Below are 113,637 nucleotides of genomic sequence, written 5' to 3' on the forward strand. Positions count from 1 at the left end.
ACGTCCACTTTCGTGTTTGCAGAGTGCTGTGTTTTTATTAAACAGTCGCAGCCACCATTTTATTGCAACCCCTTCACCCTTCTGGCGCAGGCCAGTCAAGCTACCAGGGCGTACCTTATCCCGAAGTTACGGTACCAATTTGCCGAGTTCCTTCTCCCGAGTTCTCTCAAGCGCCTTAGAATACTCATCTCGCCCACCTGTGTCGGTTTGCGGTACGGTCTCGTATGACTGAAGCTTAGAGGCTTTTCTTGGAACCACTTCCAATTGCTTCGCAGCACTAGGCCGCTCGCCCCACATCCTTGAATTCCGCGCCCGGATTTGCCTGAGCGCCTTCTCCAATGCAGGGACCGGGACTTCCAACACCCGGACAACCTTCCGCGATCCGTCCCCCCATCGCATCATACGACGGTGCAGGAATATTAACCTGCTTCCCATCAGCTACGCATCTCTGCCTCGCCTTAGGGGCCGACTCACCCTACGCCGATGAACGTTGCGTAGGAAACCTTGGGCTTACGGCGAGGGGGCCTTTCACCCCCTTTATCGCTACTCATGTCAGCATTCGCACTTCCGATACCTCCAGCATCCTTTACAAGACACCTTCACAGGCTTACGGAACGCTCTCCTACCACGCACATTGCTGTGCGTCCGCAGCTTCGGTATATAGCTTAGCCCCGTTACATCTTCCGCGCAGGACGACTCGATCAGTGAGCTATTACGCTTTCTTTAAAGGGTGGCTGCTTCTAAGCCAACCTCCTGACTGTTTTAGCCTTCCCACTTCGTTTCCCACTTAGCTATATTTGGGGACCTTAGCTGGCGGTCTGGGTTGTTTCCCTCTTGACACCGGACGTTAGCACCCGATGTCTGTCTCCCGTGATTGCACTCTTCGGTATTCGGAGTTTGCTATGGCGGGGTAATCAGCAATAGACCCCCCAACCATGACAGTGCTCTACCCCCGAAGGTGAGACACGAGGCACTACCTAAATAGTTTTCGGAGAGAACCAGCTATTTCCAGATTTGTTTAGCCTTTCACCCCTATCCACAGCTCATCCCCTAACTTTTCAACGTTAGTGGGTTCGGTCCTCCAGTACGTGTTACCGCACCTTCAACCTGGCCATGGATAGATCATCTGGTTTCGGGTCTACACCCAGCGACTCAACGCCCTGTTCGGACTCGCTTTCGCTACGCCTTCCCTAATCGGTTAAGCTTGCCACTGAATGTAAGTCGCTGACCCATTATACAAAAGGTACGCCGTCACCCCTTACGAGGCTCCGACTGTTTGTATGCATGCGGTTTCAGGATCTATTTCACTCCCCTCCCGGGGTTCTTTTCGCCTTTCCCTCACGGTACTGGTTCACTATCGGTCGATCACGAGTATTTAGCCTTGGAGGATGGTCCCCCCATCTTCAGACAGGATTTCACGTGTCCCGCCCTACTTGTCGTACACCTAGTTCCACAACGCTGTTTTCGCATACAGGGCTATCACCTGCTATGGCCGGGCTTTCCATCCCGTTCTGCTAACAATGCTGCTAAAGAGTACAAGGCTCTTCCCATTTCGTTCGCCACTACTTTGGGAATCTCGGTTGATTTCTGTTCCTGCAGCTACTTAGATGTTTCAGTTCGCCGCGTTCGCTTCCCTGACCTATGTATTCAGTCAGGGATGACCCATACGGGCCGGGTTTCCCCATTCGGACATCTCCGGATCAAAGCTTGTTTGCCAGCTCCCCGAAGCTTTTCGCAGGCTACCGCGTCCTTCATCGCCTGTGATCGCCAAGGCATCCACCACATGCACTTGTTCGCTTGACCCTATAACGAGTGTGTCTCGATTGCTCGAAACAGTCGCTACAGGATGAGTTCTCGCATTTGTGCCGTATTCCAAGTCATCTTTCGATCACTTAAATACATTTTGGTTGATACAATCACAACCCGGTATCGCGTTTTGTACTGCAGCGTCTCATCAACGCTTCGCGACACCTTTACTACATCCCATATTTTTAAAGAACAGCCGATCGTTAGATCGCTTGGCAATGCCAAATGGAAACACTCGCAACTCAGCGTCGCGAAGCGCTTTCATTTGACAACCAATCCAAGGTACCAGGTAGTGGTGGAGGATGACGGGATCGAACCGACGACCCCCTGCTTGCAAAGCAGGTGCTCTCCCAGCTGAGCTAATCCCCCTTCGGATAACTTGGTGGGTCTGGTAGGACTTGAACCTACGACCCCCGCCTTATCAAGACGGTGCTCTAACCACCTGAGCTACAGACCCTTGGCTGTAACAGCAAACAAACCGATAAGTGTGAACGCTAGGCTTGAGACACAAGCCTCTAGAAAGGAGGTGATCCAGCCGCACCTTCCGATACGGCTACCTTGTTACGACTTCACCCCAGTCATGAACCCTGCCGTGGTAATCGCCCTCCTTGCGGTTAGGCTAACTACTTCTGGCAAAACCCACTCCCATGGTGTGACGGGCGGTGTGTACAAGACCCGGGAACGTATTCACCGCGGCATGCTGATCCGCGATTACTAGCGATTCCAGCTTCACGTAGTCGAGTTGCAGACTACGATCCGGACTACGATGCGTTTTCTGGGATTAGCTCCCCCTCGCGGGTTGGCAACCCTCTGTACGCACCATTGTATGACGTGTGAAGCCCTACCCATAAGGGCCATGAGGACTTGACGTCATCCCCACCTTCCTCCGGTTTGTCACCGGCAGTCTCTCTAGAGTGCCCTTTCGTAGCAACTAGAGACAAGGGTTGCGCTCGTTGCGGGACTTAACCCAACATCTCACGACACGAGCTGACGACAGCCATGCAGCACCTGTGTCCACTTTCCCTTTCGGGCACCTAATGCATCTCTGCTTCGTTAGTGGCATGTCAAGGGTAGGTAAGGTTTTTCGCGTTGCATCGAATTAATCCACATCATCCACCGCTTGTGCGGGTCCCCGTCAATTCCTTTGAGTTTTAATCTTGCGACCGTACTCCCCAGGCGGTCAACTTCACGCGTTAGCTACGTTACTGAAGAAATGAATCCCCAACAACTAGTTGACATCGTTTAGGGCGTGGACTACCAGGGTATCTAATCCTGTTTGCTCCCCACGCTTTCGTGCATGAGCGTCAGTGACGTCCCAGGGGGCTGCCTTCGCCATCGGTATTCCTCCACATCTCTACGCATTTCACTGCTACACGTGGAATTCTACCCCCCTCTGACATACTCTAGCCTTGCAGTCACAAGCGCCATTCCCAAGTTGAGCTCGGGGATTTCACGCCTGTCTTACAAAACCGCCTGCGCACGCTTTACGCCCAGTAATTCCGATTAACGCTCGCACCCTACGTATTACCGCGGCTGCTGGCACGTAGTTAGCCGGTGCTTATTCTTCCGGTACCGTCATCGACCCCGGGTATTAACCAGAGCCATTTCTTTCCGGACAAAAGTGCTTTACAACCCGAAGGCCTTCTTCACACACGCGGCATTGCTGGATCAGGGTTGCCCCCATTGTCCAAAATTCCCCACTGCTGCCTCCCGTAGGAGTCTGGGCCGTGTCTCAGTCCCAGTGTGGCTGATCGTCCTCTCAGACCAGCTACTGATCGTCGCCTTGGTAGGCTTTTACCCCACCAACTAGGTAATCAGACATCGGCCGCTCCTGTAGCGCGAGGCCTTGCGGTCCCCCGCTTTCACCCTCAGGTCGTATGCGGTATTAGCTAATCTTTCGACTAGTTATCCCCCACTACAGGGCACGTTCCGATGTATTACTCACCCGTTCGCCACTCGCCACCAGGCCGAAGCCCGTGCTGCCGTTCGACTTGCATGTGTAAGGCATGCCGCCAGCGTTCAATCTGAGCCAGGATCAAACTCTTCAGTTCAATCTCTGTGTGGAAGCCTCGCGGCTCCCTCGCTCTTTCGAGCGGTCGCTCACTCTCAGAAAACTGACTGACCAGATCCGAAGATCCAGTCACGTTTTGCTGTGCGAGCACTGTATAACTTGTGAAGCAACACTGTCCGAAGACAGCGGCGTCCGCTACCCAGCGCCCACACTTATCGGTTGTTTGGTTGTTAAAGAACTTCGCTGCCGGCTTTGCCGTTCAGCGCTGCTGCGTTGTCTGCAGCAGAGAAACGAAATTATGCAGAGCTTTCTTCGTTTCGTCAACCGTTTCAGCAACTTTTTTCGCTGCGGCCGGCGCTGCAAACTTCGCTGCGCCAACCTTCCGGTCGCCCCGCAACCCTTGCTGCGTCTGCGTTGCAGCGCTGCGTTGTGTGTTGCGAGGGGGCGAATAGTAGGCCGGATTCGCGCACCTTGCAACAACTTTGTCACAACGATCCGCTAGGGGTTCCGGGGATTATGTCGTAAGCCATTGAGTGGCAAAGGAAATCCCCGAAATGACGAGTGCGGGAGAGACTTAATACCCCCGCACTGCCCTCGGGTATTCCCTGATCCGGGCCTTAGCGATGCTGGAAATTCGGGCTGCGCTTCTCGACGAAAGCGGCCATGCCTTCCTTCTGGTCTTCGCTGGCGAAGGTGGCATGGAACAGCCGGCGCTCGAAGTGCACGCCTTCGGCCAGCGTGGTCTCGTAGGCGGCGTTGACCGACTCCTTGATCATCATGACCACCGGCAGCGAGAACCCGGCGATGGTCTCGGCGGCCGCCAGCACTTCGTCCAGCAGCTTGTCGGCCGGCACCACGCGCGACACCAGGCCCGAGCGCTCGGCTTCGGCGGCGTCCATCATGCGCGAGGTCAGGCACAGGTCCATGGCCTTGGCCTTGGACACCGCGCGTGGCAGGCGCTGGGTGCCGCCGGCGCCGGGCATGGTGCCCAGCTTCACCTCGGGTTGGCCGAACCTGGCCGAATCTGCCGCAATGATGATGTCGCACATCATCGCCAGCTCGCAGCCGCCGCCCAACGCATAGCCGGCCACGCCGGCGATCACCGGCTTGCGGATCTTGCGGATGGTTTCCCAGTTGCGGGTGATGTAATCGCCCTTGTACACATCCATGAAGGAATACTTGGCCATCATGCCGATATCGGCGCCGGCGGCAAAGGCGCGCTCGCTGCCGGTAATGACGATGGCGCCGATGCCCTCATCCTGGTCGAAGGCGGTCAGCGCGGCGCCAAGCTCGTCCATCAGCGCGTCATTGAGCGCGTTCAGGGCCTTCGGGCGGTTCAGCGTGACCAGGCCAACACGGCCACGGGTCTCGACCAGGATGTTTTCGTACGGCATGTCTTCTCCTATGTATTTGCAGGCGGATGGCACCGTCGCCACCGGCTGCGGGCTATTCTGCCACCGGTTGCGGCGTGGCGGCGCAGGCGCCGCCTAGAGCATGTGCGCCAGGAATTCGCGGGTGCGCGCGTGAGCTGGTGCCCCGAACACTTCCTCAGGCGGCCCTTCCTCCAGGATCCTGCCCTCGTCCATGAACACAACGTGGTTTGCCACTTCCCGCGCAAACCCCATCTCATGCGTGACAACCAGCATGGTCATATGTTCTTCAGCCAGTTGCCGCATGGTGCGCAGCACCTCCCCGGTCAACTCCGGGTCCAGCGCGGAGGTCGGCTCGTCGAACAGCATGATGTCGGGCTCCATGGCCAGCGCCCGCGCAATCGCCACCCGTTGCTTCTGGCCGCCTGACAGGCGAGCCGGGTAGCTGTCCCGCTTGCCCAGCAGGCCAACCTTGCGCAGCAGCTCTTCGGCCTTGGGCACCACAACATCGCGCGCCAGTCCCTTGACGGTCATGGGGGCTTCGACAATGTTCTGCAGCACCGTCATGTGCGGAAACAGGTTGAACGACTGGAACACCATGCCCATCTTCCGGCAGATGCGGCGCACTTCCGCGTCCGCCACATATCTGGCTGCGCCGTCAGGGCCGGCTGCCGCCAGCGCCTCGCCTTCGATTTCAAGGGTGCCGCGGTCGATCACCTCAAGATGATTCAGGCAGCGCAGCAAGGTACTCTTGCCCGAGCCCGAGGGCCCGATCACCGCGGTGACATCCCCCTTGCGCAAGGTCAGGGAGACACCGCGCAAGACCTCCAGTGGCCCGAACGATTTGAAGAGATCCCGCGCCGCGATCATGATGCCGGGCGCATTGTGGGAATTGGCGCCGGTCGGGCTAGTCATCATGTTTGGCATAGCGTTTTTCGAGATTCTGGAAGAACCAGGTCAGAATCAGCGTCATCACCAGATAGAAGAGCGCGGCGACCAGGAAAGGCGTGGTGGTGAAATCACGCTGCACGATGCCGCGCGCGGTGCGAAGAATATCGTTGAGGGCCAGCACGTAGATCAGGGACGTGTCCTTGATCAGCGTGATGGTTTCATTGCTGACCGGCGGCAACACCCGGCTGACCATCTGCGGCAGCACGACCCGCCGCATGGTCTGGAAATAGTTCATGCCCAGCGCCTTGCTGGCTTCATACTGGCCGCGATCGACCGACTTGATCCCGGCGCGGAAGATTTCCGCGAAATAGGCAGCGTAGTTCAGGGCGAAGGCCACCACCGCGGCGGGAAAGTCAGGCAGGCGCACGCCGATGACCGGCACGAACGGCAGCGCGAAATAGATAAACAGCATCTGCAGCATCAGCGGCGTGCCACGCATCAGCCAGATATAGCCATTGACCAGGCCGCTCAGCCACGGCCATGACGAGATGCGTGCCAGCGCCAGCGCAAGCCCCAGCGGCACCGACAGGGCAAGCGTGATGGCGAATAGTGTGAGCGTGACTTGCGCACCCTGCGCCAATGGCGCCAGAAGAGATAAGACGTAGTCCATGCTCGCGCGAAACAGAAGGAGGTGGGATCCCAGGCGCCGGGCCGGCGCGTGAGTCCGGATGTGGCGCGGCGCCCTGCCGGAACGGCGCAGGGCGTCACGCAGCGTCTGGATTACTTGGTGATGTCAGCGCCGAACCACTGGGTGGCGATGCGGGCGGCCGTGCCATCCTGCTTCATGGAGGCCAGGGTCTTGTCGAGCTTGCCGAGCAGCTCGGCGTCATCCTTGCGCACGCCGACGCCATATTCTTCCGTGCCGAAGTTTTCCTCCAGCACCTTGTATTCGCCGGCACGCTTGCTGATCAGGTAGCGGCCCACCACTTCATCCACCACAATTGCATCGAGGCGGCCGGTCGACAGGTCCATCAGGGCCGTGACGTTATCGCCGAAGGTCTTGAGTTCCTTCAGGCTGGCGGCGACCTGGCTTTCCTTCTTGATCGCATCCACCGCGCTGCTGCCGTCCTGCGCGCCGACGATGCGGCCGGCCAGGTCGGCCTTGGCCTTCACCGGCGAGCTGGCACCGACGATGACGATCTGGTGGTTGGTCATATAGGGCGCGGTGAAGCTGATGTTCTTCTTGCGCTCTTCGGTGATGGTCAGCCCGTTCCACAGCACATCCACGCGCTTGCCGTTGAGTTCCGCCTCCTTGGCGCTCCAGTCGATCGGCTTGAATTCGACCGTCATGCCGAGACGGCGGCTGGCCTCCTTGGCCATATCGATATCGAAGCCGACGAGCTCATTCTTGTCATCGCGAAAACCCATGGGTGGGAAGTTGTCGTCCAGGCCGACAATGATCTTGGTGGCCGTGTCGGCGCCGGCAGCAGGGGCCGCTTCTTTCTTGCCGCACGCCGCAAACAGCGCCACGGACGAAATCAGGAGTAATGCAGCGATCTTCTTCATAGGATTTCCAATGCGAATAGGCGAGCATGCCGGTATCCGCACACAGATGTCGGCCGGCAGGTTTCAGATTGTTGTTGGCAGCGCGATTATAGAGCGACGCCCGCGACCGCCATTGCGGACCCTGCCTGCATTGGAAGGCACGCGCCAACCCGCAGCCAAAAATTAGTGCTAACATTTGCCGACCGACTGGTCGGTTTATTTAAGAGGCGCCGTCGACAACAGCCGCCCGCGCCGACCGCGACAATATCCGGCAGGAGACAACCCAATGCCCCCGATGTCCACCTCCGCTGGCCAGCCGGTCAGCATCGATGCCGGCCCGGTCTTGCTGCAATGGCAGGGCCCGGTGGCCGTGATCACCCTGAACCGCCCCGACAAGCTCAACAGCTTCACCCGCGCGATGCACCAGGCGCTGCAGCAGGCGCTCGACCATGTCGAGGCCGGCGGCGCGCGCGCCCTGCTGTTGACCGGGGCGGGCCGCGGCTTCTGCGCCGGCCAGGACCTGGCCGACCTGGATTTCACGCCCGGGCACATGACCGACCTGGGCGAGCTGATCGATACCTGGTTCAACCCGCTGATCCGCCGGCTGCAGGCACTGCCGCTGCCGGTGGTGGCCGCGGTCAACGGCACCGCGGCCGGCGCCGGGGCCAACCTGGCGCTGGCCTGCGACATGGTGCTGGCGGCGCGCTCGGCCAGCTTTATCCAGGCCTTCGTCAAGATCGGGCTGGTGCCGGATTCGGGCGGCACCTGGCTGCTGCCGCAGCGCGTCGGCATGGCGCGCGCGCTGGGCCTGGCCATGACCGGCGAGCGGCTGAGCGCCGAAGAGGCCGAGAAATGGGGCCTGGTCTGGGAGACCATGGACGACCCGCTGCTGCCGGAACAGGCGCTGGCGCTGGCCACGCACCTGGCCGGGCAGCCGACCCGCGCGCTGGCCGCGATCAAGCGCGCCATGTATGCCAGCGCCACCGCCACGCTGGACACCCAGCTGGACCTGGAACGCGACCTGCAGCGCGAGCTCGGCCAGTCCGCCGACTACGCGGAGGGCGTCAACGCCTTCCTCGAAAAGCGCGCACCGCACTTCACCGGCAAGTAAGCCGCGCGGGCCTGCCCGCCCCTCTATATAGGAGACCAGCTTGAAACAGGACCCCCAGGCCCTCGCCGAAGCGGCCGCCGCCGCCATGTATGAAGCCGACACCTGCAGCCGCTGGCTGGGCATCACGGTCGAGGCCGTGCGGCCCGGCTACGCCCGGCTGACCATGCCGGTGCGCAAGGAATTCCTCAACGGCCACGGCATCTGCCACGGCGGCCTGATGTTCACGCTGGCCGATTCGACCTTCGCTTTTGCCTGCAACAGCCATAACATCAACACCGTGGCGGCGGGCTGCAGCATCGAATTCCTCAAGCCCGTGCACGGCGGCGACGTGCTGACCGCCGAGGCCACCGAGCAGGTCCTGTCCGGCCGGCACGGCATCTACGATATCCGCGTGACCAACGCCGCGGGCCAGGTGGTGGCGATGTTCCGCGGCAAGTCGGCGCAGATCAAGGGACACGTGGTGCCGCCGCCTGAAGGGACAGAAGGCGCCTGAGCAAATCCGGCAAGATACTTAAGACCAACGCCCCCGTGCAGGAGACGACATGAGCACGCGCCTGACCGATCTGCCCCTGGATGCGATCGAGACCGCCAGCCGCGCCGAGCTGCAGGCCTTGCAGCTGGAGCGGCTGAGATGGTCGCTCAACCACGCCTACGCCAATTCGCCGGTGTACCGCCGCAAGTTCGACGAAGCCGGGGTCCACCCCGACCAGCTGCATTCGCTGGCCGACCTGGCGCGATTCCCGTTCACCAGCAAGCAGGACCTGCGCGACAACTACCCGTTCGGCATGTTCGCCGTGCCGCAGGACCGGGTGGCGCGCATCCACGCCTCGTCCGGCACCACCGGCAAGCCCACCGTCGTCGGCTACACGCTCCAGGACATCGACAACTGGGCCACGGTGATGGCGCGCTCGATCCGCGCCTCGGGCGCGCGGCGCGGCGACAAGGTGCACATCAGCTACGGCTACGGCCTCTTCACCGGCGGCCTGGGCGCGCACTACGGCGTGGAGAAGGCCGGCCTGACCGCGATCCCCTTCGGTGGCGGCCAGACCGAGCGCCAGGTGCAACTGATCCAGGACTTCAAGCCCGAAGTGATCATGGTGACCCCCAGCTATATGCTGGCGATCGCCGACGAGTTCGAGCGCCAGGGCATCGACCCGGCCAGCAGCTCGCTGCGCGTTGGCATCTTCGGCGCGGAGCCGTGGACGCCGGAAATGCGGCTGGCGATCGAGAAGCGCATGGGCATCTCGGCAGTCGATATCTACGGCCTGTCAGAGGTGATGGGCCCGGGCGTGGCCAATGAGTGCGCCGAGACCAAGGACGGCCCGACCATCTGGGAAGACCATTTCTACCCCGAGATCATCGATCCCGACACCGGCGCAGTGCTGCCCGACGGGGAGTTCGGGGAGCTGGTGTTCACCTCGCTGACCAAGGAGGCAATGCCGGTGGTGCGCTACCGCACCCGCGACCTGACCCGGCTGCTGCCGGGCACGGCGCGTGCGGCATTCCGCCGCATGGAGAAGGTCACCGGCCGCACCGACGACATGATGATCGTGCGCGGGGTCAACGTGTTCCCGTCGCAGATCGAGGAACTGATCCTCAAGCACGCCGAGCTCGCGCCGCACTACCAGTGCGTGCTGACCAAGGACGGCCACATGGACACGCTGACGGTGCGCGTGGAATGCGCCCACGGCAGCGAGCCGGCGCTGGCGCAAGGCGCGCGCGAGCGGCTGGCGCAGGAGATCAAGGCCTATATCGGCGTCACCGCCGGCATCGAGGTGCTGCCCGAGGGCGGCGTCGAGCGCTCGGTGGGCAAGGCGCGGCGGATCGTCGACCAGCGCCCGCGCTGAGGGCTGTCCACCATGAAGAAAGGGCGCCGCGATGGCGCCCTTTTTGCATTGCCGGCTGCGGCGCTCAGCTGCGCGGCATCAGCACCCACATGCGGCCGCCCTGCTTCATGCGGCCCGCGGTCTCGCCGGCGGCGTCGCCCGCGCCCCAGAAGAAGTCCGCGCGTACCCCGCCCTTGATGGCGCTGCCGGTGTCCTGCGCGAACATCAGCCGCTGGATCGGCTCGGTCGACAGCGGGCGCGTGGTCGACAGGAACACCGGCACCCCCAGCGGGATGGTGGCCGGGTCGACCGCGATCGAGCGCTCCGCCGTCAGCGGCACGCCCAGCGCGCCCACCGGGCCGTCGTTGTTGGCCGGCAGCTCGCGGAAGAAGACAAAGCGCGGGTTGATGTTGAGCATCTCGTCGACGCGGCCCGGGTTGGCGCGCGCCCAGGCCTTGATGCCCTGCATGGTGGCCTGCGCCGGCGTGATCTCGCCGCGGTCCAGCAGCCATTTGCCGAACGAGCGGAACGGCTGGTCGTTGGTGCCGCCGAAGCCCACCCGCATGATGCTGCCGTCGGCCATGCGGATGCGGCCCGAGCCCTGGATCTGCAGGAAGGCGGCCTCGACTGCGTCATCTACCCAGACCAGCTCGCTGCCGCGCATGGCCGGGTTCTGCAGCAGCTCGGCGCGGGCCGGCAGCGGGCGGTTGCCGAACTGCGCCGGCTTGCGGTACAGCGGCACCTGGAATTTGCCCTGGCGCGTGCGCGAGCCGTGCAGGATCGGTTCGTAGTAGCCGGTGATCAGGCCGTTGTCGGTGCCGTCGCCGTTGAGCACGCGGTATGGCTGGAAGTTGCTTTCGAAATAGGCGCGCATGGCGTTGAGGTCGCCGGCATCGACCATCATGCCGGCGGCACAGGCGCGGCTCCACTCGGCGCGCTTCTTCAGCGCCTGGCAGCTGGCCTGCAGCGCGGGCCAGGCGGCGCGCACGTCGTCCTGGGCCCAGCCGCCGATCTCGGCCCAGCTGGCGGCCTGCAGACTGCCCTTCTGCGACGAGGCCGTCGGCGGCGTGGCCGGGCCGGTCTCGATGCGCGGCGGCGGGCCGCTCATGCAGCCGGCCAGCAGCACGGCCGCGCCGGACAGCGCCAGCCAGCCGCGAACGCGCAGCGAGCGCCAGGGAGAAACTGGGGAAATCGGGAAAGAGTCTGCGTATGCCATCTTGCTATTGTTCAAAGTCCGGGCGGCGCAGCTTGCGGGCCGATTGCCCCTACAATCCCACCGTCATCCTTCAACCATCGCCTGCGCCCCCGCGGGCCTGCGCTGCATCCGCCATGAGCAAGTTCTTCGAAGCCCATCCCATGCTGCTGTTCGCCCTGGAAGCCGGCGTGGCGCTGTTCCTGCTGATCTTTATCGTGGTCTGGACCATGGGCACGGCGAAAAAGAACCCGCGCCCCACGCGCGCCCCGTCCGAGCATCCGTCGCGCCAGCCGGCGCAGGGCAGCGCTGAAGCGCCGCCGCAGGATCAGGACAGCGCATCGCGCCAATAGGTTCCCCGCAGGGTCAGTGCAGCATGCGCGGCAGCACCAGCGCAAATTCAGGGATCGGCACCTCGAAGCGGTGGCCGTCCTCGGCCACGCAGAAGTATTCGCCCTTCATCGAGCCCACCGGAGTCGAGATGGTGGCCCAGCTGGTGTATTCGAAATGCTCGCCCGGCTTGAGCAGCGGCTGGTGGCCGACCACGCCCAGGCCCGCCACTTCCTGCGTGCCGTTGTCGCTGTCGGTGATGACCCAGTGGCGCGAGATCAGCTGCGCCGCCACCTCGCCGGTATTGTGGATGGTGATGGTGTAGGCGAAGGCATGGCGCCCGCGCTCAGGTTCTGACTGGTCCGGCAGGTACTGGGTGCGTACCGAGACGGAGAAAGCGTACTCGCTCATCGTGGGCAGGGCCGGCGTGTGAGGCGCCAGGCAGGGAAGTGGGTAGCCGCATTGTGCGGGATGGCCGCGGCACGGGCAAGAGCACCGGCAAGATCACCGCGCGCCGGGCAGCGGTAGAATATAGCCCTTTCAGGGCCGGGCCGCGCCGGACGCCCCGCCTGATCCCCTCTGGCGCCCGCCCCTGGGCACGCCAGAGACGCAAACAGCATTCCCCAGCACCCCACCTCCTAGCCGCCGACATGAGCACGCCCACCTACCGCATCGCCCCGTCCATCCTGTCCGCCGACTTTGCCCGCCTGGGCGAGGAAGTGCGCCGCGTGACCGAGGCTGGCGCCGACTGGATCCACTTCGACGTGATGGACAACCATTACGTGCCCAACCTGACCGTGGGCCCGCTGGTGTGCGAGGCGATCCGCCCCCACGTGACCGCGCCGATCGACGTGCACCTGATGGTGCGCCCGGTGGACCGGATCATCCCGGACTTTGCCAAGGCGGGCGCCAATATCATCACCTTCCACCCGGAAGCCAGCGAGCACGTGGACCGCTCGCTCGCGCTGATCCGCGACCACGGCTGCCAGGCCGGCCTGGTGTTCAACCCGGCCACGCCGCTGCACCACCTGGACCACGTAATGGACCGCCTCGACGTGATCCTGCTGATGTCGGTCAACCCGGGCTTCGGCGGCCAGTCGTTCATTCCCGAGACGCTCAACAAGCTGCGCGTCGTGCGCCAGCGGATCGATGAATACACCGCCCGCACCGGCCGCACCATCCTGCTGGAAGTCGACGGCGGTGTGAAGGTGGACAACATCGCCGAGATCGCGGCGGCCGGCGCCGACACCTTCGTGGCGGGCTCGGCCGTGTTCGGCAAGCCGGATGCGGACGGCGGCTACCGCGGCATCATCTCGGCCCTGCGCGGCGAACTGGCCAAGGCCGGCCAATGACCGACGGCGTGTTCCTGCGCCGCACTGACTGGCGCGGCATCGAAGGCGTGATCGTCGACCTCGACGGCACCATGGTCGACACCGCGGGCGACTTCCACGCCTCGATCAACGCCATGCTGCTGGCGCTGGGCCGCCAGCACCCCAACCTCGGCCCGGCGGCGCCGATGTCCGAGGCGGAGATCGTCAGCTATGTCGGCAAGGGTTCGGAAAACCTGATCCGGCGCGTGCTGGACGCGCGCTTCTCGCCGCTGCATGCCAACGGCCTGTTCGCCGACGCCTATGCGCTGTACGACCGCGAGTACATCCGCATCAACGGCCAGTTCTCGCAGGTCTACCCCGGCGTGCGCGAAGGCCTGGCGGCGATGAAGGCGGCCGGGCTGCGGCTGGCCTGCGTGACCAACAAGCCCTACAGCTTCACCGAGCCGCTGCTGGCCAAGACCGGCCTGGCCCAGTACTTCGAGCTGGTCTACGGCGGCGACGCCTTCCCGCTGCGCAAGCCCGACCCCTTCCCGCTGCTGAAAGTGGCCGACGCCTTCGGGCTGGAGCCGTCGACCATGGCGGCGCTGGGCGACTCGGAAAACGACGCGCAGGCGGCCCGCGCGGCCGGCATGGGCGTGCTGCTGGTGCCCTATGGCTACAACCATGGCAACCCTGTACAAGGCGTTGACGCCGATGGTATAGTCGACTCCATTGCCCACGCCGCAGCGCTGTTTGCGGCACACTGGGCAGGTCATCGATAGTCCGAATTTCGTCGATCCCGACCAAATCCCAAACATTTCATGTTTCTCAACCGCAAACGCATCTCTTCTGGCAGTGATCGGCAGGCTTGGCCCTGGCGTCGCTGGCGCGCCTCCCAACAGGCGTAAAGTGCGTTCGCGAGTCTGCTGACGAGCCCTCGACCCGAGGGCCTCGCCACACCGGCCTAGCTGCCGGGCATTCCCACCAAAACCCGCCGCAAGCCAGCGTAGCCGCCATATTCGTGTGCTACGTTTAGCTCAAGAACGCGCCGCACGCCCTTCCCCGGCCGTGTGCAGTCTTGTCCGCAAGCCGCTTGCACCACGGTCCGCCAACGGGGCGGGTATCCATTCGCTCCAGCCTGATTGCCGATAAGCGGCGCCGCGCCCCTCCACCGCGCAGCGCGCGCCGCACAAGAGGACCGACATGACCGAACTGGAATTCAAATCGCTGGCCGACCAGGGCTACAACCGCATCCCGCTGATCGCCGAGGCCTTTGCCGACCTGGAAACGCCGCTGTCGCTGTACCTGAAGCTGGCCCAGTCGCAGACGCGCGGCGTCAACACCTTCCTGCTGGAATCGGTGGTGGGCGGCGAGCGCTTCGGGCGCTTCTCGTTTATCGGCCTGCATGCCCGCACGCTGCTGCGCGCCTTCGGCAACCGCACCGAGGTGGTGACCGACGGCAAGGTGGTGGAAACCCATGAAGGCAACCCGCTCGATTTCATCGCCGAGTTCGAACAGCGCTTCAAGGTGGCGCTGCGCCCCGGACTGCCGCGCTTCTGCGGCGGCCTGGCCGGCTACTTCGGCTACGACGCGGTGCGCTATATCGAGAAGAAGCTCGCCGACACGCAGAAGCCCGACGACCTGAACCTGCCGGACATCCAGTTGCTGCTGTGCGAGGAACTGGCCGTCATCGACAACCTGTCGGGCAAGCTCTACCTGATCGTCTACGCCGACCCGACCACGCCCGAGGCCTACCCCCGCGCCCGCCAGCGCCTGCGCGAGCTGCGCATGAAGCTGCGCCAGCCGGTGGACGTGCCGGTCACCAGCCCGTCGGTGCAGACCGAGGTCTACCGCGAATTCGCCAAGCCCGACTACCTGGCGGCGGTGCACAAGGCCAAGGAATACATCATGGCCGGCGACATGATGCAGGTGCAGATCGGCCAGCGCCTGGTCAAGCCCTACCGCGACGCGCCGCTGTCGCTGTACCGCGCGCTGCGCTCGCTGAACCCGTCGCCGTACATGTACTTCTACAACTTCGGCGACTTCCAGGTAGTGGGCGCGTCGCCGGAGATCCTGGTGCGCCAGGAGGAGCGCAAGGTCGGCACCAACGGCGACATGCGCAGCGAACACATCGTCACCATCCGCCCGCTGGCCGGCACGCGCCCGCGCGGCAATACGCCGGAGAAGGACGCCCAGCTCGCCACCGAGCTGCTGCAGGATCCCAAGGAGATCGCAGAGCACGTGATGCTGATCGACCTGGCGCGCAACGATATCGGCCGCATCGCCGAGACCGGTTCGGTCAAGGTCACCGACAAGATGGTGATCGAGAAATACTCGCACGTGCAGCATATCGTCAGCTCGGTCGAAGGCACGCTGCGCGAAGGCATCAGCAATCTGGACGTGCTGCGCGCGACCTTTCCGGCCGGCACGCTGTCGGGCGCGCCCAAGGTCCACGCGATGGAAATCATCGACGAGCTGGAACCGCGCAAGCGCGGCATCTATGGCGGCGCGGTGGGCTACCTGTCGTTCGGCGGCGAGATGGACCTGGCGATCGCGATCCGCACCGGCATCGTCAAGGACGGCAACCTCTACGTGCAGGCCGCCGCCGGCATCGTCGCCGATTCGGACCCCGAAGCCGAATGGAGGGAAACCGAAGCCAAGGCGCGCGCCGTGATCCGCGCCGCCGAGCAGGTCCAGGATGGCCTGGACTCCGACATCTGAGAGAACAGGAGACAGACGCCATGCTGCTGATGATCGACAACTACGATTCGTTCACCTATAACCTGGTCCAGTATTTCGGCGAACTGGGCGAAGACGTACGCACCTACCGCAACGACGAGATCACCATCGAGGAGATCGAGGCGCTCAAGCCGGACCACATCTGCGTCTCGCCCGGGCCGTGCAGCCCGAAGGAAGCCGGCATCTCGGTGGCAGCGCTGCAGCACTTTGCCGGCAGGATCCCGCTGCTGGGCGTGTGCCTGGGCCACCAAGCCATCGGCGAGGCTTTCGGCGGCAAGGTGATCCGCGCCAAGCAGGTGATGCACGGCAAGGTCAGCACCATCGAGACTACGCAGCAAGGCGTGTTCGCCGGGCTGCCCAAGCACTTCGACGTGACGCGCTATCATTCACTGGCAATCGAGCGCGAAACCCTGCCCGATTGCCTGGAGATCACCGCCTGGACCCCGGACGGCGAGATCATGGGCGTGCGCCACAAGACGCTCGCCGTAGAAGGCGTGCAGTTCCATCCCGAGTCGATCCTGTCCGAGCATGGCCATGCGCTGCTGGCCAACTTCGTCAAGGCGCCGCGATGAGACTGCTCGATTCCGCACCTTCCAGCCCGCACCACGCCATCCAGACTGTCAACGAGAACGCCATGATCACGCCGCAAGAAGCCCTGACGCGCTGCATCGAGCACCGCGAAATCTTCCATGACGAGATGCTGCACCTGATGCGGCAGATCATGCAGGGGCAGATCTCGCCGGTGATGGCCGCCGCGATCCTGACCGGCCTACGCGTGAAGAAGGAAACCATCGGCGAGATCTCCGCCGCCGCGCAGGTGATGCGCGAGTTCGCCAACAAGGTGCTGGTGGCAGATCGCGAGAACTTCGTCGATATCGTCGGCACCGGCGGCGACGGCTCGCATACCTTCAATATCTCCACCGCATCGATGTTCGTCGCGGCCGCCGCCGGCGCCAAGATCGCCAAGCATGGCAACCGTGGCGTCAGCTCCAAGTCGGGCAGCGCGGACGTGCTGGAAGCGCTGGGCGTGAACATCATGCTGACGCCCGAGCAGGTCGGCCAGTGCATCGAAGAGACCGGCATCGGCTTCATGTTCGCGCCCACGCACCACCCGGCGATGAAGAACGTCGCCCCGATCCGCAAGGAGATGGGCGTGCGCACCATCTTCAATATCCTGGGCCCGCTGACCAATCCGGCCGACGCGCCCAACATCCTGATGGGCGTGTTCCACCCCGACCTGGTCGGCATCCAGGTGCGCGTGATGCAGCGCCTGGGCGCGAAGCACGCCATCGTCGTGTACGGCAAGGACGGCATGGACGAGGTCTCGCTGGGCGCCGCCACGCTGGTGGGCGAACTGAAGGACGGCGAAGTGCGCGAGTATGAGATCCACCCCGAGGACTTCGGCCTGCAGATGATCTCCAATCGCGGCCTGAAGGTGGCCGATGCGATGGAGTCGAAGGAAATGCTGCTTGAAGCGCTGACCAACGTGCCGGGCACCCCGCGCGAGATCGTGTCGCTGAACGCTGGCACCGCGCTGTATGCCGCCAACGTGGCCGACTCCGTCGAAGACGGCATCCGCCGCGCGCGCGAGGCGATTGCCAGCGGCGCGGCGCGCGAGAAGCTCGACCAGTTCGTGCGCGCCACCCAGCAGTTCAAGTAAGAGACGCGAATATGTCCGACATCCTGCAAAAGATCCTGGCCGTGAAGGCCGACGAAGTCGCCGCCGCACGCAAGAAGCGCGACCTGCCCAGCCTGCGCGCCGAGGCCGAAAGCCTGCGCACTGAGCCAGGCCTGGCACCGCGCGGCTTTGAGCGCGCGCTGCGCGAGAAGATCGCCGCTGGCCAGGCCGGCGTGATCGCCGAGGTCAAGAAGGCATCGCCGTCCAAGGGCGTGCTGCGCGAGCACTTCGTGCCCGAGGCGATTGCCGAAAGCTACGCCAGCCATGGCGCTGCCTGTTTATCGGTGCTGACCGACGTGAACTTCTTCCAGGGACACGCCGACTACCTGAAGCGCGCCCGCGGCGCCTGTCCGCTACCGGCCCTGCGCAAGGACTTCATGGTCGACCTGTACCAGGTCTATGAAGCGCGCACCTGGGGCGCCGACTGCATCCTGCTGATCGTCGCCGCGCTGGACCCGGGCCTGATGGCCGACCTGGAAGCCTGTGCGCTCGAGCTCGGCATGGATGTGCTGGTGGAAGTGCACGGCGACGACGAGCTCGATGCGGCGCTGCGCCTGAAGACTCCGCTGCTCGGCGTGAACAACCGCAACCTGCGCACCTTCGAGGTGTCGCTGGACAACACCCTGGACCTGCTGCCGCACATGCCGGCCGACAAGCTGGTGGTGACCGAGTCCGGCATCCTCGGCCCGGCAGATGTGAAGCGCATGCGCGATGCCAACGTGCATGCCTTCCTGGTGGGTGAGGCGTTCATGCGGGCGCCGGATCCGGGCGTAGAGCTGGCGCGGCTGTTTGCCTGAGCCATGGCCCAGGAAATCGAACTCAAGCTGACCGTCCCCGACGACGCGCTGGCCCCGCTGGCCGCCTGGCTCGACGCCAACGGCGCCCCGCAGGGCGAAGCCACGCTGCTCAACGTCTACCTCGACACCCCGGAACGCGACCTGGCGCAGGCGCGCGCCGCGCTGCGGTTGCGCCGCAAGGGCGAGCAATGGCTGCAGACACTGAAGACCGCCGGCAGCAGCCAGGGCGGCCTGGCCACGCGTCATGAATGGGAGGCAGAGATCGCCGGCGAGACCATCGAGCTGCAAACCTTCCCCGCGGAAGCGCAAACCGTGCTCGCGCCACTGATCGGCCGGCTGGTGCCGGTGTTCCGCACCGACTTCGTCCGCCGCACCTGGCTGGTCACGCAGGACGGCGCGCGCATCGAGGCCGCGCTCGACTCCGGCACCATCACCGCGCCGGCCGCCACCGCGCAGGAACCCATCCAGGAACTCGAACTGGAATGGCTCGACGGCGACGCCGCGCACGCGACCAATGCCCTGCGCGCCTTTGCCGCGCGGCTGACCACCGTTGGCGCGCTTGCACCCTCGGACCTCAGCAAAGCCGCCCGCGGCTACCGCCTGGCGGGAATCACCGAAGGCAAGGCCTCATAATCGCGGTTTTCCCGCCAAGCTTTCCTCACGCATGCAAGCTGATCTCTTCGCCGCCGAAGCCCCCCGCGCCCCCGGCGAACCGTCCCCTGCGGCCAGCCTGCAGGTCCAGGCCGACGCCCTGCCCGCCGCCTGGCGCACATTGATGGACCCGTGCATCCGCGTGCCGGCGTGGCAGGAACTGGCCGCCTTTGTCGACGGCGAACGTGCCGCTGGCAAGGCGGTGTTCCCGCACCATGTCTTCCACGCGCTGCACCTGACCCCGCCCGACGCGGTCAAGGTGGTGATCCTGGGCCAGGATCCCTACCACGGCACCGGTACGGTCGGCGGCGTGGAGCTGCCGCAGGCGCACGGGCTGGCGTTCTCGGTGCCGGAGGGCATCAAGGTGCCCCCCAGCCTGCGCAACATCTTCAAGGAAATCGCAGCCGAGTTCGGCGCCAACGGCAACGGCGCGCCGCGCACCTCCGGCAACTTGGAAGGCTGGGCGCGCCAGGGCGTGCTGCTGCTCAACACCGTGCTGACGGTGGAACAGGGCCAGGCCGCCAGCCACGCGCGGCGCGGCTGGGAAGCCGTCACCGATTGCCTGATCCAGAACCTCGCCGCCAGCCGCCCGAATCTTGTGTTCATGCTGTGGGGCAGCCACGCGCAGGCCAAGAAGCCGCTGCTGGGCGCCGGCCACTGCGTGCTGGAAGCGCCGCATCCGTCGCCGCTGTCGGCGCACCGGGGCTTCCTGGGCTGCGGGCATTTCCGCGAGGCCAACCGCTGGCTGGAAGCGAACGGCCGCACGCCGGTCGACTGGACCGCCGCCTAGTCCATCAGATCGTCGGCCGGAACTCGAAGCCGCCAAACTCCCCTTCCCCAGGCCCGACCTCGACCAGCGTCACCTGCGCCGCCGGCGGGCCCTGTTCCATCCACGCCTGCAGGGCTTCGAGCTGCTTGACCGTGCCGTGCGCCATCACCTCGACGGTGCCGTCGATCCGGTTGCGCACCCAGCCGCCAAGCCCCAGGTCGTCCGCCGCGTCGGCGCAGGCGGCGCGGTAGCCCACGCCCTGCACGCGCCCATGCGCGACCAGGCGCCAGGTTTCCTTCTTCATGGCTTTTCCCTTTGAGCGCACGTCGGCAGCGTGCGCGATCTGTCATCCACACCAAGTAAACTAGACCGCCATGCCGGGCGTTACAAAGGGATGCGCGCCGCCCGGCGTGAAGCCGGCGGCATGCGGGCTTTGCCATTGTCCGCCGGGGCCGCGATCCAGGGCCGGGTTACAAGCCCTGCCATCCAAGCTCGATACAAGCCCGAGAAGCGCCCATGATGCCACCCGCCGACCGCCGCGCGGCCCAACCCGCCCCTGGCTTTGACAGCCAGCTGCTGCGCGCGCCGCCCAACCGCTTCGACCTCGCGCTGCTGCCGATCATCCTGGCCGTGATCGTGATGGTCGCGTTCGCCGCGCAGCAGATGAACGCCCCGTTCCAGCCCGACCAGCAGCTGGCGGTGCACCTGGACGTGGCCTACCTGCCCTACTACCTGATGCGCACCAGCATCCGCATGCTGGCGGCGCTGGCGGCGTCGCTGCTGTTCTCGCTGGCCTTCGCCGCGCTGGCGTCCAAGAGCCGCACGGCCGAGAAGGTGCTGGTGCCGGCGCTGGACATCCTGCAGTCGATCCCGGTGCTGGGCTTCCTGTCGATCACCGTGACCGGCTTTATCGCCCTCTTTCCCGGCAATATCGCAGGGGTGGAGTGTGCGGCGATCTTCGCCATCTTCACCTCGCAGGCGTGGAACATGGCGTTCAGCCTGTACCAGTCGTTCCGCACCATCCCGGGCGATTTGCTGGAAGCGGCGGCCATGTTCCGGCTGTCGCCGTGGCAGCGCTTCTGGCGGCTGGAAGTGCCGTTCGCCATGCCGGGGCTGCTGTGGAACATGATGATGTCGATGTCCGGTGGCTGGTTCTTCGTGGTGGCGTCCGAGGCTATCTCGGTATCCGGCCACGATATCCGCCTGCCCGGCATCGGCTCCTATATCGCGCTGGCGATCCAGCAGCAGGACCTGGCCGCGATCGGCTGGGCGATCCTGGCGATGCTGGTGGGCATCCTGCTGTACGACCAGCTGCTGTTCCGCCCGCTGGTGGCATGGGCCGACCGCTTCCACTTCGAGACGCTGGCGCAGGACAAGCTGCCGCAGTCGTGGCTGCTGGACCTGCTGCGCCGCTCGGCGTGGGTGGGTGCACTGCTGGCGCAGACGGCGGCGCTGGCCGGACGCACGCTGGCGTGGGGCGCGCGCCGCGGGCAGGCCCCGGCGCAGCCGGACAATCCGCGGCGCGCGCTGTGGCTCGGCCGGCTGCGCGACGCCGTGATCGTGCTGGTGGCATTGGCCGCATTGCTGCGCGTGGGCTACTTCGTGCACAGCGAAGTGGGCTGGGCCGAGGTCGGGCATGTGCTGTGGCTCGGCACGATTACGATGGTGCGCGTGGTGGTGCTGATCGCGCTGGCGGCGCTGGTGTGGGTGCCGATCGGCATCCGCATCGGCCTGAACCCGGAGCTGGCGCGCATTGCCCAGCCGATTGCGCAGTTCCTGGCCGCCTTCCCGGCCAACCTGATGTTCCCGCTGGCGGTGATGCTGATCGTGCGCTTCGGACTGAACCCGGAGATCTGGCTGAGCCCGCTGCTGATCTTCGGAACGCAGTGGTACATCCTGTTCAATGTGGTCGCTGGGGCTTCCGGCATTCCCACCGAACTGAAGCTCGCCGCGCGCAACTTTGGCCTGCGTGGCTGGCTGCTGTGGAAGCGCTTCCTGATCCCCGCAGTCTTTCCCAGCCTGCTGACCGGGCTGGTGACGGCCGCCGGCGGCTCATGGAACGCGAGCATCGTGTCCGAGTACGTGACCTGGGGCGACCGCACCATCGTCGCCACCGGGCTCGGCAGCTATATCGCCGAGACCACCGCGCGCGGCGACTTCCCGCGCATTGCGCTGGGCATCGGCGTGATGGCGCTGTTTGTGGTCGGCTTCAACCGGCTGCTGTGGAACCGCCTGTATCAACTCGCGCAAGAGCGCACCCGCTTGTAAGGCAACGATGGCCGAGAACATTGCATCCACCGCCGCCCCCGCCGTGATCGAGCTGCGCGGCGTCGGCAAGATCTTCCGCACCGCCAGCCAGAGCGACCGCGCCGTGCTCGAAGGCGTGGACCTGACGCTGCGCGAGGGCGAGATCGTCGCCATGCTGGGCAAGTCCGGCTCGGGCAAGTCCACGCTGTTGCGCATCATGGCCGGGCTGGTCGGCGCCGACCGCGGCGAGGTGCACTTTCGCGGCGAACGGCTGGCCGGCACCGCCGAGGGCATCGCCATGGTGTTCCAGTCGTTCGCGCTGTTCCCGTGGCTGACGGTGCAGCAGAACGTCGAGCTGGGGCTCGAAGCCCAGGGCGTGCCCAGGGCCGAGCGCGAGCGCCGCGCCGAGGCCGCGATCGACATGATCGGGCTGGCCGGCTTCAACAGCGCGCTGCCGCGCGAGCTGTCGGGCGGCATGCGCCAGCGCGTGGGCATTGCGCGCGCGCTGGTGACCGAGCCGGACCTGTTGCTGATGGACGAAGCCTTCTCGGCCCTGGACGTGCTGACCGGCGAGACCCTGCGCGACGAGATGCTGGCGCTGTGGGAAAGCGGCCGTGCCAATATCAGGAGCATCCTGATCGTCTCGCACAATATCGAAGAGGCGGTGATGATGGCCGACCGCATCGTGATCCTGTCGAGCGACCCGGGCCGCATCCGCGCCGAAGTGCCGGTGGCGCTGCCGCGTCCGCGCAACCGCGACAGCGCGCAGGTGCGCGCGCTGGTCGACGAGATCTACGCGCTGATGACCGCCCCCGCCGCCGAAGCGCGCCTGCCCGCGCAAGCCCCCGCGCGCCAGATCGGCTACCGCCTGCCGGATGCCGACATCAGCCAGATGGAAGCCATCCTCGACCTGCTGTGCGAGGCGCCCTTCAACGGCCGCGCCGACCTGCCGCACCTGGCCGACGAAGCCGGCCTCACCGACGACGAACTGCTGCCCGCCTGCGAAGCACTGCAGCTGGTGAAGCTGGTGGCGATCGAGCGCGGCGATATCACCGCCACCGAGGCCGGCCGCACCTACTATGCCGCCGAGCCGCAGCAGCGCAAGACGATCTTTGGCCAGCAACTGCTCGGCAACGTGGCGCTGGCCGCGCACATCCGCCGCGAGCTGGTGGCCAGCGAAACCGGCGAGATCCGCGAGGAACAGGTGCTGAACGAGCTCGAGCAGTTCCTGAAGGCGGCCGAGGCCGAACGCGTGCTGAGCGTGGCGATCGGCTGGGGGCGCTATGGCGAGATCTTTGAGTACAGCTACAACAGCGGCATGCTGACACTGCCCGAGGAGGAGCTGCCGCAGGGGCAAGGGGCTTAAGCCACAACCATGGTTTGCTCCCCCGGCCCCTCTCCCGCACGCGGGAGAGGGGAGCAACCCCACGGCCTTCAATCGCGCTGCTAAGCGCGCGCCCGCATGGCGCGGCCGATCGCACCGGTGCGCAGCGCGATCTTGGCCGCATCCTCGCGCAAAGCGCGCAGGCGGCGGTCCAGCACCGCATTGGCCGGACGGCCGGTGGAACTGGCGGTGGGACCGGCCTCATGGCTGGATTCGCCGGCGGCGGCCGCGTGCACCAGCACGTCGGTGCGGCGCTTGTCGGCCGAATCGGCCAGGCGGGCGCGGCGTTCGGCGACGGCGTCTTCGGCGGCCTCGGCAACTTCGGTGCTGACGGTGGCCGCTACCGGTTCGGCATCGGCGACAGCTTCAGCGGGGGTTTCGTCCGGCTTGTCCACGGCCGCAGGCGCTGCCGCCTTGCGTTCCACCGGCGTTTTCCCGCTGCGGATAAAGCCCGCGCCACGACCGCCGCCGCGCTCATCGGCATGCAGCCGCTCGCTGGCCACCTGCAGGCTGTGGCTGGCGGCCTCGGTGGCCTGCTCGATCGCGGCTTCCGCGGCCGGAATGTCGAGTTCGTCATAGTGCTGGCGCACCTGGATGCGCGCCGACGCCACGTGCGCCGCCACCAGGTAGTTCTGCACGATAAAGCGGTTCAGGTTGTCCACCGCGCGGTGCCGGCTCTTGGGCTCGTCCAGCATGCGCTGGAACGACGAGATCAGCGCCGACAGGTTGTCCATGAACTGCTTGCGCTGCACGCGGTACGCAAAGTCATCCTTGGTCCGGCGCAGCAGCAGGTCGCGCGTGGCGCCGATATAGCGGCGGTTGGCCTGCAGCACCCCCTCCACCAGCTTGGGGATGGCGCGGTATTCCCAGCTCGGCAGCACAAAGCTGAACAGCGAGGCGATGATGCCGCCGATCACCGTATCCACCAGCCGCTCGCCCGCCACGGTTGGACTCCCCGGCATCAGCAGGTGGATCTGGATCAGCACCTGGATGCAGGCGGCAATCGCGGTATAGCGGTACTTGATGGTCACGAACGCGGCGCTGGCCACCAATGACAGGAACAGCACGCCCAGCAGGATCAGCGGCTGGTGCACCACCTTCAGGATCGCGACCGAGACCACGCAGCCGATCAGCGTGCCGATCACGCGGTCGTTGTAGCGCTGCTTGGTCATGCTGAAGTTGGGCTTCAGGATGACGATGATGGTCAGCAGGATCCAGTAGCTGTGCGACACATAGGGCACGTGCTCGGCGATCCACAGCCCCAGCGACACCGCCATCGAGATCCGCAGCGAGAAACGGAACGCCGGCGAACTCCACTTCAGGTTGTCGCGCAGCACGCTGAACTCATACTTCTGGCGCGTCAGGAACGGCGTCATGTCCGAGCCGGGCAGCACCCTGGCCGGCTCCACCGGCGTGCGCGACGCTTCGTGCAGCTGGCCGACCAGCGTGATCGCGCCGCGCATCATGTCGAGCGTTTCAACCAGCGCCGTCATCGCCGCCGGGTTGATATGGTGGTGGCGCAACTGCGCGATCTCGGCCTCGACCGCGCGCAGGCCCGGGCGGTATTCCACCGTGGCGTACGAGGCGCGGCCGCGCGTGACCTCGTAGGCAATCTCTTCCACGTCCTTGCACATCTGCAGCACCAGCCCGCGCAGGTGGTCCAGCACCGGCGTGCCGGCAAAGGTCTGGCGCAGCAGTGGATAGTCGGTGTTGGTCGACAGGATGTACTCGTACAGGTCGAGCATGCGCATGTGCACCTGCACCAGCAGCCCGTCATGCGGGGTGCGGTTGCCGCGCAGCACCAGGTCGCGCGCGGCCTGCTGGCGCTCGGCCACCACGATCTGCTGGCGCACCAACTGGTTGAACTGGGCCTCATAGTCGTTGCCGGCGTCGTAGAAGCCGGCCTTGATCTCAAGATAGCCGGCCAGCTCATACAACGATTCGGCCAGCACCTGCTGCTTGGTGCGGCGCTCGGTGATCCAGCTCACCAGCATCGCATAGCCGAGATAAGCGACCGCGCCGATGCTGAACAGCGCCGCGTGCTCCAGCGCGCGCCGCACCAGGAAGTCTTCGTTGATGGTCAGCGTCATCACGAACAGCGCCGCGAACTGCAGCGGCAGCGTCTTGTTGCCGTACACCGTCATCATGCCGGCCAGGAACGTCACCAGCACCAGCAGGAACGGCATCACGCGCGGGAACGGCGTGGCCAGCGCCACCACCAGCGTGACCACGCTGCACAGCAGCACGCTGGCCAGCATCTCGTTGAACTTGTGGTTCAGGGGGCTGGGCAGGTCCATCAGGCTAGTGCACAGCGCCCCCATCGACACCACCATGGCGGTGGGCAGGTCGCTGAAGTGCAGCGCGATCAGCGTGGCGCCGATCACCCCGGTGGCCGAGCGCAGCCCCCGGTAGACGTAGTGCGAATACAGGAAGGTGCGGGGATCGTGCGCGTATTGCATGCAGCGGGGGCGATGGAGTGCGGTGGCGGCTGTGGCAGCGGAAGACTAGTTCACTGGCCCAGCCAGCGCGAGCGTGCCGCGTGCCGTCCGCTCTCGAGCTTCACCTTGAACTGCGCCGCCGGCTCGCGCGCCAGCGTCACCGGCAGCACCTGCAGCTCGTCGCGGCGGAAGGCGTGCAGCTCGACGCGGTCGCCGGTACGGTAGCGCGCCAGCAGCTTGTCGATCTGGCCCGGCGCCACGCGCAGCCCGTCGATCGCCACCAGCAGGTCGCCGGCGGACAGGCCCGCGGCCTGCGCCGCGCCGCCGTCGAACACCTGCGCCACGCGCACCCAGCCCTCATCGCTCTTGACCTTGATGCCCAGCGCCGCAGTGCGCGCCGGCTTCTGCGCCTCGGCCTTGACGCCGAAGGTCCTGAACAGCGCCGGCAGCGGCAGCTCGCCCGTGCCTTCGGTCAGCGAGCGCAGCAGCGGCCCCATGCGCAGACCGGTGACTTCATCGAACAGTGCATGGACCTCGGCCTCGGTCACGCCGCGCTGCACCGCGCCCGGCGCGTAGAAGCCGCGGCCGTAGCGGCGCCACAGCGCTCGCATGACATCGTCCAGCGAGCGTCGCCCGCGGGTCTTGTCGCGGATGGTCAGGTCCAGCGCCAGCGCCACCAGCGAACCCTTGGTGTAGTAGCTGACGATGGCGTTGGCGGCGTTCTCGTCCTGGCGGTAGTACTTGGTCCAGGCATCGAAGGAGCTTTCCGCCACGCTCTGCTTGGTGCGGCCGCTGCCGCGCAGCACGCCGTTCCAGGTCTTGGCCAGCATCTCGACGTATTGCTCGTCGGTAATGCAGCCGGAGCGCACCAGCACCAGGTCGTCGTAGTAGCTGGTGAAGCCCTCGAACAGCCACAGCAGCGGGGTATGGGTTTCCTCGGCCAGCCGGTACGGCACGAACGCGGCCGGCTTGATGCGCTTGACGTTCCAGGTGTGGAAATACTCGTGGCTGCACAGCCCGAGGAAGGTGCGGTAGCCCTCGCTGGTGTCGCTGTCGCCGCGCACCGGCAGGTCATTGCGCGCGCATATCAGCGCGGTGCTGGCGCGGTGTTCCAGGCCGCCGTAGCCGTCGGTGGTGACCATCGTCATGAAGACGTAGCGGCGGTTGCTGTCCAGGAACGGCGCCTGCGCGGTCTTGGGTTCGAACAGCCGGATCTGCGTTTCGCAGATGCGCTTCAGGTCGCGGCACACGCGCTCGAGGTCGAGCTGCGGCACGCGCCCGGTGAAGACCACGTCGTGCTGCGCGCCGCAGGCGCGGAAGCTGGCCAGCTGGAAGGTGCCCATCTCGACCGGATGGTCGACCAGCTCATCGTAGTCGGCCACCTGGTAGCGGCCGAAGCCGTAGCGCTTCGCGCCTGCGCGGCCCGGCGCCTCGCGCATGGCGGTGGCCACGCGCCAGCCGCGATAGGCCTCGCCGGCGGGCGCATGGATATCGACGGTGCATGGCCGCTCGGCCTGCCCGTCCACGCACAGGAACACCGAGCTGCCGTTGAAGAAGCCGTGGGTGGTGTCCAGGTGCGCCGCGCGCACCGACAGGTCCCAAGCATAGACCTCGTAGCTGAGCGTCAGCGGGCCGTCGGCCAGGCTGACCGGCGCGGCCTGCCAGCGCTGCTTGTCGAGCTTGGTCAGGCTGACCTCGCGCCCGCCCGCGTCGGCGCGGATGCGCACGATATTGCGCGCGAAGTCCCGGATCATGTAGCTGCCCGGGATCCAGGCCGGCAGCGAGAAACACTGGCCGGCGGGATCGGGCTCGCTCACGGTAACGGTGACGGCAAACAGGTGCGCTTCAGGCTGAAGCGGGGCAATGGCGTAGCGGATCGGCGTCATGGGCTGGATTGTAACGTCGGCGCCTGCGGGCGGCGCCGACGCGGTGGTGCATCAGGGCGACGGTGCCCGATCAGCCGCGATTCACATCCACCACCACGCGCCCCCGCATGCCGCCTTCCATGATCTTGCGGCCCGCCTCGATCGCATCGCCCAGGCCGATCTCGCGCGTCAGCGCATTGAGCCGGTCCGGCTCCAGGTCGCTGGCCAGGCGCTGCCAGGCCTGCTCGCGCAGCGGCATCGCCGCCATCACGCTGTCGATGCCGTGCAAGGTGATGCCGCGCAGGATGAACGGCGCCACCGACCCCGGGAAGTCCAGGCCCTGCGCCAGCCCGCACGCCGTCACCACGCCGCCGTAGCGCACCTGAGCGCAGGCATTGACCAGCGTGTGCGAGCCGACCGAGTCGACCACCGCGGCCCAGCGCTCTTTCTGCAGCGGCTTGCCGGGCACGCCCAGTTCGGCGCGGTCGATCACGTCATCGGCGCCCAGCGCCTTCAGGAAATCCGTTTCCCTGGTCTTGCCGGTCGAGGCCACCACCTTGTAGCCAAGCTTGCTCAACAGCGAGATCGCCACCGTCCCCACCCCGCCCGAGGCGCCGGTCACCAGCACCTCGCCATCGCCCGGGCGCACCGGGCCGTTGACGCCGCCGCGCTCCAGCGCCAGCACCGACAGCATCGCGGTATAGCCCGCGGTGCCGATCGCCATGGCCTGGCGCGTGGTGAAGGCGTCGGGCAGGCGCACCAGCCAGTCGCCCTTCAGGCGCGCGCGCTGCGCCAGGCAGCCCCAGTGCGTCTCGCCCACGCCATAGCCATTGAGCACCACCTTGTCGCCAGCCTTCCAGCGCGGGTGCGCGGACTCCAGCACCGTGCCGGCGCCGTCGATGCCCGCCACCATCGGCCACTTGCGCACCACCGGCGAGCGGCCCGTGATCGCGAGCCCGTCCTTGAAATTGATGGTGGAGTAATCGACGGCAACCAGCACATCGCCGTCGGCGGGCAGCTGCGCGTCGTCGAGCGTGGCGATACTGGCCTGGGTGGCGCCGTCGGCCTGGGTCAGCAGCAATGCCTGGAAGGTCATGGTGTCTCCTTTGTCGCCTGCCGGCGATCGCATGGAATCAGGGAAAAGGCAGAAAGCAGAACGGCCGGACAAGTCCGGCCGTCGATCGGGCCGGGACAGGTCCGGCGCGCGCTTATTTCTTGATGCTGGCGAGCTTGCGTTCCAGCGTGGCGACGTCCGCCGCGCCGGGGATGCGGGTGCCGTCGGTGAAGAACACCGCCGGCGTGCCGGTCACGTTCAGGCTGTGGCCCAATGCCAGGTTCTCTTCCAGCGGGGTCTTGCAGCTGCCGTTGCCGCTCAGCGCCACCTGCTTGAGCATCCAGTCGCGCCAGGCCTTGGTGCGGTCAGAAGCGCACCAGACCTGCTTGGCCTTGGCTTCGGAATCCGGCGACAGCACCGGGTACAGGAAGGTGTACACGGTGATGTTGTCCATCTGCTGGAAGGTCTGCTCGATGCGCTTGCAGTAGCCGCAGTTGGGGTCGGAGAACACCGCCACCTGGCGGCTGCCATCGCCCTTGGTCCACTTGATCGCGCGCGCCAGCGGCAGGTCCGACCACTTGATGCGGTTGATCTCGGCCAGCCGCTCTTCGGTCAGGTTGGCGCCGGTGCGGGTGTCGATCATCTCGCCGTTCAGGATGTAGCGGCCTGAGGCGTCGGTATAGACCACCTGCCCGCCGATATTGGCCTCGAACAGGCCCGGCACCGGGGTCTTGCTCACGCTCTTCACTTCGGCGCGGCCGCCCAGCACCTTCTGCAGCGACTCCTTGATGCGGTCGGTGCCGGGCTCGCTGGCAGCCATGGCATGCAGCGCGAAACCCGCCGCGGCCAGCCCGCCGGCGATGGCGGTGATCGCGGCGCTGATGGCGGGGCGGCGGCGCAGGAATGAGAACATGTGGGCTCCAGAGTATTCGGTAAAGGGATCGGATCGTGGGTGCGGCCGCGGTCAGCCGAGCGCGCGCGCGATCAGGAAGCGCTTGAGCAAGGACTGTCCGCCGACCGCGCGCATGCCGGTGTTGCGCACCACGCGCGCCACGCCGCCCGGCAGCGAGAACAGCCGGTGCAGGCCGTCGGTGGCCGCGGTCAGCGACAACAGGTCGGTGGCGCGGGCGCGCTCGTAACGGCGCAGCAGGCGCAGGTCGCCCTCGCTGCGGAAAGGTTCTTTGTCGGCCATCACGCGGCCAAGTTCCGCCACGTCGCGCAGGCCCAGGTTCATGCCCTGCCCGGCCAGCGGATGCACCACGTGGGCGGCGTCGCCCACCAGCGCCACGTGCGGCTGCACGAAGTGGTCGGCACGCTGCAGCACCAGCGGGAAGCCTTGCGCCGGGGTCACGCAGCGCAGCGCGCCGAACTGCGCGCCGATCGCGCCGCTGGCGCCCTGCATCACGGTGGCGGCCAGGGCCTCGGGCGACAGCGCCAGCAGTTCGTGCGCGTGGGCCTCGTCGGCGGACCAGACCATCGACACATGGTTGTCCGGCAGCGGCAGTATCGCCAGCACTTCGCCGTTGGCGGGTTCCTCGTCGGCCATCAGCTTTTCGGGCGCGCCCAGGAACCACTGCCACGCGGTTTCGTGGTGCGACCGCTCGCAGGCAAAATTGGCGACCACGCCCAGCTGGCGGTACTTGCGCGTGCTGACGCCGATATGGCATTGCTGGCGCAGCCAGGAGCGCGCGCCGTCGGCGCCGACCACGCAGGCCGTGCGCAGCTTTTCGCCATTGCCCAGGGTCAGCGTGACACCGTCCGGATCGCGCTCGAACGCGCTCGCCGTGGCGTCGTGCCAGGTCACTTGATGCTGAAAGCCCAGCGCCGTATCCAGTGCGCGCTCGACGTGGCCGGATTCGATGATCCACGCCAGCTGCGGCACGGCGGCCGCGTAGGCCGAGAAGTGCAGGTCCCCGTCCAGGCTGGGTGAAGTCTCGGCCGCGCTGACATCGCCGAACACGCGCATGTCACGCACCGGCTGGATCCGCGCCGGGTCCAGCGCTTCCCAGACGCGCATGCGCTCCAACAGCGCGTGCGAGCTGGCCGAGAAGGCATAGATACGGCTGTCCCAGTCATCCGGCCCGGCCGGCGCGCGGCCGCTGGCGCGGGGCGGCCTGGGCGCGACCAGCGCCACGTCCATGCCCTGCTGGCCCAGCAGCAGCGCGCAGGACTTGCCGACGATGCCGCCGCCGACGACAGCAACCTGGAAAGCGGAGGAGTTGCGCGCAGACGGGCGCGCGGACGCGTGGGATCGGGTCATGGCTGGATTATAGCCACGTCACTCCTGGCCCTGCCCCACGCCCGCATGCCCCGACCATGCAGGCCGATGGCGAAGCCCCCTTCCGCTAGAATACGGGTTTTGCAATTTCCCGCCTTCTACCATGAGCCTCCAATGCGGCATCGTCGGCCTGCCCAACGTCGGCAAGTCCACGCTGTTCAATGCCCTGACCAAGGCCGGCATCGCCGCCGAAAATTACCCGTTCTGCACCATCGAACCCAATGTGGGAGTGGTCGAAGTGCCGGATCCGAGGCTCGCCAAGCTGGCGGAGATCGTCAAGCCGGAGCGCGTTCTGCCGGCCGTGGTCGAGTTCGTCGATATCGCCGGCCTGGTGGCGGGCGCCTCCAAGGGTGAAGGCCTGGGCAACCAGTTCCTGGCCAATATCCGCGAATGTGACGCCATCACCCACGTGGTGCGCTGCTTCGAGGACGACAACGTGATCCACGTGGCCGGCAAGGTGGACCCGCTGTCGGACATCGAAGTGATCAACACCGAACTCGCGCTGGCCGACCTGGCCACCGTCGAGAAGGCCCTGGCCCGCTACATCAAGCCGGCCCGCGCCGGCGACAAGGAAGCCCTGCGCCTGGTCGCCGTGCTGGAAAAGGCGCAAGCCGTGCTGGACCAGGCCAAGGCCGTGCGCACCCTGGACCTGGCGCCCGAAGAGTGGGAAGCCATCCGCCCGTTCTGCCTGATCACCGCCAAGCCGACCATGTACGTCGCTAACGTGCGTGAAGACGGCTTCAAGAACAACCCGCACCTGGACGCCGTGCGCGAGCACGCCAAGCTGACCAATTCCCCCGTGGTGTCCGTCTGCGCCGCCATCGAAGCCGAGATCGCCGACCTGGACGACGCCGACAAGGCCGAATTCCTGGCCGACCTGGGCATGGAAGAACCCGGCCTGGACCGTGTGATCCGCGCCGGCTTCAAGCTGCTCGGTCTGCAGACCTATTTCACCGCCGGGGTCAAGGAAGTGCGCGCCTGGACCATCCACGTCGGCGACACCGCCCCCAAGGCAGCCGGCGTGATCCACACCGACTTCGAACGCGGCTTTATCCGCGCGCAGACCATCGCCTATGAAGACTTCATCAGCTTCAAGGGTGAGACCGGCGCGAAGGAAGCCGGCAAGATGCGGGCGGAAGGGAAGGAGTATGTGGTGAAGGATGGGGATGTGATGAACTTCCTGTTCAATGTCTGACCGGCAGATCTCGTGAAATAGCCACCGCATGCGGTGGCTATTTTCTTTGGGCCGGGGCACATCACTTTCGCCTCACAACCTCTCCATCCCCTTCCCCCGCAACCCCACCAGCAGCGCCTGCCCGTCCGCCCCCACGCGGAACTCCCCATACTGCGCCTGCGCGAACCGCTCGCCCTGCCCCTCCTGGAAGAAATACGCATCGGTCGACACCTGCACCTGCATGCCGCCCCAGCGCGAGCGGGCGACCTGGTAGCGCAGCAGTTGCTCCCCTGCTGCCAGCGGCTCGCCACCGTACACGCGTACAAAGCTGGCCACGCCCTGTTCGTCACTGCGGATCACCGCCACGCCATTGCGTGGAGGCCGGTCGTCCTGCTTCCGCATCTGAGCGGCGCGGATCATGTTGCCGATCTCGAAGTTCAGCGCCATATAGTCGCCCTGCATCAGCGAGCGCGGGTCGACCGGGGCGAGCTTGAGGTAGACGGTTTCACCGCGCGCCAGCAGGCGCTCCTTGCCGGCGATGCCGGCGGCGGCAAGTGCCAGCGTCAGGGCCCAGGCGATCAGGATCCAGCGTTTCATGCGGCCTCCATCTTGGTGCGGCCCAGCAGCCAGTAACGGCCTGCCAGCAGCAGTACGCCAGCCGCGGCAAGCGTGGCGGACTTGGCCAGCAGCGTCCAGTGCAGCGCGCTGTAGTACCAGATAAAGCCGATAGCGATGCTGGCGATGCCCAGGCCCAGCCACGGCATCGACGCGCGGCGCAGGGCCAGGCCGAGCGCGAGAACCCCTGCCACGACTGCGGGCGCGGCGGCCATCAGCGCGCCGAAGGCCGCCACGCCAGCAAGGACGGCGCCCTGTACGGCGGGGCTGAGTGCCAGCCGGCGGCATTCGGCGAGCGCGAAGCCGGCCAGCACCAGCGTGGCCAGCCCGCCAGCGACCCAGTGCGCCAGCGGGATACGTCCGGCTTCCGGGCCGCCCAGCCAGGCCAGCGGATGGCTCATGCCGGTGACGACCAGTGCAACGGCCAGCGTGAACAGCAGCGTCGCGTCGGCCAGCGGTTCCAGCAGCGTGTGGCGGCCGGCCGCGCACAGGCGTGCTTCGGCCAGCGTGAAACCCGTCACCAGCGCGCAGCCGAGCGGCACCAGCCAGCCGAGGGACCAGGTCAGCAACAGCCAGTCCTTCGGCTCGCTGCCGGCCAGGACGAGATGCATGGCGCCTGCCAGCCCGATCCATGCGCCCACCGCGCACAGCAGCCGGTGCAGCCGGTTGGGGACCAGCAAGGCGAGCGCTGCCTCGAACAGTGCCAGTCCGGCCCAGAAGCCTGCGCTCTCGGTGACGCGCGTGAAGCCCAGGGCCTCGGCCAGCCCGAACACGGCCATACCCTGCCCGCTCAGGCTCACGGCCAGCGCGAACTGCCCCGCGGCAATGCCGCCGCCACGCCAGTACAGCAGCGCGGCCAGCGCGATCATGGCCAGGCCGGTCACCGCCATGGCGATGCCGTTCTCGCGCGCGGCGACGAAGACGGTGCCGACCAGGAAGAGCTGGAAGAACAAGGCGCCGAGCCAGCCCGCCGCGCCCATCAGGCAGCGCACGGCCCAGGGGGTGTGGGTGTGGTCGGGCCGCTCGCCCTGTACCTCGCCGCCTGCAGCGAGATCCTGCCAGAGCCGTTGCTCGGTCTGCAGTTCGGTCGTCATGCCTGCTCCAGTTGGCCACGCCAGGCACGCATCAGCCAGGCGGCCGCGCCGGCGGCAAGGCCGACGGTCACCAGCCCGAGCAGCAGGAAGGCGCCGAAATCGTCCTTGCCCTCGAACAGCACCTTGGCGATCGCGGCCACCGCCAGCACGATGCCGGTCAGGCAGGCCAGGCTCAGCACCACGATGTCGAAGGCGCGCTGGCGGAACCACCAGACCAGGGCGGCCAGTACCACCAAGGCCAGCGCGAATGCGGCGCCGTCGAAGTGGCTGTCCAGCAGGCTGGCCAGCCCCAGCGAGCCGGCGTGCACACAGGCCAGCGCGGCCAGCATGCGGCTGCCGGTCTGCCCGCGCAAGCCCAGCGCGGGCGCCCTGGCGCACAGCAGCTGCCACAGCACCAGTTGCAGCACCACCGCGCCCAGCAGCGCCAGCGTGGCGGTGCGCATATGACGCGTATCGAACAGCAGCGCGAACACGCCTTCGACACCGAAGCGGATGCTGAAATAGCGCAGCAACGCCACGTTGCCGACCACGATCACCAGCCACCAGTGTGGTGCGGCGCGCGCCGCCAGCGCCCAGGGCACCGCCAGCAACGCCCATAGCGCAAACAGCTGCCAGGCGTCGGCGCCGGTCTGGTAGGTCTGCCCGATCACCGCGAGCAGCACGCCGGCGACGACCTGCGCGCCGCCCAGCGCGGCGCGGCCCGCGGTGTCGCCAGCCGGGCGCAGCCAGGCAAAGGCGGCGAGCAGCGTGAGCGCGCCGGCCAGCAGGCCGAACTTGGAAAACTTGTGGAGGTCCTGCCAGTTGAAGGCGAAGAACACGATCACGCCCGCGCACAGCAGCGCGGTGCCCAGCGCCATCAGCGCCGTGTCCAGCCAGCGGCGCCAGTCGCTGGCGACGGGCTCGGTGCGCGCCCACGGCTCAGGGACGCCAGCCGCGTCCAGGCGCCCCAGTGCGCGCCAGTCGGCCAGTGCCCGGCGGATGGCGCGCCGTTCGCCGTTGGCTACGGTGGGTGTGCCTTGCATGCTCGCCCTTGCGTGCTGAGATGACGGGGACTTTAGCAAAGCGGCGCGGGGGCCGCACCTGTTCCGTGGGAGGGGGTGGTGCGGTCGCGCTCTAATCTATGCCCGGCCCGCGCGGGCCGGTATGCTGTGGTTTTCTCGTCCTTCGCCCGTTCCATGACTCTCGGAATCCTTGCTGCCATCCATGATGAAGTCGATGGCCTGGTAGCCGCCATGCGCCATGACGACAGCCGCGCCACGGTGCGCACGATCGGCATGCGCGACTACTATGCCGGCCAGCTGTTCGGGCAGCCGTGCGTGCTGGTGCTGGCGCGCATGGGCAAGGTGGCGGCGTCGGCGACCACCGTCACGCTGATCCGCGAGTTCGGCGCGACGCAGATTGTCTTCACCGGGCTGGCCGGGGGCATCGGCGCCGGCACCAATGTCGGCGACATCGTCATCGCCGACCGCACCATCCAGCATGACCTCGACGCACGCCCGTTCTTCGGCCGCCATGAAGTGCCGCTGCTGGACCGTGCCGAGTTCCCGGCCGACCCGGCGCTGACCGCCGAGCTGGAAGCCGCCGCGCGCGAATTTCTGCAGCTGGACCTGCCTGCCGAGGTGCCGCGCGAGGTGCTGGAACGATTCGGCGTGGCCGCGCCGGCGCTGCACCACGGAATGATCGCCAGCGGCGACCAGTTCATCGGCTCACCGGCGGCGGTTACGGAGTTGCGTGAGCGGCTGCCCGGATTGCTGGCGGTGGAAATGGAAGGCGCCGCGGTGGCGCAGGTCTGCCACGAATACGGCGTGCCGTATGCCGTAATGCGGACCATTTCGGACCGGGCCGACGATAGCGCCCATGTGGACTTCGCGGCATTCCTGAAGGATGTGGCCAGTCACTATTCCAGCGGCGTGCTGCGCCGGCTGCTGGCGGGAAGAGCCAAGGCCGACATTGCCCAATCGCCGGTCCGCTTCTGATCGCGATCATGCGGCGAGCGGATTCCCGCCGCCGCGATCAGTTCTGTTCTTACCGCCCGCGCGGCCGCACTGCGCCCCAGGCCCCCACCAGCAGCGCCGAACCGGCGATCACCGCCAGCCAGCTGCTGAGCTGCCCGTCGATAAACAGGTGCAAGGCGCGGCCGCCATAGAAAGCGCCCGCCGCACCCGCCGCGCCCAGCACCAGCGCGGCCGGCAGGGTCACCACGCGCCCTGCCGGATGCAGCCGGCGCGCCGCCAGCCCCACCAGCAAACCCACGATCAAGGTGCCCAGCATCCGCTTCTCCTGTGTTGTCAGCATCACAGCCGCAAGGGCTGCGGCGTAACGATACTGCAATCCGGCCCCGCGCCTGCAATTAGCGATCCCGGCGGTATAATGGCATCCGGTCCGGCCACGCGCCGGACCGTACCCGTCCCCTACAAATGCAACTGCTCGCGATCGGCATCAATCACACAACGGCACCCGTCTCGCTGCGCGAGCGGGTAGCGTTTCCGCTCGAGCAGATCAAGCCCGCGCTGGGTGCGCTGCGCTCCCACCTGTCGGGGCGCAGCGGCACCGAAGCCGCCATCCTGTCCACCTGCAACCGCACCGAGATCTACTGCGCGACCGACGTCCTGACACCGGGCACGGATGGTTTCGAGCACACCCTGCGCTGGCTGTCGCAGCACCACAACGTGCCCGTGGGCGAACTGGCGCCGCACCTGTACGCGCTGCCGCAGTCCGAAGCCGTGCGCCATGCCTTCCGCGTGGCCAGCGGCCTGGATTCGATGGTGCTGGGCGAGACCCAGATCCTGGGCCAGCTCAAGGACGCCGTGCGCACCGCCGGCGAAGCCGGCTCGCTGGGCACGTACCTGAACCAGCTGTTCCAGCGCACTTTCGCGGTGGCCAAGGAAGTGCGCGGCCAGACCGAGATCGGCGCGCACTCGGTGTCGATGGCAGCGGCCGCGGTGCGGCTGGCGCAACGGATCTTTGAAAGCGTCTCGACCCAGCGCGTGCTGTTTATCGGCGCGGGCGAGATGATCGAACTGTGCGCCACGCACTTCGCCGCGCAGCAGCCGCGTCAGATCGTGGTGGCCAACCGCACCGTGGAACGCGGCGAAAAGCTCGCGGAGCAGCTCTCCGGCCAGGGCCTGACCGCCAACGCGATCCGCCTGACGGACCTGGGCGAGCGCCTGCATGAGTTCGATATCGTGGTGTCCTGCACCGCCAGCTCGCTGCCGATCATCGGTCTGGGCGCGGTGGAGCGCGCGGTCAAGCGCCGCAAGCACCGCCCCATCATGATGGTCGACCTGGCCGTGCCGCGCGACGTGGAGCCCGAAGTCGCGCGCCTGGACGACGTCTTCCTGTACACCGTCGACGATCTCGGCGCGATCGTGCGTGAAGGCAACGCGATGCGCCAGGCCGCGGTCGCGCAGGCCGAAGCCATCATCGAAAGCCGGGTGCAGAACTTCATGCACTGGCTGGAAACCCGCAGCGTGGTGCCGGTCATCCGCGAACTGCAGACCAGCGGCGAAGCCATCCGCCAGGCTGAACTGGAACGCGCGCGCCGCATGCTGGCACGCGGCGACGACCCTGAAGCCGTGTTGGAGGCCCTCTCCGGCGCGCTGACCCGCAAGTTCCTGCACGGCCCCACCCACGCGCTGAACCATACCCAGGGCGAAGACCGCGAGGCGCTGCTGCGCCTGGTGCCGGGCCTGTTCCGCCACAGCAGCCACTCCGAGCGCTAGCCGCTCTGCCCTTGCGCCGCGCGCCCTGCCGCGCCGGCACGCCGCCGCCCGTCCACGGGTAGCCCCGGCCCCTGGCCCACCTCTTTCCCCCACATCCGATGAAAGCCAGCATGCTTGCCAAGCTCGACCAACTGGCCGAGCGACTCGATGAAGTCAACGCCCTGCTCGCGCGCGAAGACGCGACCGCCAAGATCGACCAGTACCGCAAGCTCAGCCGCGAACATGCCGAGTTGTCGCCGGTGGCCGAGCAATACGGCCAGTACCGCCAGGCGCAGGACGACCTGGCCACCGCGCAGGCGCTGCTGGACGATCCGGAGATGAAGGACTTTGCCGCCGACGAGATCGCCAGCGCGCGCGCGCGGCTGGAAGCCCTGGAAGCGAGCCTGCAGCGCCTGCTGCTGCCCAAGGACCCCAACGACGACCGCAACCTGCTGCTGGAAATCCGCGCCGGCACCGGCGGCGAGGAAAGCGCACTGTTCGCCGGCGACCTGCTGCGCATGTACACGCGCTATGCCGAACGCCAGCGCTGGCAGGTCGAAGTGATGAGCGAATCGGAATCAGACCTGGGCGGCTACAAGGAAGTGATCGTGCGCATCGCCGGCGACGCGGCATTCTCCAGGCTGAAGTTCGAATCAGGCGGCCACCGCGTGCAGCGCGTGCCGGCGACCGAGGCGCAGGGGCGCATCCATACCTCGGCCTGCACGGTCGCGGTCATGCCCGAAGCCGATGAAGTGGGCGAAGTCGAGATCAACCCGGCCGACCTGCGCATCGACACCTTCCGCGCCTCGGGCGCGGGCGGCCAGCACGTCAACAAGACCGATTCCGCGGTGCGCCTCACCCACCTGCCGACCGGCATCGTGGTCGAGTGCCAGGACGACCGCAGCCAGCACCGCAACAAGGACAAGGCGATGAAGGTGCTGGCGGCCCGCATCAAGGACATGCAGACGCGCGCCGCGCAGGCCAAGGAGGCCAGCACGCGGCGCAACCTGATCGGCTCGGGCGACCGCAGCGACCGCATCCGCACCTACAACTTCCCGCAGGGGCGGGTGACCGACCACCGTATCAACCTGACGCTGTACAAGATCGACATGATCATGGACGGCGACATGGATGAACTGCTGTCGGCGCTGGCCTCCGAGCATCAGGCTGACCAGCTGGCAGCGCTTGGCGAAGGTGCGTAAGCGCCACTAAACCCATCCGCAAAAGACTTCCGCCACGAACACCGCGTAAAGTCGCCGATATCTTTGTATTTCTTGTAAATGCTTGAAACAGCACTGGTAGGGGTAAGGCGGCTGTCTATAATCGATTTCGACCGGCAAACGGAGAATGGTGCCGGCGTAGTCTCTCCCGAGAACATACCTAGGACGAAATCATGAAAAAACTGCTCGCGCTGTTGATGATCACCGCGGCCATGGCCGCTTGCAGCAAGAAGGAAGAAGCCCCGCCTGCCGCCTCGAACGCCGAGAGCGCCATGCAAAGCGCCGCTGAATCCGCCAAGGCCGCCGCGAGCGATGCCGCCGCTGCCGCCAGCAACGCCGCTGACGCAGCCAAGTCCGCCGCCAGCGGTGCTGCAGCCGACGTCTCGGCCGCCGCCGAAAAGGCCAAGGAAGACGCCGGTCACGCCATGGCAAATGCCAAGCAGGCCGCCAAGGATGCCGTCAACACGGGTGCCGACAAGGCCAAGGACGCCGTCAATAAGTAATCGTCCGGGCGGGGGCATTGCGCCACCCGCTGTCGATGAGCGGTACACTGGCGCCAAGCTGGAAGTCCCGCCCCAAAGCCCCGCCAGGCCTTTGCGCCGGTGGGGTTTTTTGTAGCCGGCAAAAGAACCGTCCCCCCCTTTCGATGTCTTCCCCAAACTCTGCCGCGCTGCCGGCGACCCCCACGCTGCGCGAAGCCCAGACCCTCGCCGCCATGGTCGGGTTGCCTGCCCTGGAAGTGCGCATGCTGCTGACGCATGTCACCGGCCTGAGCCGCACCCAGCTGATCACGCGTGACACCGACACCCTCACCATCGCCCAGCGCGACGCCTTTGCCACGCTGCTGGCGCGGCGGCTGGCGGGCGAGCCGATGGCCTACCTGATCGGCGAGCGCGAATTCTTCGGCCGCAAGTTCCGGGTCACGCCTGACGTGCTGATCCCGCGGCCCGATACCGAGGTCGCCGCCGAAGCCTCGCTGGCTCGGCTGGCCGAGGTGCCGCAGCCGACCGTGCTGGACCTGGGCACGGGCTCGGGCATCCTGGCCGTGACGCTGGCGCGCGAGCGCCGCGATGCGCAAGTCTGGGCCACCGACATCTCGCCCGGCGCGCTGATGGTGGCGCAGGACAACGCCAGCGCGCTCGGCGCCGACCGCATCCACTTCCTGGTATCTGACTGGTACGCGGCGCTGCCGGCGGGCCTGCGCTTCCACCTGATCGTCAGTAATCCGCCCTATATCGCCGAGGGCGACCCGCACCTGGCCGAAGGCGACCTGCGCTTCGAACCGATCGACGCGCTCACCGACCACGACGACGGCCTGTCCGACCTGCGGGTCATCGTCGCCGGTGCCGGCGCCCGGCTGCTGCCTGGCGGCTGGCTGCTGATGGAGCATGGCTACGACCAGGCGCAGGCCACCCGCCAGCTGCTGGAGGACGCCGGTTTCACCGGGGTCTTCACCGCCCGCGACCTGGCCGGCCTGGAACGCTGCACCGGCGGGCGCTGGCCAGGCGCTCAGCCCGGCGGCATCACTGCCGCTCACTGAAGCCCGGCGGCGATTCCGGTAAAATCGTTGTCAGATCCCCGCCACCGGCCAGGCCGCGTGGTGTCCCATTCCCCCCAGGCGGCGCCCGCGACACGGCATCGCCCCACTGAAAAGCAAACCATGAGCGACGTGCAGCAAAAGATCGATCAGATCGTCAAGGGCAACCCGGTAGTCCTGTTCATGAAGGGCACCGCGCAATTCCCGATGTGCGGCTTCTCGGGCCGCGCCATCCAGATCCTGAAGGCCTGCGGCGTGGACGCGCCCACCACGGTCAACGTGCTGGATGACGAAGGCGTGCGCCAGGGCATCAAGGAATACGCCAACTGGCCGACCATCCCGCAGCTCTACGTGAACGGTGAGTTCATCGGCGGCTCGGACATCATGATGGAGATGTACCAGAACGGCGAACTGCAAACCCTGCTGAAGGGCTGAGTTCCTTTATGTCCGTGACTGGCGGCACACCCAAACGGCTGATCGTCGCCATCACGGGCGCCACCGGCGCCATCTACGGCGTGCGCCTGCTGCAGGTGCTGCGCGCGGCGCCTTCCGTGGAAACCCATCTGCTGATTTCGCCGGCTGGCGTGATGAACCTGCAGCACGAGCTGGACATCAGCCGTGCCGAGGTGGAGGCACTGGCCAGCGTCGTGCACAACGTGCGCGACATCGGTGCGACCATCGCCAGCGGCTCGTTCCGCGCACAGGCGATGGTGGTGGCCCCCTGCTCCATGCGCACGCTGGCGGCGATAGCGCACGGCCTGTCCGACAACCTGATCACGCGCGCCGCCGACGTCACGCTCAAGGAGCGGCGCAAGCTGGTGCTGATGGTGCGGGAAACGCCGCTGAACCTTGCGCACCTGCGCAATATGACGGCGGTGACGGAAATGGGCGGGATCGTGTTCCCGCCGGTGCCGGGTTTCTACCAGAAGCCACAGAGCATTGCCGAACTGGTCGACCATACGGTCGGGCGCGTGCTCGACCTGGTGGACTTGCCGGAGATCGGCCAGACGCTCGCGCCCAGCTGGGGCGGGCTGAATAGCCGGGCTGGCGACGCCGCCGGCAACTGAAATGCCACCGGCGCGCAGCCTCTCTCTACGCGCCGGCATCCTCCTGCATCATCCTGCCAACGGCTGCCTTTACCAGTGGCGGTATCCCCGGCCGTAGTAGCCATAGCCACCGTAATAGTACGGCCGCGGTGCCACCACGACCGGCGCCGGGGCCACGTACACCGGCGCAGGGCCGACCGCGGGGCCGGCGGGCGTGGGATAGACGGCGCAGCCGCCCAGCAGGGTGACGGATGCCGCTGCGGCAGCCAGTCCAATCGTCAGCATTCTCATGATTTGTCCTTGGGGTCGGAACGGGCATGTGCCTGCCCTGCTGACGTTATACGGGCAGAAACCGTAATACGGCGTCAAAGGCGTGTAAGGCTTGTTACCGTTCCCTACGCGCCTTGTAACACATCCAGAGATGCCGTCAGATCTCGAACCGTATCCCCTGCGCCAGCGGCAGCGAATCGCCATAGTTGATGGTGTTGGTGGCGCGGCGCATATAGCCCTTCCACGCATCCGATCCCGACTCGCGGCCCCCGCCGGTCGCCTTTTCCCCACCGAAGGCGCCGCCGATCTCCGCGCCGCTGGTGCCGATGTTGACGTTGGCGATGCCGCAGTCGCTGCCTGCCGAGGACAGGAAGCGCTCGGCCTCGCGCATCGATTCCGTGAAGATGCACGACGATAGCCCGTGCGCCGCGGCATTGTTCAGCGCGATGGCCTCGTCCAGCGTGGTGTACGGCATCATGTACAGGATCGGCGCGAAGGTTTCGGTCAGCATGGTGTCGTGCTGTTCGTCGGTCATGACCAGCGCGGGCCGCACATAACAGGCATGCGGGTAGCGGTCGGCGAGCAGCCGTTCGCCGCCGGTGACGATATTGCCTTGCGCGCGGCAGGCGGCCAGCGCATTGGCCATGGCATCGCCCGCGGCAGTATCGATCAGCGGGCCGACCAGGGTGCCGTCGGCGAGCGGGTCGCCGACGGGCAGGCGGTCGAACACCGTGATCAGCCGGCTCGCCATGGTGTCCATCAGGTCGGCGTGGATAAAGCAGCGACGCAGCGTGGTGCAACGCTGGCCCGCCGTGCCGGCCGCGGCAAAGGTGATGGCCCGCACCGCCAGCTCGATGTCGGCCGAGGGCGCGACGATGGCGGCATTGTTGCCGCCCAGCTCCAGGATGCTGCGCTTGAAGTGCCCGGCGCAGGCAATGCCGACCTCGCGGCCCATGCGGGTCGAGCCGGTGGCGCTGACCAGCCGCACCGCCGGGTGCGATACCAGGTGGGTGCCCAGCATGCGCCCGCCCGGCAGCACCGCCGAGATGCCGGTGTGCTGCGGCGCCGCGGCGGCCAGCACGCGCTCCAGCAGGCCATGCGCGGCCAGCGCGCACAGGGTGACTCTTTCCGAGGGTTTCCAGATCACGCCGTTGCCGCACACCAGCGCCAGCGCCGCATTCCACGCCCACACCGCCACCGGGAAGTTGAAGGCCGAGATCACGCCGCACAGCCCATACGGATGCCAGGTCTCGCGCATTGCATGCTGCGGGCGCTCGGAGGCGATGGTCAGCCCGTGCAGCTGGCGCGACAGCCCGACCGCGAAGTCGCAGATGTCGATCATCTCCTGCACCTCGCCCAGGCCTTCCTGCAGGATCTTGCCGGACTCCAGCGAGACCAGCCGGCCCAGCGCCGGCTTGTGTTCGCGCAGCACCTCGCCGAAGCGCCGCACGATCTCGCCGCGCGCGGGCGCGGGCAGCAGCGCCCAGGTGGTCTGCGCCGCATGGGCGCGGGCGATCAGCGCGTCGGCCTGCGCCGGCGTGCAGGCCGGGACATGGCCGATGGCCTCGCCATCGACCGGCGAGCGTACCGTCACGGTACCGGCCGGCGCGCCCTCCCGCCACGGCCGCGGCAGGCCCAGCGAATCCCAGCAGGCAGCGAACTCTTGCGCTTTCATATGACGGTCTCCTGGAGCGGATGCTGCGTGTAGTGGCGGCCGAAGCGATTGGCAAGGAAGGCGTCCAGCGGCATCGACTCCTGCCGCACGAAGCCGGATTGCGGCAGCGCGCCGGTGGCCACCATGTCCAGCGCGGTGCAGATTCCCGCGGCGGTGGTCAGCTGGATCGCGTTGACATGGCCACCCTTGCCATCCACTCCGCCGATGCGCGCCGAGAACGAAGCCTGCGTCAGCGGCCCGCGCCCGCGTTCGCCCCCGGCGGGGTAGCCGGTGGCGGTGGCGAACACGATCACCACGTCCTGGTCGGTCACCGGGATGGCGCGGTCGAAGATATCGCGCAGCCATTCGCGGCGTTCGCGCAGGCGCAGGTCGTTGAGCAGCAGTTTCATCAGCGCGCAATGGCCCGGATAGCGGATGGACTTGTAGTCGACATGGCGCGCGCGGCCGGCCAGCGTCTCGGGCAGCGTGCCCAGGCCGCCAGATGTATTAAAGGCTTCGTACTCGATGCCGTCCAGCGCGAAGCTTTCCAGCCCCTCCAGCGCCGTCAGTTCCACGCGGCGGCCGTCGACGATGGCCTCGCACGGGTTGCAGTACTCGTTGATCAGTCCCTCGGTGCTCCAGGTCAGGTTGTACTTGAGCGCATTGCTGGGGTAGCGCGGCAGCGCGCCGACCCGCATCTGCAGGTCCAGCAGTTCCCCCCCGCCGCGCAGGAAGCGCTGCGCCAGGTCATGCCCGACTACGCCGATAAAGCCCGGCGCCAGCCCGCACTGCGGCATCAGCACCGAGCGCGCGCTTTGCGCCAGCTGGCGGATGGCCTGGGTCGCGGCCACGTCCTCGGTCAGGTCGAAGTAATGCACGCCCAGGCGCGCCGCCACCGAAGCCACGCTGATCGCGGCGTGGAACGGCAGCGCGTTGAGCACGGCATCGGCGCCGGCCAGCAACGCGGCGCAGGTGCCGGGCTCGGTGGGGTCGCCGGCGCGCGCCAGCACGCCGCGCGGCAGGCCGTCGAGGCGGCGTGCGTCATGATCGACCACGCTGACGCGGTAGTCGCCAGTGTCATGCAGCATGCTGGCAATGGTGCGCCCGATCTTGCCCGCACCCAGCACCACCACGTGCAGCGGGCGGGTCGCCTTGGGCAGGTCGCGCGGGGCCTGCCGGCCCAGGTTCGAGGCTTGCATGGTGTCTCCGTCCACAAGAAAAGGTTGTCCTGTTGACTGGAGTATGGATAGCCCGCGCGACACAATGAAGCCACAAGAACGACGAAAACCCGCCATAATCGAACGAAACGACGAACCATCCCGACGCAATGACCGAGCTCGACACCACCGACCGGCACCTGCTGTCGCTGCTGCAGGCCAATGCCCGCGAAAGCGCCGCCAACCTCGCCCGGCACCTGGGTATCGCCCGCACCACCGTGGTCGCGCGCATCGCGCGGCTGGAGCGCAGCGGGGTGATTGCCGGCTACGGCGTGCGGCTGGGGCAGCGCATGGAAGACAACGCCATCCTGGCCTACTGCGGCCTGTCAGTGCAGCCCAAGGCCGCGCCCGCCATCCTGCGCGCGCTGCAGCGCCTGCCCGAGATCGAAGAGGTCAATTCCGTCAGTGGCCCGGTCGACTACCTGGTGGCGATCCGCTGCGACACGCACGACCGGCTGGACCGGCTGCTCGACGAGATCGGCATGCTCGACGGCGTCAACCACACCACCACCTCGATCGTGCTGGCACGCAAGCTCGACCGCCGGCGCGCCGCCGGCTGACGCGGTATGCTGCCAACCCGATCAAGCGTTTGCGGAGCAACAATATGAACAACCCGATCCGTGTCGCCGTGGGCGGCGTGACCGGCTGGGCCGGCGGCGAACTGGCGCGCGGCGTGGCCCATGCGGCCGACATGACCCTGGTGGCCGGCTTGTCGCGCGGCGCCGCCGGGCAGCCTCTGGCGCAGCTGACCGGCCATGCCGATACGCCGGGCGTGGCGGCCGCCAGCATCGAGACCCTGGGGGCAACGCCCTACGACGTCTATGTCGAATACACCAAGCCGGGCATCGCCAAGCACAACATCCTGCAGGCGCTGGCGCACGGCGCGCACGTGGTGGTGGGCACTTCGGGGCTGACCGACGAGGACTATGCGGAGATTGATGCGGCCGCACGCCAGGCCGACCGCGGCGTGCTCGCCTGCGGCAATTTCGCCATCACGGTGGTGCTGCTGCAGAAGTTTGCCGAGATGGCCGCGCGCCACCTGGAACACTGGGAGATCATCGACTACGCCAAGGCCGGCAAGATCGATGTGCCCTCTGGCACCGTGCGCGAGCTGGCCTACCGGCTCGGCCAGGTCAAGGCCGCCGCGCAGGCGGTGCCGGTCGACCAGGTCAACGGCCCGAAGGAAACCCGCGGCGCCACCATGTCGGGCACGCAGGTGCACGCGGTGCGGCTGCCGGGCTACCAGCTTGGCGTGGAAGTGATCTTCGGCGCCGACGGCCAGCGCCTGCACCTGAAGCACGAGGCCGGCGACGGCTCCACGCCCTATGTCGCCGGCGCGCTGCTGGCGATCCGCAAGGTCCACACCGTGCGTGGCGTGGTGCGGGGGCTGGACAAGGTGATGGAAGGGCTCTGAGGCCCGCCTGCTGCGGGTGTTACCAGCTGCCAGGCTTCTCCGGCTTGGGCGCAGGCTTCGGTGCGGGCTTGGCGGCGGCTGCCTTGCCGCCCTTGGCCGCGGGCGCCGAGGCCGGATTGAGCTGCTTGTCCACCTCGGCATCCTTGTCCGCCATCAGCATGCGCGCCTGCGGCAGCAGCATTTCGATGGTGCCGGTGTTGGGGTCTTCCGGCATGGCGTAGAGCTCAACCGTCAGCGGCTTGTGCATCCAGCCGGCGTGCAGCGTCTTGACGCTCTTGCCAGCCTTGTCGGGCATGTCGACCTGCTCCTGCCGGAACGGCTTGCCGTACAGCGCGCTGACGCTGTCGGCCGCGGCCTGCTGCGAGTTGGCGCCGGCGGTCGGCACCACCAGGCCGACCAGCGCGTTGCGGTCGACAAAGGCCAGCACAAAGGGGCCGTCCATAAAGGACGGGCGCTGCGCGCGCGGCACGCCGACCTGGCGCATCAGGCCATCGCCCTTCAGTTCGACACAGAATCCGGTGACATCGCGGCCATCGGGCGTGCGCTTGTCGGCGCAATCCGGCAAGGCCGGCAGCGGGTTGCCGATTTCCAGCATGGCCAGCAGCGGCGACAGCGCGCTGTTCTCGGCCTGGGCCTTGGCCGGTGCGGGGGCCGCCGGCCTGGCGGCAGGGGCGGAAGCAGGGGCAGCAATGGCGCCGGCAGCGGCGCCCAGCAGGCCGGCAAGCGCCAGCCCGGCAACGGGGAATTTCAAATCGGACTCCTGATGAACGGCTCCGGGTTGGAGCCCGCCCCGGCCGGGTTGTTCCTGATTGGCGCGGGCGGTGACGGGAAAGTCACCGCCGGCCTGCCGGGCCAGGGGCGAGCAGTAGCTTACCCCATGGCCCTGGCGGCTCCGGCACTTCCAGTCAGTCCAACGAAATGTTATTGGCCTTGATGACCTTGCCCCAGTGCTCGCGGTCGGCTTCGATATAGCGGTCGATCTCGGCCTGCGTGCGCGGGGCCTGCACGACCAGTCCCAGCGCGCTGAAGGTGGAACGGAACTGCGCGTCCTTGAGCACGTGGGCAGCAGCGGCCTGCAGCCTGGCCACCGCATCGGGCGGCGTCTGCGCGGGCACGGCCAGGCCGAACCAGGTGGCGGCCTGGAAGTTGGGATAGCCGCTTTCCGCCACGGTCGGCACGTTGGGCAGCACATCCAGCCGGGTGCGGCCGGTGACCGCCAGGGCCTTGAGCTTGCCCGCCTTGATATGCGGCAGCGAGGTGCTGACCACATCCACCATCAGCTGCACGTCGTTGGCCAGCAGCGCCGACAGCGCCGGGGCGCTGCCGTTGTAGGGCACGTGAGTGACGCTGATGCCCAGCTCGGTCTTGAGCATTTCGGTGGCCAGCTGGAGCGCGTTGCCCAGGCCGACCGAGCCATAGTTGAGCTTGCCGCCCGCGGCCTTGGCGTAGGCCGCGAACTCGCGGATATTGCTGGCCGGGACCTTGGGGTTGGTCACCACCACCAGCGGCACCTCGGCGCCAATGCTGAAGATCCTGAAGTCCTTGGGTGGATCGTAGTTGATCTTCTTGTACAGCATCGGGTTGAGCACCATGCTGCCGTTGGTGGCCAGCACCATGGTGTAGCCGTCTGCGGGCGCACGCGCCACGCTGGTGGTGCCGATCATGGTGGCCGCGCCGGGGCGGTTTTCCACCACCACGGTCTGGCCCAGCTGGCGCGACATGCCGTCGGCCAGCGCGCGGCCGAACTGGTCGGTTGAGCCGCCGGGCGTGTAGGGCACCACCAGCTTGATCGGGCGATCGGGATAGGCAGCCTGCGCGGCCCCGCCCCACATGGCCAGCGCGCACCCCGCGCCGGCTGCCATCGCGGCGAGCCAGGCGCGCCGTCCGCTCGGTTGGTTCTGCATCGCGTCTCCTCCTGTTGTTATCGGTCGTGATCCATGCAGGCCGGGCGGGCGCTCAGACGCGGCGCTGGCGGCCTTCCCAGTATCGGTCACGCAGGCGGCGCTTGGCGAGCTTGCCGGTTTCATCGCGCGGCAGCTGCGCCTCGACCACGATGCTGCGCGGCACCTTGAAGCCCGACAGCCGCTGGCGCAGCCAGTCGATCACCTCGGCCTCGCGGATCTCCACGCCCGGCATCGGCTGCACCATGCCCAGCAGGCGCTCGCCGTATTCGTCGTCGGGGATGCCGAACACTACGCAGTCGGCCACGCCGGGGTAGCGCACCAGCTCGTGCTCGATCTCGGCCGGGTAGATGTTCACGCCGCCGGAGATCACCATGTCCGAGGCGCGGTCGCAGATAAACAGGTAGCCGTCGGCATCGACATAGCCCATGTCGCCCAGCGTCACCAGCCCGTCGCGGTCGATGGCGGCGCGCGCGGCGTCGTTGTTGCGGTAGCTGAAGTCGGGATAGGCGGGCTGGCGCACGTAGACCAGGCCGACTTCGCCCGGCGCGCACTGGCGGCCGTTCTCGTCGAGGATGCGCAGCTGCGCGTCATCGACCGGCTTGCCGGCGGTCCCCGGGCGCGCGGCGGCATCGGCCGGCGTGGCCACGGTGATCATGCCGGCTTCGCTGGAGGCGTAGGTCTCATGGATGACCGGGCCCAGCCATTCCAGCATCGCGCGCTTCACGTCGGGCGAGCACGGCGAGCCGGTGGAGGCAACGAAGCGGATCGATGACAGGTCGTACTTGGCGCGCACCTCGGGCGGCAGCTTGAGCAGGCGCACGTACATGATCGGCACCAGGTAGAGCACGTCGATGCGGTGCTTCTCCACCAGCGCCAGCACCTGCTCGGCATCAAAGCGCGGCGTGAGCACCAGGCGTTCGGCCATCTGCAGCGCGTTCTGGATAAACGAGCCCGGCGCGCTGTGGTACAGCGGCGCCGACATCAGCGTGCGGCAGCCCGGCTCGATACCGTAGGTCTGCCGCACCACCGAGCGCATGCGCGCGAGCTGTTCCTCCAGCCGGTCCAGCGGCAGCGCCTGGCGCACCACGCCCTTGGGCCGGCCGGTGGTGCCGGAGGTGTAGGCCATATGACCGCGCGGTGCCACGCGCGGGCCGTCGTAGGCCGGCTGCTGCGCCAGCCAGCTTTCATAGTCGATGGCGCCTTGCGCGGGGCGGCCCACCGCCAGCACCGTCATGCCGGCCGGCACGGCGTCGCGCACGGCGGGCAGCAGGTCGGCCTGCACCAGCAGCACCCTGGCGCCGCTGTCGGTCAGCAGGAAGCGCACTTCCTCGGCGGTGAAGTGCCAGTTGATCGGGCAGTAGTAGCAGCCGGCGGTGCGGCAGGCATGGACCACGTCGGCATAGGCCGGATCGTTGCGCAGCAGCACGGCGACCACGTCGCCCTCCTGCACGCCCAGCGCGCGCAGGCCGCCGGCCAGGCGGGCGCCGCGCGCCAGCAGTTCTTCGCCGCTGCGGTGCATGTCTTCAAACCAGAGGTCCGTGGCCATCCGTTGTCTCCTGTATGCGATCCGTTCTGTCAGCCGACCACTGTATCGGCGTAGCCGTGGATCGACAATCACGCGCATCGGAATCACAATGTTGCACCAGACGCGACAATCCTGCAGGCAATCCCCGATGGACCTCAACCTGATCCAGGCCTTTGTCGACATCGTCGATGCGGGCAACCTGGCCGAAGCCGGCCGGCGCCGCGGCGTGACGCGCTCACAGGTCAGCCGCCAGCTGCGTGAGCTGGAGCACCAGGCCGGCGCCCAGCTGCTGCGCCGGACCACGCGCCGGCTGGAACTGACCGGGCCCGGCCATGCGCTGTACCAGCACGGCGTGCGCATCCTGCAGGAAGTGGCCTCGGCGCAGGCCGAGATCGACAGCCTGGGACAGACCCTGCGTGGCCATGTGCGCGTGAGCGTGCCTACCGGGCTGGGCGATGCCTATATCGCGCCGCTGCTGCTGCAGTTTGCGCAGAAGCACCCCGGCATCACGCTGCGCGTGTTCTTCGCCAACCGCGTCAACGACCTGATCGCGGCCGAGATCGATGTCGCGCTGAAGGTCACTTCGGCGCCACCGCTGGATCATGTGGCGCGTGAAATCTGCGACATCCGCTGGCAACTGTATGCATCGCCGGAATACCTCGCAGGCATCCCGCCGGTACAAGTGCCGCCGGACCTGACCGGCTGCAACTTCCTGTGCCCGCCGTACCCGCCGCGGCAGTTCCCGCTGTCGCTCTACCGCGACGGGCAGCGCGTGGACGTGGCGCTGACGCCAAAGCTGCAGTCCGAAAACTTCCTGTTCCTGGCGCGCGCCGTGCGCGAGGGCCACGGGATCGGCATGCTGCCGGTCTACATCGGCTGGGAGGAAGTGCGCACCGGCCGGCTGGTGCCGGTGCTGCCCGACTGGCGCCCGGAGGGGCTGGGCAACAAGCTCTTCATCATCACCACGCCCAACCTGCACCCGTCGATGGCCACCCGCGCGCTGATCGGGTTCCTGCGCGAGGAACTGGACAAGCTTGAGGTGTTCCGCGACGCGGTGGCGTAGCCGGCACCACTGGCCGGTAAACGAACGCTTTCCGGACCCAGGGTCGCAGCCCGCCCTGCAAACTTTCGTTTTGCAAGCTATTCTCCAGAAAACTTGCACTTTGCAAGTAAGCCGACAGGACCAGAACGGCGGAGACCATGCCCCCTACCGATTTCACCTCGATGCCCTGCCCCGTGGCCCGCTCCATGGCCGTGCTGGGCGAACGTTGGGCCATCCTTGTGCTGCGCGAGGCCTTCTACGGCAGCACGCGCTTCGACGAGTTCGAACGCAACCTTGGCATCGCCCCCAACATCCTCAGCGCGCGCCTGAAGACGCTGGTGGCGCACGGGCTGCTGGCCCGCGTCACGCCCGAGGGCGGCGCTCGCCACGTCTACCAGCTGACCGACAAGGGTCGCGACTTCTTCCCGGCCTATGTCGCGCTCAAGGCCTGGGCCGACCGCTGGATGATCGATGAAAAAGGTCCGCTGACGCTGCTGCAGGACCGCCGCACCGGCGCCGAGATTGCCGAGCCGGCGCTGGCGCGCGCCGACGGCAGCGCGATCACGCTGGACGACGTGCGCGTCTTGCCCGGCCCGGGCGCCGGCCGCTTCCTGCGGCAGCGCTTTGGGGAGGCCGAGACCGCTGGCGAGCAAGGGGAGGCCCGCCATGACTGACACGCGCGCATTGCCTGCGAGCGCCCTGCCCGCCGAGGCGGTGCCGGCCACTGAAATTGCGCGCCGCATCGGCAAGCTGGCCGGGCCGACCGCGCTGATCGCCGTGCTGCAGGCCTCGGCCCAGCTGATCGAAACCTGGCTGGCCGCGCGCCAGGGCACGGCGGCGCTGGCCGGCTGGGCGGTGGTGCTGCCGTTTGCGCTGCTGCTGCAGCAGATGTCGACCGGGGCCATGGGCGGCGGCGTGGTCGCGGCCATCGCCCGCGCGCTCGGCGCCAACAAGCGCGAGGAAGCGTCATCGCTGGTGATGCACGCGCTGCTGATCGCAGTGACCGCCGGACTGGCCTTTGCGGTGGTGCTGGCGGGCTTCCCGCGCGGCGTGCTGGGCGCGGTGGCCGGCGCCACGGCGGCGGAGGCCGCTGCCAACTATGCGATCTGGCTGTTCGGTGCCGGCGCGATTCCGGCGTGGCTGGCCAATACGCTGGCCTCGGTGCTGCGCGGCGGCGGCCGCCATGCGCTGGCCGCACGCGTGCTGGCGCTGATGTGGATCGCCTTCCCGGTGCTGTCGTGGCTGCTGGCCGAGCCCGCCGGCATGGGGCTGGCCGGCATCGGCGCCGCGCTGGCGGCGGTGTCGTGGGCCGCGGCGCTGGCCATGGCGATCGTGGTGGCGCGCGGCGGCGCTGGCTTCGTGCCAGTGCTGCGGGTACGGCCGTCGTGGGAGTTGTTCGCGCGCATCCTGTCGGTGGGGCTGGTGGCATGCGCGCTGGCCTCGGTGGCCAACCTGACCACCATCCTGGTCACCGCGCAACTGCGCCACCACGGCACCGCGGCAGTGGCGGCCTATGGCATCTCGGCGCGGCTGGAATTCCTGATGATCCCGCTGGCCTTTGGCGTGGGCTCGGCGCTGACCGCGCTGGTCGGCCGCGCCGTGGGCGCAGGCGACTGGCATACCGCGCGCCGCACGGCATGGGTCGGCGCGTTCCTGGCGCTGGTCATCGCCGGCACCGCCGGCATTGCCGTGGGCCTGGCGCCGGTGCGCTTTGCCAGCCTGTTCACCCATGACGCCGAAGTGATCGCCATCGCCGCGCGCGCCCTGTCATGGGTAGGGCCGGCCTTCGGCGGCTTCGGCCTGGGGATGGCGCTGTACTTTGCCTCGATGGGCGCAGGCCGCATGCGCTGGCCGGTGGCCGCGGGGCTGTGCCGGATCGCGCTGGCGGTAGGCGGCGGCTGGCTGCTGGCCAACGTGTTCGGGATGGGGCTGGACGGACACTTCCTGGGGGTGGCGCTGGGGATTACGGCCTATGGCGTGGTCACGGCACTGGGGGTGCGGCAAGGGGAATGGTCGGCGCGGTAAGTGCCATGCGGCTGGCAGGCGCCAGCCGCCCCTGCTACCGCCTCAACACCTTCGCATCCCCCTGCATCCCCGCATCGCGCACATCCTGCGGCACCGACGGCCAGCCGCCGCCGAGCGACTTGTACAACGCCGCAGTGCCGGTCAGCACGTCCACCTGCCCCTGCACCGCCGACAGCTGCGCGGCGAACAGCTTCTCCTGCGCCGTGGTCACCTCCAGGTAGCTGGAATAGCCGCCTTCGTAGCGCGCGCTCGACTGGTCGGCATAGATCACCAGGCTCTTCTCCTGCTGGCGCAGGCTCACCAGGCGGTTGCGTGTCTCGATGCCGTTGGAAAGGGCACTGTTGACGTCGGCCAGCGCCGCCAGCACGGTGCCCTGGTAGGCCAGCATGGCCTGCTCGCGCTGTGCCGATGCGGTCTGCACCTGGCCGCGGATGGCGCCGCCCTGGAAGATCGGCTGGGTCAGCCCCGCGCCGAAGCCCCATACCTGCGAGGCGCTGTGCCACAGCCCCGCCGGCGAGCTGGCGATGGCGCCGAACAGGCCACTCAGGTTGACGGCCGGCAGGTAGAGAGCCTGTGCCGCGCCCAGCTGCGCGTTGGCGGCAATGGCGGACTGCTCGGCCTGCAGCACGTCCGGCCGGCGCGACAGCAGCGCGGCTGGCAGGTCCGCACCCACCGGCGGCGGCTGCAGTTCATTGACCGGCTTGCCGCGCTCGATCGGCCCCGGCTCGCGGCCCAGCAGCACCGACAGCGCGTTCTCGGTCTGCGCGATGCCGCTGCGCAGCACCGGGATCGTCGCCTCGGTCACATAGAAATCGTTCTCTGCCTGCGACAGCTCAACCTGTGAGATGACCCCGCCCTCATAGCGCTGCCGGAAGATATCCAGCCCAGCCCCGCGCGCCTTCAGCGTCTGCTGCGCGATCTCCAGCTGCGCGTCCAGCCCGCGCAGCGTGGCATAGCCCTGCACCACCGATGCCGCCAGTGACAGCACCACGCCACGGCGCGCGTACTCGGCGTTCCACAGGCTGGCCTCGGCGGACTCGGCCTGGCGCCGGATGCGGCCCCACAGGTCGATCTCCCAGCTGGCATTGGCGAGCAGCTGGTAGGAATTGCGCGGGCCATCGAGCGACGCGAACGGCGTGCCGTTGAAGGTGCCGGCGCGCTGGCGCGTGGCCGCCGCCGACAGGTTCACCTGGGGGAAGAATCCCGAGCGCACCACCATCAGCTGGCCGCGGAACTCATCGATGCGGGCCGCGGCAATGCGCACGTCGTAGCTGTTGCGCAGCGCCGTCTCGACCAGCGTGTTCAGCACCGGGTCGTCGAAGCTGTCCCACCAGGCGCTGTCCGCGGCAACGGACAGCACGCCGGTGTCGATGCGGTACTCGGCCGGCTCGGGCGTGGCCGGGCGCTCGTAGTTGGGGCCGATGGCGCAGCCGCCCAGCGCCGCGGCCAGGCAGGCACCGGCCAGCCGGTGGCGTGCGCTCATGACGGTTCTCCGGCCGGTGGCGTGGTGGGCGCGGCCCCGGCCTTGGGCTTCGGCTTGCGCTCGGACATCACCTCCAGCCCCCAGAAGAACATCGGGATGAAGAACAGCGCAATCACCGTGGCGCCGAGCATCCCGCCGATCACGCCGGTGCCCAGCGACTGTCGGCTGGCCGCCGACGCGCCGCTTGCGATCGCCAGCGGCACGCAGCCGAGGATAAAGGCGAGCGAGGTCATGATGATCGGGCGCAGGCGCAGCTTGGCCGCATGCAAGGCGGCATCGTAGGCACTGAGGCCTTCCTTGTGCCGGATTTCCACCGCGAACTCGAAGATCAGGATGGCATTCTTCGCCGCCAGCGCAATCAGCACCGTCAGCCCGATCTGGAAGTAGACGTCGTTCTGCATGCCGCGCAACAGGATGGCAACCAGTGCACCGAACAGCGCGAACGGTACCGCCAGCAGGACACCGAACGGCAGCGACCATTTTTCGTACTGCGCCGCGAGGATCAGGAACACCATCAGCAAGGCAAAGGCAAAGACCATCGCTGCCGTCGATCCGGCGGTCTTCTCCTCGTACGCCTGTCCGCTCCAGGCAAAACTGTAGCCCTGGCCAAGCACTTCCCGCGCCACGTCCTCCATGGCCGCAAGCGCCTGGCCAGAGCTGTAGCCTGGCGCGGCATCGCCCATGATCTTGGCGGCCGGGAAATTGTTGAAGCGGGTCATGATATCGGCGCCCGGGACATACCGGGATGTCGTCACCGCCTTGATCGGCACCATTTCGCCGTTGCCGTTGCGCACGTAGACCTTGTCGAGATCCTCCGGACGCGAGCGGTAGTCGGCCTCGGCCTGCAGGATCACCTGGAACAGCCGGCTGTTCTTCGGGAACTGGCTGACGAAAAGCGAACCGAACATGGTCTGCAGCGCAGAATAGACCTGTTCGACGGGCACGCCCTGGGTTTCGGAGCGTTCGCGATCCACCTCCACCAGCAACTGGCGCGAGCGCGTGTTGATGGTGGAATTGATCCCGGTCAGCTCTGGCCGCTGCCGCGCCTTGGCGATAAAGGCATGCACCCGCTCCTCCAGTTGCTGGTAGGTGCCGTCCGCCGTGCTCTGGAGCCAGAACTCAAAACCACCGGTCGTTCCCAGGCCCGGGATCGAGGGCGGGTTGATCGGAATGGTCACACCGTCCTGGTAGCTCGCAAACTCCTTCTTCGCCTTGGCGATCAGATCCGCCGCGCTCTCGCCCTCCTTGCGGTCATGGAAGCCCTTCAGCGTGATGAACAAGGTGGAAGCATTGGCCTTGTTCTGCGAATCGATCAGGCTGTACCCGTCCACGGACGCCACCGAGCTGACGCCGGGCTGCTTGGCGTACCAGGCCTCGGCACGGGAGGAGAGATTGCCGGTGCGGTCCAGGCTGGCCGCATCCGGCATCACCACGGCACCGAACAGATAGCCCTGGTCCTCCACCGGCAGGAACGACGACGGTATCCGCACGAACATCAGCACGCTCACCCCGATCATGACAAGGATGATGACGATGGAGATCACCGTCCGCCTGATCACGAGCTGCAGCGACTTGTCGTACCCCTGGATCATGCGATCGAACGAATTGTTGAACCACTGGAAGAAGCGGTTCTTCTTGTGCTCGCCGGGCTTGAGCAGGATTGCCGCAAGCGCCGGCGACAGTGTCAGTGCCACCACCCCGGACAGCACCACCGACACCGCGATGGTGACGGCAAACTGCTTGTAGAGCTGGCCGGTAATGCCGGACAGGAACGCCACCGGGATGAATACCGCCAGCAGCACCAGCACGATCGCAACCACGGGGCCGCTCACCTCGTCCATGGCACGCTTGGCCGCCTCCTTTGGCGGCAGCTTGAACTCCACCATGTTGCGCTCGACGTTCTCGATCACCACGATCGCGTCGTCAACCACAATGCCGATGGCCAGCACCATCCCGAACAAGGTCAGCATGTTGACCGAGAAGCCGAACATGCTCATGCCGACGAAGGCGCCGATGATCGACACCGGCACGGCAAGGATCGGCACGATGGTTGCGCGCAGGCTCTGCAGGAACAGGTAGACGACCAGAATCACGAGGATCACCGCATCGCGCAGCGTGTGCACCACCTCGTTGATCGATTCGTTCACAAACTCGGTGGTGTCGAGCGCGACCTCATATTCCAGCCCCGGCGGGAACGACTTCTTCAGTTCCGCCAGCGTGCTGCGCACCTGCTTGGCCACGTCCAGCGCATTGGCGCCCGGCTGCTGGTAGACCGCCAGCAGCGTGGCGGTCTTGCCCTTGTAGCGGCTGCGCAGCGAATAGTCCTTGATGCCTAGCTCGGCCCTGCCGATGTCCTTGAGCCGCACCAGCGCGGCGTCGCCCGACTGCGCGCGCAGGATCATGTTCTCGAACTCGGCGGGCTCGGTCATCTGGCCCTTGGTCGCAATCGGGAACGTCTGCAGGACTGTGCCCGTGGTCGGCGACTGCCCGATACGGCCGGCGGAGAACTGCTGGTTCTGCGCGCTGACAGCGTTCTTGACGTCTTCCGTGGTAATGCCCAGCGACGCCATCCGGTCCGGCCGCAGCCAGATCCGCATGGCGTAGTCCGGATTGCCGAAGATCGCCGACTGGTTGGCGCCGGGAATGCGCTTGAGCGCATCCAGCACATAGATGTTGGCGTAGTTGCCGACGAAGGTCTGGTCGTAGCTGTTGTCCGGCGAGAAGATGGCGATCACCATCATGAACGCGGACGAGCGCTTCTGCACGGAAACCCCCTGGGCCGTGACCGCTTCAGGCAGGGTCGGCAGCGCCAGGTTGACGCGGTTCTGCACGTCTACCTGCGCCAGTTGCGGATCGGTTCCGATCTCGAAATACACCGTCAAGGTCAGGTCACCCGTCGAGGAACTCGTCGAGTTCATGTACATCATCCGGTCCGCGCCGTTGACCTGCTGCTCGATCGGCGCCGCGACGTTCTGCGCGACCACTTCCGCGCTGGCTCCGGGGTATCGAGTCGTCACCGTGATCGACGGCGGCGTGACGTCCGGGAACTGGGCAATCGGCAGTTTGGTCAGCGCGACCAGGCCACCCACCACGATGATGATCGACAGAACCGACGCAAAGATGGGCCGGTCGATAAAGAAGTGGGCAAGCTTCATGGCTTGCTCCCTGCGCTCTCCGTGCCCCTGGCCTGGGCGGGCGATGACGCGCCTGGCGCACCTGGCGCGCTGGCGGCGGCCGCACCTGCCGCGGGCTTCTGTCCGGGAACAGCCTCGACGGCCTTGACCGGCGCGTCGGGCGTCAGCCGCAGCCCGCCGCTGACGACCACGCGCTCGCCGGCCTTCAGGCCGGAGCGGATCACCCAGTTGTCACCGGTCCACTGGCCCACGTCGACCACGCGCTGCTGGGCCTTGTTGTCCGCGCCGACCACCCACACCATCTGCCCGCGCGGGCCCTGGATGACGGCTTCCTGCGGCACCGCCACGGCCTTGGTGCGCTCGGCGCCATGCAGCTTCACGCGCACGAACTGGCCGGGGCGCAGCGTGCCATCCGGATTGGCAACCTCGGCGCGGATCATATAGGTGCCGGTCTCGGCACTGAACGAGGCATCGGCAAAGGTGATCTTGCCGTGATGCGGGAACTGGCTGCCATCGGCCATCACGATCACCACGTCAAAGGCGCCCTTGGGCGGGAACTTGAGCGCGCCGGATTCCTGCTCCGAGCGTGACGACAGCACCTCGTTCTCGGACAGGCTGAAGTTGACCCACATCGGGTCGAGCTTGGCCACGTAGGTCAGCAGGCTGTTCGACGGATCGATATAGCTGCCGACCTGCTTCTTGGCAAAGCTGGACACCCCGGTGACCGGTGACTTGATCGTGGTATAGCCCAGGTTCAGCCTGGCATTGGTGACATTGGCCCGGGCCCCCTCCACCGCGGCCGCGGCGGCCTGCTGCTTGCCAACGGCGTCGTCCAGGTCGCGCTGGCTCAGCGCATTGCGCTCGGCCAGCGGGCGCACCCGCGCCAGGTCGGCATTGGCGGTCTTGAGGCGCGCCATCTGCTGCGCCATTTCGGCGTTGGCCGCATCCAGCGCCGCGGCGAACGGCTTGGGATCCATCAGGAACATGGTCTCGCCGGCCTTGACCACCGCGCCCTCGGTATAGACGCGCCGGTCCAGGAAGCCATTGACGCGCGCGCGGATCTCTACCTGCTGCGAGCTCTGGGTCTGGCCGACGAAGTCATAGACGATCGGCACATCGCGCAGCGCCACCGTCATCGTGCCAACCTCGGCCGCGGGCGGTGCACTGGGCGCCGGTTTGTCCTTGCCGCAGGCGGCCAGCGTCATCGCGCAGACCAGCCAGAGCGCGCCGCGCCAATGGAAAGCAGTGTTCACGGATCCCTCTCCCGCCATGGTTATGCACGCGATTGCCGCGCGCGCACGCCGGCGACCTTCCGTCGTGCCGGACCGGTGGCCGCACTCGCCTCTTTACCGGCAGGGTAAGGCTCGGCCCTGCGGGCGCCAATTCAATTCTTTTGTAGGCGTCTTTACTGCTTTCGACTTGCTTTCGCCCGCACCCGCGCAGTTGCCCGCGCGGGCTGCCAGGGCCCTGGCTCAGCGGCGGAAGCCGCCATGGAAGCCGCCGCCGCGGAAACCACCGGCACGGCCGCCAAAGCCGCCACCACCGCCGCGCCCCTGCCACTGCTGGGCCGTGCCCTGGAAGCGCTGCTGGCCTACCTCGCGCGCCTGGCGCTGCTGCTCCAGGCGTGTGGTGGCGTCGTTGCCGGACTGCACCGGCTGCCAGCCGCTGGGGGTGTGCTTCTGCCAGCCGTCGTCGGTGTGCTGGTACACCGAGCCGTCGTGGCCGGCATACACGTTGCCGTTGTTCCACACCACCGCATTGTTCTTGTCCGGATTGGCGACAAAACCACGGCTGCCGGCAGTGTGCTGGCCGGTCTGCGTATTGCCGGCAATGCCCGCTTCGGCCGCGCCGACGCGGCCGGTCTGCGCGTTGTAGCCCGCCGCCTGGCGGCCGGCGGCATAGTTGCCGGTGTAGGTGTTGCCGGCCACGCCGCCGCGCGCCGCGCCCTCGCGCCCGGTCGACGGATTGGCGAACGAGCCCTGGCGGCCCGCCGCATAGTTGCCGGAATAGGGATTGAACGCCGCACCGCGGCTGCCCTGGTAGCGCGCCCCGGTGGCCGGGTTGTAGCCGGCGCCGGCGGTGCCGCGCCATTCGGTGCCGGTCCAGGCGTTCCAGCCCTGGGCGTGGGTCACGGTGCCCTGGCCCCAGCGGCCGTAGAAATTGGCCTGGTTCACGTTGACGTAGTTCCAGTTGTACGCCCCGCCCCACAAATAAGGGCCCCAGTACGGCGACGCCGCCCCCCAGAACGCGCCCGCGGCGAAGCCGAAGGCAAAGCCCTCGGCCATGCCGATGCCAAAGCCGGCGCCGTAGCCATAGGTGGCCGGGTAGCCGTAGTAGACCGCGCCCACATAGGGCGGATAGACATAGCCGGTGCCGTACACGACCGTGCCGTCGGCGCTGACCACCACGCCCATATAGCCAGGGGTGTAGCCCACCACCACGGTCACCGGCGCGACCGAGTAGATGCGCACGTAGGTCACGTAGTAGACCGGCGAAGTCGGCGGGATGGTGTAGATCGCCGACGGCACCTCGGTGGCCACATGCCACGGGCCGGACGGCGCCGGCGCCGTGAACCAGACGCCGTTGGCGACCGCGTAGTAGTGGCTGCTGTCGACCTCGATCACCGGGGTGCCGCTGTTGACCGCGTAGCTGAGCGAAGTGCCGGTGATCGGCGTGAAGCGCGGCGCGCCGTCATACGCCACCGCCAGGCTGGCCTTGCTGCGCGACACCGTGGCGGTCTGCGGGATGGCCGCGGCGATCTCGGCCTCACGTGCCTGCGGCGTGCCGGGCACCGAGACCAGCACATTGGCCTTGGGGTCGGTCGCCGGGATTCTGGCGAAGTCTGCCGGCAGCTGGCTGCCGGGCACGTACTCCCACGGCCCGGTCAGCATCGGCGCGCGGAACCAGCGGCCCGAGACCAGCACGTAATACTGGTTGGCGGCCGGATCGACAAAGACCGCATGGTCGGCGTTTGACATCGTCAGCAGGCCGACGCCGCTGACCGGCGTCATCTGCGGCGCGCCGCTGGTCATGACCAGCTCGGTCGGCTGCGTGGCAAAGAGAATCGCCGGCGCCCTGGCCGGCCGCTTGCCGTCGGCCGGCAGCATCGAATCGGGCTTCATGCCGGCCGCCGCCTTGGTGGCCGCGCTCTCCAGCGCCTTGGGCACGGTCGTCATCACTTCCCAGGCGCCGCCGGCCGATTCGGAGCGATACCAGTAGCCGGCCGCCTTCAGGTGCAGCTCGCCACCGGATTCGCGCAGCAGCAGCGCGCGGCTGTTCAGCGCCCGTTCGTACTGCGTGCCCGGCACGGCGCGCCAGGCCGGCTCGCCGTCGACCAGCACCAGCAGTGTCGGCGTGGTGGCAAAAAGGATCTGGGGCACGTCGTTGCGCACCGCCACACGGCCAGCCTTGGCCAGTTGCTGCGATACCGCGTAGCTGGCCTGCAGCTGGTCCAGCGGCACCGTCAGCCCGTTGGCCGGCAGGCGCGAGACCAGCGCCTGGCGCACCCGATCGGCGGCGTCGGGCCGGGTCGGGACTTCGACGCTGTCCACCGTGATCCGGGTCAGCTGCACCAGCCCGGAGGGCTTGTCGATATCGCCGGTGGCCGAGAAATGCACCACACCGTAGGTCGGCGAACCCGATTTCTCGCCCACCGCCACCGCCGCGCGCCCGGACAGCCGGTTGCCGTCCCAGGTCTCGATCTGGGGCTGGTACAGCTCCACATGATCGGTGGCGGCGTCAAAATTGCGCGGCCAACTCAGGGCAGCCGCGGTTGGCCTGGACGGCGTGGCGGCCTGCGGGCTGAGCGGGGCGAATGCAAGCCACGCCGCGGCGATCAGGGCGCTGGTCTGCTTCAGGCGAAAAGACATGGGTTTCTCCGGGAGGAAGCTGCCTGCGCCGGCGGGCCGGCACCACGGGCACGATGCAGCACAACAGGCGACCCCTCCCGCGAATCTAAATTAGGCCGCAAAGGCGAACAATCTGATTTGAAAACATTCAGGATCTGCCAGAAAAAAGACAGATCAGCCGGCCTCGACAGCGGCCTTCGTACAAGAAGGAGTCGGGGCGGCGCGCCGCCATGTCAAGCCGCAACGCGCCGTTGCGACGCGCGCAGGCGAGGCGGGTGTGCATCTTGCTTGGCCTGATGCCACCCCATCGCCCCTTGAAGCCGCCCCCCGCGGCCTCATCTTCAAAGACTCCCCCCTGGCCCCGCCCCCATGCCTCCACGCACCACCATCCTGACCGCCGCCCTCGTGACAGCCCTGCTGCACGGCTATATCGGGCTGCGCCTGCTGCCGGCGATGCCGGTGCCGATGGCGGTCAAGGCATTGGCCGTCGCCTGGCTGGCCCTGTCCTGCGCCCTGCTGCCGGCCGGGCTGCTGGCGCGGCGCGTCAGCCAGCCCTGGTCGGACCTGGTTTCGTGGATCGGCATGCTGGCAATGGGATTCTTCTCATCCCTGCTGGTGCTGACGCTGGTACGCGACGTGGCACTGGCCGCCGCCTGGCCGGCGGAACGGCTCCTCGGCTGGCACGCGCCCGGCCTGTCCGCGGGCAGTGCCGCGGCGGTGCCGCTGCTGGCGCTGCTGGTCACGCTGGCCGGCTATATCAATGCCCGCCGGCTGGCACGCGTGGTCGAAGTCGACGTGCCCGTGGCCGGCCTGCCTGACGCCCTGCACGGTTTCACCATCGCCCAGATCAGCGATATCCATGTCGGGCCCACCATCAAGCGGCCCTACCTCGACCGCATCGTCGACCGCGTCAACAGCCTGCAGGCCGACGCCGTCGCCATCACCGGCGACCTGGTCGACGGCACCGTGCGCGAACTGTCCGCCCACACCGCGCCGCTGGCCCGGCTGCAGGCGCGCCACGGCACCTACTTCGTCACCGGCAACCATGAGTACTACTCCGGCGCGGAACCGTGGATCATTGAGCTGCGCCGCCTGGGCGTGCGCGTGCTGATGAACGAACACGTGGTGCTGCAGCACGACGGCGACGCGCTGGTACTCGGCGGCGTGACCGACTACTCCGCCGGCCGCTTCCACGAAAGCCACCGCAGCGACCCGCACCGCGCCATCGCCGGCGCCCCGGCACACGCCGGCGCGCGCGTGCTGCTGGCCCACCAGCCACGCACCGCTGCCGCCGCGGCGGAAGCAGGTTTCGACCTGCAGTTGTCCGGCCATACCCACGGCGGCCAGTTCTGGCCGTGGAACCTGTTCGTGCCGATGCAGCAGCCATACACCGCCGGACTGGTGCGGCATGGCTCGCTGTGGATTTATATCAGCCGTGGCACCGGGTATTGGGGGCCGCCGAAGCGGTTTGGGGCGCCGTCGGAGATTACGCGGGTGAGGCTGGTGAAAGCGGGCTAAGAGATTGCCGTAGAAGGCCGAAGAATAGTCGCAGGCATGGTGCAGCAAAAAGCCCCGACTCAAATTGAGCGGGGCTTTTTGTTTTGGCGACGGTCAGTGCTGCTTTCCTTGCAAGTCCATCGCACTGAATGCCTTTTGTGCAAAGTCTGTGATTTGTCGTTTGCACGAAAGCGCGAACGACGAATTAACTCCGCTACACAACGCTCACCGCACAATCGGCTTATACCGAATCCGCTTGGGCTTGGCCCCTTCCTCACCCAGCCGCCGCTTCTTGTCCGCCTCATATTCCTGGTAGTTGCCCGGGAAGAACTCCACATGCGAGTCCCCCTCGAACGCCAGGATATGCGTAGCAATCCGGTCCAGGAACCAGCGATCGTGCGAGATCACCATCACGCAGCCCGCGAATTCCAGCAGCGCGTCTTCCAGCGCCCGCAGCGTTTCCACGTCAAGGTCGTTGGACGGCTCATCCAGCAGCAGCACATTGCCGCCGGCGATCAGGGTCTTGGCCATGTGCAGGCGGCCGCGTTCGCCGCCCGACAGCGTGCCGACCTGCTTCTGCTGGTCGCCACCCTTGAAGTTGAAGCGGCCTATATAGGCGCGCGACGGCGTTTCGTACCTGCCCACCGTCAGGATGTCGGAGCCGCCCGAGATCTCTTCGAACACGGTCTTGGTGCCGTCGAGCGCGTCGCGGCTCTGGTCGACAAAGGCCATCTTCACGGTCGGCCCGATCTTGATCTCGCCGCTGTCGGGCTGTTCCTTGCCGGTCAGCATGCGGAAGAAGGTCGACTTGCCGGCGCCGTTCGGGCCGATGATGCCGACGATGGCGCCCGGCGGCACCTTGAAGCTGAGGTTGTCGATCAGCAGGCGGTCGCCGTAGCCCTTGCTCACGCCTTCGAACTCGATCACCTCGTTGCCCAGGCGCTCACCCACCGGGATGAAGATTTCCTGGGTTTCGTTGCGCTTCTGGTAGTCCTGGCTGTTGAGCTCGTCAAAGCGGGCCAGACGTGCCTTGGACTTGGCCTGGCGGCCCTTCGGGTTCTGGCGCACCCACTCCAGTTCCTTGTGCAGCGCCTTCTGGCGGGCCGATTCGCTGGCCTCTTCCTGCTTCAGGCGCGCTTCCTTCTGGTCCAGCCACGAGCTGTAGTTGCCCTTCCAGGGAATGCCCTGGCCGCGGTCCAGTTCCAGGATCCATTCGGCAGCGTTGTCGAGGAAGTAGCGGTCGTGGGTCACGGCCACCACGGTGCCCGGGAAGCGCGTCAGGAATTGTTCCAGCCATTCCACCGATTCCGCATCCAGGTGGTTGGTCGGCTCGTCCAGCAGCAGCATGTCGGGGCGCGACAGCAAGAGGCGGCACAGCGCCACGCGGCGCTTTTCACCGCCGGAGAGATGCTCGATCCTGGCGTCCCACGGCGGCAGGCGCAGCGCGTCGGCGGCGATTTCCAGCTGCAGTTCGACGTTGTTGCCATCGCTGGCGGCCAGGATGGCTTCGTACTTGGCCTGGTCGGCGGCCAGCGCGTCGAAGTCGGCGTCCGGCTCGGCATAGGCCGCGTAGATCTCGTCAAGCTTCTTGCGCGCCTCGAACACGCCGCCCAGCGCCTCTTCCACCGACTCGCGCACGGTCTGCTCGGGGTTGAGCTGCGGTTCCTGCGGCAGGTAGCCGATGTTCAGGTTGGGCATCGGCGTGGCTTCGCCCTCGATTTCCTTGTCGAGGCCGGCCATGATCTTGAGTACCGTGGACTTTCCCGAGCCGTTCAGGCCCAGCACGCCGATCTTGGCGCCGGGGAAGAACGACAGCGAGATGTCCTTCAGGATGTGACGCTTGGGCGGGACGATCTTGCCCACGCGGTTCATGGTGAAAACGTACTGTGCCATGGGTGCGTGTTGGAGGGTTGTTCGGGAATGGCGGGAGTGTATCAGGCAGGCGCGGCGCGCTGAGGCGCTCCTGCTCGATTCCGCCCTGGCCGGTACAATGACAGCTTCGATTTTTCGCCGATTTCCCGAGCCATCGCCATGAGCAAACCCGCCCTGACCCTGAAGTTCAAGTGCAAGAAATGCACCAAACCCGTCACGCTGTACCTGCAGAAGACGTCGGCCTGCTCGCACATCACCCCGTACCAGGGCTTCTGCAAGTGCGGCGAGATGATGCGCCACGCCACCGGCGACAAGGACGCAGTCGAGTCCTTCGTCAACTCGCTGGACAACAGCTGGATGCACCACCATCACCACCACCACTGAGCAGGCCACTGCCGTGAGTGAAACCTGGCGCCCCGCCGGCAAGGACCCGACGCGCTTCCTGGGCGGCTACCCGCCCGGCGTGCTGGAGCAGGTGCGCGAGCTGATCGCCGCCGGCCGGCTCGGGGACCATATCGCCCGGCGCTACCCCGGGCGCCATACCGTGCAGACCGACCGCGCGCTGTACGAGTACACCACGGACATCAAGCAGGAGTATCTGCGCAGCGCGCCGCCGCTGCACAAGGTCGGCTTCGATGCGCGCCTCGATTCGGCCCAGCGTGCGCTGGGCCTGCACACCGCGATCTCGCGCGTGCAGGGCGGCAAGCTCAAGGCAAAGAAGGAAATCCGCGTGGCGTCGCTATTCAAAGAGGCGCCGCCGGAATTCCTGCGCATGATCGTCGTGCACGAGCTCGCCCACCTGAAGCAGAGCGATCACGACAAGGCCTTCTACCGGCTCTGTGAACACATGGAGCCGCGCTACCACCAGCTGGAATTCGACACCCGCCTGTGGCTGGCGTGGCGCGAACTGGACAAGGCGGGGACGGCGGCCGCCCCCGCCCCGGCAATTACTCAGTCGCAGGCGTAGCGCGAGCTGCCGTCCAGGTTGGCCGGCATCACCAGCGTGCGCAGGTTCGCTGCCCTGGCCGCGGCACACAGCGCATTGCGCTGGGACACGGTCTTGTACCTCGACTTGTACTCAATGTTGAAGACCGCCTTGCCCTGGCCGGTGAACGCCGAATAGGCGCCGCACTCCTGGTACTGGAAACACTGCTCGTTGACGGCGAAATCAAAGTCCGCCGCCAGCTGCCCGACCTGGTCGATATCGTTTTTCAGGCCGATGGCAAGGCCGCGCGCATGCGCCTCGGTCGCCAGGAAGCGGTTGTAGTCCAGCTGCGTGTCGGCCGTCAGCGGCAGACCCGTGCTGTTGGTATAGCCGTCGACATTGTCCGCATCCACGCCATCGCAGCGCTTGGACACGGCCAGGTTCATGCGCGCCTGCATGATCCGGCGCACGTTGGCCGAGCGCGTATCCACCCAGCGCTCGCCGGCCCAGCCCGACAGCGGGCTGCCCAGATCGCTCGCGGTGAACTGGCTGTAGTCCGGACGCCAGTCTTCTGCGCTGCCGGCCGAGAAATAGCAGACCACGCGCTGGCCCTTGGCGTGCAGCGCGTCGATGGTGGCCTGCGGCGTGTCGAACAGGTCGAAGTTGTACATCACGACCGGGTAGCTGGTATTGAGCTTGCCGGTGAGCTGGATCTGCCAGGTGTCGGTGATCGCGGGCATCCAGCGCGTGGTTGTGCTGGTGACGGTGGTAGCCGTGGTGCCGTACTTTGTGGCTTCCGTTGCCGTTGCTGCGGCCGGCGACGCCATCTCCGTCGCGTCCCCGTCCCCGCCGCAGCCGCCCAGCGCCATTGACAGCGCAACAGACAGCATGGCCCCCGCCATGGCTGCATATTTGCCGTGCATGATTTCCCCCTTCCTTGTCGTAAACCCCGTTGAAAAGCAATCGGCCCATGTTGTCCCCGCCCTGCAGCGGCGGGCCTGCCGCTGGGGTTTATGCAATGTAGCGGATTGGTACCATGGTTTGGAATGCCCATGCGCCCGTTGTTCGTGCGGCGAAACACATGATGCGCTTGACGCAACGCTGAGGCAGTCGGAGGCCTGCTTTAGTGCGTTTTGTTTGTTGGGGTTGGTGAAGGCGCAGCTGGAGAGTTTGTTGGCAGAGGATTCAGCCGCTTGATCCGGACGCCTTCGGTTGACGACGCATTGCGTCGTCAACCTGAGCAAGCTTGTAATGCTTACTTTGCCGCAGCCTTCACCTGATCACCGGTATAGCTCAGCGACGCCAGCTCTTCCTTCGCCTTCTCAGGCGTTTCCAGCTCCAGCACCACGCGGCCCACCATCAGCCCCAGCGACGGGGAGCTGCGCACGTACTTCGTCTCGCCGGCATCCAGCATGAAGCTGAGCGTCTTCTCGGTTTCGGTCGAAGCCGCCGCGACATACTTGCCAGCCGTGCGGTCCACGAAGAAGAAACCGCCGGGCTTGGATTCGCCCACGACCTGGCTATTCAGGCGAATATCTGGCTGGATGGCCGCCCCGAACATCGACGCCGAACGCAGGAAATAGATCCGGCCCTCGCCCGGCTTCAGCGTGGGCATCGATGCCGCCATCTCGGCGTGCTTCACGCCCGAAGCGCATCCCGCCAGCAGCGACGACACCGCCAGTCCGGCGATCAGCATGCGCGCAATCCGTTTCATTCCGATTCTCCCAAGTTCAAAGGTACTGCTGTCGTTAGCGGGGAGTAGTTCTGCTCCCCAGGCAGATAGAAGCCCACCAGCGTCTTGTTGCGAACGACCAGGTAGGCCTCGTGAACATGGCGGCCCTCGATTGTGAGAATGGTGCCGACGGGGCGGTAGACATCGCCTTGCGGGAGGCGCCCGACCTGCGACCAGGTCGACTTGGCAGCGAGGTCTCGGGAATAGCCGGTGTCGAGCTTGACCTGTGCCGGCGCCAGAAGCTGAACGCGCTTGGCCGTGGCGGCTGGCTGCATGAGCTCCACCGTTGCCGGGGTGGTCGCGATCATTGGGGCGCAGGCGGAGAGTGCCAGGCTAAAGCCTGTGGCGAGCCACAGGCGGCGGGCGCCGAAAGAGAAGGAGGTCATGGCTGGATACCCTAGGGTGTATGGCTCGCAGCCTGTGTGGCTGCGCCCCACAGCAATTGCGCCAGTCGGCACGATGCGGCGCCATTGGCACTTTCCCTTGGCGCCGGCCGGGTTGTCTTCTGAGGCTAATTACGACACTGGGGCGGACATGCTTAATACAAGGCGGCACCCTACAGGAGGAGGGTGCCGCGGGAATTCTCCAGCAAGCTAACACAAATAGAAATCGTCTCCAGCCGAGTCTGGCTGCGGCTACGGAATTCCGCTCAATCCCCCTTGAAACCCGACGCCTTGATCACCGGGGTCCACCGTGCCGAGAGCGCGCTCGCATACCTGGCAACCTCATCAGAAGTGCCGCCCGGCAAGATGTCATAGCCAGCGCGCGCCAGCTTCTCGCGCACATCCGGCATGGCCAGCACCTTGCGCACGGCCTGATACCACTGCGTTGTCACGTCGGGCGGCGTGTTGGCGCGGACGTAAAGCAGATAGCGCGACGACGTCACCAGGTTGGGAAAGCCAGACTCCGCAAAGGTAGGCACATCCGGCAAGGCATCGGCGCGCTTTTCCCCTGCCACGGCCAGCACGCGAAGCTTGCCGCCGCGATGCAGCTCGGTGAAGGTCGTAATGGCGTCCATGCCCGCCGCGACCTGGTTACCCATTATTTCCGTCACCATCGCCGCGCCACCGCGATACGGCACCAGCGTACTGCCGGTGCGGGACTGGCTGACGAACTCCACGGCAAGGAAATGCAGCAGCGAGCCAACCGTGCTGATGCCGATCGAATAGTCAGCCGGCTTGGCCCTGGCGGCCTTGACGAAGTCGGCCAGTGTCTTGATGGGTGAGCTGGCGCTGACCGCGATACCGAACTGGACGCCCGTCACATCGGTGATCGCCGTGAAATCGGTGGCGGGGTTGAAGCGCATATTGCTGTAGATCAGCGGCCCGATGAACATTGGATCGACGGGGGCCAGCAGCACGGTGGTGCCGTCGGCCGGCGCGTTCTTCAGGAATTCGGCCGCCACGCGCGTCCCGGCACCGGGCCGGTTGTCGACGATGACGGTGCGGCCCATTGTGTCTTTCAGCTTCTCGGACAGCAGGCGGCCCATGTAATCGGCCGGCCCTCCCGGCGGGAACGGCACGATGATGCGCGATACGGTCTGCCCCCATGCGGTCCTGGAGAGCAGGCCACCGGTACACAGGGCGGCGGCGGTGCCGGCCAGCATGGCGCGGCGCGACAGCCGTGGGGAGTAAGCAGGTTTGCGTTCGTTCATGGGAAGCTCCTGGGACTAGATGCCGGTTTGCACGTCGGTGAAAGGGGTAAAACGCGTCGCGTCTTCAATGGCCTGGCCGGCGCGCAGCAACAGGTCTTCCCGGAAGCGCCATGCCATCAGCTGCACGCCGACCGGCACGCCGCCGGCCATGCCCGTCGGCACGGACAGCCCCGGCATGCCGAGCATCGCCGTTGCCAGCATGGGGCTCTGTGCGTCCAGCAAGGCCCGGTTCTCTTCTGGCGTGCGGATATCCGCGTCTTGCACGCTCGGGCGCTGCCACGACACCGGCATCAGCACCAGCGGATAGGTTTGCATGAACAGCGACCAGCTTCGTGCGATCGCCTGGCGCCGCGCCAGGGCATCCAGAAAGCCATCGCGATCGGTTTCCTGCATCCCGTCCAGCATGTTGCGCTGGCTTTGCCGCATGGCCTCGTCGCCATGCTGGTCAACGCCTGCGATGATGTTGCGGCGGCTGTCATCGACCGTCAGCGTGCGCCAGAGCGCTGCCGCTTCCATGAAATCAGGCAGGCTGGCTTCCTCGACGGCGTAGCCCGCTTGCTGCAGCCATTGCGCGGCACTGTCCAGCGCTGCGCTGACCGCGGGATCGACGGGAATGCCCGGACAACGCCGGAACAGCGCGACGCGTATCGGTCCCGGCGGCAACGGCAGTTCCAGCGGCACCGGCACCCATGCCGGGTCGCGCCCGTCATAACGGGCCATGGCGTGGTAGCCGAGCCGCAGGTCGGCAATGCTGCGCGCAAGCGGCCCCTGCACGGACATGAGTTGTGGCGTGATGCTGCGCTCGGCAGTGGCCGACGGGTTGTACGCGGGCACCCGCCCCGTCGTCGGCCGCAAGCCGACGACACCGCAGGCATAGGCCGGATAGCGAATGGAGCCGCCGATATCATTGCCATGCGCCAGCGCTCCCATGCCGGAAGCGACCGCGGACGCGGCACCGCCGCTGGACCCACCGGGCGTGATATCCGCATCCCACGGGTTCAGCGTGCGCCCATGCAGGCCGTTGTCGGTAAACCAGCGCGAGGAATAGGTAGCCGTATTGCTGCGTCCGACGATGATGGCCCCGGCACTGCGCAGGTTTGCGACCACGGGGGCATCCTCACGCGCGATGTTGTGCTTCAGCGGGATCACGCCGTTGGTGGTGGCATGGCCCGCCTGGTCGACATTGATCTTGATCGTGACCGGCACGCCATGGAGCGGCCCCAGTTCTGCGCCCTCGGCGACCTGGCGGTCTGCAACATCCGCGCTGGCCAGCGCCTCTTCTGCCAGCACCTCCGGCAACGCATTCAGACGAGGGTTAAGGGCGTCGATGCGGGCCAGCACGCTGGCCGTGACCTCGCGGCAGGAAATCTCGCGCCGCCGCACGGCATCGGCAATATCGACGGCGCTCCAGCGCCAAAGCAAATCAGCAGGTTTCACGTCAAGGCTCCCAGGATTCAGGCAATAGGAATCCCACCCGCCGTGTCGGATGCGACGATGGCGGTTGGGTGTGCAGAAAAGGGGGGACGCTAGCGCGTCAGGGGATCAGTCGCCCGGGCTCATCAGCAAGCTCCCGCGGTCCACCCGGGATTCGGCCTCCAGGGCCAGGGATTCGGCATGCTCCATGTGCTCCTGCATCAGGGCACGCGCACGCTCCGGGTCGCGCGACCGGAAGGCTTCGATCAGCGCGTTGTGGCTGTGGAAGATCTCTTCATCAAAGTCGTCGAAATCATCCTGCGCATTCCGTACCACGATGACGCGGCGGATGATGTCGTTGAGCAGGCGGCAGAACAACGCCAGCATCGGGCTGCTGCAGGCGTCGGCCAGGCGGTCGTGGAACAGCAGGTCGGCTTCGCGCCGCTCGTTCCAGTCCGTGCTGCCGCCATGTTCCGGGTGGCTCAGCCCGACCAGGGCTTCCAGATCGGCGATATCGGCATCGGTCAAGCGCAAGGCGGCGTTGGCTGCCAGCTCCGGCTCAACCGCGCGGCGCAGGGCGTACAGCGTGACGATGTCGACCGACTGGAAGTACAGGAAGTTGGACACTGCCTCCAGGCATCGCTCATAAGGCGGCTGCGTCAGAGTGGCACCGCCGTTCGGCCCCGTGCTGACCTTGACCAGCCCCTGCGCCTGCAGCGAGGCAAGCGCCTCACGCACCGTCCCGCGTGCGACGCCCATCTGTTCGATCAACGCTGCTTCCTGCGGCAGCTTGTCTCCGACATTCTGGTGCGTCTGCACGATCCAGCGCTTGATATCGTTGACTACCTGGTCCGAACGCTTCACGCGTCTGCTGCCCTCTATCTGAGGAGTGGGCTTGGAGTCCATCGCTTCGTATTTATGATCATAATTACTATGATTATGGTGAAGGACTGGGCTTTTCCTATGCGGGTATTCCCGGCGGCGGGGCGAAAAGCTGATCAGGTCGCAGCATGTCGGGGGACATGGAGGTGTCGGACCTGCCGACATTCGCACTATCCGGGCGCACACCGGCGAACGAAATCCGTCGATTCGGCCCATGGGCCTGGAGAGGCGCTTTGCAGTGGCCTATACCTGAGGCAAGCCAACCATCTTGATCACGAGGTATCCCATGCACCACGCCCTCCCGCCCAACGACGACCCCAACGCCATGGCCTACTGGCGCGCGCGCCGCATGGTGCGTGCCCTGCGCGGCTGGTACATCCACCTGCTGGTCTACGCTGTCGTCAATGGCTGGCTGTGGTTCCGCTTTTTCTACTTTCCCTCGCCGCGGTGGTCGCACTATGCCAGCACCGGCTGGCCGTGGCCGCTGACCACCACCCTGGCCTGGGGCCTGGCGCTGGCGGTGCATGGGTTGCTGGTCTGGACGCGGCTGTCGCGCCGCGGACGTGACTGGGAACAGCGCAAGATCCAGGAATTCATGGATCGCCAGTGAATCCCTCAGCCGGCGGCGCAGTGGCGCCGCTGGCTGCCTTACATCTGCCGGAAACGATGCATGTAGGCGCGCGATACCGGCAGTTCGGCTTCGCTGTCGCGCATCCGGACAAAAAGCCGTCCCGACTCATCGCGGCGCGTGCCGGCCACGTATTCCATGTTGACGATGGACGAGCGGTGGATCTGCCAGAACACCTCGGGATCGAGGCCGGCAATCAACTCCGCCAGCGGTGTGCGGATCAGGTGTTCGCCATCGCGGGTATGCACGACCACGTACTTGTCGTCGCTCTGGAAGTACATCACCTCCTGGATCGGCACGTGGCTGGTGGTATTGCCACGGCTGGCGCGTACCCAGCGCAACTGGCCACCGGTTTCCGCGCGCGGCTGGGCGCGCGTGAGCTGGTTCAGTAGCTGTGCCAGTTCCGGCAAAGGCGCCGCTTCCTGCAACGCCTTGCGCAGCCGCTCGATGGTGCGGCCGAGCCGTTCCTCGCTGACCGGCTTGACCAGGTAATCGACTGCCGCGCGCTCGAACGCATCGAGCGCGAATTCGTCATAGGCCGTGACGAACACCAGCCGCGTATCGGTTTCAATCCCTTGCGCCACCTCCAGGCCGGACAAGCCGGGCATCTTGATGTCGAGGAAGGCTACGCTCGGCGACAACCGTGCGATGGCGTCGGCAGCTTCGATGCCGTTGGTCGCCTCGGCAACGATCTGCAGTTCCGGCCAAAGGCGTTCCAGCTTGCCGCGCAGATATGCGCGCAGGTGCCCTTCATCGTCGGCAATCAGGGCAGTGGGCGTCATAGGGCGTCTCCGTTTCAGAATGCACGCGGCAGCGGGATTTCAATCAGCACGGCGGTGCCGGGCGAGCGTTCTTCAATGCGTACGTGGGCGTCACCGTCATACAGCACAGCCAGCCGTTCACGCAGGTTCGAAAGCCCGACGCCGGCGCCGGCCGAGGGGCGAAAGCCCATGCCATCGTCCTCGATGGTTGCGAGCATGCGCGGGCCGCGCCGCTCAAGCCGGACCAGCAGCCGCCCGCCTTCGATCTTGGGCTCCAGCCCATGCTTGATCGCATTCTCGACCACGGGCTGCAGCAGCATCGGCGCCAGCGGCATCGATTCGAGTTCGGGTTCGACATCGACCGAGTAGTGCAGCCGGTCCCCCATGCGGATGCGGATCAGCGCCAGATAGTCTCGCAGCAGCTTCGCCTCCTGCGCCACCGTGCCTTGCGTGGCGCGGCTGGCTGCAAGCGATGCACGCAGGTAGGCGATGAAATGCTCCAGCATGAGCGTGGCCTTCTGCGGCGCTGGCTCGATCAGGCTGACCACGTTGGCCAGCGTGTTGAACAGGAAGTGCGGTTCGATCTGGGCCTGCAGCAGGCGCATGCGGGCTTCGACCAGCTGCTTCTCCGTCGACAGCGTGCGCACCTGTTCCTGCGCCATGTATTGCGCGATCTTACGTTCTTCCCACTGCCGCCCGAGCAGGCCGACGCGCCCCCAGGTCATCACGCCGTGAATCGCCAGGCCGATGCCCCAGCCCATGAGCGGCCCACCGGACCACGGCCGATGCGGCGATCCCACCAGATGGAAGCCGATCAGCAATGCATTGACCGCCACGTAGACCATGGCGTGCATATAGAAGAAGCGCAGCGCGCGCACGCGGCGGCGGGCGTCTTCGTAGGCGCGCTGCTCTGGGGCGGATCGCCAGATGCGGGAGTCTGGGGAGTGCACGGGCGGGTGGCTGGGGGCGGAGATAGCGGGAGGTTACCACTGCGATCCGGGCTCTGACATGGGGGTGGCGGGAATCGACGGATCGGCGGCGCGGATCGCCGGAAAGCAGGCGCAGACCGCTTGGCAGCCCCCCGGAGCCGCCGGCTCGCCAGTGTCGCCAACCAGCAAATCACCAAAACTACCGAAATAGCCACCGTTACCGTTTTGTGCCTACAATTGCCCCATAACAAACCTGCCTGACCGCCGTCGCACCGGGTCCGCGGCACCAACCGTGGTCAGCGCAGCTCCTGAACGGGCAATAAGAAGAGCAACAACGCATGGCCACGCTGATTCCCGCGCTGGGTTCGGTCACTTCGCGCATGACCAGTGGAGAGAGACGCTTCGCCGAGCGTCTGGAGACAAAGCTGGAGGACGACTACCTGTGCTGGTATGACGTCGCCATCGGAGAGAAGACCAGGCATCCGGATTTCATCGTCTTCCATCCCAGCCGGGGTCTGCTGGTGCTGGAGGTCAAGGACTGGCGGCTGGATACCATCCGGGAGATCGACCAGCGCGATGTCACGCTGCTGACGGATCGCGGGCAGGTGCGGGAGATGACCCCCCTTGAGCAAGCCCGGCAGTACATGTTCTATGTCACCAACCTGCTGCAGCGTGATCCGCAACTGGTCTGGCCCAGCGGCTCACTGAAAGGCAAACCCTTCTTTCCCTACGGCTGCGGCGTCGTCCTGTCCAACATCACGCGTGCCCAGTTCGACAAGACCAACCTCGGTGACGTCCTGCCGCCGCACCTGGTGATCTGCCAGGACGAGATGTACGAGACGGTCGACGCAGAACACTTCCAGCAGCGCCTGTGGGAGATGTTCCCGGTCAAGTTCACCTTCAAGCTTTCCCTGCCGCAGATCGAGCGGATCCGCTGGCACCTGTTCCCGCAGATCCGCATGCCGGAGCAACGCGCGCTCTTTCCGGAGGATGCCGCTGAGCCGCTGGATATGCCTGACATCCTTCGCGTCATGGATCTCCAGCAGGAGCAGCTGGCACGCAGTCTCGGCGAAGGCCACCGGGTCATTCATGGCGTCGCCGGCTCTGGCAAGACGATGATCCTCGGCTACCGGGCTGAGCATCTGGCAAAGATCGTCACACGGCCAGTTCTCGTGCTTTGCTACAACAAGACCCTCGCGGCCAAGCTGGCGGCGACGATGATCGAGAAAGACATCGAAGAGAAGGTCCACGTCTATAACTTCCACGCGTGGTGCTCGCGGCAACTAGAGACTTACAACATTGACCGGCCGAAGGGGCGCCCCAGCGATGCGCTGTTTGAGGAAATGGTGAATCGGGTCATCCAGGGCGTGGACCGGAAAGCGATCCCGGCCGGCCAGTACGACGCTGTGCTGATCGATGAGGGGCATGACTTCCGGCCGGAGTGGTTCAAGCTGGTCGTGCAGATGGTGAATCCCGAGAGCAATTCGCTGCTGGTGCTCTACGATGACGCGCAGTCCATTTATGGCGGCGCCAGGAAGCGCGGGATGACCTTTGCCAGTGTGGGTATCCAGGCCCGGGGCCGTACGACCATCCTCAAGCTGAACTACCGCAATACGCAGGAGATATTGGCCGTTGCGCGTAGTTTTGCGGATGAGTTGCTGCGGCCGACTGAGGCAGCCGAAGACGAAGCGCCTACCGTGCAACCTGTCGGTGCCGGGCGCCGCGGCAACAAACCGCTGCTGATCGAATTGCCAAACGTAGAGGCGGAAGCTGAGCGCATTGCGCAGATCCTGACCGACGAGAACCGGGCAGGCACGCCCTGGTCAGAGATGGCAGTGCTCTATCGCCATTGGGATACGGTCGGGCACGTCACTAGTGCGCTGACCCGGAAGGGTATTCCATTCGAATGCCCCCAAGTCACCAAGCGATTTACGCCCGGCGCGGACAGCGTCAAGGTGATCACCATGCATAGCAGCAAGGGGCTTGAGTTTCCGCTGGTGTGCATTCCGGCCACGGGGATGCCGCATAAGCATGATGAGGCGGATGAAGACGAAGCGCGGCTGATGTATGTGGCAATGACGCGGGCTACGCGGCAGTTGGTGATGACGTTTGGGGATGGGTCGCGGTTTGTTGGGAAGCTGCGGGACGCGGTTGGGCGCCTGCAGCAGTAGCTTGTTGGCCCACTGGAATTCCGTGCAGCGAGCGGCAAGGAACTTGGCGTTTCGGGGCGGCCTAGCTGGGCGCTCACCTCCGTCCAATGGCGTTGCATTCGAGATGGTATCTCGCCGTCTATGCGATCCTAGAGGTGTCTTCTACCAGATCGTCTTCACGTGCGAGTACGCGCGGATTTTCTCGTCGCGGGTAACAAGCGGCACGGCCAGCTTGCGCGCCGTAGCAACGATCATGCGATCCGCGGGATCCTTGTGAAAGTCCCCCGGCAGGTGGACCGATTTGGTTGCAATCTCGGTATCGACGGGGACAAAGCTGATCGCATCGATGTCAGCGATCGTCGCCAGCCAAGTGTCGACGTCCATGGCCAGTACCAGGCGCTCGCGCTCGACCAGCATGGCGACTTCCCACGCGGAGATGGCCGACACGATAATCTGGCCATCCTGTAGCTCGCGATCAATCGCCGCCCGCGCGGGGTCGCTCAGTTCGTCGCTCCCAGTTGCCCACCAGACCAAGGCATGGGTATCCAGCACGATCACTGCCCGGCCTCCCACTCAACGTCCACTGGCTCCGTTGGTGCATCGTAGCGCAGCACGGTGCCGCGCAACACCTGAAGGGGGTCACGCTCCAGCCCGCGATAGGGACGCACTTCGAGTGTGGGCTTGCCGTGGTCCGTGACAATGACCGGATCGCCCGAGGCTTCGATCTGGCGGAAATACTCGAGCGCGCGCGCCTTGAACTCGGTCTTGGAAATCTGGTTGCCGGGCATGGATTGCCTCCCAGTCATTGCTACCAGTCAGGAATTTACGCCAAAATGACTATGCAAACAAGTCATTTCTCGACGCCGGGCAAACTGTGGTGGCAGACCGCCCTGCTCCGCATCGCTTTCTTCCAACGTCAGAAATAGGGGAAGTGAAATGCTCAGTCGTTCGTGCAAGATCACGCCAAAAGCAAAACGGGCTACGCAAGATTGCGTAGCCCGTTTTCAAATTCTGGTGCCGGCTGCAGGACTCGAACCCGCCACCTGATGATTACAAATCACCTGTACTAAATATTCCAACCCATTCCACGGTGCTCATGTAACCAAGGTTGTCCACAGCGGAACAACGAAATCACGCCCGCACCTTCTGATTAAATGTTGACCGGAATTGATTGATCTGCCCATAATCTGGTTACATAGCGGTTACACCGTGTGTCGTGTAAGCCAGCCCGAAGGAAGGAGCGACAAAGGTGGCAAGGATCAATTTCACGGCAGCCCGGGTGGGCGGACACGTTTGCCCCGCCGGGAAGTCTCAAGCGTTCATCTGGGACAGCAAAGCCTCGGGCTTGGGTCTGCGCGCGACAGCAAACGGCGCGAAATCCTACATCTTCCAGGGCAAGCTCCATGGCAGCACGGTGCGTACAACCATTGGCGACCCGCGCGACTGGAGCATCGACCAAGCCCAGGATGAAGCGCGACGCCTGCAGCGGCTGATTGATGAGGGCGTCGACCCGCGAGCCGAAAAAGCAAAGCAGCGCGTCGCGCACGAAGCCGAGCTGGCCGACAGCCGGCGCAGGTCGGCGACCGTGGCCGAGATGTGGGCAGACTATCTCGAATACCTGCGCACCAAGATCTCCCCGAAAACCAAGAAACCGAGGTCAGCACAGTACATCGCCGACCACGCTAAGCTCGCCACCCCTGGCGGCACTGCCGCGAAGCGCGGTAGCAAGACAACTACGCGCGGGCCACTCTCGCCGCTAATGACCCTGCCCCTGTCGGAGCTGAGCGCAGACAGGCTGTGCGCCTGGCTTGAGGCGGAAACGCCTGCGCGGCCGACCAGCGCGGCCTACGCCTTTCGGATGCTAAAGGCGTTTGTCAGGTGGTGCGAAGGACAGGACCAGTACAAGGGCATCATCCCCGCAGACTGCTGCACCTCCCCCAAGGTGACGGGCGCTCTCCGAGCCAGCAGCACGAAAGCCGGCGACTGTCTGCAGCGCGAGCAGTTGGCTGCATGGTTCGCAGCGGTGCGCTCACTGCATAATCCGGTGCAATCCGCTTACCTGCAAGGCTTGCTCATCACTGGCGCGCGACGCGAGGAGCTGGCCGCGCTGCGATGGGACGATGTCGACTTCACATGGCGCAGCCTGCACATTGCAGACAAGATTGAAACCGAAGCGGGCCGCATGATTCCGCTGACGCCCTACCTTGCCTCGCTGCTGGCGGCGCTGCCCCGACGCAACGACTGGGTTTTCTCCAGCCCGGGCGCAGCGAGCGGCCGGATCGCAGAGCCGCGGTATGCGCACAACCAGGCCATAGCAATGGCGGGCTTGCCACACGTGTCGCTGCACGGCCTGCGGCGGTCATTCGGCACCCTTGCCGAGTGGTGCGAGGTGCCTGTGGGTGTCGTGGCGCAAATCCAAGGTCACCGGCCGAGCGCGCTGGCCGAGAAGCATTACCGTCGGCGCCCGCTCGACATGCTGCGTCTGTGGCATGACAAGATTGAAGCGTGGATGCTGGAACAGGCGGGCATTTGTCTTGAGTCGCGCCCGCCAAGCGTACAGCTCGTTAAACAGCCGGCCTAACGTCACCCCCTCTCGCACCGCGTCAATAACACATTCATTATGGATAACGTGAATCCAACGCAGCAGCCATTGCTGGCCGACACTTCGATCTCGCCCAAAGCAAAGGCGGAGTACGACCTGGGATGGTGGGAGGCAACAATCGATGCATCGTACTGGTGGGCGATGAAAGATTTGTCGCCACGGAATGCAGCCCTGTTGCTTACCGGCACAAACCCGCGCGATGACACGACGGACCCGACGAAGACTTCGTCGGATGAAACTACCGCGGCTGATTACGTCAGGCTCGTGGAAAAGCTCAATGACGAATATCGTGCCGCGCCCGCGGAAAGGACCCTTGCCCAATGGCTGTGCATTGCACAAGGAAGCGGCCTGCGGTATCACTCGTGGATCGACAAATGGATGAAGGGGTCCGGACTGACGGCAGTAGCGCCTGCACAGAGCCACGTCGGGACAACCACCGGGAAATTGCCAGCTGGGACACAAATCGTAACCTCCAAGGAGAAGGGTCGGAGCCGCGTCCTGGATTCCGCAGTCACGCTGGCCAAGGAAAAGGCCGGGGCTCATGCGGACTACCACACCGTGTGGGAAGCACTGGTAGCCTTGGCGTCAAGCAATGACAGGCCACCCCCGATAGTCGAATTCGTGGACGACGAGGGCGTGAAATACATGGACAACGGAAAAGTCAAAATTTTTACCAAGGACTCGTTGCTGAAGCGGATAAATCCTAGCGCCCGATAGTGCCCGATAGCGCCCGATAGCGCCCGCGCCTATTGGTCCGACAGGCCGCACCGCATAAGTTTGTCAACGCCGAGAATCGAAGCCGAGCACGGCGGAATACTGCGGCGTTGATAGCGAATTCGGCACGCGATCAACGTCTCATGTACCGCCTGGCGAGGCAAAACATGAGCGTTGAAAAATGTACCGTTACCAACTACCTGACCGCGCGCCCCTTCCCGAGATCTTGCCGACGGACGAGGCCGCCGCCGCGATCAATCGCAAGCCGCAAACGCTGCGCAAATGGGCCTGCCTGGAGAACGGCCCGATTCGCCCCGTCCGGATCAACGGTCGCTTGGCCTGGCGGGTTGCCGATCTCATGGCGCTGCTGCGTGGGGAGGTTGCGTAATGCTTTCCTCTGTTATCAGCAAAGTGCCCTCGTCTATTCCGGTTCTGGGCGTCGGGGCTGATGGGGTGTTGTACATCGTTGCCCGGGTCGCTCCTGGCACGGGCCTGTATGCCGTCGGCCGCGCGATCATCGACGCGGGCTTCGGTGGGGTGCGCGATGTCAGCACGAGCGGCGTGACCCAGTTCTGGAAATTTCGGCGCGACACGCCGGAGGGCGAATTCCTTGAACGGCTGTGTTGCCTGGCAAGGCAGGGGCTGCCATTGCCGCCGCCGAACGAGGCCGTCGCCCTTCTTCGCGCCTTCTCTTGGGCCGGGGAGGTTCGCGTATGAGCCACCGCGCCGAAGGTCACGATAACGCCGCCAGGTACGCGGTCATGCGCTACGCCAGCGAGAAGGATGCTGTCGGCAAGCAGTACGCGGGGACGTGGCAGCAGGTGGTCGCCTTGTTGGACAAGCGGGAGATCCGACCGGAAAAGTCGGGGAAGGCGTTCGCTCCCGTGCAGATGAAGGCGGGAGCAACGCGCTCGAAGGATAACGTGCTGGCTATCTACATGGCCGTTGCCGATGTCGATACCGAGGGGGAGAAGGAAAAGGCCTCGGGGCGGGTGTTGTCGGTCTCGAAACGCGCACCAACGCTGGAGGAACTGCGCCCCAGGGTTCAGTCCTATGCTTGGACGGCTTACTCGTCCCACTGGCATGAGCCTCAGCAGGGGGTTGTCAAATACCGAATCGTGTTCCCCCTGACGCGCCCTTGCACCCTGGCTGAATGGCCGCAGGTCTGGGAGGGGTTGAACGTGCTGTTGGGCGGTCACTGCGACCGCGCTTGCCGGGATGCCGCTCGTCTTTACTACCTGCCGAGTTGCCCCGCAGATGCTGCCGCCGATGCGTTTTGCGAGACGAACGACGGCAAATTGCTCGACCCGGACACCCTGATCGAGCTTGCGCGCCGGTCTCCCACGCAGCAGCCTGTCGTCAGGACAGACGGCAATCCGCAGGGCTTGCCTGCACTCGCGAGCCTACCAGAAACGCCGGAGCAGATCGAACGGGTCAAAGCGATGTTGGCCATGATTCCAGCCGACTGTGGGTATCAGCAGTGGCGCAATATCGTGTGGTCCATCGCCGCGACCGGCTGGCGCTGTGCAGAGGAACTCGCGCGCGAGTGGAGCCAAACCGCCCCGCAGAAGTTCGAAGAGTCCGAGTACCACAATGTATACCGGTCATTCAAGCCGGGGGGCGGCGTCGGCTTCAGGACGCTCGTCTACCACGCAATGTGCGCAGGGTGGGTTGACTCGATCGGCCCTGGCGGCGCGAGCGGCCTTCCCGGTGCGAGCAGTGGCGATATTCGGAACGGGGAAGAGTTCGCGAAGCTGCACCGGGACAAGCTGTTGTTCGTGGACGAAACCCGCGATTTGCTGAAATTCGAAGCGGGTACGGGCTGGGTGGTGGCTCCCCCGGGCGAGGCCGACGTGGCGGCCAAGACCGTTGTCAAACATCTGTGCGTGAACGCCACAGAGCGTTGGAAGGCAGCGCCGGATGACGCCCAGGCCCGCCGCTTCATGAACGAGGTGCAGCGCAGCAGTCGCCTGCAGGGGGTCCGCGCCATGATCGAAATGGCGAAATCCGAACCCGGCATGACCGTTCGGCTTCACGAACTTGATGCCGATCCCATGCTGTTTGGAGTCAGGAATGGGGTTCTGGACTTGCGGACTGGGAAGCTGCGGGCACCGTCCCCGTCTCTGCGAGTCACGAAACGCTGCCCGGTCGAGTATGACCCGAGTGCGACCGCCCCTACGTTTGATGCATTCATCCAGCGCATCACGCGTGGCACGCCCGCTCTCGCTCCGTTCCTCCAGCGATTGGCCGGCTACGTGTTGACCGGTGAGGTCAGCGAGCAGTGCTTCGCCTTTCTCTATGGCCTCGGTCGTAACGGCAAGACGACCTTCGCGGAGCTCTTGCAGTGGCTCCTGGGGGACTATGCCGTTCCTCTGCCCACGGCCACGTTGATGGCTGAAAAAACGGATCCCGGTGCGGCACGTCCTGACTTGATGTTGCTGAAGGGGCGACGCCTTGCGCTCGCATCGGAACTGGAGGACGGTGCCAGATTTGCCGAGGCTGCGATCAAGGCAATGACGGGCGGCGACACCATGCAGGCCCGCAATCCGTACGGGCTTTACGCGAGTTGGACACCCACTCACAAGTTGATGCTCGTCGGCAACCATAAGCCCGTCATTTCGGGGAGCGACTATGGTATGTGGCGTCGGGTACTCTTGATCCCGTTCGCGGAGACCATCGGTGACAGCGAGCGCGACGACAAGCTGAATGAGAAATTGCGCAGGGAGGGTGCCGGGGTACTGAACTGGGCGCTGGCCGGATTCCGTGGCTGGCAGCAGCAAGGACTGAACCCGCCTCAAGCGGTCAAGGATGCCGTGGCCGTGTATCAGTCCGACATGGACATCCTCAAACAGTGGATGGACGACCATGTGAACCCGGTGGCAGGGGCGGTCACCGCAACCGCCGACCTGTATAAGGCGTATTCGACCTGGGCACGTGACGCGGGCTGGAAGACGCCCATGACGCGGATCGCGTTCGGGCGACGGCTCGCGGAACGCGGCATTCAATTGATCAAAGGAGGCCCAGGTAACACCAAGTGCGCGTGCGGAATTGCCTTGAACAATGAAGGCCAGAAGGCAATGTCACGTTTCTATTGACGCCCGTCGGACGATCCGGACGATTTGAGGCTGGTCAGGAAAATTCTCACCATTGTTTTTTATGGGGGATTTTCCCAAAATAGCTCGAAATCATCCGGATCGTCCGGCAGGGATTCAGATCAAGCGTTGCACAAGCTAACCACCACCGAGAATACGCATGAGTGCCTACATCAAGTTGCTGCAGCAGAGCGCGCCAGCAGACTCGCCGCACAAGTTGCCGCTTACGCAACAGTTCCTGGAATGGTATGGAGACCTGCCAGAAATTGCGCGTGACCGCCCATTTTCTATGGTCGAATTCGAGCAAGCACTTGGCACGCAGGGGAAGTACATCAGCCCAGTATTGCTGGCGCTTGGCTGGCAGCGGAAGCGCCGATGGAGTTCGCTGGGGCAGTATCACCGATACTGGGTGCCACCCCACATTCTGAAAGCTACGCACGCTGCACTCATCGTCTAGTGCCAGTGTACAGAAGCATTCGTCACTTGCTTCCGATGGTAGTGAAGGACAGGGTGTCCAATTTCTGCTCGCATACGGGCATGCGCCGAATTAGTGCCTGGCAGTCGGCGATAGTTTTGAGACAATTAGATTTGAACAGATTTCCGGGGTAGGGGACGATCCCCCACCCGGTCGACAATCGAGGAGCCAAAGCGGAATTTGGACTGGTGGCGCGCTGAAAGTGAGAGACTCATACCAGTCTTTCCATGCACTGCCGAGCCCGCGCAGAGTCAATTGCAATGGCGCCGGGTATGAGAGATCGAGCCGTCCTAGAGCACACCAATGTGTCAGATAAAGCACCCAGAAAGGAATCAAGCCGACAGGCTGGTTCTCGACAGACCGGTTGCCGAATCCGTCACTTTATGAGACCCGCAATCAAAACCCTTAAAAATCAATTAGTTACAGATTCGCTCGCGACGCTTGGTGCTGGCGCGAGTTCAGTATCTAGATTCCCAAAGGGTCAATTTTCAAGGGGTTCGGACGCGCCTCTACGCAGCTGCGTTTACCCGCCGGCTCTGCGCTACGACCTCCGTGTCAATTGCACGGGCTCGTTTATGCAACGCACGGATGCGTTCCGCATAGGCGTCGTGAACGACTTGCACCGCGCCTTTCTGAACCGCTTGGTCTACCCGTTGGATGGCCTCGATATCCTCCGGCCGCAGGAAGCGGGCACTCACACGGCGAATTCTCGTTGCCATTCTTCCAACCCCTTTTTCATAAGACGTATGCTATGTATCCCATACTACAGCCACGGCACTGCTCGATCAAGGGCAAGCGGGATCATCGATTTCAATGTCAACTGCCGTGTAGAGTCCTTGTCTGACCTGTTATCCAACGTATGTTGTGTCTTCTTGTTTGCCTTCAACGTTAGCAGCATTCCGTGGCAACCTTGCGGCAAGCTCAACTCTTGGGTAGCGCCATGAGCATCGCGCCACAATCCGATCGAGCGAACCGGCTTGCTTTCGCGCCAATTTGAACGGTCAACCATTGCTGCACACGTGATAGAAAGTACCGATGAACCTGGATCATCAGCCAAAACCGTGGCGTATCGCGCCGGCCAACGCACACTGAGTTGTGGTCCATCCATGAGTAGTGCCACGACGAGGTTCGGGCCAACAGCACGAATAACGCTCATGGCTGGATCATTCCGCGCCAGGTCTTCGCAAATTAACACTGTCAGCGACATATCAGGGCGCAAAGCGTAAAAAGGCAGCTTGCGGTTTGCCACATCGATGTCTTCCCACCATTGCGCGGCTCGCCTGCCATCGGGAGCGGCTGCAAAGTCGGGAAAACTGAGCGCGTACCGAGCTACCTGACTTTCATCTAGACGCCAGCGATGATGCTTGAACTGTACGTCCATTATCATGCCGTCTTCGCCTATTTCATTGTTTTTGGGCACGACAACATGCGTCTGTGCAATATTCTTGGTGTTGCCACTGGCGTCACGCTGCAGCGCGCCAGTAATAAGAAACTCAATTCCCTCCATGGCTAAAAGTTGCGCCACTTCCTGCCCAAGCTCCGCGGACAATGCACACTCCGGCAGCAGCACTCCGTGGATAATCTCGCCACGTGACTCTACCTTAGCTTTCTCTAGGAGCGGACGCAGGACCTCATTGACAACTATCTCAGCCGTAAGGTCCTGTCCTTCATCGTCCTTTAGCCACACTGGCTCCAAGCGGAAGTAGCCGGCTGTGTACAGATCATCTGTAAGCCTGCGCGGCTCGCGCGAAAGCGAAAAACTCTCGTCGGGGATATGAAACGGAAACGGTACCACCAATAGACGCATCAGCTCCAGCGTATTTGCACCCGGTGGATAGGCGCGGTCGGCCATACGCCAAGTCGGCTCGATCTGCGTGTACCCGGGTAGCAGCGCCAAATGATGGCTAAGTGAGCGCACGGTGCAGCCAACTGCAGCGGTCATGGACTTTGGCAATACAATCGCAATGTCCATTGGTACGAGCGAGCACAGCGATGTCGGCGCATATGGCAGCAGGAGCCTGTCGACGGGGTCGGTTGGACTACTCAGCAGACTTGTCCGCGCCAGGTCCGCAATCTTAAGGTGAGCTAATTCAGTATCTTGGCCCTGCGTCTCTTCGACCTGCGTACCAGCATCCGTAGCTGAAGAATTGACTGGTGCTGACCAGCCCATGCCTTTACAGGCCTCGTCTGCAATTGCGAACAGTTTTAGTAGCAGGCGAGCCACATCTGTGTGCTCGCATACCTCGTCGATCTCAATATTAGTAAACTCTCCGGTAAGTCGCTCCCAGAGACTAGTGATACCTGCGGGCACGGAAGATACGTCTGTCCATTGCCCGGCCAGTCGGCTGACCTCATTGAGATAGGCAACATGGCTATCGAGATCGTCCGGATCGGGGCCCGCCAACGTATAGCAACTCGAACGATCAACGAGCGTAGCTACGACGGCAAACAGATCCGGCGGCCACGCAGGACACCGCCCCCAGTCTTCTTCGCTACTAGCATCCGCAGCGACGACTTCGCCATCGAGGATCGCACGGATACCATGAGCTGTACCTTCGGGCAGCACGCTCTTGATAATGTCTATGATCTTCATGCCGGCTTCTTCTTATACGGGCCGCCCGCACGACATACCGCTATATACGTGCTTAGGCAAGGTGCCAATCATAACAAAGCGGCCGAACCGGTGCCATGCTTTGACGAGGATCAGAGTCGAGCGTAAGCAATGGGATGGGGGCGTCCATCCCATTGCTTACAGTCGAGCGCCCGCTCTTCAGCCAAAGACCAAGCCGATTAGGAGAAATCAGCCTACGTGTACGGAAAAGCTTGGACCTCTAAGTTGCGCTTGGAGCGTTTGATGTATGCCAATGGTGCGCGCCCTGGCGCAGCCGCACCAGGACCTGTCGGTAATAAAACATCTCGAACCTTCCGTTCATGCTCTATTCCGGCTAAAAGCTAGAAGGGTAGTGGTCAATGAAGGTTCGATGGCTCCATTACGGCGGCGATCTGCTGGCGCCTTTATGCCGAAGATTCGCCGGCGCGCCAATACGCCGGTGATTTCCTGGCGCCATTACGCCGAAGCTCTGGTGGCGGCTTTACGCCGACGACGGCTTGTTTCCATCATGCCTGCGATTCAGATCGGATGCGTCTCGATCAGGCTACCTTAGACATTGTGACATGACGAAAAGACAGAGGCGGCGGTACTCGCCTGGATGCCATCCCGTTACGCGCGAAAAATATCTACCTTGGTTTCAAGGCACTTGCGTAAGCTCAGATCAGTCGCGCCCACCTCGAACCAGCTGCCAGGCTTCTGATAGAAGTCCAAGCCCCGACCGATCTTGATGATCCATCCGTTATCGAGGCGAATCTCGCGATCGTGCATATTGGGGTTGAGCTTGACTTCAAGTTCAACGTCCAGTTCCAAAAGGCTCTGCTTAAGCTCTTCCATCTTTTCGGCGATTTCCGCGAGCTGGGTCTTGTCGTCGTACCCGGTGATTAGATTGATCTTCTTCACCGTGTTGGACTTCAGGACAGTTTCGCAGAAGCGCACAAAGTTCTGGATCTGATGCTGGAGGCGGATGTATGGGTCTTCGATGACTACGACCTTCGCTCCCTGCAAATACGGCCCCAGGATCGACTCATAACTGTAGCCGGTGTCGCCATATAGGATGCTGAAGTGCTGTTCCTTTAGCTCGACCGTTGTCGGCGTATGTGCCTCCCCCGCAGAAACCGGCGCAAGCGCCGTGGGGTCCGCTGAAGGCTCCGCCTCAACGGCCGGTGCGTGTTCAGCGCCTGCCTTCTCTTCCACAACCGAACCCAGTTGCTCCACTGATTGATTCAATCGGCGGCGAGCCGGCTGCTGTGTCGCTGCAGCATCCTTCGACTCCGGACAGAAGACCACAACCTCCTCCCCTGCCGCCTTGAAGTAAGACAGATTGATCAGTGCAAACTCATCGTCTGGTTTGCGCTTGTTCATCTGTTCCTTCACGCGTCGCCGGCACTCCGCGGCATAGGCAACGTACTCTTCGAACTCTTGGTCAGTCGGAGCGCCGGTCGGATGCAGGATTTTCAAAAATGCACAGACCGTCTTCTTGATCCCCTTCTCGTCGCGGCCCTCGATCGACTTGCCAAGCCGGATTCGCTTGCTCACTTCTTCGTACCGGTTGGTGTGTTTGAACTGGTAGTGGAAGGCCTCGGCCAGGTAGTCCGTGATGAATCCGTAGCGGCTCGTCAGGAACTCGCTGCTGTTCTTGGGCATCTCCCAGCCCGGAATGAAAGCGGCGAAGCGGTCCATCACAGCGAGATCCAGCTCGGGGGGCAGGGGCTGGAAGAGATCGTATTCGGTGGAGTTCACCACCTGTTGCACCGACAAGTCGATATTGCCGACGAAACTAAGGCTTGCATCGGCAATGACCTCTGCCCCACGCGAAAAGCGGCCGTTTGCCATGAAGTCTTTCATGATCTGGATGGTATCCGGATCACGCACCTTGATTCCGCCAACCTCATCGAAGGCGACGGTATCCCAATAGCCGACCAACCCCACCTTGCGTCGGGCATTGTTGTAAAACAAGGTCGCTTTGGTAGCCTGTCCGCCGGAAATCAGTGTTGCGTAGGGCGAGAACTCACTGAAGAAGTACGACTTGCCGGTGCCGCGCGGCCCGAGTTCAATATAGTTGTAGTTTGGCTCTACCAAGGCTGCAAGACGCGCGATGAAGTGCATCTTCACCCTATGTGAGAGTTTGGATGGCTCGAGGCCCACCGACCGCATGATCACGTCGAGCCATTCATCACGGGTGAAAGTGGCGCGGCCCTCAGCATAACGCTCGAAATCAAAACGAGAAAGCTGGATCGGTCGTAGGTCCTCGATGTAGAAAGCGTAGTCGTCTTCCTCGATGTCGTTGTGCGACAGAGTCACCTCGGCCCAAATGCCCCCCTCCAGCAGTCGGTCGTTGTCCCGGTAAAACTTCTCACCGATTGCAATGCGCTGCGAATTGAAATTCTCCAGCGACGCCCAGTGGCGTTTTTCTTTTTCGACATAGCGGACGTGCACCTTGTCGATGAAGCGGTGCTTGCCTTTGGTAGCAACCTTGGATTGCGCGGCATTGGCCTCATCGGGCCGGACGTAATTGTCCTGCAGTGTTGCCAACACCGCTTCCATGCCCGCGTCCATCTCTGCTTGGTCGTCGCTGGCGCAAAAGCGTGCCAGGAGAAACTCCAGAACGAAGGTCGGCACGTTGGTGCCCTTCTTGATGCGGTGGAGCAGGTCCTTGCGAACCACTTTGCCATCAAAGGCTGATGTCAGCTTCTGGTCGAGTGCATCTGGCAGGTTCATACGGTGTAATCCGTTTCCAAATTGAGCGAGCAGTAGCTCGCCAAGGTCGTTGGGTTCAGCGCCTTTACCGAGAACTTGCCCTCGAAATCCGGTTCCATTCGCAGTGCAATCTGTTTGCGCTGCCCCGACATCAACGTCACAGTCCGTGTAGCCGGGTTCACGTCACCGCCTGGACGTGGCTCACCAACCACATTGCCCTTGCTGTCCTGGGCCTCTAGCAGGATTTCGACACTCATCCCCTGTGAAAAGATATCTTCGGAGACCAGTATGACTTCGAGAACGGGAACTCGTGTGGTAATTCGTTTGGCGCCGCTCTTGTACGACAGCTCGACGTTCACCTTGCGCAGCTCTGGCTGTTCGGCGGCATCGAGGCGAGCAATCAGCAACGGCACGACGGCCTCCGCCAACGATGCCCCGCCGTGGAAATAGAGGTGACCGGATCGGTAGGGAGCCATGCTACGAGGCATCGCCACCTGTGCGAAATCCCCCCGAATGCCAACCTTCTCGGCACTGACGACCAGACTGTGGCTATCCGCCGCACCCTCACCTAGCATCATGCGGTCATGTGCATTAACCGGCCACTTGCCCTGAGGCTTGACGCAGACGTCACCAGCCTCCGCTTGGGCGTTAAGAAAGAAACCATGGTCCGTCACGATCACGGCTTCTTTGAAACCCATGCCACGCAGTTTGTGCAGAGCTACCCGGATCAGCTTGAGAGTGCCCGGGATGAGGCTGAGCGTCGTCTCCGGGTTGCTCTCCAGATGGCTGTCGATTTCCGTTGATCTCAGCACCAGCAGATCGACAGTTTCCGCAATTTTTGCTTTTCCGCGAACGAAATCGTTCAGCACCATCTCATCGAAGCGGTCACCGAGGCGCCTTCTAAACGCATCCATGCGCTGGTTCACGTTACCTACCGGCGCCCCCGCCAACTTCGGGATCAGGGATTCATTTTCGAGTGCCAATGTCAGCTTGGCGTTTGCCCCTGGCAGCAGACTCGCCATCCCAACCAGCGTGATGGTGGGCAACTGCGCGTAGGCAGCTTGCAGTTCGACGGGGCCGTCTTCGGCAAGCAGCTTTTCGAGCGCCACACCCAACTCGTAGCGCAAGGCGTCGACCATCAGGTAGGCGACCTTGCGACCACTTTCCTTGAGCCGGTCAGCCACCAAGCGATCAAAGGCATCGGCATTCGCCATGCGACCGGTCGGTGGCCACCCGGCGGTCTCGACGTGTTTTACGAACACTCCCTGCACCTTTTCCGCGAGGCGGCGATAACGGGCTCGCGCTTGGCTGATCACTTCGTGCATCAAGCCGTGTTGATCGAGAAAATCGCCGACCGCTTGTTCAAACTCACGTTGAAGTCGATCCGCCTCGCGCAGACTCCCCAAGTAGAAGTCGAGCAGATCGGCTTGGGATCGGGCGTGATCCGGTAGCTGGCGCTCGTAGTCCTCGCAGGCCTCCACCAGGCTGAGTCCAGCCCGCACCAACTCCCACTGCGCCTGACTTTCGCCCTTGCCGCGCCATACTGAATTCTTGTGGCGCGCCAGCACACGGCGCGCGGCGTCGGTGTCATTGGACGTGACGCCCTTGATCGCCGTGCGCAGGAAAGTTCGTTCCTCAAATGGGAAGGTGTCCCGCTCGCCCAGGTCATCAATGGCACCGCACAGCTCGGACAGGTTCAACTCTGCCTCAATGGCCTCGGCCCGCTCGATATATACAGCGCGCGCCCTCGGATCGCTACGCAGCCGGTCGCACACCTCCTCGACGATAGGCCGGGCTTCCATCGGTGCATGCGGCACGCCCTTCAGGGTGTCTGGCAATGCTCCTGGCAAGTCGAAGACAAACTCGCTGAACAATACATAGCGCCAGAGCTCGTCTGCCAGTGCTGCCCATGTCTTGCCACGTGTCTTCACGGTCATGGCTAAAGTTGCCCGTAGGAAGTCGCGGGCCTCTTGCACCCACCCTTCCTGGCCTTTCAGCGCTTCGGCCTGGGCTGCGTTAGGTGCCAACAAAGCTGCAAGAATTTCGCGGCCGGACTCGACCTTCAGGGTGGCGCGTAGCTGCGGCCAACTCACTCCACCACCGATCGCGTCAATCACGGCAAACGTCGGCCCAGCCGACGATCCAGCAAACACCTGACGAATCTCCGTGGCGTGATCAGGCCTGGCGCGCAGGCAAAGGCTCAAGTACTCGTCACCATCGTCTTGCGGGAACACCGCGCCGCACTCCGCGTAAAGTGCGAACGGGTCCGCCTGCTTTTGTTCTTCTGTTTCTGGCCGCCTGCTTGGCACATAGATCAGCACACCCTCGAGAGGGGCCTTGGGTTGTCCCACTTCCCGCAACGCCAGCAGCGCCGCCTCACGGCTTTCAATGCTGCTCTCGGCTGCGTCCACCACGCGCACCTTGTCGGCCGCCAGATCAAAGCACTGCTCGCGGTAGCGCCTATCGGCGTCGTACACCACCAGGCACCCCGCCTCTTTCAGACGCGGACGCAGCACACACTCTCTAATGAACTCGGCAATGGTCACAGCGCCCCCTTAAAAATCCAAATGCTTTCCGCAGTGGCCGGTCACGAGTTCTTTCTCGCTGCAATCCACTCAAAATGCACGCGCAAAGTCTCAGCCAGACTGTCCTTCACGCCATGCTTCAGATGTTTTTCCATGAGGAATTCACGGCTAAAGGCCATCTCGGTAGTCTTGAACGCTGTTGATCATTCCGCGCCCCCAACCTTCTTCCTGTCGCGCGCCTTTTTTGGTTGCCCCTCGGGCTCGACGTACAGATCCTCCAGTCCATGCGCTATGGCAAGCGATTTGTCGCTCTTGCACTTTTCACGCACGCACTCGGGCCAGTAGTTCATGGCCAGATGCGCCCAGTTGAAGTCGCCTTTCTCCAGCTTGGCCCAAGTGTCCTTGATCACCTTCTGCCAGGGCTTGTAGCGAAACAGCGGCCACAGGGGCGCGGCAGTGATTTGAACGCCATCGTCGCGGTTCGGCTTGTAGGTGGGCGCGAGCTTGAGCAGGGTGTCGCGCAGCTCCATCAATTCCAGCTCGAAGGTTTGAAGCGATTCGAATTGCTTTTCTTCTTCGCGTGAGCGGGCCGCGCCTTTATTGCGCAGCGCGACCACATCGTTACCCACCTGCTTGAGCTTGGGTTCTATGAAATCATTGATCGCCGTGTAGAGCGTCTGGCTGCTCAGGCTGGGGTAGTAAACCCACAGCGTGTAGCTACCTGACGTCGTGGCCAGCGGCCAATAGATGGGCGCCTTGCGGCGGCTCTTGGAATAGCGCTGTAGATGGAATGCGAAGAAATCCCGTTGCAGCCAGCGGCGTACGTCGAACGGTACCGGTGCATCGACGCGAACTAAGGCCTCTTCCATCAAGCGGGCAAGGTCATTCGGGTGGCCGGGGTCGTCGACCAGAATGCCTGCGTGAGCATGGAAGGGCGTGGCTCCGTCCGGCAACATTCCAGGAGACTTTGCGGGCAAGGGATCGAATGGTTCTGGCTCTGACGGCGCTTCGCGCTCGCCAGTTGCTAGTCGCCAGTCGAAGCGGCCAAAAGCGACTCCGACAGCCCAGCTGAGTAGAGTGTCGGTGGACGGCAGATCTATTTCACTGCCCTTCTCATCTTCACTGTTTGACTCATCCTCGTCGCCTCCCTGTGAGTCTTCCTCTCCGCCAAAACACTCTCTTATCTGGCTGAGCGTAAGGCAGTCTGCTTCCGTTAGGCCGTAAAGATCAAACGCAATGGCGTCGACCTTGGCCTGAATTACCTTGAGTTCTAATTCGACCGTCGCAGGACTGAATTCGCCGAGCCTTCCGCGGATGGCAGCGGGCAGTAAGAACGCGTGTGAAGTTTCAATAACCGAATCGAGACTCCTCCTGATCGACCAGCCGCGCTTAGCAAGGCAAGAAAGCTCTTCGCTTGTATTCTCGTTGATCTTTGGGATTGGCAATTGATTGATCAATCCCGTTTCATATTGCACACCTCCCACTTTGCCCGCAAAGAGGCGCACCAGATGATCGAGCGGTCCAGAATTGAAAATGCCCGCCAATGCAAGCAATTCACCTTTTGGCGCCAAGGCGACTTTGCCGCCGACGCTGAAGATGCATCCTTTTGGGACTAACTGCGCTGAGAACGAGATACCGCGTAGCGGCCAGGTTAGAGCGGGTCGAAAGTAGTAATCTAGAGCCTCCGGACGATCCAGCCAACGGCCGGGTCTGCCGACAAAACCCCTAAATGTTTCCCGAACATCGTCCCAGTCAACCACTTGTTGGATGTCAGAATAGAAACGAGAGAAACTGCCACCTTTTGTAAATGGAACCCACCGGCACTTGCTTTTCCCTTGACGTTCCGCAGCTTCCCACCAGACTCGAACGTACCGGAAATCATCACACGTAGATGCCCCTCGGGTCGCCAGCCGTTCTTCACTTTTGAATGGGCGATGCGTCTTGAACATCAAGCGAATGCGGTCGCTCACCCAGTAAGCAAAAGGCACCCCTGGGATTTGACAAAAGCTGGCTGCGTCAACTTCAAACACATTTTCACCGCCATTGCGAACAGCATTCGCAAGTGCATTCTGCTTGTCCTTTTCAGTCAAGAGACGCAAAAAAATAGTCATTTCCTCACCCCTCCGCTGGATTTCGTTGACTCAACATCAAGCTCAATGAAGAGCTCTTCCAGTCCATGCGCTATGGCAAGCGATTTGTCGCTCTTGCACTTTTCACGCACGCACTCGGGCCAGTAGTTCATGGCCAGATGCGCCCAGTTGAAGTCGCCTTTCTCCAGCTTGGCCCAAGTGTCCTTGATCACCTTCTGCCAGGGCTTGTAGCGAAACAGCGGCCACAGGGGCGCGGCAGTGATTTGCACGCCATCGTCGCGGTTCGGCTTGTAGGTGGGCGCGAGCTTGAGCAGGGTGTCGCGCAGCTCCATCAATTCCAGCTCGAAGGTTTGAAGCGATTCGAATTGCTTTTCTTCTTCGCGTGAGCGGGCCGCGCCTTTATTGCGCAGCGCCGTCACGCCCGCGCCGACTTCCTTGAGCTTAGGCTCGATGACATCGTTAATCACCAAGGCGGCGAGCGTGGCTGGCTGCTCGGCGTTGAGGTCGGGAACGGGAGTTTTCTGGATAATGCCGACTTCGTATGAACGGGCGGCAGCATCGGCTGCGGCCAGCTGCAGCGACACCAGCAGACCGAAGGCATGGCTGTTGGTCAGCGCCAACAGCGCAAGCAATGAATCAGGATCGTCCTCAGCCACGAAGGCAGCCGGCCCTTTGTCGGCAAAGATGCAGCCTTGGGGCATGGCGCGCAAGCCAAGATCGCTAGTCGTGCGCCTCGGCCAGGTGAGGCCGGGGCGGAGATAGAAGTCTGGATTTCGGACAACACTGCCACCAAAAGCATTCAGCACAGCCCCCTCATTTGCCCAACTGACTGCAAGATACGTATCCGCATAGAAAGGAGAGTAACTTCCTCCCTTTGCAAAATTGATCCAATTCTGACCGTCCACTTTGGTTTCCCAAGCGATACGTACAAAACGGAAATCATCTGCAGTCGCTAGTCCCTGGCGAGCAGTTCGCTCATCGCACTCCAACGCTGGGAGCCGACTGAACACTCCGCGCACTGACTCGCCAACCCAATACGCAAACGGCTTCCCCGGCACAGCATTAAAAGACTCCGAGTGGACCAGAAAGTGACGCGGATCGTCGCCACCCTGGCGCAAGTGTGCGCACAGGCTGGCCAGGGCTTGTGCCTTGTCGGCCTCGTTCAATAGACGCAAATACTGGCTCATGCCTGCTTCTCTAACACATAGGCGGCGGCTTCCACCATCGCATCGTCCATCACGCCATGCCCCAGATCAGCCATGACTTCTGGTTTGGCCATGCCCAACACAACCTGTTCACGCCAGTTCTGAAAGCTGGAGAGAAAAAAGCAGGTACGCGAGGTGATCGCACCGATCCGTCCACCGATACGTAGCAATTCGAGGCCGCGCTCGACGAAAATGGCCAAGAGATCGTTTTTGCTACGCGGATAGGCTTTGGCGAGTTGATCTTTCGTGCTCGATGCCAATGCGCCAAAGGGCGGATTCATCACGACCACATCAAATACTTCACTGGTCAAATCGATCAGTCGCAGGCCCTGCAAGGCGTCTTGCGCAAATAAGCGACCTTGATAAGTGGACCTGGCTGCCTGGGCAAACTCGGTCAGCGCATCACGCAGACCAGATTCAATCTGCTCCCACGTTTTCATGCGCTTCTCTTTGAGCAAGTCACCATGCTCGCCGTAGACTTGGCGAATCAAATGCGGCAGGGCGCGCTCTACCTGGAGTAGCGCCCCCATCTCGGGCAGCCCCTTCAAAAGTTGCAGGGTTTTCTCGAACAACTCGGCGTCCAGAAGATCAAGCTCGGCGGTGAATTGGTGTCGCAATTCCCGTTCAGCCGGTGGCGCAATAGCCGCCACCACATGCCCTCGTCCAATCAACGGGCGATCTTTTGCCTTGACCCCCGCGTCGTGCCACGCGCGTTGCGCTCGGAGCCACAGCGCCAGCGAGGCGATTTGTGCGGCGCGCGGATCAATGTCCACGCCGTAGATGTTGTGCTCGATGATCAGGCGCGGCACATCACGCAGGTACGCGTCGTGATCGGCATAGGTCTGGCTCAGTGGCCTGAAGCTGTCCAGAGGTTGGGTGGAGACATCTAGCGAACCGGGGCCATGTTGCTGCTCCCAGGCCCAGGCTTCACGATGAATCTCGGCAAACAAGTCGAACGCGTACAGGCCGAAGTGCATCGACCCACAGGCCGGATCCAGCAGCTTGAGGGTGCGCGGGTCGCGCAGCTTGGCGGCCGCTTGCAGCGATTCATCGGGCTTGACCAGCAGGTATTGGCAGCGCTCGCGTAGAGGTGTCTGTCCACCCGTGGCGTTGAGCCACAGCCGCCCCAGGGTGTTGTCGACTAGAAACTCGACCACGTAGCGCGGCGTGAAAAACTGGTTGCGCACGGCCAGCTCGCGGCTGCTGCGCGGCGCCTGCGATGCGTCGCGCATCGCTTTGCGCTCTTCCTTCGAGTTGAAGTACTGGTAGATCCAGCCTATGGTTTCATCCTCGCCCCACAGTGGGGCGATATCGGCATCGTTGATCAGATTAAGCACTTGCAGCAGCGCCGCCTCGCGCGGGAACAGGCGACCCTGCGGTGAGTAGCGGTCGAACAGGCCCGGCAGGTCTTGTGCGAGTTCATCGAACACGCTGAACAGGTACACGCGATAGGCATCGCCGGTTTCACCCAGGCCGGTGCCGGCGAGCCGCGCGTAAAGCTGAAAGCCCTTGGCCTGGAAGCCGTTACCGACCGACTCGACGAGCAAGCCGCGCGCTTCCGCCATACGCAGAGCCGCCAGGCGGTTGAGCACGGTAAAGGCTTGCTCGCGCACGATGCGGTCCAGCCCCTGTGTGGCGTTCATGTCGCCACTGGCTGTGTAATGCGCTAGGGTGTCGCGCAAGATGCGTGCGGTTTCGCGCTGAGCATCATTGATGTGGCGCAGGCTGGCTAGATCCGCGACCGTGCCAGCATTGGGATCCATGCCGTAGTCGTTCTGCAGCTGGCGGGTGAACTCTTCTTCAAGCACGCGGCGCGCGTCGTTGACGAATCGCTGCAGGCGGGTTCTTGTGGTTTGGTCGAAGGCCATGCCTGGGAGATTCCTTGCGGTTTACTTTAGTTACCAATTGGTTGTTCGGTAAGCAGCTGTAGTGGCGCGCTTTACCACTTCCTCAATAATTAGAGGCACGTAACTGAGCACAATCTGTTCACTTGTGACTTCTGAGTGATCGACGTTCGATTTTTGCCATTCGAGAATTAACGCTTGTTTCTCGTGCGACCGGAGACGCATTAAAGCGCCTTCTGCGACAAGATCAAACTCACCCTGGCGCGGATAGAAAATTTGATATCCGGAATCCAAAATTTGGCGCTTTAGCTCCCACCATAAGTACTTGTTGTGGTGAGCGACGTAGAAGATCACATCTCGAAGAATTTTCTTTTCAGCCTTGTTCATCACCACGTCCTCACCTGTTTCCAAGTTCGCCCGCCCCGGGCGCTTGCCAATCCTGGACAAAGTGAGGGCGCAGCCCCTCGATGGCGGGCGGCAAGGCTCCCTCACAAGTCACGCCCAGGTATGTGGCCGCTCGTGTGGTGCCGACATACAGGTATTTGTCGAACAGAGCCGGGTGCACCGCGGCGAGTTGGTCAACGCCAACAAAGAAGACGGCCTCGAACTCTAGGCCCTTGATGTGCTGCATGTCGAACACACGCACATTGCTTTCTTGCCCAACAGTCTGCCCCTCATGGCAGGCGACGACTTGAATGTTGTGCTCGGCCAGAGCGGCGTTCAGTGCTTCCGCAATCGCTTCAACCCGGACTTCTCCGTTTACGAAGATGGCCGTGGACGGCAGCTGACCGACAAAGCGTTCAATTTCGCGGATGCGATCCGCCAGCCAAGTCACCACGTCTTCGCCGGCGGCATGTTCGAGCAGTGCAGGCGCAACCCCGCTGCTGTCGACGTGGGCCGGGAGGCTTACGTGCTGCTCGGCACCATTCACGTCGCGGATCATGGCGCAGGCAAGATCGTTGAGTTGCTTGCTCTGGCGGTAGGAAACTGCGATCTCTTTAATGTCAAAGTCGGGGAAGACCCATTTCAGGTCATCTGCCGTCCTGGCGCCCCAAGTGGTCAGGCGCTGGTTGAAGTCGCCACATGCAAAGAACGAACGCAGCCGCGGATGGGCCAGCGCCGCCATGCAGGCCAGCTGAATGGGCGAGAAGTCCGTCACCTCGTCAACGAGAATCTGGTTACGGTAGTGACCAACGATGGGCTTGAGGGCCGACCAGGCAGGGTTGTCGATGTCACGCTGGACATTCGGTCTGCCGATCAGGTCGCCTGCTGCGCGTAGGATGGCCAGCAGCACAATGTCCAATTCAAGCGGGTGTATATCCCTCACCTCGAATCCCTCGCTGGGGTACCATTGGCCTTCACCCTGGCGCTGACGTCTGAACGCGCGGTATCGATTGGGAATACCGTCGATGTATCGTTTAACCGGGCTGACGAATCGTCGCGCGTAGGTCTGGATCAGGAGGCTTGCTCCAACTTCACCCCGGTCCACCACTTGGAGCGTGCGATCACCTAACCATTCGGCGATTTTACCGTTACGCGAGGTTTTGCTGAGCGTGCGTTTGGACGCCGCAGCTCGCGCCTGGGCTCGCACCGCTTGGTTATATGCAGCTACGATCCTTTCGATATTCGTTCTGGGCGCGCTGCTGTAATCGTCATCGTCATCCTGTTCGTCTGCCTCATCCGATTCAGAACCCGCCCCCTGCTGCGGGCTATCGATGAATTTTCCGAGAGCCCCAACAAAGCTCTTGTCTCGGTTGAGTTGAAGGTTCAAAGCATTGCGAATCTTTGCGTCTGTGTTTGACTTTAGATCAGCGATAAGGGTCTGCACCTGCCGCACCTCTGCGGCCATCGCACCAAATGTGGATGCCAATGCGACTGCCTCTGACCGATCGAGAATGGCCGCGAGGCGGCCGCCCAGCCCTTGAACTTCTGATGGTTTCGCTTCGCTGAGCAGAGCGGCCGCTTCACGCAACTCCTGAATGTAGGCGTTGCGCTGCCATGCATCGAAATCGCCGAACCACTGAATGGGGCTCGTCAACGCATGCGCGTTCAGGCTCTGAATCCCGTCTTTCAGTACAAAGGTGCCGCCGCCGGCAGCGGTGCGCAGCACACCGAAGGCATTCCTGGCGAGCTCGCGCCGGTAGTCATGCCAGGTTCTGATTCGAAGATCGGACGCCGGGACGCCCTCGCGTGCAAATGCTTCCTTGAGGTACTGCTTTAACAGCTCGGTGGGCGTGAACATCAGCCAGCTGTCGGCGTGCGCGATCCCCTGTGCTGCGCTAAGACTTTCCACCAGAGGCTGTTCGCCTTCCTCCAAGAAAGCGGCATCGAGCTTTTGGCCAAGGCGGCGGATCAAAGTTGTGGTTTTGCCAGTGCCGGGTGGGCCCAAAATCAGCAAGCGCTTGTCGAGCGGCAGGCGGAAAATCTCGTCTTGATACTGATCGAGCACAGGTTGATCCCTGAGCCCCATCTTCGTGATCACGCTGCGGCGCACCCCGTCGATGATGTTAGCCTTGTGAGTTTCTTCGGCCAGGAGCTGCCCCAAGAGGTCTTCCGTGACTTCTTCGCCGGCAATCTCTGTCAGCAGCGCCCGCAGCGACTCGATCGTGATCGGACCAACGTGTTTTGCCTCAACGACGGTGTTGTGGGAATCCCACCCGTCGGGCATTGAAGTTGGCTTTAGTTGAGCACGCTCCAAGACCTCGACAACGGTTCCGTTTGGCAGCGTGAGCTCGCTCCCTATCGCCAATGAGGCCAAACGCCCAACTGGGGCGCGGTAACTGGCAAGGTTTGGGAACCCGGATATTGGGCTAGTACGGCAGATGTAGTAGATCTGCTTTTCACCGGACTCGTCGACCACCACGACACGCGCAATGGCAGGCTCTGCCGCCAACACCAGCTGACTTTCACGGTTGGCCTGACTGATCTGATCCAGCCTTTGGATGGCCGAGCCCGACGTCATCGTGTTGACGCTTGCCAGAACATCGAAGCCAAGCGTTCGCCCGTCGCTGAGCTTACGCTTGGCGGCGGCGGCAATACTCTCGAGTTGCGTTAAGGCTTCAGCAGCGACCTGCTCGACGTGATGTCTGGAATCCGTCGTCAGCTTCATAATCAGGCTCCATCCGTTCCAGGCTGAGCGCCGACGACGAACGACACTTCGATTTCGGCATAGAGGCCGAGCTGTGCCTTGATTTCATGGAGCTGCTGGATCAGTGCATCAATGTCAGCTGCCGATGTCATCTTCACCGGCACAGCGATCGATTTGGTGAGCTTCGCCGGACCTTTCTCGCCCGTCTTGGCACGCTCTTCTTCTATTCGCTGGCGCAAGCGTTCTTGGCCCTGGCGTTGGATGGAACGTTTCAAGTCCTCCAGTGTGCTGTTGATGTCGTAATCGCGGGCCAGCAGCTTTTTAAGACCCGCCAGATCTTGGGTGGTGGCCAAGATGAGGCCATCCAGCTGGTTCACAGCGTTGCCGCGTTCTTCTTGGGTGAGTTCTTCCCACTCAGGAAAGCGCTGGAGATCTTCAACGCCTTCCTTCAGGCGCAGCTTTTGCTGGTCGGATAGTGAAATGACCGCATCACGCACGCGGCCCTTCAGGTGGGTGAGCTGCGAGTTGAAGTCGGCGGTGTGCTTGTAGAAGTCCTCTTTGCCCAGGCGCTCCGCAAGGGCTCCCAGGTCTTCTGCGAGTTCGCGACGCAGCTCTCCCGGCACGCCGGTGTCGGGCAGCGACTCGATGTCGCGGCGATGGGCTTGCAAATCCCGCAAGGTGACGTCGAGCCCGTTGTCGAGTGCGCGCTTGACATCTAGCGCCCACTTCAGGTTGTCGTAGATGGCAGAGGTTTCGGCGCCCAGGCGCTGGGGGGCGTCCGAGGCATCGGTGAACAGGACGTCGGCGATATCCTGATTCAAGGTGCGAACGCGCTCCGCTCCCGCCAGCCCAAGTCCGGCGAGCTTTTCGGCGAGAGAACCATAGTCATGCTGAAAGCGCGGGAAGTACTTTGCCGCCGCTTTGCTGATCTCTTGCTCAAGCGGGAAGACCATGTCACCGACCAGTTCGGTGAGCCGCTCCGCTGCCCGACCAAGGGTTTCGATGGAAGGACGCTCGTCGCGCAGCGCAACACCGATCTGCTTGAAGGAGTTGTTGGTCTTCAGGGCATCGATCGCCTGCTGGCCTGCAGCAGTCACTTCTCGGCCAGATACCTTGAGCTTGATTTCACCGGCCATGAGCATGGCGGCCACGATGTAGCGTGTCGTATCGGGTGACCAGCCGAACGGATCGCTGCTGAAATCGTCGAGCAGGCGCTTGCCATCGACCGTTCCGCGCTTGTCGATGTAGTCGCGGATGCTGATCATCGCCTTGTGATCGGTCTTGAACGAGGCGCGGCCGGCGACCGTCTGAACCAGGCCGAGCGGGTCAAGGCTGCTGCCGATTGCGGCGGGGTTGGCGACTTTCAGGAATTTCTCGGCCGTGTCGGTGCCTGCGCGCACCGGTGCTTCCACATAGCGGTCGAACACCTGGTCAGCCACATCGGCGAGCAGCTTCTTGGCCGCTTCCAGCAGGTCGGCATCCAGCGCTGAGACCGCCGTGGCCTGGCCACGGAACACAAACGAGCCGGCCTGCAGGCTTTGTTTGATCTTGCTCTGGAGTTGGGTCGCGAGTTTGGCTGCACGTTCAAGCTGGCCGGTACAGTAATCTTTGACCTCCTGGTCGGGCTCGTTTCGGTGCAGTTCGGCGATGCGCTGGCAGCGATAGATTTCGTTGGCCAGATCGTCCAGCTCGGTGTTGGAGCGGGCCAATAGCCCGATGACGTTGCGGCCCGCGCGGCTGCGGGAGTCGTCCAATATGCGGTTCTTGGCGGTCTCGTATTCACTAGCCGGTACCAGTTCTACGACGGTTTGAATGGTGCTCTGATCAGCAGCCAGGCTGGTGATGGCGCTGCCGGCTTGGACCTTCAAGCCTGTCGCAACGGCCATCGTGCCGTGGAGGCTGACGCGGGGTAGCGGGTCAAAGGATTCGCGCAATGCATCGTTGAAGATGCGCTTCACATCGACGGTACGCAGTGCAATGGCACCACGCTCTTGCGCGATGTCGCGCAGTTTCTCGCTGAGGAAGCCGAGGCTGCCATCTTTCTCGCCGAGGGGCACATGCACGTCACTGAGCATGTCTTCCACAGCTTTCTTCACCGTGTCGAGCTGCGAGGATGCAGTGACCAACGGGTGCATCAAGCTGGCAACGTTTTGTACCGATACCGGCAAGTTGCCCAGAATTTGCAGTACGGCAACCGTCTTAGCGATGTCCTGATGCAGAGTCGAGTCGGAGAAGCGAATCTGAACTTTGCCGACAGCCTGATGGATCGACGGGAATGCCCGGCGGATGTCCTTTTCCAGCTCGTCATACAACGTGACGGTCGTCGCGAGCCAACCCACGGGCTGATCGGCCATTGCCTTGGAGCCGCCGCCCTCGCCCTTGAGGACGTCCTGGATCACCTTGATGGCAGAGCGTAGGCCGATGCCGCCGGTGGACTTGGCCAAGGCGCCCAGTAGGTGCAGAAGAATGTCGAAGTGAGCCGGCAGGAACGGGTAGAGATTGGTAAAGCTCTCCTTGCTGAAGTCCGCGTCATAATACTTAGCGTCCTGCAGCTTGGTGTTATGCCGCAGCGCTTGGCCGTGGGCATCGAACAGCTTGCCCAGCTCGGTCTCGCCAGCTGGCGATTTGCCGAGCAGACGGCGGTAGCAGATCTCTTTGATATCGCTCGATTCAAGGTCGATCTGAATCGGGAAGCGATCCTTGAGCTTGTAGAGCTTGTCCGAGTTCAGCGCCGCGCGTGGGTCGTCTTCAGTGAGCGTTTGCTGCGCAGTGGAGACGATCCAGGCCTTGCCGTCGCCCAAGCGCTTGAGATTCTTGGCCAGGCCATCGAGGTTGAGGATCAGGTTGTCACGCGAGGCCACGTACTGTCCGACTTCGTCGACGATGAAGATGATGTTCTGCTTGCCGCTCTTCTCGCGGACAATGTCGATCATTTCTTGCACGCGCTGGTCTTCGAACTGGAAGAAGCCTTCGGTACTGGAGGAGAACGATTTGGCCTCCGGGAAAAGCCCCAGATACATCTCATGGGCGATCTTAGGGATTAGCCCGTCGATGGCGAGCGGGTTGTTTTGAACCCTTGCCCAGGTCGCACCCGGCAGGGCCTGGGCGATGCGATCATGTAGCTCAGGGGTGCGACCATCCTTTTCAACCATGCGCTCAAAGGCGGCAACCTTGAGGTTTCGCGAGTAACCGGCCCACTGGAGCACTTTGAAATAGAGGACGGTGGAGACGTCTTCCATCGTGGCGCCTGCGAGCATTTCGCTCGCCAGGTCCAGCATGACCACGGCCGCCGGGAACCGCTGCGCTACGGTGTTCAGCAGGGCCTTGGTTTGCGGCTTATGCAGGCGGTCCTGCAGGTACTTAATGAACGGCGTGCCATCGATGGTGCGCTGATCATCGAAGGCCAATCCGAGATACTTGGTGAACGAGCTCTTACCTGATCCGTAGAAGCCAGAGACCCAGACTCCAACTTCGTTCTCGCCACCCGATTCCATCGCCAGCTGCATCCGATCAAGCAGCTTGCGGAACTGCTCCTCGATGCTTTCGGTGACCACATACTCGGAGATCTCAGCCTTGAGGCGGCCTTCCTGCGAGACGCCGTAGGTGATGACCTTCTCGATGGTCCGGTAGATGTCCTTGCTTGGGTCGAAGAGTGAGCGGATGGTCATAGGTTTGTCTCAGGGTTCCTTTGTCTGATCAGCCGCCGACATGGACTGAGCGATAGTTGCCGTCTTCCGGGTAGAAGCCCAGAAACTTCAGGCGCGTCTTGCCGGTTCGTACGCCGGGGTATAGAAAAATCGTCGGCACGTGAAACTTGCCGTGAAGCTGGCTTTCGATGGCTCCAATGCGCAGAAACGGATGCAGTGCCTCCAGGTCGGTCACCAATAGCAGCGCGTTCTGCTGGCCCTCTAGAGGTTGCAAGGTGTCCTCCAGCCGCTTCAATAGACCGTTATCCGCCGTCAAGATGTCTGCCAAGGCCTTGTTGGTGCGCGGCCAATCCAGTGGGGCAGACTTGTCTTCCATCACGCAGAGCGACCAGAATGGATCGTCCTTGAGTAGCGCCCAGATTTGTTCCGCAATGGAGAAGGTGTGCACGTTCCAGCCTTCTTGGTGGAGCTTGGCCACCCAGGCGGGCGTCTGTCGCTTCGCTTCGAGGATCTGGTCCGGAGAAAAGACGAGGTAGTAGATCGGCTCGAAGCTCGCATGGCCGAGCTCGCGCCCGTGCCGGATGCGCTCGCGCAGCTCGTCGAAGTCAGCTTTGAGTGAGGACATCGCAGAGCGCCTCCATGTCTTGTTGTTTCCAGCTGATCCGGATCACATCTCCCGCCGCTTGGACGATGAGCAATCCTTTCAGCGAAAGCCGCTTGATCTCTTCCAGCACGTCTTCGCGGGCCAGGCCAAACAGCTGCCAGTCTTCGTGCGTCAGCAGAGCGTTATCACCAACGCCGGCAAAGTGCAGCTCATAGGCGAGGTAAGCAGCGACGGAAGGTGAAATGCGCAACGGCAGGATGCGTCGGCTGGAACGCAGTCCGCGTTCGAGCATACCGTAATCCGCGCAGCATCCAGTCAGATAGGCGGAGACACGTCGGACGGTGGTCTCAGACCAGCGTTTGACAGTCTTGCTGTCATCGATGCCACGCTCGACAAAGGCGCGAGCGTCATCATTGGTGATCTGTGTGTATCCGCCAGCGTATCGAGTCCAGTAAACTTGGCGCACGAAGTCGCCAAGGATGGGATTGGCTCGGCTCGTATGCACGAACATGAGCTGCGTCAGGTCAGCCGTCGAAATCGTTGCGGACAGGCGTTTGAGGTGGGCAGCCGACGCGCCGCCCGCCACCAAATAGCGTGGAGCGAAGCATTCAACGACGATATTGCGAAGTCGGCGCGCCGTGACAGTCGGGAATCGACCCGATCCCAGTGCAACCTGATGCAGCTGATTCGCCGACATGCCCGGCGACCACAAGTCGAGCAAGGCTTTGGTCTCATTGACGAGTCCAAGGCCTGCTTGCAGCTGGGTCGTGTACGGCTTGTTCTTAGCCACGGCTACCCCACAAGATACGGATAGACTTTGGCGCTCTGCGAGAAAGCCGTAAGGTAGGCACTTGCGATCGCCTGCAAGGTAGCAGCGGAGTTGAGGTCCTTGATACACCCGACTGCAGTCGGCCCAACGCCAGAAGCGGTGCTGGTAGCGGCCAATCGCCTTAGTGCGTCCAATGTAGCCTCCTTGCCTTGAGCGGCCTGGCTGGCGAGCTCTTCGCCGAAACCACCCTGCACGATCACGTGAAGGTCCTGCTCTACTTCTTCCGGCAGCCGGAACAGGTGATAGCTGCCCACGTTCAAGTGCTCGTCGTGCAGTCGTCGGGCAGCCTCCAGGACACCGTGGTACTGAGCGAGTGTGGGTGTCTTAGCGAAGACTGGTTCAAGGAAAAGCCGGCTTGACGCACCGAAGAAAGCTGTCGGCCACCAGGCAAACTGGGCTCGCTCGCCAAGGTATCCAACAACAAGCCGCATCTGCAGCAGCGTCGATTGGTAGGATTCGTCCATTTCTTCTTTCACTGGTTGACCTTTTCTGTTGGCGCGTGAGCGCATAAGGCCGTACTTATTCGTCCGTTCCCACTCCCCCTGCATGCCGTCGGACATCTGTAGCCCGGGACCCGGCGCTGGGCGCGATGGCCAAGGCCGGTACTCATGTTCGCGCAAAGGCCACCGTCGACCAGCACGAAGAGAGCAACTTCCCATGCCGATTTTCCGCTCTTTCTTATTGCGATATCCGCGCTAGTTCTTTACCAAACATTCACCGCATCGGCAAGAACCTGAATGACGGGATGCAAGTTGCTCAATTTCATGATTCGGGAATTCTTGGCTTGTCCAAGTCAGCAGCCGTTACGAATCAACTGGCACGGATACCGGAACGACTGTGAGCGGATGGCCGCGAAGGGGCCGTTTTCCAAGTCAAGCCGGCAGGCCACAAATTCGGAGAGCTACTGGTCGGCGGATGTGCCGCCTGCCCATGGAGAGAGCCCGCTGGCCTCTCGCAGCGACAGCGCCGAAAGCGTTTGCTTCCTTTCGGCATTGGTGCATCGGCCGTTAGCACTGCGCCTTCGTGCCCCCAAGAAACTTGGGGCTCACGGGTCGACCACAACTTCTTTGTACCGAGGATTGCCTCTAGGTCAGGAGTATCCACTCAGCATCACGCGCCCAACGAACACAGTACGATGCATCAACTCTATCTTGGTTGGTACCGCGATAGTTGCATCTGTAACTAAGTGGATTTTCTGTCGGAAATTCTGTGGGGCAGCCTGAATGGTCCCTCCCCCCCCTTTTTCAATATGCCCCCCCGGGGGGCGGCTCTTTGGGGAAGAAATTCCTTTGGCGCCGCAACCTGAGGCGGCTGGGGGGCAGTCGGGAGGGCCTCTGAGAAACAATGGCCTGGGCCCAAAATTCGTCACCCCGCGAGTTACGCACCGCCACAACCGGTACACGGGGGGCCGAGTCCGAAATATCGGTTACACACTGGTTACACGAGGCGCGCAATAAAAACGGGGTTACGTGGACTTCCACGTAACCCCTTGATTCCATTGGTGCCGGCTGCAGGACTCGAACCCGCCACCTGATGATTACAAATCAACTGCTCTACCTGATGAGCTAAGCCGGCATATCTGGTGCAGACCGCGATTCTACTGCATTGCGGTCCGCTTTGGGGTGGCTTACTTCACCACTTTCAGTGCGGGCTTCTTGCTGCCGATGCGGGGCACCGGGGGCGGCGTGTCGTCGTCGCCGGGGCCGGTGTCGGCGGTGCTTGCCGAGGTCTCGGCTTCCACCGGGGCCAGCTTGGGCGGCGGGTTGTTTTCGCGCTCGGTGGCGGCCTGGGTTTCCGGCAGGCTGCGTTCGACCGGGAAGGCCATGCCCTGCCCGTTCTCACGGGCGTAGATGGCCAGCACGTTCTCGACAGGGACGTCGATCTTGCGCGAAACGCCGCCGAAGCGTGCGCTGAAGGCGATCCACTCGTTGCCCATATCCAGGCCGCTGGTGGCGTCGAAGCTGACGTTGAGCACGATCTCGTTGTTCTTGACGAACTCGCGCGGCACGCTGGTGTTGGCGTCGACGAAGACGGCGATGTACGGCGTGAAGCCGTTGTCCGTGCACCATTCATAGATGGCGCGGATCAGGTAGGGCTTGGTGGAGGTTTCAGGCATTGTGCTTCCAATGGCGCCGTGGTGGCCCGAGGGCGGATGCTTTCGGGCCGGTGCCGGTTAGCGGCGCATCACCTTCTCGGACGGGGTGAGCGCTTCGATGTACGCGGGACGGCTGAAAATGCGTTCAGCATACTTCAGCAGCGGCGCGGCGTTCTTCGACAGCTCAATGCCGTAGTGGTCCAGGCGCCACAGCAGCGGCGCGATGGCGACGTCGAGCATCGAGAACTCTTCGCCCAGCATGTACTTGTTCTTGACGAAGATCGGCGCAAGCTGCGTCAGGCGGTCGCGGATCGCGGCGCGGGCGCGTTCGTGGTTCTTCTCCGCGGCCTTGCCCTTTTCGTTTTCCAGCGTGTAGACGTGGGTGAACAGTTCCTTTTCGAAGTTGAACAGGAACAGGCGGGCGCGGGCACGCTGCACCGGGTCAGCCGGCATCAGCTGCGGGTGCGGGAAGCGCTCATCGATGTATTCGTTGATGATGTTCGACTCATACAGAATGAGGTCGCGCTCGACCAGGATGGGGACCTGGCCGTACGGGTTCATCACCGAAATATCTTCGGGCTTGTTGAACAGGTCGACGTCGCGGATTTCAAAATCCATGCCCTTTTCAAACAGGACAAGGCGGCAACGTTGGGAAAACGGGCAAGTCGTACCCGAATACAACACCATCATGGTTGGATTCCTTGGGCTTAGCCGAAGCAGGGTCGGACAGTAAGGTCTGACATTCTGCCAAAGTCGGCCACCAGAAAGCAAATTAGTGGCAAATAGCGCACTTTACTGGTGCGCTTCTGCAGGCTTTCCAAGAGAAAAAGCCAGGGGCGGTGCTGCTTTCGCAGCGGCCACCCCTGGCCTTTGTCCTGTCCGGGCCCGGATTCGGGCCCCTGGCATGCCTTACTTCACGTCTTTCCAGTACGCGGCGTTGAGGCGCCAGGCAAAGACGGTGAACACGCCCAGGAACAGCAGCACCCAGACGCCCAGGCGCTTGCGGTGATTCTGCGCGGGCTCGGCCATCCAGTCCAGGAAGCCGACCAGGTCGGCGGTGGCCTGGTCGTACTCGACCTTGCTCAGCTTGCCCTGGCTCAATTGCTCGAAGCCGGCGAACTTGTGCACCTTCTCGCCGTGCTCTTCCACTTCCGTGAACTTGGCGGCGCGCTGGCCCTGCAGTTCCCACAGCACGTGCGGCATGCCGACGCTCGGGAACACCAGGTTGTTCCAGCCGGTGGCGCGGCTGTCGTCACGGTAGAACGTGCGCAGGTAGGTGTAGAGCCAGTCGTCGCCGCGGGCGCGGGCGATCACCGACAGGTCCGGCGGCTGCGCACCGAAGAAGGCCTTGGCTTCCTTCGGCTGCATGGCGATGGTCATGGTCTCGCCGACCTTGTCCGCGCTGAACAGCAGGTTTTCGCGGATCTGGTCGTCGGTCAGGCCGATGTCCTTGAGCCGGTTGTAACGCATCATCGATGCGCCGTGACAGTTCAGGCAGTAGTTGACGAACACCTTGGCGCCGCGCTGCAGCGACGACAGGTCAGCAGTGTTCACCGGTGCCGGCTCAAGGGGGAAGCCCCCCTCGGATGCCATGGCAGGCGCGCCGGCAAAGCAGGCGCCGGCCAGCGCGAGGATCGAAAGCAGCTTTTTCATCTTGTGTCCTTGTGCTCTTGTCGGGGTTCGCTTCGCTCAGTGCGGGTGGAACGTGACACGCTCCGGGACCGGCTTGAACTCGCCGACACGGCTCCACAGCGGCATGGTCAGGAAGAAGGCAAAGTACAGCAGCGTACCGAGCTGCGACACCTTCTCACCGACCGGCGACGGCGGTTGCACGCCAAGATAGCCGAGCACCAGGAACACCACCACGAAGACGGTCAGGATGGTCTTGTGGAAGGCAGGACGATAGCGGATGGACTTGACCGGCGAGCAGTCCAGCCACGGCAGGAAGAACAGGATCACCACCGAGCCGCCCATCACCAGCACGCCCCAGAACTTGGCGTCGATGAAGTAGAAGCCCACGGCCAGGATCACCGCGATGGCGATCGCGCCGACCTTGATGCGTGCGTCCTTGCTGCGCAGGAACACCATGCCGAGCAGCAGCGCGAAGAACACCCACAGGATCGGCAGGAAGTTCGACGTGGTGGCGCGCAGCATCGAGTAGAACGGCGTGAAGTACCACACCGGCGCGATATGCGGCGGGGTCTTCAGCGGGTCAGCCGGGAAGAAGTTGTTGTGTTCCAGGAAATAGCCGCCCACTTCCGGGAAGAAGAAGATCACGGCCGAGAAGAGCAGCAGGAAGCCGGCAACGCCCAGCGTGTCGTGCACCGAGTAGTAGGGGTGGAACGGGATGCCGTCCAGCGGGATGCCCTTCTCATCCTTCTTGGCCTTGATCTCGACGCCGTCCGGGTTGTTCGAACCGACTTCGTGCAGCGCGATGATGTGGGCAATGACCAGGCCCAGCAGCACCAGCGGCACGGCGATGACGTGGAACGAGAAGAAGCGGTTCAGCGTTGCATCGCTCACCACGTAGTCACCACGGATGAACAGCGACAGGTCCTGGCCGATCACGGGAATCGCCGAGAACAGGTTCACGATCACCTGGGCGCCCCAGTACGACATCTGGCCCCATGGCAGCAGGTAGCCCATGAAGGCTTCCGCCATCAGGCACAGGAAGATCAGGCAGCCGAAGATCCAGACCAGCTCGCGCGGCTTGCGGTACGAACCGTACAGCAGGCCCCGGAACATATGCAGGTAGACCACGACGAAGAAGGCCGAGGCGCCGGTCGAGTGCATGTAGCGCACCAGCCAGCCCCAGGGGACTTCGCGCATGATGTATTCCACGCTGGCGAAGGCCACGGGAATGCCGGCGGCGTTCAGCGTGGCGTCGGGCTTGTAGTTCATCACCAGGAAGATGCCGGTGACGATCTGGATCACCAGCACCAGCAGCGCCAGCGAACCGAAGAAGTACCAGAAGTTGAAGTTCTTCGGCGCGTAGTACTTGGAGAGGTGGTCTTCCCACAGTTGGGTTGCGGGGAAGCGGGCGTCGATCCAGCCCAGCAGGCCGGTCGTCTTGACTTGTTTTTCGGCCGCCATGATCAGGCTTCTCCTTTCTCGTCCTTGCCGATCACGATCTTGCTGTCGGTCAGGAACTGGTAGGGGGGAACATCGAGATTCTGCGGAGCCGGCTTGTTCTTGAAGACGCGCCCGGCGAGGTCGAAGGTCGACCCGTGGCAGGGGCAAAGGAAACCGGGATCAGTGCCGAGCTGAGAATTGGCACCGGGGCCGAAGGGGCCCGAAGGCGAGCAGCCCAGGTGGGAACAGATACCCACCACGACCAGGACGTCCTTGTGGTCTGCGCGCGAACGGGTTTCGTTCTTGCAGTACTCAGGCGTTTTCATGGTGAATGGCACGTCGGAATTGGGATCGGCTACCTCGCCGTCCGTCTTCTTCAGCGACGCCAGTTGTTCGTCCGTGCGCCGCATGATCCAGACCGGCTTGCCGCGCCATTCGACAGTCATCATCTCGCCTGGCTTCAGCGCGCCAATATCCGCCTCGACTGGAGCACCCGCGGCTTTGGCCTTCTCCGATGGTGCAAAAGTACTGACGAAAGGAACCGCTACCGCTACGCCTCCGACGCCGCCAGCGACGGATGTCGCGATCAACCAATTGCGGCGACCTTTATCCACGCTCTTCACGTCTTGCTGGTCACTCATTCCAAACCCCAGGGGAAGTCAATTTAGATTTTGCGTCAACCATAAAGTGTACCTTAGACACCAGCGCACTAGATAGGCAGAAAATGCCACGGCCATGCGCGATTATCGGACGTGCAACCCGGAAAGCGGCTTCGGTGCTTGCTTTCCGGTGAGTGATGCGGCAGGCTTCGAGCTTGAAACCGTTCATCGCTAGTGACAAGAAGGAGAACCCCCCATGGGCATGATCTCGGAATTCAGAACCTTCGCCGTACGCGGTAACGTGATCGACCTTGCGGTCGGTGTGATCATCGGCGCGGCATTCGGCAAGATCGTGGATTCAGTGGTCAACGACCTGATCATGCCGTTGGTGGGCCGCGTGATCGGCAAGCTGGACTTCTCCAGTATGTTCATCGTGCTGGCGGATCCCCCACCGGGAACACCCACTACGCTCGATGCCCTGAAGAAGGCCGGCGTGCCCGTCTTTGCCTACGGCAATTTCCTGACCATCGTTGTCAACTTCCTGATCCTGGCCTTCATCATCTTCCTGATGGTGCGTGCCTTTAACAGGATGCGCGCCGCGGAACCGGAAGCAGCGCCCGCCGCACCGCCTGAGGAAGTCGTGTTGCTTCGTGAAATCCGCGACAGCCTGAAGACCCGCTGATTGGTGCGCCATATGCGCGCCGAACCCGGAAGATAAAACGGCCCCGATGGGGCCGTTTTGTTTTGCGTCAGATCAGACGGGATTAGGAATATCGATAAACGTGTGGCGCAGGCCAAAGCGTTCGGCCACATGCTCGCCAAGCGAGCGGATGCCGTAGCGCTCGGTGGCGTGATGACCGGCGGCAAGATACGCCACGCCGCTTTCGCGCGCCAGGTGCGTGGTCTGCTCCGAGACTTCGCCGCTCAGATAGGCATCGACACCCGCGGCCACCGCGGCATCGAAATAACCTTGCGCCCCGCCCGTGCACCAGCCGACGGTGCGGATCATCTGGTCCGGCTCGCCGATGGCCAGCGGCTCGCGCCCCAGCACGCCACCAACGTGCGCGGCCAGCGCAGAGAGCGGCATCGGCGCGGGCAGCGTGCCGGTCCAGCCGAGCTGGTCGTCGCTGAAGCGGCCGGTCGGCGTAAAGCCGAGCTGCAGGCCGAGCTGGGCGTTGTTGCCGAACTCAGGGTGGTTGTCCAGGGGCAGGTGGAAGGCGAACAAGTTGACGTCCGCGCCCAGCAGGCGCTTCAGACGCGCGTGCTTCTGCCCGACCACGCGCGCATCTTCGTTTTTCCAGAAGTAGCCGTGATGGACGAGGATGGCGTCGGCCCCCGCTTCGATCGCGGCATCGACCAATGCCAGGCTTGCCGTCACTCCCGTCACGACGTGTGTGACTTCCGAGCGACCTTGCACTTGCAGCCCGTTGGGACAATAGTCCTTGTAGCGGGAAACTTCCAACAGGTCGTTCAAGTACAATTCAAGCTCTTTTGTTTTCATTTTCTGCTCAAAACTCCAATATGTTGCGGCGCTTTTGGCTGTTCTTTGCCCAGGCTGTCACCGTCGTGCTGGCGGTCTGGTTCGTCGTGGCAACGCTCAAGCCTGATTGGCTGCAGAGGGGGCGCGTCGCGGTCCAGTCCGGTTCGCCCATCGTGGCGCTCAAGGAAGTCGTGCCCAACGTGTCCGGTCCTGCGGCCGAAGGGTCTTACAGCGAAGCCGCCCAGGTGGCCATGCCGGCGGTGGTCAATATCTTTACCAGCAAGAACGGCAACAAGCGCTCGCCCAACCCGCAGGCCGAGGATCCGTGGTTCCGCTTCTTCTTTGGCGACCGCCTGCCTGAGCGGCAGGAGCCGGTCTCCAGCCTGGGGTCTGGCGTCATTGTCAGCGCCGAGGGTTACATTCTAACCAACCACCACGTAGTCGACGGCGCCGATGAAATCGAGATCGCGCTGACCGACGGCCGCAAGGCCAACGCCAAGGTGGTGGGCTCCGACCCGGAAACCGACCTGGCCGTGCTCAAGGTGACGCTCAAGGACCTGCCCGCGATCACGCTGGGCCGGCTTGAGAACGTGAAGGTCGGCGACGTGGTGCTAGCCATCGGCAACCCGTTCGGCGTCGGCCAGACGGTGACGATGGGCATTGTCTCGGCGCTGGGCCGCAGCCACCTGGGCATCAATACCTTCGAGAACTTCATCCAGACCGATGCGGCCATCAACCCGGGCAACTCGGGTGGCGCGCTGGTGGATGCGCAGGGCAACCTGCTGGGCATCAATACGGCGATCTACTCGCGTTCGGGCGGCTCGCTGGGGATCGGCTTTGCCATTCCCGTGTCGACCGCCAAGCAGGTGATGGAATCGATCATCTCCACCGGCAGCGTGACGCGCGGCTGGATCGGGGTCGAGCCGCAGGACATGACGCCCGAGATCGCCGAATCGTTCGGCCTCGATGCCAAGGAAGGCGCACTGATCGCCGCAGTGGTCCAGGGCGGGCCGGCCGACAAGGCAGGCGTGAAGCCCGGCGATGTGCTGACCAAGGTGGATGGCTTGTCGATCACGGACACGACCGCGCTGCTCAATGCGATTGCCCAGCTCAAGCCAGGCGTGGACATCAAGATGACCGTGATCCGCCGCGGCAAGGCAACGGACCTGACGGTGACGATCGGCAAACGGCCTCCGCCGCCGCGCCGCGCACTGCCGTTTGAAGAGGAAGAGTGAGGCTCGGCACGACACGGGCCTGAAGAAAGAACCCCGCCGCCTTGGCGGGGTTTTTTGTGCCCGGTGGCCAGGCAGCCCGCCGCGTCACGGTAATGCGACGGGAAACAATGGACCTGAGCGGCAGACACCGCGCCTCGATGGCATGGCGGCGCACATCAATGCCCGTGAGGGTCGTAGGCAGGGCAGCCCCTCGAATCCTGTCCACGTGCTGGCGGGCCGCAATCCGCGCCGGCAACGCCTTCCCGATCGTCAGCAAGACGAAGCAGAATTCCCTGCGCGCCGCGAGCCACCCGCTCCCCCTCCCTGCCCGGCTGCCGATGCGCAACATGACACGCGAAGCACGGCAACATGCACAACCCGGCCTGTGCCTGCTCTTGGCAGCCCCACAAGACAAGAGGCCGGCATCCTTACGGATGCCGGCCTCTTGGTTCAAGCCAATCCTAAGCGAGCTTACGCTCGCGTCAGATTAGAACTTGTGGCGCAGACCAACCACGGCGCCGAACTGGTTGTCACCTTCGCCGCTGGCGTTGGTGCTAACCTTGCCGAAGCCGTCCAGGCCCAGGTTGGAGTTGTTCTTGTTCAGAACGTAACCCAGGCTCAGGTAGGCATCGGTACGCTTCGAGAAAGCGTAGTCAGCCGAAGCCACGAAGCTCCACGGATCGCCCTTCTGGCCGCGGAAGTCTTGGTAGTAAGCAGCGCCGGTCAGCGACAGAGCCGGGGTCACTTGGTAGCCAACGCCCAGCCAGTACAGGTTCGACGATGCCTTGGCACCGGTGATAGCCTGGATGTTCTGGCCCTGGAACGGCAGCGCGCCCAGATCCACACCCTTTGCCCAACGGTAGCCAGCGTAGACCTTAGCCGGGCCGAAGCCGTACGAGCCAGCCACCGAAGCGCGGCGGATCGTAGCGTCCGGGTTCACGACCGTGCCCACGGCGTTTGCCGAAGCCAGGTTGACTTCGTCATAGGCAGCACCGACCGCGAACGGACCAGCAGCGTAGGTCAGGTTCGCGCCGAATTCACGGCCGAGCTTGGCCGAACCCGGGACTTCGCCCAAGGCGCCGGCACCGGTGTTTGCACCGGCGCTGTACAGGGCGCTGGCGGTCAGGCCGCCGAACGTGCCGATGTACTTGACCGAGTTGTCAGCACGGCTGGCGAAAGCGGCGTCCTGAGCGGTGATCGAGTACTTGTTCGAAATGGCCATCGGGTCGAACTGCAGACCGAAGTCATAGAACGGGGTCTGGTGACGACCCAGGCTCAGCTGGCCATATTGGCTAGCCAGACCGACGTAGGCTTGGCGGCCGAACAGGCGGTTGTCGTTACCCGACTTGCCGTCGTCCAGGTTGAAACCGCTTTCCAGCACGAAGACGCCCTTCAGGCCGCCGCCCAGGTCTTCCACGCCACGCAGGCCCCAACGGCTGCCCGACAGGTTACCCGAGGTCATGCGAACCACGTCGTGGCCATTCGGTTGGTTTTGCTGGTATTCGATACCGGCATC

The 113,637-nt window shown here is 64.3% G+C and carries 98 protein-coding genes, 3 tRNA genes and 2 rRNA genes (2 of these 103 only partly in view); 42 read left to right on the forward strand and 61 right to left on the reverse strand.

Going from position 1 to position 113,637, the window contains the following annotated elements; translation table 11 throughout:
• The 8 genes from CNE_RS15830 to CNE_RS15865 form a co-directional block, all read right to left on the reverse strand.
• Positions 1–1,803, reverse strand: a 23S ribosomal RNA gene (locus CNE_RS15830) (it extends 1,078 nt beyond the left edge of the window).
• A 296-nt stretch (positions 1,804–2,099) separates the two neighbouring features.
• A tRNA-Ala gene (locus CNE_RS15835) sits at positions 2,100–2,175 on the reverse strand.
• A gap of 11 nt (positions 2,176–2,186) precedes the next feature.
• Positions 2,187–2,263 (reverse strand) — tRNA-Ile (locus CNE_RS15840).
• 62 nt (positions 2,264–2,325) lie between these two features.
• A 16S ribosomal RNA gene (locus CNE_RS15845) occupies positions 2,326–3,857 on the reverse strand.
• Together the 16S and 23S rRNA genes with 2 tRNA genes alongside form the textbook arrangement of a ribosomal RNA operon.
• Positions 3,858–4,434: 577 nt before the next feature.
• The gene (locus CNE_RS15850; RefSeq protein ID WP_013958101.1) at positions 4,435–5,211 is read right to left on the reverse strand and encodes an enoyl-CoA hydratase; all 777 of its coding nucleotides are present in this window, start codon (positions 5,209–5,211) and stop codon (positions 4,435–4,437) included.
• A gap of 93 nt (positions 5,212–5,304) precedes the next feature.
• Positions 5,305–6,057 (reverse strand): amino acid ABC transporter ATP-binding protein, encoded by a 753-nt coding sequence (locus tag CNE_RS15855; protein ID WP_041228474.1) that lies wholly within the window; start codon positions 6,055–6,057, stop codon positions 5,305–5,307.
• Positions 6,058–6,094: 37 nt separating this feature from the next.
• The gene (locus tag CNE_RS15860) at positions 6,095–6,748 is read right to left on the reverse strand and encodes an amino acid ABC transporter permease (RefSeq protein WP_013958103.1); all 654 of its coding nucleotides are present in this window, start codon (positions 6,746–6,748) and stop codon (positions 6,095–6,097) included.
• Between the two features lie 110 nt (positions 6,749–6,858).
• The gene (locus CNE_RS15865; protein ID WP_013958104.1) at positions 6,859–7,644 is read right to left on the reverse strand and encodes an amino acid ABC transporter substrate-binding protein; all 786 of its coding nucleotides are present in this window, start codon (positions 7,642–7,644) and stop codon (positions 6,859–6,861) included.
• Between the two features lie 265 nt (positions 7,645–7,909).
• Between CNE_RS15865 and paaG the strand changes: the two genes are divergently transcribed.
• Genes paaG through paaK form a run of 3 tightly spaced genes read left to right on the forward strand, consistent with a single transcriptional unit; the run spans position 7,910 to position 10,581 of the window.
• A complete protein-coding gene (gene paaG / locus CNE_RS15870) occupies positions 7,910–8,734 on the forward strand; it encodes a 2-(1,2-epoxy-1,2-dihydrophenyl)acetyl-CoA isomerase PaaG (RefSeq protein ID WP_013958105.1) in 825 nt (274 codons plus the stop codon).
• Between the two features lie 40 nt (positions 8,735–8,774).
• Complete coding sequence (gene paaI / locus CNE_RS15875; RefSeq protein ID WP_013958106.1) at positions 8,775–9,227, forward strand: hydroxyphenylacetyl-CoA thioesterase PaaI; 453 nt, start codon at positions 8,775–8,777, stop codon at positions 9,225–9,227.
• A gap of 49 nt (positions 9,228–9,276) precedes the next feature.
• On the forward strand, positions 9,277–10,581 hold the full coding sequence (gene paaK / locus CNE_RS15880) for a phenylacetate--CoA ligase PaaK (protein ID WP_013958107.1): 1,305 nt from the start codon (positions 9,277–9,279) through the stop codon (positions 10,579–10,581).
• A 64-nt stretch (positions 10,582–10,645) separates the two neighbouring features.
• On the opposite strand, the gene mltA is transcribed toward paaK, so the two are convergent.
• The gene (gene mltA, locus CNE_RS15885; protein WP_013958109.1) at positions 10,646–11,776 is read right to left on the reverse strand and encodes a murein transglycosylase A; all 1,131 of its coding nucleotides are present in this window, start codon (positions 11,774–11,776) and stop codon (positions 10,646–10,648) included.
• Positions 11,777–11,889: 113 nt separating this feature from the next.
• Between mltA and CNE_RS15890 the strand changes: the two genes are divergently transcribed.
• The gene (locus tag CNE_RS15890; RefSeq protein WP_041228161.1) at positions 11,890–12,105 is read left to right on the forward strand and encodes a hypothetical protein; all 216 of its coding nucleotides are present in this window, start codon (positions 11,890–11,892) and stop codon (positions 12,103–12,105) included.
• Between the two features lie 13 nt (positions 12,106–12,118).
• Here the strand turns inward: CNE_RS15890 and apaG are convergent, their stop codons facing one another.
• The gene (gene apaG, locus CNE_RS15895) at positions 12,119–12,493 is read right to left on the reverse strand and encodes a Co2+/Mg2+ efflux protein ApaG (protein WP_010809905.1); all 375 of its coding nucleotides are present in this window, start codon (positions 12,491–12,493) and stop codon (positions 12,119–12,121) included.
• A 239-nt stretch (positions 12,494–12,732) separates the two neighbouring features.
• Between apaG and rpe the strand changes: the two genes are divergently transcribed.
• The 8 genes from rpe (at position 12,733) to CNE_RS15935 (ending at position 20,047) form a co-directional block, all read left to right on the forward strand.
• Positions 12,733–13,434 (forward strand): ribulose-phosphate 3-epimerase, encoded by a 702-nt coding sequence (gene rpe / locus CNE_RS15900; protein ID WP_041228163.1) that lies wholly within the window; start codon positions 12,733–12,735, stop codon positions 13,432–13,434.
• The gene (gene gph, locus CNE_RS15905; RefSeq protein WP_013958111.1) at positions 13,431–14,174 is read left to right on the forward strand and encodes a phosphoglycolate phosphatase; all 744 of its coding nucleotides are present in this window, start codon (positions 13,431–13,433) and stop codon (positions 14,172–14,174) included. The genes rpe and gph overlap by 4 nt, the downstream gene beginning before the upstream one ends.
• 421 nt (positions 14,175–14,595) lie before the next feature.
• Positions 14,596–16,113: an anthranilate synthase component I gene (gene trpE / locus CNE_RS15910; RefSeq protein WP_013958112.1), complete on the forward strand. Its 1,518-nt coding sequence runs from the start codon at positions 14,596–14,598 to the stop codon at positions 16,111–16,113.
• 20 nt (positions 16,114–16,133) lie between these two features.
• Positions 16,134–16,703 carry an aminodeoxychorismate/anthranilate synthase component II gene (locus CNE_RS15915; RefSeq protein WP_013958113.1) on the forward strand — a complete coding sequence of 190 codons (570 nt, stop codon included), beginning with the start codon at positions 16,134–16,136 and terminating at the stop codon, positions 16,701–16,703.
• A gap of 62 nt (positions 16,704–16,765) precedes the next feature.
• Positions 16,766–17,791, forward strand: coding sequence for an anthranilate phosphoribosyltransferase (trpD, locus tag CNE_RS15920; RefSeq protein ID WP_085959688.1), 1,026 nt, complete (start codon positions 16,766–16,768; stop codon positions 17,789–17,791).
• 11 nt (positions 17,792–17,802) lie between these two features.
• A complete protein-coding gene (gene trpC / locus CNE_RS15925) occupies positions 17,803–18,606 on the forward strand; it encodes an indole-3-glycerol phosphate synthase TrpC (protein ID WP_013958115.1) in 804 nt (267 codons plus the stop codon).
• Positions 18,607–18,609: 3 nt separating this feature from the next.
• Entirely contained in the window at positions 18,610–19,239 is a 630-nt protein-coding gene (locus CNE_RS15930) for a CYTH domain-containing protein (protein ID WP_013958116.1), read from the forward strand.
• Between the two features lie 31 nt (positions 19,240–19,270).
• Complete coding sequence (locus CNE_RS15935; RefSeq protein ID WP_013958117.1) at positions 19,271–20,047, forward strand: uracil-DNA glycosylase; 777 nt, start codon at positions 19,271–19,273, stop codon at positions 20,045–20,047.
• Between the two features lie 4 nt (positions 20,048–20,051).
• On the opposite strand, the gene CNE_RS15940 is transcribed toward CNE_RS15935, so the two are convergent.
• A complete protein-coding gene (locus CNE_RS15940) occupies positions 20,052–20,330 on the reverse strand; it encodes an acylphosphatase (RefSeq protein WP_013958118.1) in 279 nt (92 codons plus the stop codon).
• A gap of 212 nt (positions 20,331–20,542) precedes the next feature.
• On the opposite strand from CNE_RS15940, the gene CNE_RS15945 reads away from it, so the two are divergent.
• Together CNE_RS15945 and CNE_RS15950 are read left to right on the forward strand one after the other, a co-directional pair.
• On the forward strand, positions 20,543–22,294 hold the full coding sequence (locus CNE_RS15945) for an ABC transporter permease (RefSeq protein WP_013958119.1): 1,752 nt from the start codon (positions 20,543–20,545) through the stop codon (positions 22,292–22,294).
• A gap of 7 nt (positions 22,295–22,301) precedes the next feature.
• Positions 22,302–23,639, forward strand: a complete 1,338-nt coding sequence (locus CNE_RS15950; protein ID WP_013958120.1) for an ABC transporter ATP-binding protein — start codon at positions 22,302–22,304, stop codon at positions 23,637–23,639.
• A gap of 80 nt (positions 23,640–23,719) precedes the next feature.
• On the opposite strand, the gene CNE_RS15955 is transcribed toward CNE_RS15950, so the two are convergent.
• The 5 genes from CNE_RS15955 to CNE_RS15975 form a co-directional block, all read right to left on the reverse strand.
• Positions 23,720–26,116 (reverse strand): FUSC family protein, encoded by a 2,397-nt coding sequence (locus CNE_RS15955; RefSeq protein WP_013958121.1) that lies wholly within the window; start codon positions 26,114–26,116, stop codon positions 23,720–23,722.
• A 50-nt stretch (positions 26,117–26,166) separates the two neighbouring features.
• Positions 26,167–27,981 (reverse strand): M61 family metallopeptidase, encoded by a 1,815-nt coding sequence (locus CNE_RS15960; protein WP_013958122.1) that lies wholly within the window; start codon positions 27,979–27,981, stop codon positions 26,167–26,169.
• Positions 27,982–28,051: 70 nt separating this feature from the next.
• Complete coding sequence (gene acuI / locus CNE_RS15965) at positions 28,052–29,056, reverse strand: acrylyl-CoA reductase (NADPH) (RefSeq protein WP_013958123.1); 1,005 nt, start codon at positions 29,054–29,056, stop codon at positions 28,052–28,054.
• Between the two features lie 112 nt (positions 29,057–29,168).
• The gene (locus CNE_RS15970) at positions 29,169–29,927 is read right to left on the reverse strand and encodes a DsbC family protein (RefSeq protein ID WP_013958124.1); all 759 of its coding nucleotides are present in this window, start codon (positions 29,925–29,927) and stop codon (positions 29,169–29,171) included.
• Positions 29,928–29,978: 51 nt separating this feature from the next.
• Positions 29,979–31,274, reverse strand: a complete 1,296-nt coding sequence (locus CNE_RS15975; protein ID WP_013958125.1) for a UbiH/UbiF family hydroxylase — start codon at positions 31,272–31,274, stop codon at positions 29,979–29,981.
• Between the two features lie 121 nt (positions 31,275–31,395).
• On the opposite strand from CNE_RS15975, the gene ychF reads away from it, so the two are divergent.
• On the forward strand, positions 31,396–32,487 hold the full coding sequence (ychF, locus tag CNE_RS15980; RefSeq protein ID WP_013958126.1) for a redox-regulated ATPase YchF: 1,092 nt from the start codon (positions 31,396–31,398) through the stop codon (positions 32,485–32,487).
• A 72-nt stretch (positions 32,488–32,559) separates the two neighbouring features.
• On the opposite strand, the gene CNE_RS15985 is transcribed toward ychF, so the two are convergent.
• The 3 genes from CNE_RS15985 to CNE_RS15995 are packed head-to-tail and all read right to left on the reverse strand — an operon-like array spanning position 32,560 to position 35,197.
• The gene (locus CNE_RS15985) at positions 32,560–33,063 is read right to left on the reverse strand and encodes a GDYXXLXY domain-containing protein (RefSeq protein WP_013958127.1); all 504 of its coding nucleotides are present in this window, start codon (positions 33,061–33,063) and stop codon (positions 32,560–32,562) included.
• Positions 33,060–34,175, reverse strand: coding sequence for a DUF4401 domain-containing protein (locus CNE_RS15990; RefSeq protein WP_013958128.1), 1,116 nt, complete (start codon positions 34,173–34,175; stop codon positions 33,060–33,062). Before CNE_RS15990 ends, CNE_RS15985 begins: the two co-directional genes overlap by 4 nt.
• On the reverse strand, positions 34,172–35,197 hold the full coding sequence (locus CNE_RS15995; RefSeq protein WP_013958129.1) for a DUF2157 domain-containing protein: 1,026 nt from the start codon (positions 35,195–35,197) through the stop codon (positions 34,172–34,174). Before CNE_RS15995 ends, CNE_RS15990 begins: the two co-directional genes overlap by 4 nt.
• A 153-nt stretch (positions 35,198–35,350) precedes the next feature.
• Here CNE_RS15995 and CNE_RS16000 point away from each other — a divergent pair, with 153 nt between their 5' ends.
• Complete coding sequence (locus tag CNE_RS16000) at positions 35,351–36,151, forward strand: 5'-methylthioadenosine/adenosylhomocysteine nucleosidase (RefSeq protein WP_013958130.1); 801 nt, start codon at positions 35,351–35,353, stop codon at positions 36,149–36,151.
• A gap of 49 nt (positions 36,152–36,200) precedes the next feature.
• Here the strand turns inward: CNE_RS16000 and CNE_RS16005 are convergent, their stop codons facing one another.
• On the reverse strand, positions 36,201–36,446 hold the full coding sequence (locus CNE_RS16005; protein WP_013958131.1) for a hypothetical protein: 246 nt from the start codon (positions 36,444–36,446) through the stop codon (positions 36,201–36,203).
• Positions 36,447–36,592: 146 nt separating this feature from the next.
• Between CNE_RS16005 and hemA the strand changes: the two genes are divergently transcribed.
• The 6 genes from hemA to CNE_RS16035 all read left to right on the forward strand — a co-directional run bounded on the left by hemA (position 36,593) and on the right by CNE_RS16035 (position 41,700).
• Entirely contained in the window at positions 36,593–37,897 is a 1,305-nt protein-coding gene (gene hemA / locus CNE_RS16010) for a glutamyl-tRNA reductase (protein ID WP_013958132.1), read from the forward strand.
• A 98-nt stretch (positions 37,898–37,995) separates the two neighbouring features.
• The gene (gene prfA, locus CNE_RS16015) at positions 37,996–39,078 is read left to right on the forward strand and encodes a peptide chain release factor 1 (protein ID WP_013958133.1); all 1,083 of its coding nucleotides are present in this window, start codon (positions 37,996–37,998) and stop codon (positions 39,076–39,078) included.
• A 191-nt stretch (positions 39,079–39,269) separates the two neighbouring features.
• A complete protein-coding gene (locus CNE_RS16020) occupies positions 39,270–39,599 on the forward strand; it encodes a hypothetical protein (protein WP_013958134.1) in 330 nt (109 codons plus the stop codon).
• A 143-nt stretch (positions 39,600–39,742) separates the two neighbouring features.
• Positions 39,743–40,636: a peptide chain release factor N(5)-glutamine methyltransferase gene (gene prmC, locus CNE_RS16025; RefSeq protein ID WP_041228167.1), complete on the forward strand. Its 894-nt coding sequence runs from the start codon at positions 39,743–39,745 to the stop codon at positions 40,634–40,636.
• 120 nt (positions 40,637–40,756) lie between these two features.
• A complete protein-coding gene (gene grxD, locus CNE_RS16030; RefSeq protein WP_041228169.1) occupies positions 40,757–41,068 on the forward strand; it encodes a Grx4 family monothiol glutaredoxin in 312 nt (103 codons plus the stop codon).
• A gap of 8 nt (positions 41,069–41,076) precedes the next feature.
• Entirely contained in the window at positions 41,077–41,700 is a 624-nt protein-coding gene (locus CNE_RS16035; protein ID WP_013958137.1) for a UbiX family flavin prenyltransferase, read from the forward strand.
• Positions 41,701–41,769: 69 nt separating this feature from the next.
• Here the strand turns inward: CNE_RS16035 and CNE_RS16040 are convergent, their stop codons facing one another.
• The 3 genes from CNE_RS16040 to CNE_RS16050 all read right to left on the reverse strand — a co-directional run bounded on the left by CNE_RS16040 (position 41,770) and on the right by CNE_RS16050 (position 44,802).
• Positions 41,770–41,964 (reverse strand): hypothetical protein, encoded by a 195-nt coding sequence (locus CNE_RS16040; protein WP_013958138.1) that lies wholly within the window; start codon positions 41,962–41,964, stop codon positions 41,770–41,772.
• Positions 41,965–42,106: 142 nt separating this feature from the next.
• Complete coding sequence (gene amaB / locus CNE_RS16045; protein WP_013958139.1) at positions 42,107–43,624, reverse strand: L-piperidine-6-carboxylate dehydrogenase; 1,518 nt, start codon at positions 43,622–43,624, stop codon at positions 42,107–42,109.
• Positions 43,621–44,802: a saccharopine dehydrogenase C-terminal domain-containing protein gene (locus tag CNE_RS16050; RefSeq protein WP_013958140.1), complete on the reverse strand. Its 1,182-nt coding sequence runs from the start codon at positions 44,800–44,802 to the stop codon at positions 43,621–43,623. Before CNE_RS16050 ends, amaB begins: the two co-directional genes overlap by 4 nt.
• A gap of 128 nt (positions 44,803–44,930) precedes the next feature.
• Between CNE_RS16050 and CNE_RS16055 the strand changes: the two genes are divergently transcribed.
• Entirely contained in the window at positions 44,931–45,380 is a 450-nt protein-coding gene (locus CNE_RS16055; RefSeq protein ID WP_010809873.1) for an Lrp/AsnC family transcriptional regulator, read from the forward strand.
• A gap of 44 nt (positions 45,381–45,424) precedes the next feature.
• Positions 45,425–46,234: a 4-hydroxy-tetrahydrodipicolinate reductase gene (dapB, locus tag CNE_RS16060; RefSeq protein ID WP_013958141.1), complete on the forward strand. Its 810-nt coding sequence runs from the start codon at positions 45,425–45,427 to the stop codon at positions 46,232–46,234.
• Positions 46,235–46,253: 19 nt separating this feature from the next.
• Here dapB and CNE_RS16065 read toward each other — a convergent pair whose 3' ends face one another.
• From CNE_RS16065 to CNE_RS16075, 3 genes are all read right to left on the reverse strand, one after another.
• Complete coding sequence (locus CNE_RS16065) at positions 46,254–46,985, reverse strand: hypothetical protein (protein ID WP_013958142.1); 732 nt, start codon at positions 46,983–46,985, stop codon at positions 46,254–46,256.
• Between the two features lie 154 nt (positions 46,986–47,139).
• A complete protein-coding gene (locus tag CNE_RS16070) occupies positions 47,140–48,138 on the reverse strand; it encodes a Bug family tripartite tricarboxylate transporter substrate binding protein (protein WP_013958143.1) in 999 nt (332 codons plus the stop codon).
• A gap of 52 nt (positions 48,139–48,190) precedes the next feature.
• Positions 48,191–49,684: an acyl-CoA synthetase gene (locus CNE_RS16075; RefSeq protein ID WP_013958144.1), complete on the reverse strand. Its 1,494-nt coding sequence runs from the start codon at positions 49,682–49,684 to the stop codon at positions 48,191–48,193.
• A gap of 127 nt (positions 49,685–49,811) precedes the next feature.
• Here CNE_RS16075 and CNE_RS16080 point away from each other — a divergent pair, with 127 nt between their 5' ends.
• The 3 genes from CNE_RS16080 (at position 49,812) to CNE_RS16090 (ending at position 52,730) form a co-directional block, all read left to right on the forward strand.
• The gene (locus CNE_RS16080) at positions 49,812–50,726 is read left to right on the forward strand and encodes a LysR family transcriptional regulator (RefSeq protein ID WP_013958145.1); all 915 of its coding nucleotides are present in this window, start codon (positions 49,812–49,814) and stop codon (positions 50,724–50,726) included.
• Between the two features lie 137 nt (positions 50,727–50,863).
• Complete coding sequence (locus tag CNE_RS16085; RefSeq protein ID WP_013958146.1) at positions 50,864–51,379, forward strand: winged helix-turn-helix transcriptional regulator; 516 nt, start codon at positions 50,864–50,866, stop codon at positions 51,377–51,379.
• The gene (locus CNE_RS16090) at positions 51,372–52,730 is read left to right on the forward strand and encodes an MATE family efflux transporter (protein WP_013958147.1); all 1,359 of its coding nucleotides are present in this window, start codon (positions 51,372–51,374) and stop codon (positions 52,728–52,730) included. Before CNE_RS16085 ends, CNE_RS16090 begins: the two co-directional genes overlap by 8 nt.
• Positions 52,731–52,764: 34 nt before the next feature.
• On the opposite strand, the gene CNE_RS16095 is transcribed toward CNE_RS16090, so the two are convergent.
• From CNE_RS16095 to CNE_RS16110, 4 genes are all read right to left on the reverse strand, one after another.
• The gene (locus CNE_RS16095) at positions 52,765–54,213 is read right to left on the reverse strand and encodes an efflux transporter outer membrane subunit (RefSeq protein WP_013958148.1); all 1,449 of its coding nucleotides are present in this window, start codon (positions 54,211–54,213) and stop codon (positions 52,765–52,767) included.
• Positions 54,210–57,368, reverse strand: a complete 3,159-nt coding sequence (locus tag CNE_RS16100) for an efflux RND transporter permease subunit (RefSeq protein ID WP_013958149.1) — start codon at positions 57,366–57,368, stop codon at positions 54,210–54,212. The genes CNE_RS16095 and CNE_RS16100 overlap by 4 nt, the downstream gene beginning before the upstream one ends.
• Positions 57,365–58,600, reverse strand: coding sequence for an efflux RND transporter periplasmic adaptor subunit (locus tag CNE_RS16105; RefSeq protein ID WP_041228173.1), 1,236 nt, complete (start codon positions 58,598–58,600; stop codon positions 57,365–57,367). The genes CNE_RS16100 and CNE_RS16105 overlap by 4 nt, the downstream gene beginning before the upstream one ends.
• 219 nt (positions 58,601–58,819) lie before the next feature.
• Positions 58,820–61,216: a hypothetical protein gene (locus CNE_RS16110; protein ID WP_013958151.1), complete on the reverse strand. Its 2,397-nt coding sequence runs from the start codon at positions 61,214–61,216 to the stop codon at positions 58,820–58,822.
• 348 nt (positions 61,217–61,564) lie between these two features.
• Here CNE_RS16110 and CNE_RS16115 point away from each other — a divergent pair, with 348 nt between their 5' ends.
• Positions 61,565–62,713 (forward strand): metallophosphoesterase, encoded by a 1,149-nt coding sequence (locus CNE_RS16115; protein WP_013958152.1) that lies wholly within the window; start codon positions 61,565–61,567, stop codon positions 62,711–62,713.
• Positions 62,714–62,917: 204 nt separating this feature from the next.
• Here CNE_RS16115 and ettA read toward each other — a convergent pair whose 3' ends face one another.
• Positions 62,918–64,585: an energy-dependent translational throttle protein EttA gene (ettA, locus tag CNE_RS16120; RefSeq protein ID WP_013958153.1), complete on the reverse strand. Its 1,668-nt coding sequence runs from the start codon at positions 64,583–64,585 to the stop codon at positions 62,918–62,920.
• Between the two features lie 138 nt (positions 64,586–64,723).
• Between ettA and CNE_RS16125 the strand changes: the two genes are divergently transcribed.
• Both CNE_RS16125 and CNE_RS16130 read left to right on the forward strand, forming a co-directional pair.
• A complete protein-coding gene (locus CNE_RS16125; RefSeq protein WP_010812270.1) occupies positions 64,724–64,948 on the forward strand; it encodes a hypothetical protein in 225 nt (74 codons plus the stop codon).
• A gap of 13 nt (positions 64,949–64,961) precedes the next feature.
• A complete protein-coding gene (locus tag CNE_RS16130) occupies positions 64,962–65,531 on the forward strand; it encodes a M48 family metallopeptidase (RefSeq protein WP_013958154.1) in 570 nt (189 codons plus the stop codon).
• Here CNE_RS16130 and CNE_RS16135 read toward each other — a convergent pair.
• The 6 genes from CNE_RS16135 to CNE_RS16160 form a co-directional block, all read right to left on the reverse strand.
• Positions 65,516–66,412 (reverse strand): endo alpha-1,4 polygalactosaminidase, encoded by an 897-nt coding sequence (locus CNE_RS16135; protein ID WP_013958155.1) that lies wholly within the window; start codon positions 66,410–66,412, stop codon positions 65,516–65,518. The genes CNE_RS16130 and CNE_RS16135 overlap by 16 nt on opposite strands.
• Before the next feature lie 332 nt (positions 66,413–66,744).
• Positions 66,745–67,203, reverse strand: coding sequence for a DUF2846 domain-containing protein (locus CNE_RS16140; RefSeq protein ID WP_013958156.1), 459 nt, complete (start codon positions 67,201–67,203; stop codon positions 66,745–66,747).
• The gene (locus CNE_RS16145) at positions 67,200–67,607 is read right to left on the reverse strand and encodes a hypothetical protein (protein ID WP_013958157.1); all 408 of its coding nucleotides are present in this window, start codon (positions 67,605–67,607) and stop codon (positions 67,200–67,202) included. The genes CNE_RS16140 and CNE_RS16145 overlap by 4 nt, the downstream gene beginning before the upstream one ends.
• A gap of 263 nt (positions 67,608–67,870) precedes the next feature.
• Positions 67,871–68,875 (reverse strand): Bug family tripartite tricarboxylate transporter substrate binding protein, encoded by a 1,005-nt coding sequence (locus CNE_RS16150; RefSeq protein WP_013958158.1) that lies wholly within the window; start codon positions 68,873–68,875, stop codon positions 67,871–67,873.
• Between the two features lie 15 nt (positions 68,876–68,890).
• Positions 68,891–70,312: an amidase family protein gene (locus tag CNE_RS16155; protein WP_013958159.1), complete on the reverse strand. Its 1,422-nt coding sequence runs from the start codon at positions 70,310–70,312 to the stop codon at positions 68,891–68,893.
• Positions 70,313–70,417: 105 nt separating this feature from the next.
• Complete coding sequence (locus CNE_RS16160) at positions 70,418–71,152, reverse strand: FadR/GntR family transcriptional regulator (RefSeq protein ID WP_238553008.1); 735 nt, start codon at positions 71,150–71,152, stop codon at positions 70,418–70,420.
• Between the two features lie 304 nt (positions 71,153–71,456).
• Here CNE_RS16160 and CNE_RS16165 point away from each other — a divergent pair, with 304 nt between their 5' ends.
• Positions 71,457–71,780, forward strand: coding sequence for a 2TM domain-containing protein (locus CNE_RS16165; RefSeq protein ID WP_013958161.1), 324 nt, complete (start codon positions 71,457–71,459; stop codon positions 71,778–71,780).
• A 38-nt stretch (positions 71,781–71,818) separates the two neighbouring features.
• Here CNE_RS16165 and CNE_RS16170 read toward each other — a convergent pair whose 3' ends face one another.
• Both CNE_RS16170 and CNE_RS16175 read right to left on the reverse strand, forming a co-directional pair.
• Positions 71,819–72,580: a LytR/AlgR family response regulator transcription factor gene (locus CNE_RS16170; protein ID WP_013958162.1), complete on the reverse strand. Its 762-nt coding sequence runs from the start codon at positions 72,578–72,580 to the stop codon at positions 71,819–71,821.
• A 14-nt stretch (positions 72,581–72,594) separates the two neighbouring features.
• Positions 72,595–73,509 (reverse strand): sensor histidine kinase, encoded by a 915-nt coding sequence (locus CNE_RS16175; RefSeq protein ID WP_013958163.1) that lies wholly within the window; start codon positions 73,507–73,509, stop codon positions 72,595–72,597.
• Between the two features lie 317 nt (positions 73,510–73,826).
• Between CNE_RS16175 and CNE_RS16180 the strand changes: the two genes are divergently transcribed.
• Positions 73,827–75,659: a DEAD/DEAH box helicase gene (locus tag CNE_RS16180; RefSeq protein WP_013958164.1), complete on the forward strand. Its 1,833-nt coding sequence runs from the start codon at positions 73,827–73,829 to the stop codon at positions 75,657–75,659.
• 141 nt (positions 75,660–75,800) lie between these two features.
• On the opposite strand, the gene CNE_RS16185 is transcribed toward CNE_RS16180, so the two are convergent.
• Both CNE_RS16185 and CNE_RS16190 read right to left on the reverse strand, forming a co-directional pair.
• Entirely contained in the window at positions 75,801–76,196 is a 396-nt protein-coding gene (locus CNE_RS16185; protein ID WP_013958165.1) for a type II toxin-antitoxin system VapC family toxin, read from the reverse strand.
• Entirely contained in the window at positions 76,193–76,426 is a 234-nt protein-coding gene (locus CNE_RS16190; RefSeq protein WP_013958166.1) for a type II toxin-antitoxin system Phd/YefM family antitoxin, read from the reverse strand. Before CNE_RS16190 ends, CNE_RS16185 begins: the two co-directional genes overlap by 4 nt.
• A 461-nt stretch (positions 76,427–76,887) precedes the next feature.
• On the opposite strand from CNE_RS16190, the gene CNE_RS16195 reads away from it, so the two are divergent.
• The 6 genes from CNE_RS16195 to CNE_RS16220 all read left to right on the forward strand — a co-directional run bounded on the left by CNE_RS16195 (position 76,888) and on the right by CNE_RS16220 (position 82,503).
• On the forward strand, positions 76,888–78,219 hold the full coding sequence (locus CNE_RS16195; protein ID WP_013958167.1) for a tyrosine-type recombinase/integrase: 1,332 nt from the start codon (positions 76,888–76,890) through the stop codon (positions 78,217–78,219).
• Between the two features lie 48 nt (positions 78,220–78,267).
• Positions 78,268–78,957, forward strand: coding sequence for a hypothetical protein (locus CNE_RS16200; RefSeq protein WP_148271595.1), 690 nt, complete (start codon positions 78,268–78,270; stop codon positions 78,955–78,957).
• 178 nt (positions 78,958–79,135) lie between these two features.
• Positions 79,136–79,342, forward strand: a complete 207-nt coding sequence (locus CNE_RS16205; protein WP_013958169.1) for a MerR family transcriptional regulator — start codon at positions 79,136–79,138, stop codon at positions 79,340–79,342.
• Entirely contained in the window at positions 79,342–79,671 is a 330-nt protein-coding gene (locus CNE_RS16210; protein ID WP_041228182.1) for a hypothetical protein, read from the forward strand. Before CNE_RS16205 ends, CNE_RS16210 begins: the two co-directional genes overlap by 1 nt.
• Positions 79,668–82,049, forward strand: a complete 2,382-nt coding sequence (locus CNE_RS38680) for a phage/plasmid primase, P4 family (protein WP_013958171.1) — start codon at positions 79,668–79,670, stop codon at positions 82,047–82,049. Before CNE_RS16210 ends, CNE_RS38680 begins: the two co-directional genes overlap by 4 nt.
• Before the next feature lie 157 nt (positions 82,050–82,206).
• Positions 82,207–82,503 carry a hypothetical protein gene (locus CNE_RS16220; RefSeq protein ID WP_013958172.1) on the forward strand — a complete coding sequence of 99 codons (297 nt, stop codon included), beginning with the start codon at positions 82,207–82,209 and terminating at the stop codon, positions 82,501–82,503.
• Positions 82,504–83,284: 781 nt separating this feature from the next.
• Here CNE_RS16220 and CNE_RS16230 read toward each other — a convergent pair.
• Positions 83,285–85,114 carry a hypothetical protein gene (locus CNE_RS16230; RefSeq protein ID WP_013958173.1) on the reverse strand — a complete coding sequence of 610 codons (1,830 nt, stop codon included), beginning with the start codon at positions 85,112–85,114 and terminating at the stop codon, positions 83,285–83,287.
• Positions 85,115–85,379: 265 nt separating this feature from the next.
• Between CNE_RS16230 and CNE_RS41010 the strand changes: the two genes are divergently transcribed.
• Positions 85,380–85,685, forward strand: a complete 306-nt coding sequence (locus CNE_RS41010; RefSeq protein ID WP_148271597.1) for a hypothetical protein — start codon at positions 85,380–85,382, stop codon at positions 85,683–85,685.
• A 56-nt stretch (positions 85,686–85,741) separates the two neighbouring features.
• Here CNE_RS41010 and brxL read toward each other — a convergent pair whose 3' ends face one another.
• The 11 genes from brxL to CNE_RS16285 all read right to left on the reverse strand — a co-directional run bounded on the left by brxL (position 85,742) and on the right by CNE_RS16285 (position 104,221).
• Entirely contained in the window at positions 85,742–87,850 is a 2,109-nt protein-coding gene (gene brxL / locus CNE_RS16235; protein ID WP_013958175.1) for a BREX system Lon protease-like protein BrxL, read from the reverse strand.
• Positions 87,847–90,375 carry a PglZ domain-containing protein gene (locus CNE_RS16240; protein WP_013958176.1) on the reverse strand — a complete coding sequence of 843 codons (2,529 nt, stop codon included), beginning with the start codon at positions 90,373–90,375 and terminating at the stop codon, positions 87,847–87,849. The genes brxL and CNE_RS16240 overlap by 4 nt, the downstream gene beginning before the upstream one ends.
• A 182-nt stretch (positions 90,376–90,557) precedes the next feature.
• Positions 90,558–92,465, reverse strand: a complete 1,908-nt coding sequence (locus CNE_RS16245; protein WP_013958178.1) for a BREX-1 system adenine-specific DNA-methyltransferase PglX — start codon at positions 92,463–92,465, stop codon at positions 90,558–90,560.
• Positions 92,462–93,631: a hypothetical protein gene (locus CNE_RS39285; RefSeq protein ID WP_080569557.1), complete on the reverse strand. Its 1,170-nt coding sequence runs from the start codon at positions 93,629–93,631 to the stop codon at positions 92,462–92,464. The genes CNE_RS16245 and CNE_RS39285 overlap by 4 nt, the downstream gene beginning before the upstream one ends.
• Positions 93,628–95,517 carry an Eco57I restriction-modification methylase domain-containing protein gene (locus CNE_RS16255; RefSeq protein ID WP_041228188.1) on the reverse strand — a complete coding sequence of 630 codons (1,890 nt, stop codon included), beginning with the start codon at positions 95,515–95,517 and terminating at the stop codon, positions 93,628–93,630. Before CNE_RS16255 ends, CNE_RS39285 begins: the two co-directional genes overlap by 4 nt.
• A 30-nt stretch (positions 95,518–95,547) precedes the next feature.
• On the reverse strand, positions 95,548–95,880 hold the full coding sequence (locus tag CNE_RS16260) for a hypothetical protein (RefSeq protein ID WP_041228190.1): 333 nt from the start codon (positions 95,878–95,880) through the stop codon (positions 95,548–95,550).
• A gap of 10 nt (positions 95,881–95,890) precedes the next feature.
• Positions 95,891–98,602 carry an ATP-binding domain-containing protein gene (locus CNE_RS16265; RefSeq protein WP_013958180.1) on the reverse strand — a complete coding sequence of 904 codons (2,712 nt, stop codon included), beginning with the start codon at positions 98,600–98,602 and terminating at the stop codon, positions 95,891–95,893.
• A gap of 2 nt (positions 98,603–98,604) precedes the next feature.
• Entirely contained in the window at positions 98,605–102,249 is a 3,645-nt protein-coding gene (gene brxC, locus CNE_RS16270; RefSeq protein ID WP_013958181.1) for a BREX system P-loop protein BrxC, read from the reverse strand.
• Positions 102,250–102,277: 28 nt separating this feature from the next.
• Positions 102,278–102,853 (reverse strand): BREX protein BrxB domain-containing protein, encoded by a 576-nt coding sequence (locus tag CNE_RS16275; RefSeq protein WP_013958182.1) that lies wholly within the window; start codon positions 102,851–102,853, stop codon positions 102,278–102,280.
• Positions 102,834–103,622, reverse strand: a complete 789-nt coding sequence (locus tag CNE_RS16280) for a DUF1819 family protein (protein WP_013958183.1) — start codon at positions 103,620–103,622, stop codon at positions 102,834–102,836. Before CNE_RS16280 ends, CNE_RS16275 begins: the two co-directional genes overlap by 20 nt.
• A 2-nt stretch (positions 103,623–103,624) precedes the next feature.
• Positions 103,625–104,221 carry a BrxE family protein gene (locus CNE_RS16285; protein WP_013958184.1) on the reverse strand — a complete coding sequence of 199 codons (597 nt, stop codon included), beginning with the start codon at positions 104,219–104,221 and terminating at the stop codon, positions 103,625–103,627.
• Positions 104,222–104,250: 29 nt separating this feature from the next.
• On the opposite strand from CNE_RS16285, the gene CNE_RS41015 reads away from it, so the two are divergent.
• Complete coding sequence (locus tag CNE_RS41015) at positions 104,251–104,502, forward strand: hypothetical protein (RefSeq protein WP_013958185.1); 252 nt, start codon at positions 104,251–104,253, stop codon at positions 104,500–104,502.
• Between the two features lie 658 nt (positions 104,503–105,160).
• Here the strand turns inward: CNE_RS41015 and CNE_RS16290 are convergent.
• The 6 genes from CNE_RS16290 to petA all read right to left on the reverse strand — a co-directional run bounded on the left by CNE_RS16290 (position 105,161) and on the right by petA (position 109,469).
• Positions 105,161–105,236: transfer RNA gene (locus CNE_RS16290), tRNA-Thr, on the reverse strand.
• 52 nt (positions 105,237–105,288) lie between these two features.
• Entirely contained in the window at positions 105,289–105,777 is a 489-nt protein-coding gene (locus CNE_RS16295) for a ClpXP protease specificity-enhancing factor (RefSeq protein ID WP_013958186.1), read from the reverse strand.
• A gap of 57 nt (positions 105,778–105,834) precedes the next feature.
• Positions 105,835–106,446 carry a glutathione S-transferase N-terminal domain-containing protein gene (locus CNE_RS16300; RefSeq protein ID WP_010812311.1) on the reverse strand — a complete coding sequence of 204 codons (612 nt, stop codon included), beginning with the start codon at positions 106,444–106,446 and terminating at the stop codon, positions 105,835–105,837.
• 219 nt (positions 106,447–106,665) lie between these two features.
• Positions 106,666–107,409, reverse strand: coding sequence for a cytochrome c1 (locus CNE_RS16305; protein WP_013958187.1), 744 nt, complete (start codon positions 107,407–107,409; stop codon positions 106,666–106,668).
• Positions 107,410–107,445: 36 nt separating this feature from the next.
• Positions 107,446–108,849, reverse strand: coding sequence for a cytochrome b (locus CNE_RS16310; protein WP_013958188.1), 1,404 nt, complete (start codon positions 108,847–108,849; stop codon positions 107,446–107,448).
• Between the two features lie 2 nt (positions 108,850–108,851).
• Positions 108,852–109,469 carry a ubiquinol-cytochrome c reductase iron-sulfur subunit gene (gene petA / locus CNE_RS16315; RefSeq protein WP_013958189.1) on the reverse strand — a complete coding sequence of 206 codons (618 nt, stop codon included), beginning with the start codon at positions 109,467–109,469 and terminating at the stop codon, positions 108,852–108,854.
• Between the two features lie 214 nt (positions 109,470–109,683).
• Here petA and mscL point away from each other — a divergent pair, with 214 nt between their 5' ends.
• Positions 109,684–110,109, forward strand: a complete 426-nt coding sequence (mscL, locus tag CNE_RS16320; RefSeq protein ID WP_010812315.1) for a large conductance mechanosensitive channel protein MscL — start codon at positions 109,684–109,686, stop codon at positions 110,107–110,109.
• Between the two features lie 72 nt (positions 110,110–110,181).
• Here the strand turns inward: mscL and CNE_RS16325 are convergent, their stop codons facing one another.
• Positions 110,182–110,928 (reverse strand): Nif3-like dinuclear metal center hexameric protein, encoded by a 747-nt coding sequence (locus tag CNE_RS16325; RefSeq protein WP_013958190.1) that lies wholly within the window; start codon positions 110,926–110,928, stop codon positions 110,182–110,184.
• A 20-nt stretch (positions 110,929–110,948) separates the two neighbouring features.
• Between CNE_RS16325 and CNE_RS16330 the strand changes: the two genes are divergently transcribed.
• Positions 110,949–112,142: a Do family serine endopeptidase gene (locus CNE_RS16330; protein WP_013958191.1), complete on the forward strand. Its 1,194-nt coding sequence runs from the start codon at positions 110,949–110,951 to the stop codon at positions 112,140–112,142.
• Between the two features lie 466 nt (positions 112,143–112,608).
• Here the strand turns inward: CNE_RS16330 and CNE_RS16335 are convergent, their stop codons facing one another.
• On the reverse strand, positions 112,609–113,637 hold the 3' portion of the coding sequence (locus CNE_RS16335) for a porin (protein WP_041228196.1). Its footprint extends 90 nt past the window's final position; only the last 1,029 of its 1,119 coding nucleotides appear in the window; its start codon lies beyond the right edge, outside the window; it ends in the stop codon at positions 112,609–112,611.

Origin of the sequence: Cupriavidus necator N-1, from assembly GCF_000219215.1 — a bacterium.
Taxonomy (GTDB): domain Bacteria; phylum Pseudomonadota; class Gammaproteobacteria; order Burkholderiales; family Burkholderiaceae; genus Cupriavidus; species Cupriavidus necator.

What these genes read in the sequence shown, in the direction of transcription:
- brxL (WP_013958175.1), bottom strand. Translation starts at nt 87,850, where the DNA reads ATGAACCTGCCAGATGCACTCGACCAGAAGCTGACATCAGCCTTTGAT.
- prfA (WP_013958133.1), top strand. Translation starts at nt 37,996, where the DNA reads ATGAAAGCCAGCATGCTTGCCAAGCTCGACCAACTGGCCGAGCGACTC.
- CNE_RS15950 (WP_013958120.1), top strand. Translation starts at nt 22,302, where the DNA reads ATGGCCGAGAACATTGCATCCACCGCCGCCCCCGCCGTGATCGAGCTG.
- CNE_RS15955 (WP_013958121.1), bottom strand. Translation starts at nt 26,116, where the DNA reads ATGCAATACGCGCACGATCCCCGCACCTTCCTGTATTCGCACTACGTC.
- CNE_RS41015 (WP_013958185.1), top strand. Translation starts at nt 104,251, where the DNA reads ATGGCCAAGGCCGGTACTCATGTTCGCGCAAAGGCCACCGTCGACCAG.
- CNE_RS16260 (WP_041228190.1), bottom strand. Translation starts at nt 95,880, where the DNA reads ATGAACAAGGCTGAAAAGAAAATTCTTCGAGATGTGATCTTCTACGTC.
- prmC (WP_041228167.1), top strand. Translation starts at nt 39,743, where the DNA reads ATGTCTTCCCCAAACTCTGCCGCGCTGCCGGCGACCCCCACGCTGCGC.
- ychF (WP_013958126.1), top strand. Translation starts at nt 31,396, where the DNA reads ATGAGCCTCCAATGCGGCATCGTCGGCCTGCCCAACGTCGGCAAGTCC.
- CNE_RS16085 (WP_013958146.1), top strand. Translation starts at nt 50,864, where the DNA reads ATGCCCCCTACCGATTTCACCTCGATGCCCTGCCCCGTGGCCCGCTCC.
- trpC (WP_013958115.1), top strand. Translation starts at nt 17,803, where the DNA reads ATGTCCGACATCCTGCAAAAGATCCTGGCCGTGAAGGCCGACGAAGTC.
- CNE_RS16050 (WP_013958140.1), bottom strand. Translation starts at nt 44,802, where the DNA reads ATGCAAGCCTCGAACCTGGGCCGGCAGGCCCCGCGCGACCTGCCCAAG.
- CNE_RS16150 (WP_013958158.1), bottom strand. Translation starts at nt 68,875, where the DNA reads ATGAACGAACGCAAACCTGCTTACTCCCCACGGCTGTCGCGCCGCGCC.
- CNE_RS16020 (WP_013958134.1), top strand. Translation starts at nt 39,270, where the DNA reads ATGAAAAAACTGCTCGCGCTGTTGATGATCACCGCGGCCATGGCCGCT.
- CNE_RS15850 (WP_013958101.1), bottom strand. Translation starts at nt 5,211, where the DNA reads ATGCCGTACGAAAACATCCTGGTCGAGACCCGTGGCCGTGTTGGCCTG.
- dapB (WP_013958141.1), top strand. Translation starts at nt 45,425, where the DNA reads ATGAACAACCCGATCCGTGTCGCCGTGGGCGGCGTGACCGGCTGGGCC.
- paaK (WP_013958107.1), top strand. Translation starts at nt 9,277, where the DNA reads ATGAGCACGCGCCTGACCGATCTGCCCCTGGATGCGATCGAGACCGCC.
- CNE_RS16090 (WP_013958147.1), top strand. Translation starts at nt 51,372, where the DNA reads ATGACTGACACGCGCGCATTGCCTGCGAGCGCCCTGCCCGCCGAGGCG.
- ettA (WP_013958153.1), bottom strand. Translation starts at nt 64,585, where the DNA reads ATGGCACAGTACGTTTTCACCATGAACCGCGTGGGCAAGATCGTCCCG.
- mscL (WP_010812315.1), top strand. Translation starts at nt 109,684, where the DNA reads ATGGGCATGATCTCGGAATTCAGAACCTTCGCCGTACGCGGTAACGTG.
- CNE_RS15990 (WP_013958128.1), bottom strand. Translation starts at nt 34,175, where the DNA reads ATGACGACCGAACTGCAGACCGAGCAACGGCTCTGGCAGGATCTCGCT.
- CNE_RS16205 (WP_013958169.1), top strand. Translation starts at nt 79,136, where the DNA reads ATGTACCGTTACCAACTACCTGACCGCGCGCCCCTTCCCGAGATCTTG.
- gph (WP_013958111.1), top strand. Translation starts at nt 13,431, where the DNA reads ATGACCGACGGCGTGTTCCTGCGCCGCACTGACTGGCGCGGCATCGAA.
- CNE_RS16165 (WP_013958161.1), top strand. Translation starts at nt 71,457, where the DNA reads ATGCACCACGCCCTCCCGCCCAACGACGACCCCAACGCCATGGCCTAC.
- CNE_RS15855 (WP_041228474.1), bottom strand. Translation starts at nt 6,057, where the DNA reads ATGATCGCGGCGCGGGATCTCTTCAAATCGTTCGGGCCACTGGAGGTC.
- CNE_RS16075 (WP_013958144.1), bottom strand. Translation starts at nt 49,684, where the DNA reads ATGGCCACGGACCTCTGGTTTGAAGACATGCACCGCAGCGGCGAAGAA.
- amaB (WP_013958139.1), bottom strand. Translation starts at nt 43,624, where the DNA reads ATGAAAGCGCAAGAGTTCGCTGCCTGCTGGGATTCGCTGGGCCTGCCG.
- CNE_RS41010 (WP_148271597.1), top strand. Translation starts at nt 85,380, where the DNA reads ATGCCAATGGTGCGCGCCCTGGCGCAGCCGCACCAGGACCTGTCGGTA.
- CNE_RS16255 (WP_041228188.1), bottom strand. Translation starts at nt 95,517, where the DNA reads ATGGCCTTCGACCAAACCACAAGAACCCGCCTGCAGCGATTCGTCAAC.
- CNE_RS16170 (WP_013958162.1), bottom strand. Translation starts at nt 72,580, where the DNA reads ATGACGCCCACTGCCCTGATTGCCGACGATGAAGGGCACCTGCGCGCA.
- CNE_RS15890 (WP_041228161.1), top strand. Translation starts at nt 11,890, where the DNA reads ATGAGCAAGTTCTTCGAAGCCCATCCCATGCTGCTGTTCGCCCTGGAA.
- paaG (WP_013958105.1), top strand. Translation starts at nt 7,910, where the DNA reads ATGCCCCCGATGTCCACCTCCGCTGGCCAGCCGGTCAGCATCGATGCC.
- CNE_RS16265 (WP_013958180.1), bottom strand. Translation starts at nt 98,602, where the DNA reads ATGAAGCTGACGACGGATTCCAGACATCACGTCGAGCAGGTCGCTGCT.
- CNE_RS15930 (WP_013958116.1), top strand. Translation starts at nt 18,610, where the DNA reads ATGGCCCAGGAAATCGAACTCAAGCTGACCGTCCCCGACGACGCGCTG.
- CNE_RS16220 (WP_013958172.1), top strand. Translation starts at nt 82,207, where the DNA reads ATGAGTGCCTACATCAAGTTGCTGCAGCAGAGCGCGCCAGCAGACTCG.
- CNE_RS15940 (WP_013958118.1), bottom strand. Translation starts at nt 20,330, where the DNA reads ATGAAGAAGGAAACCTGGCGCCTGGTCGCGCATGGGCGCGTGCAGGGC.
- trpE (WP_013958112.1), top strand. Translation starts at nt 14,596, where the DNA reads ATGACCGAACTGGAATTCAAATCGCTGGCCGACCAGGGCTACAACCGC.
- CNE_RS16300 (WP_010812311.1), bottom strand. Translation starts at nt 106,446, where the DNA reads ATGATGGTGTTGTATTCGGGTACGACTTGCCCGTTTTCCCAACGTTGC.
- CNE_RS16080 (WP_013958145.1), top strand. Translation starts at nt 49,812, where the DNA reads ATGGACCTCAACCTGATCCAGGCCTTTGTCGACATCGTCGATGCGGGC.
- CNE_RS16325 (WP_013958190.1), bottom strand. Translation starts at nt 110,928, where the DNA reads ATGAAAACAAAAGAGCTTGAATTGTACTTGAACGACCTGTTGGAAGTT.
- CNE_RS16245 (WP_013958178.1), bottom strand. Translation starts at nt 92,465, where the DNA reads ATGACTATTTTTTTGCGTCTCTTGACTGAAAAGGACAAGCAGAATGCA.
- CNE_RS16095 (WP_013958148.1), bottom strand. Translation starts at nt 54,213, where the DNA reads ATGAGCGCACGCCACCGGCTGGCCGGTGCCTGCCTGGCCGCGGCGCTG.
- CNE_RS16210 (WP_041228182.1), top strand. Translation starts at nt 79,342, where the DNA reads ATGCTTTCCTCTGTTATCAGCAAAGTGCCCTCGTCTATTCCGGTTCTG.
- CNE_RS16180 (WP_013958164.1), top strand. Translation starts at nt 73,827, where the DNA reads ATGGCCACGCTGATTCCCGCGCTGGGTTCGGTCACTTCGCGCATGACC.
- CNE_RS16000 (WP_013958130.1), top strand. Translation starts at nt 35,351, where the DNA reads ATGACTCTCGGAATCCTTGCTGCCATCCATGATGAAGTCGATGGCCTG.
- CNE_RS15970 (WP_013958124.1), bottom strand. Translation starts at nt 29,927, where the DNA reads ATGTTCTCATTCCTGCGCCGCCGCCCCGCCATCAGCGCCGCGATCACC.
- petA (WP_013958189.1), bottom strand. Translation starts at nt 109,469, where the DNA reads ATGAGTGACCAGCAAGACGTGAAGAGCGTGGATAAAGGTCGCCGCAAT.
- CNE_RS16125 (WP_010812270.1), top strand. Translation starts at nt 64,724, where the DNA reads ATGAGCAAACCCGCCCTGACCCTGAAGTTCAAGTGCAAGAAATGCACC.
- CNE_RS15975 (WP_013958125.1), bottom strand. Translation starts at nt 31,274, where the DNA reads ATGACCCGATCCCACGCGTCCGCGCGCCCGTCTGCGCGCAACTCCTCC.
- brxC (WP_013958181.1), bottom strand. Translation starts at nt 102,249, where the DNA reads ATGACCATCCGCTCACTCTTCGACCCAAGCAAGGACATCTACCGGACC.
- CNE_RS16145 (WP_013958157.1), bottom strand. Translation starts at nt 67,607, where the DNA reads ATGACCTCCTTCTCTTTCGGCGCCCGCCGCCTGTGGCTCGCCACAGGC.
- CNE_RS16275 (WP_013958182.1), bottom strand. Translation starts at nt 102,853, where the DNA reads ATGTCCTCACTCAAAGCTGACTTCGACGAGCTGCGCGAGCGCATCCGG.
- apaG (WP_010809905.1), bottom strand. Translation starts at nt 12,493, where the DNA reads ATGAGCGAGTACGCTTTCTCCGTCTCGGTACGCACCCAGTACCTGCCG.
- CNE_RS16230 (WP_013958173.1), bottom strand. Translation starts at nt 85,114, where the DNA reads ATGAAGATCATAGACATTATCAAGAGCGTGCTGCCCGAAGGTACAGCT.
- grxD (WP_041228169.1), top strand. Translation starts at nt 40,757, where the DNA reads ATGAGCGACGTGCAGCAAAAGATCGATCAGATCGTCAAGGGCAACCCG.
- CNE_RS15915 (WP_013958113.1), top strand. Translation starts at nt 16,134, where the DNA reads ATGCTGCTGATGATCGACAACTACGATTCGTTCACCTATAACCTGGTC.
- hemA (WP_013958132.1), top strand. Translation starts at nt 36,593, where the DNA reads ATGCAACTGCTCGCGATCGGCATCAATCACACAACGGCACCCGTCTCG.
- trpD (WP_085959688.1), top strand. Translation starts at nt 16,766, where the DNA reads ATGATCACGCCGCAAGAAGCCCTGACGCGCTGCATCGAGCACCGCGAA.
- CNE_RS16040 (WP_013958138.1), bottom strand. Translation starts at nt 41,964, where the DNA reads ATGCTGACGATTGGACTGGCTGCCGCAGCGGCATCCGTCACCCTGCTG.
- CNE_RS16285 (WP_013958184.1), bottom strand. Translation starts at nt 104,221, where the DNA reads ATGTCCGACGGCATGCAGGGGGAGTGGGAACGGACGAATAAGTACGGC.
- acuI (WP_013958123.1), bottom strand. Translation starts at nt 29,056, where the DNA reads ATGACCTTCCAGGCATTGCTGCTGACCCAGGCCGACGGCGCCACCCAG.
- CNE_RS16110 (WP_013958151.1), bottom strand. Translation starts at nt 61,216, where the DNA reads ATGTCTTTTCGCCTGAAGCAGACCAGCGCCCTGATCGCCGCGGCGTGG.
- CNE_RS16055 (WP_010809873.1), top strand. Translation starts at nt 44,931, where the DNA reads ATGACCGAGCTCGACACCACCGACCGGCACCTGCTGTCGCTGCTGCAG.
- CNE_RS15860 (WP_013958103.1), bottom strand. Translation starts at nt 6,748, where the DNA reads ATGGACTACGTCTTATCTCTTCTGGCGCCATTGGCGCAGGGTGCGCAA.
- CNE_RS39285 (WP_080569557.1), bottom strand. Translation starts at nt 93,631, where the DNA reads ATGAGCCAGTATTTGCGTCTATTGAACGAGGCCGACAAGGCACAAGCC.
- CNE_RS16310 (WP_013958188.1), bottom strand. Translation starts at nt 108,849, where the DNA reads ATGGCGGCCGAAAAACAAGTCAAGACGACCGGCCTGCTGGGCTGGATC.
- CNE_RS16140 (WP_013958156.1), bottom strand. Translation starts at nt 67,203, where the DNA reads ATGAAACGGATTGCGCGCATGCTGATCGCCGGACTGGCGGTGTCGTCG.
- CNE_RS16005 (WP_013958131.1), bottom strand. Translation starts at nt 36,446, where the DNA reads ATGCTGGGCACCTTGATCGTGGGTTTGCTGGTGGGGCTGGCGGCGCGC.
- CNE_RS16070 (WP_013958143.1), bottom strand. Translation starts at nt 48,138, where the DNA reads ATGCAGAACCAACCGAGCGGACGGCGCGCCTGGCTCGCCGCGATGGCA.
- CNE_RS15995 (WP_013958129.1), bottom strand. Translation starts at nt 35,197, where the DNA reads ATGCAAGGCACACCCACCGTAGCCAACGGCGAACGGCGCGCCATCCGC.
- CNE_RS16035 (WP_013958137.1), top strand. Translation starts at nt 41,077, where the DNA reads ATGTCCGTGACTGGCGGCACACCCAAACGGCTGATCGTCGCCATCACG.
- CNE_RS16305 (WP_013958187.1), bottom strand. Translation starts at nt 107,409, where the DNA reads ATGAAAAAGCTGCTTTCGATCCTCGCGCTGGCCGGCGCCTGCTTTGCC.
- CNE_RS15985 (WP_013958127.1), bottom strand. Translation starts at nt 33,063, where the DNA reads ATGAAACGCTGGATCCTGATCGCCTGGGCCCTGACGCTGGCACTTGCC.
- CNE_RS15945 (WP_013958119.1), top strand. Translation starts at nt 20,543, where the DNA reads ATGATGCCACCCGCCGACCGCCGCGCGGCCCAACCCGCCCCTGGCTTT.
- CNE_RS15865 (WP_013958104.1), bottom strand. Translation starts at nt 7,644, where the DNA reads ATGAAGAAGATCGCTGCATTACTCCTGATTTCGTCCGTGGCGCTGTTT.
- rpe (WP_041228163.1), top strand. Translation starts at nt 12,733, where the DNA reads ATGAGCACGCCCACCTACCGCATCGCCCCGTCCATCCTGTCCGCCGAC.
- CNE_RS38680 (WP_013958171.1), top strand. Translation starts at nt 79,668, where the DNA reads ATGAGCCACCGCGCCGAAGGTCACGATAACGCCGCCAGGTACGCGGTC.
- CNE_RS16115 (WP_013958152.1), top strand. Translation starts at nt 61,565, where the DNA reads ATGCCTCCACGCACCACCATCCTGACCGCCGCCCTCGTGACAGCCCTG.
- CNE_RS15935 (WP_013958117.1), top strand. Translation starts at nt 19,271, where the DNA reads ATGCAAGCTGATCTCTTCGCCGCCGAAGCCCCCCGCGCCCCCGGCGAA.
- CNE_RS16190 (WP_013958166.1), bottom strand. Translation starts at nt 76,426, where the DNA reads ATGCCCGGCAACCAGATTTCCAAGACCGAGTTCAAGGCGCGCGCGCTC.
- CNE_RS16100 (WP_013958149.1), bottom strand. Translation starts at nt 57,368, where the DNA reads ATGAAGCTTGCCCACTTCTTTATCGACCGGCCCATCTTTGCGTCGGTT.
- CNE_RS15960 (WP_013958122.1), bottom strand. Translation starts at nt 27,981, where the DNA reads ATGACGCCGATCCGCTACGCCATTGCCCCGCTTCAGCCTGAAGCGCAC.
- CNE_RS16295 (WP_013958186.1), bottom strand. Translation starts at nt 105,777, where the DNA reads ATGCCTGAAACCTCCACCAAGCCCTACCTGATCCGCGCCATCTATGAA.
- mltA (WP_013958109.1), bottom strand. Translation starts at nt 11,776, where the DNA reads ATGGCATACGCAGACTCTTTCCCGATTTCCCCAGTTTCTCCCTGGCGC.
- CNE_RS16135 (WP_013958155.1), bottom strand. Translation starts at nt 66,412, where the DNA reads ATGCACGGCAAATATGCAGCCATGGCGGGGGCCATGCTGTCTGTTGCG.
- CNE_RS16330 (WP_013958191.1), top strand. Translation starts at nt 110,949, where the DNA reads ATGTTGCGGCGCTTTTGGCTGTTCTTTGCCCAGGCTGTCACCGTCGTG.